The 108,340-nt window shown below is 74.0% G+C and carries 107 protein-coding genes, 1 pseudogene and 1 riboswitch; of the genes and pseudogenes, 56 read left to right on the top strand and 52 right to left on the bottom strand.

What is annotated here, in order from left to right; genetic code table 11:
• Window positions 1-607: 607 nt before the first annotated feature.
• Complete coding sequence (locus ACFSHS_RS15305; protein WP_376877810.1) at window positions 608-991, bottom strand: DUF2784 domain-containing protein; 384 nt, start codon at window positions 989-991, stop codon at window positions 608-610.
• A 151-nt stretch (window positions 992-1,142) separates the two neighbouring features.
• Here ACFSHS_RS15305 and ACFSHS_RS15300 point away from each other — a divergent pair, with 151 nt between their 5' ends.
• Entirely contained in the window at window positions 1,143-2,669 is a 1,527-nt protein-coding gene (locus tag ACFSHS_RS15300) for a hypothetical protein (protein ID WP_376877808.1), read from the top strand.
• Window positions 2,670-2,852: 183 nt separating this feature from the next.
• Here ACFSHS_RS15300 and ACFSHS_RS15295 read toward each other — a convergent pair whose 3' ends face one another.
• Window positions 2,853-4,367: a hypothetical protein gene (locus ACFSHS_RS15295; protein ID WP_376877806.1), complete on the bottom strand. Its 1,515-nt coding sequence runs from the start codon at window positions 4,365-4,367 to the stop codon at window positions 2,853-2,855.
• Window positions 4,368-4,466: 99 nt separating this feature from the next.
• Between ACFSHS_RS15295 and ACFSHS_RS15290 the strand changes: the two genes are divergently transcribed.
• A complete protein-coding gene (locus ACFSHS_RS15290; protein WP_376877804.1) occupies window positions 4,467-5,528 on the top strand; it encodes a phosphatase PAP2 family protein in 1,062 nt (353 codons plus the stop codon).
• A 67-nt stretch (window positions 5,529-5,595) separates the two neighbouring features.
• On the opposite strand, the gene ACFSHS_RS15285 is transcribed toward ACFSHS_RS15290, so the two are convergent.
• On the bottom strand, window positions 5,596-6,150 hold the full coding sequence (locus ACFSHS_RS15285) for a GtrA family protein (protein WP_376877802.1): 555 nt from the start codon (window positions 6,148-6,150) through the stop codon (window positions 5,596-5,598).
• 408 nt (window positions 6,151-6,558) lie between these two features.
• Here ACFSHS_RS15285 and ACFSHS_RS15280 point away from each other — a divergent pair, with 408 nt between their 5' ends.
• Window positions 6,559-7,656 carry a hypothetical protein gene (locus tag ACFSHS_RS15280; protein ID WP_376877799.1) on the top strand — a complete coding sequence of 366 codons (1,098 nt, stop codon included), beginning with the start codon at window positions 6,559-6,561 and terminating at the stop codon, window positions 7,654-7,656.
• 239 nt (window positions 7,657-7,895) lie between these two features.
• Here the strand turns inward: ACFSHS_RS15280 and ACFSHS_RS15275 are convergent.
• Both ACFSHS_RS15275 and ACFSHS_RS15270 read right to left on the bottom strand, forming a co-directional pair.
• A pseudogene (locus ACFSHS_RS15275) lies at window positions 7,896-8,132 on the bottom strand (EAL domain-containing protein); the annotation flags it as partial.
• A gap of 35 nt (window positions 8,133-8,167) precedes the next feature.
• Complete coding sequence (locus ACFSHS_RS15270) at window positions 8,168-8,791, bottom strand: EAL domain-containing protein (protein ID WP_376877796.1); 624 nt, start codon at window positions 8,789-8,791, stop codon at window positions 8,168-8,170.
• 245 nt (window positions 8,792-9,036) lie between these two features.
• On the opposite strand from ACFSHS_RS15270, the gene ACFSHS_RS15265 reads away from it, so the two are divergent.
• The gene (locus ACFSHS_RS15265; RefSeq protein ID WP_376877793.1) at window positions 9,037-9,444 is read left to right on the top strand and encodes a universal stress protein; all 408 of its coding nucleotides are present in this window, start codon (window positions 9,037-9,039) and stop codon (window positions 9,442-9,444) included.
• 67 nt (window positions 9,445-9,511) lie between these two features.
• The gene (locus ACFSHS_RS15260; protein WP_376877790.1) at window positions 9,512-11,191 is read left to right on the top strand and encodes a GAF domain-containing sensor histidine kinase; all 1,680 of its coding nucleotides are present in this window, start codon (window positions 9,512-9,514) and stop codon (window positions 11,189-11,191) included.
• Between the two features lie 3 nt (window positions 11,192-11,194).
• Here ACFSHS_RS15260 and ACFSHS_RS15255 read toward each other — a convergent pair whose 3' ends face one another.
• From ACFSHS_RS15255 to ACFSHS_RS15240, 4 genes are all read right to left on the bottom strand, one after another.
• Complete coding sequence (locus ACFSHS_RS15255) at window positions 11,195-11,848, bottom strand: response regulator (protein WP_376877787.1); 654 nt, start codon at window positions 11,846-11,848, stop codon at window positions 11,195-11,197.
• 75 nt (window positions 11,849-11,923) lie between these two features.
• Window positions 11,924-12,952: a type III polyketide synthase gene (locus ACFSHS_RS15250; protein WP_376877784.1), complete on the bottom strand. Its 1,029-nt coding sequence runs from the start codon at window positions 12,950-12,952 to the stop codon at window positions 11,924-11,926.
• Window positions 12,949-13,809: a methyltransferase domain-containing protein gene (locus tag ACFSHS_RS15245; protein WP_376877781.1), complete on the bottom strand. Its 861-nt coding sequence runs from the start codon at window positions 13,807-13,809 to the stop codon at window positions 12,949-12,951. Before ACFSHS_RS15245 ends, ACFSHS_RS15250 begins: the two co-directional genes overlap by 4 nt.
• Window positions 13,806-14,147, bottom strand: a complete 342-nt coding sequence (locus ACFSHS_RS15240) for a DUF3140 domain-containing protein (protein WP_376877778.1) — start codon at window positions 14,145-14,147, stop codon at window positions 13,806-13,808. The genes ACFSHS_RS15245 and ACFSHS_RS15240 overlap by 4 nt, the downstream gene beginning before the upstream one ends.
• 99 nt (window positions 14,148-14,246) lie before the next feature.
• On the opposite strand from ACFSHS_RS15240, the gene ACFSHS_RS15235 reads away from it, so the two are divergent.
• The 8 genes from ACFSHS_RS15235 to ACFSHS_RS15200 all read left to right on the top strand — a co-directional run bounded on the left by ACFSHS_RS15235 (window position 14,247) and on the right by ACFSHS_RS15200 (window position 18,904).
• Window positions 14,247-15,182 carry a ribokinase gene (locus ACFSHS_RS15235; protein WP_376877775.1) on the top strand — a complete coding sequence of 312 codons (936 nt, stop codon included), beginning with the start codon at window positions 14,247-14,249 and terminating at the stop codon, window positions 15,180-15,182.
• A 66-nt stretch (window positions 15,183-15,248) separates the two neighbouring features.
• A complete protein-coding gene (locus tag ACFSHS_RS15230; RefSeq protein ID WP_376877772.1) occupies window positions 15,249-15,401 on the top strand; it encodes a hypothetical protein in 153 nt (50 codons plus the stop codon).
• 56 nt (window positions 15,402-15,457) lie between these two features.
• Entirely contained in the window at window positions 15,458-16,474 is a 1,017-nt protein-coding gene (locus ACFSHS_RS15225) for a TIGR03617 family F420-dependent LLM class oxidoreductase (protein WP_376877769.1), read from the top strand.
• Between the two features lie 160 nt (window positions 16,475-16,634).
• Window positions 16,635-16,772, top strand: coding sequence for a hypothetical protein (locus ACFSHS_RS15220; protein ID WP_376877766.1), 138 nt, complete (start codon window positions 16,635-16,637; stop codon window positions 16,770-16,772).
• A 166-nt stretch (window positions 16,773-16,938) separates the two neighbouring features.
• Window positions 16,939-17,595: a TetR/AcrR family transcriptional regulator gene (locus ACFSHS_RS15215; protein ID WP_376877763.1), complete on the top strand. Its 657-nt coding sequence runs from the start codon at window positions 16,939-16,941 to the stop codon at window positions 17,593-17,595.
• A 105-nt stretch (window positions 17,596-17,700) separates the two neighbouring features.
• Window positions 17,701-18,126: a hypothetical protein gene (locus ACFSHS_RS15210; RefSeq protein ID WP_376877760.1), complete on the top strand. Its 426-nt coding sequence runs from the start codon at window positions 17,701-17,703 to the stop codon at window positions 18,124-18,126.
• A 165-nt stretch (window positions 18,127-18,291) separates the two neighbouring features.
• Entirely contained in the window at window positions 18,292-18,465 is a 174-nt protein-coding gene (locus ACFSHS_RS15205; protein WP_376878016.1) for a hypothetical protein, read from the top strand.
• Between the two features lie 37 nt (window positions 18,466-18,502).
• Window positions 18,503-18,904 (top strand): LapA family protein, encoded by a 402-nt coding sequence (locus ACFSHS_RS15200; RefSeq protein ID WP_376877757.1) that lies wholly within the window; start codon window positions 18,503-18,505, stop codon window positions 18,902-18,904.
• Between the two features lie 480 nt (window positions 18,905-19,384).
• On the opposite strand, the gene ACFSHS_RS15195 is transcribed toward ACFSHS_RS15200, so the two are convergent.
• Together ACFSHS_RS15195 and ACFSHS_RS15190 are read right to left on the bottom strand one after the other, a co-directional pair.
• Complete coding sequence (locus tag ACFSHS_RS15195) at window positions 19,385-19,516, bottom strand: nucleotidyl cyclase domain-containing protein (RefSeq protein ID WP_376878013.1); 132 nt, start codon at window positions 19,514-19,516, stop codon at window positions 19,385-19,387.
• Window positions 19,479-19,994 carry a diguanylate cyclase domain-containing protein gene (locus ACFSHS_RS15190; RefSeq protein WP_376877754.1) on the bottom strand — a complete coding sequence of 172 codons (516 nt, stop codon included), beginning with the start codon at window positions 19,992-19,994 and terminating at the stop codon, window positions 19,479-19,481. Before ACFSHS_RS15190 ends, ACFSHS_RS15195 begins: the two co-directional genes overlap by 38 nt.
• A 100-nt stretch (window positions 19,995-20,094) precedes the next feature.
• On the opposite strand from ACFSHS_RS15190, the gene ACFSHS_RS15185 reads away from it, so the two are divergent.
• The 3 genes from ACFSHS_RS15185 to ACFSHS_RS15175 all read left to right on the top strand — a co-directional run bounded on the left by ACFSHS_RS15185 (window position 20,095) and on the right by ACFSHS_RS15175 (window position 22,576).
• Complete coding sequence (locus ACFSHS_RS15185) at window positions 20,095-21,939, top strand: acyl-CoA dehydrogenase (RefSeq protein WP_376877751.1); 1,845 nt, start codon at window positions 20,095-20,097, stop codon at window positions 21,937-21,939.
• 194 nt (window positions 21,940-22,133) lie between these two features.
• Complete coding sequence (locus tag ACFSHS_RS15180; protein ID WP_376877748.1) at window positions 22,134-22,394, top strand: hypothetical protein; 261 nt, start codon at window positions 22,134-22,136, stop codon at window positions 22,392-22,394.
• Window positions 22,391-22,576 carry a hypothetical protein gene (locus ACFSHS_RS15175; protein WP_376877745.1) on the top strand — a complete coding sequence of 62 codons (186 nt, stop codon included), beginning with the start codon at window positions 22,391-22,393 and terminating at the stop codon, window positions 22,574-22,576. Before ACFSHS_RS15180 ends, ACFSHS_RS15175 begins: the two co-directional genes overlap by 4 nt.
• A 69-nt stretch (window positions 22,577-22,645) precedes the next feature.
• Here the strand turns inward: ACFSHS_RS15175 and ACFSHS_RS15170 are convergent, their stop codons facing one another.
• Window positions 22,646-24,013, bottom strand: coding sequence for an MFS transporter (locus ACFSHS_RS15170; RefSeq protein ID WP_376877742.1), 1,368 nt, complete (start codon window positions 24,011-24,013; stop codon window positions 22,646-22,648).
• Window positions 24,014-24,264: 251 nt separating this feature from the next.
• Here ACFSHS_RS15170 and ACFSHS_RS15165 point away from each other — a divergent pair, with 251 nt between their 5' ends.
• From ACFSHS_RS15165 to ACFSHS_RS15155, 3 genes are all read left to right on the top strand, one after another.
• The gene (locus ACFSHS_RS15165; RefSeq protein ID WP_376877739.1) at window positions 24,265-25,020 is read left to right on the top strand and encodes a 3-hydroxybutyrate dehydrogenase; all 756 of its coding nucleotides are present in this window, start codon (window positions 24,265-24,267) and stop codon (window positions 25,018-25,020) included.
• A gap of 65 nt (window positions 25,021-25,085) precedes the next feature.
• The gene (locus tag ACFSHS_RS15160) at window positions 25,086-26,975 is read left to right on the top strand and encodes a helix-turn-helix domain-containing protein (protein ID WP_376877998.1); all 1,890 of its coding nucleotides are present in this window, start codon (window positions 25,086-25,088) and stop codon (window positions 26,973-26,975) included.
• 241 nt (window positions 26,976-27,216) lie between these two features.
• The gene (locus tag ACFSHS_RS15155; RefSeq protein WP_376877736.1) at window positions 27,217-28,086 is read left to right on the top strand and encodes a 3-methyladenine DNA glycosylase; all 870 of its coding nucleotides are present in this window, start codon (window positions 27,217-27,219) and stop codon (window positions 28,084-28,086) included.
• Between the two features lie 63 nt (window positions 28,087-28,149).
• Here the strand turns inward: ACFSHS_RS15155 and ACFSHS_RS15150 are convergent, their stop codons facing one another.
• Both ACFSHS_RS15150 and ACFSHS_RS15145 read right to left on the bottom strand, forming a co-directional pair.
• Window positions 28,150-28,434, bottom strand: coding sequence for a hypothetical protein (locus ACFSHS_RS15150; protein ID WP_376877733.1), 285 nt, complete (start codon window positions 28,432-28,434; stop codon window positions 28,150-28,152).
• On the bottom strand, window positions 28,382-29,815 hold the full coding sequence (locus ACFSHS_RS15145) for a hypothetical protein (protein WP_376877730.1): 1,434 nt from the start codon (window positions 29,813-29,815) through the stop codon (window positions 28,382-28,384). The genes ACFSHS_RS15150 and ACFSHS_RS15145 overlap by 53 nt, the downstream gene beginning before the upstream one ends.
• A gap of 175 nt (window positions 29,816-29,990) precedes the next feature.
• Between ACFSHS_RS15145 and ACFSHS_RS15140 the strand changes: the two genes are divergently transcribed.
• Window positions 29,991-30,824 carry a tyrosine-protein phosphatase gene (locus ACFSHS_RS15140; RefSeq protein ID WP_376877727.1) on the top strand — a complete coding sequence of 278 codons (834 nt, stop codon included), beginning with the start codon at window positions 29,991-29,993 and terminating at the stop codon, window positions 30,822-30,824.
• A 42-nt stretch (window positions 30,825-30,866) separates the two neighbouring features.
• Here the strand turns inward: ACFSHS_RS15140 and ACFSHS_RS15135 are convergent, their stop codons facing one another.
• Both ACFSHS_RS15135 and ACFSHS_RS15130 read right to left on the bottom strand, forming a co-directional pair.
• Complete coding sequence (locus ACFSHS_RS15135; protein ID WP_376877724.1) at window positions 30,867-32,927, bottom strand: diguanylate cyclase domain-containing protein; 2,061 nt, start codon at window positions 32,925-32,927, stop codon at window positions 30,867-30,869.
• Between the two features lie 769 nt (window positions 32,928-33,696).
• Window positions 33,697-35,394, bottom strand: a complete 1,698-nt coding sequence (locus ACFSHS_RS15130) for a phosphoenolpyruvate--protein phosphotransferase (RefSeq protein WP_376877721.1) — start codon at window positions 35,392-35,394, stop codon at window positions 33,697-33,699.
• A 189-nt stretch (window positions 35,395-35,583) separates the two neighbouring features.
• Here ACFSHS_RS15130 and ACFSHS_RS15125 point away from each other — a divergent pair, with 189 nt between their 5' ends.
• Genes ACFSHS_RS15125 through ACFSHS_RS15110 form a run of 4 tightly spaced genes read left to right on the top strand, consistent with a single transcriptional unit; the run spans window position 35,584 to window position 39,834 of the window.
• Window positions 35,584-36,354 (top strand): DeoR/GlpR family DNA-binding transcription regulator, encoded by a 771-nt coding sequence (locus ACFSHS_RS15125; RefSeq protein WP_376877718.1) that lies wholly within the window; start codon window positions 35,584-35,586, stop codon window positions 36,352-36,354.
• Window positions 36,351-37,367: a 1-phosphofructokinase family hexose kinase gene (locus ACFSHS_RS15120; protein ID WP_376877715.1), complete on the top strand. Its 1,017-nt coding sequence runs from the start codon at window positions 36,351-36,353 to the stop codon at window positions 37,365-37,367. The genes ACFSHS_RS15125 and ACFSHS_RS15120 overlap by 4 nt, the downstream gene beginning before the upstream one ends.
• Before the next feature lie 18 nt (window positions 37,368-37,385).
• On the top strand, window positions 37,386-39,527 hold the full coding sequence (locus tag ACFSHS_RS15115; protein WP_376877712.1) for a PTS fructose transporter subunit IIABC: 2,142 nt from the start codon (window positions 37,386-37,388) through the stop codon (window positions 39,525-39,527).
• Between the two features lie 46 nt (window positions 39,528-39,573).
• Window positions 39,574-39,834 (top strand): HPr family phosphocarrier protein, encoded by a 261-nt coding sequence (locus ACFSHS_RS15110; RefSeq protein ID WP_376877709.1) that lies wholly within the window; start codon window positions 39,574-39,576, stop codon window positions 39,832-39,834.
• Between the two features lie 208 nt (window positions 39,835-40,042).
• Here ACFSHS_RS15110 and ACFSHS_RS15105 read toward each other — a convergent pair whose 3' ends face one another.
• The 5 genes from ACFSHS_RS15105 to pdhA form a co-directional block, all read right to left on the bottom strand.
• A complete protein-coding gene (locus ACFSHS_RS15105; RefSeq protein ID WP_376877706.1) occupies window positions 40,043-40,510 on the bottom strand; it encodes an SRPBCC family protein in 468 nt (155 codons plus the stop codon).
• A gap of 79 nt (window positions 40,511-40,589) precedes the next feature.
• Window positions 40,590-41,879: an AGE family epimerase/isomerase gene (locus tag ACFSHS_RS15100; protein ID WP_376877703.1), complete on the bottom strand. Its 1,290-nt coding sequence runs from the start codon at window positions 41,877-41,879 to the stop codon at window positions 40,590-40,592.
• A gap of 36 nt (window positions 41,880-41,915) precedes the next feature.
• Entirely contained in the window at window positions 41,916-43,433 is a 1,518-nt protein-coding gene (locus ACFSHS_RS15095; RefSeq protein ID WP_376877700.1) for a dihydrolipoamide acetyltransferase family protein, read from the bottom strand.
• A gap of 3 nt (window positions 43,434-43,436) precedes the next feature.
• Window positions 43,437-44,417 carry an alpha-ketoacid dehydrogenase subunit beta gene (locus ACFSHS_RS15090; protein WP_376877697.1) on the bottom strand — a complete coding sequence of 327 codons (981 nt, stop codon included), beginning with the start codon at window positions 44,415-44,417 and terminating at the stop codon, window positions 43,437-43,439.
• Window positions 44,417-45,568, bottom strand: a complete 1,152-nt coding sequence (gene pdhA, locus ACFSHS_RS15085) for a pyruvate dehydrogenase (acetyl-transferring) E1 component subunit alpha (protein ID WP_376877694.1) — start codon at window positions 45,566-45,568, stop codon at window positions 44,417-44,419. The genes ACFSHS_RS15090 and pdhA overlap by 1 nt, the downstream gene beginning before the upstream one ends.
• A gap of 216 nt (window positions 45,569-45,784) precedes the next feature.
• Here pdhA and ACFSHS_RS15080 point away from each other — a divergent pair, with 216 nt between their 5' ends.
• From ACFSHS_RS15080 to ACFSHS_RS15065, 4 genes are all read left to right on the top strand, one after another.
• Entirely contained in the window at window positions 45,785-46,264 is a 480-nt protein-coding gene (locus tag ACFSHS_RS15080; RefSeq protein WP_376877691.1) for an Lrp/AsnC family transcriptional regulator, read from the top strand.
• A 136-nt stretch (window positions 46,265-46,400) separates the two neighbouring features.
• Complete coding sequence (locus ACFSHS_RS15075) at window positions 46,401-46,919, top strand: hypothetical protein (RefSeq protein ID WP_376877689.1); 519 nt, start codon at window positions 46,401-46,403, stop codon at window positions 46,917-46,919.
• A gap of 343 nt (window positions 46,920-47,262) precedes the next feature.
• Window positions 47,263-48,408 carry a hypothetical protein gene (locus ACFSHS_RS15070; protein WP_376877686.1) on the top strand — a complete coding sequence of 382 codons (1,146 nt, stop codon included), beginning with the start codon at window positions 47,263-47,265 and terminating at the stop codon, window positions 48,406-48,408.
• 1 nt (window position 48,409) lies between these two features.
• On the top strand, window positions 48,410-49,738 hold the full coding sequence (locus tag ACFSHS_RS15065; RefSeq protein ID WP_376877683.1) for a hypothetical protein: 1,329 nt from the start codon (window positions 48,410-48,412) through the stop codon (window positions 49,736-49,738).
• A 359-nt stretch (window positions 49,739-50,097) separates the two neighbouring features.
• Here ACFSHS_RS15065 and ACFSHS_RS15060 read toward each other — a convergent pair whose 3' ends face one another.
• Complete coding sequence (locus ACFSHS_RS15060) at window positions 50,098-50,280, bottom strand: hypothetical protein (RefSeq protein WP_376877680.1); 183 nt, start codon at window positions 50,278-50,280, stop codon at window positions 50,098-50,100.
• 30 nt (window positions 50,281-50,310) lie between these two features.
• On the opposite strand from ACFSHS_RS15060, the gene ACFSHS_RS15055 reads away from it, so the two are divergent.
• Both ACFSHS_RS15055 and ACFSHS_RS15050 read left to right on the top strand, forming a co-directional pair.
• Window positions 50,311-52,530 (top strand): tetratricopeptide repeat protein, encoded by a 2,220-nt coding sequence (locus tag ACFSHS_RS15055; RefSeq protein WP_376877677.1) that lies wholly within the window; start codon window positions 50,311-50,313, stop codon window positions 52,528-52,530.
• Between the two features lie 149 nt (window positions 52,531-52,679).
• Window positions 52,680-53,459, top strand: coding sequence for a hypothetical protein (locus tag ACFSHS_RS15050; RefSeq protein ID WP_376877675.1), 780 nt, complete (start codon window positions 52,680-52,682; stop codon window positions 53,457-53,459).
• Between the two features lie 17 nt (window positions 53,460-53,476).
• Here the strand turns inward: ACFSHS_RS15050 and ACFSHS_RS15045 are convergent, their stop codons facing one another.
• Together ACFSHS_RS15045 and ACFSHS_RS15040 are read right to left on the bottom strand one after the other, a co-directional pair.
• Window positions 53,477-54,799: a serine hydrolase domain-containing protein gene (locus tag ACFSHS_RS15045; RefSeq protein ID WP_376877672.1), complete on the bottom strand. Its 1,323-nt coding sequence runs from the start codon at window positions 54,797-54,799 to the stop codon at window positions 53,477-53,479.
• Window positions 54,800-54,837: 38 nt separating this feature from the next.
• Complete coding sequence (locus tag ACFSHS_RS15040) at window positions 54,838-55,161, bottom strand: DUF3817 domain-containing protein (protein ID WP_376877669.1); 324 nt, start codon at window positions 55,159-55,161, stop codon at window positions 54,838-54,840.
• Between the two features lie 101 nt (window positions 55,162-55,262).
• Here ACFSHS_RS15040 and ACFSHS_RS15035 point away from each other — a divergent pair, with 101 nt between their 5' ends.
• Window positions 55,263-55,808, top strand: coding sequence for a hypothetical protein (locus ACFSHS_RS15035; protein WP_376877666.1), 546 nt, complete (start codon window positions 55,263-55,265; stop codon window positions 55,806-55,808).
• Between the two features lie 161 nt (window positions 55,809-55,969).
• Here the strand turns inward: ACFSHS_RS15035 and ACFSHS_RS15030 are convergent, their stop codons facing one another.
• The gene (locus tag ACFSHS_RS15030) at window positions 55,970-57,025 is read right to left on the bottom strand and encodes a C40 family peptidase (RefSeq protein WP_376877663.1); all 1,056 of its coding nucleotides are present in this window, start codon (window positions 57,023-57,025) and stop codon (window positions 55,970-55,972) included.
• 343 nt (window positions 57,026-57,368) lie between these two features.
• Here ACFSHS_RS15030 and ACFSHS_RS15025 point away from each other — a divergent pair, with 343 nt between their 5' ends.
• Genes ACFSHS_RS15025 through ACFSHS_RS15015 form a run of 3 tightly spaced genes read left to right on the top strand, consistent with a single transcriptional unit; the run spans window position 57,369 to window position 60,001 of the window.
• Entirely contained in the window at window positions 57,369-57,536 is a 168-nt protein-coding gene (locus ACFSHS_RS15025; RefSeq protein ID WP_376877660.1) for a hypothetical protein, read from the top strand.
• Window positions 57,537-57,581: 45 nt separating this feature from the next.
• Window positions 57,582-59,144: a phytoene desaturase family protein gene (locus ACFSHS_RS15020; RefSeq protein WP_376877657.1), complete on the top strand. Its 1,563-nt coding sequence runs from the start codon at window positions 57,582-57,584 to the stop codon at window positions 59,142-59,144.
• An 11-nt stretch (window positions 59,145-59,155) separates the two neighbouring features.
• On the top strand, window positions 59,156-60,001 hold the full coding sequence (locus ACFSHS_RS15015; protein WP_376877654.1) for a YhjD/YihY/BrkB family envelope integrity protein: 846 nt from the start codon (window positions 59,156-59,158) through the stop codon (window positions 59,999-60,001).
• On the opposite strand, the gene ACFSHS_RS15010 is transcribed toward ACFSHS_RS15015, so the two are convergent.
• The 12 genes from ACFSHS_RS15010 to ACFSHS_RS14955 form a co-directional block, all read right to left on the bottom strand.
• Entirely contained in the window at window positions 59,987-62,398 is a 2,412-nt protein-coding gene (locus tag ACFSHS_RS15010) for a transglycosylase domain-containing protein (protein WP_376877651.1), read from the bottom strand. The genes ACFSHS_RS15015 and ACFSHS_RS15010 overlap by 15 nt on opposite strands.
• A 121-nt stretch (window positions 62,399-62,519) precedes the next feature.
• Window positions 62,520-64,574 carry a HelD family protein gene (locus ACFSHS_RS15005; protein WP_376877648.1) on the bottom strand — a complete coding sequence of 685 codons (2,055 nt, stop codon included), beginning with the start codon at window positions 64,572-64,574 and terminating at the stop codon, window positions 62,520-62,522.
• Window positions 64,575-64,726: 152 nt separating this feature from the next.
• Window positions 64,727-65,491: a 2-dehydro-3-deoxy-D-gluconate 5-dehydrogenase KduD gene (kduD, locus tag ACFSHS_RS15000; protein ID WP_376877645.1), complete on the bottom strand. Its 765-nt coding sequence runs from the start codon at window positions 65,489-65,491 to the stop codon at window positions 64,727-64,729.
• A 3-nt stretch (window positions 65,492-65,494) separates the two neighbouring features.
• Window positions 65,495-65,965 carry a 2,4'-dihydroxyacetophenone dioxygenase family protein gene (locus ACFSHS_RS14995; protein WP_376877642.1) on the bottom strand — a complete coding sequence of 157 codons (471 nt, stop codon included), beginning with the start codon at window positions 65,963-65,965 and terminating at the stop codon, window positions 65,495-65,497.
• Window positions 65,966-66,114: 149 nt separating this feature from the next.
• Window positions 66,115-66,900, bottom strand: a complete 786-nt coding sequence (locus tag ACFSHS_RS14990) for an SDR family NAD(P)-dependent oxidoreductase (protein WP_376877639.1) — start codon at window positions 66,898-66,900, stop codon at window positions 66,115-66,117.
• Window positions 66,901-66,925: 25 nt separating this feature from the next.
• Window positions 66,926-67,978: a DMT family transporter gene (locus ACFSHS_RS14985; RefSeq protein WP_376877636.1), complete on the bottom strand. Its 1,053-nt coding sequence runs from the start codon at window positions 67,976-67,978 to the stop codon at window positions 66,926-66,928.
• A gap of 205 nt (window positions 67,979-68,183) precedes the next feature.
• Entirely contained in the window at window positions 68,184-68,858 is a 675-nt protein-coding gene (locus tag ACFSHS_RS14980) for an acVLRF1 family peptidyl-tRNA hydrolase (RefSeq protein WP_376877633.1), read from the bottom strand.
• A gap of 3 nt (window positions 68,859-68,861) precedes the next feature.
• A complete protein-coding gene (locus ACFSHS_RS14975; protein ID WP_376877630.1) occupies window positions 68,862-69,290 on the bottom strand; it encodes a rhodanese-like domain-containing protein in 429 nt (142 codons plus the stop codon).
• Window positions 69,290-70,504, bottom strand: a complete 1,215-nt coding sequence (locus ACFSHS_RS14970) for an MFS transporter (RefSeq protein ID WP_376877627.1) — start codon at window positions 70,502-70,504, stop codon at window positions 69,290-69,292. The genes ACFSHS_RS14975 and ACFSHS_RS14970 overlap by 1 nt, the downstream gene beginning before the upstream one ends.
• 185 nt (window positions 70,505-70,689) lie before the next feature.
• The gene (locus tag ACFSHS_RS14965; protein ID WP_376877624.1) at window positions 70,690-72,504 is read right to left on the bottom strand and encodes a phosphoenolpyruvate carboxykinase (GTP); all 1,815 of its coding nucleotides are present in this window, start codon (window positions 72,502-72,504) and stop codon (window positions 70,690-70,692) included.
• Between the two features lie 313 nt (window positions 72,505-72,817).
• Window positions 72,818-73,348 carry an SRPBCC domain-containing protein gene (locus ACFSHS_RS14960; RefSeq protein WP_376877622.1) on the bottom strand — a complete coding sequence of 177 codons (531 nt, stop codon included), beginning with the start codon at window positions 73,346-73,348 and terminating at the stop codon, window positions 72,818-72,820.
• Window positions 73,345-73,686: an ArsR/SmtB family transcription factor gene (locus tag ACFSHS_RS14955; protein ID WP_376877619.1), complete on the bottom strand. Its 342-nt coding sequence runs from the start codon at window positions 73,684-73,686 to the stop codon at window positions 73,345-73,347. The genes ACFSHS_RS14960 and ACFSHS_RS14955 overlap by 4 nt, the downstream gene beginning before the upstream one ends.
• A gap of 366 nt (window positions 73,687-74,052) precedes the next feature.
• On the opposite strand from ACFSHS_RS14955, the gene ACFSHS_RS14950 reads away from it, so the two are divergent.
• Both ACFSHS_RS14950 and ACFSHS_RS14945 read left to right on the top strand, forming a co-directional pair.
• Window positions 74,053-74,295, top strand: a complete 243-nt coding sequence (locus tag ACFSHS_RS14950) for an acyl carrier protein (protein ID WP_376877616.1) — start codon at window positions 74,053-74,055, stop codon at window positions 74,293-74,295.
• Window positions 74,296-74,378: 83 nt separating this feature from the next.
• Window positions 74,379-75,341 (top strand): NAD(P)H-dependent flavin oxidoreductase, encoded by a 963-nt coding sequence (locus ACFSHS_RS14945; RefSeq protein ID WP_376877613.1) that lies wholly within the window; start codon window positions 74,379-74,381, stop codon window positions 75,339-75,341.
• A 12-nt stretch (window positions 75,342-75,353) separates the two neighbouring features.
• On the opposite strand, the gene ACFSHS_RS14940 is transcribed toward ACFSHS_RS14945, so the two are convergent.
• The 5 genes from ACFSHS_RS14940 to ACFSHS_RS14920 form a co-directional block, all read right to left on the bottom strand.
• Window positions 75,354-77,024: a methyl-accepting chemotaxis protein gene (locus ACFSHS_RS14940; protein ID WP_376877610.1), complete on the bottom strand. Its 1,671-nt coding sequence runs from the start codon at window positions 77,022-77,024 to the stop codon at window positions 75,354-75,356.
• A 68-nt stretch (window positions 77,025-77,092) separates the two neighbouring features.
• On the bottom strand, window positions 77,093-77,785 hold the full coding sequence (locus ACFSHS_RS14935; RefSeq protein WP_376877607.1) for a DsbA family oxidoreductase: 693 nt from the start codon (window positions 77,783-77,785) through the stop codon (window positions 77,093-77,095).
• Between the two features lie 145 nt (window positions 77,786-77,930).
• Entirely contained in the window at window positions 77,931-78,308 is a 378-nt protein-coding gene (locus ACFSHS_RS14930; RefSeq protein ID WP_376877604.1) for an FKBP-type peptidyl-prolyl cis-trans isomerase, read from the bottom strand.
• 74 nt (window positions 78,309-78,382) lie between these two features.
• Window positions 78,383-78,775, bottom strand: a complete 393-nt coding sequence (locus ACFSHS_RS14925) for a VOC family protein (protein ID WP_376877995.1) — start codon at window positions 78,773-78,775, stop codon at window positions 78,383-78,385.
• A 113-nt stretch (window positions 78,776-78,888) separates the two neighbouring features.
• Window positions 78,889-79,026: a hypothetical protein gene (locus ACFSHS_RS14920; RefSeq protein WP_376877601.1), complete on the bottom strand. Its 138-nt coding sequence runs from the start codon at window positions 79,024-79,026 to the stop codon at window positions 78,889-78,891.
• A gap of 163 nt (window positions 79,027-79,189) precedes the next feature.
• On the opposite strand from ACFSHS_RS14920, the gene ACFSHS_RS14915 reads away from it, so the two are divergent.
• The 3 genes from ACFSHS_RS14915 (at window position 79,190) to ACFSHS_RS14905 (ending at window position 82,693) form a co-directional block, all read left to right on the top strand.
• Window positions 79,190-79,576 (top strand): VOC family protein, encoded by a 387-nt coding sequence (locus ACFSHS_RS14915; RefSeq protein ID WP_376877598.1) that lies wholly within the window; start codon window positions 79,190-79,192, stop codon window positions 79,574-79,576.
• Window positions 79,576-81,285: a glycoside hydrolase family 13 protein gene (locus tag ACFSHS_RS14910; protein WP_376877595.1), complete on the top strand. Its 1,710-nt coding sequence runs from the start codon at window positions 79,576-79,578 to the stop codon at window positions 81,283-81,285. The genes ACFSHS_RS14915 and ACFSHS_RS14910 overlap by 1 nt, the downstream gene beginning before the upstream one ends.
• Window positions 81,286-81,454: 169 nt before the next feature.
• Window positions 81,455-82,693 carry an MFS transporter gene (locus tag ACFSHS_RS14905; RefSeq protein ID WP_376877592.1) on the top strand — a complete coding sequence of 413 codons (1,239 nt, stop codon included), beginning with the start codon at window positions 81,455-81,457 and terminating at the stop codon, window positions 82,691-82,693.
• A 195-nt stretch (window positions 82,694-82,888) separates the two neighbouring features.
• On the opposite strand, the gene ACFSHS_RS14900 is transcribed toward ACFSHS_RS14905, so the two are convergent.
• Window positions 82,889-84,148: an acyl-CoA dehydrogenase family protein gene (locus ACFSHS_RS14900; protein ID WP_376877589.1), complete on the bottom strand. Its 1,260-nt coding sequence runs from the start codon at window positions 84,146-84,148 to the stop codon at window positions 82,889-82,891.
• A gap of 113 nt (window positions 84,149-84,261) precedes the next feature.
• Here ACFSHS_RS14900 and ACFSHS_RS14895 point away from each other — a divergent pair, with 113 nt between their 5' ends.
• Both ACFSHS_RS14895 and ACFSHS_RS14890 read left to right on the top strand, forming a co-directional pair.
• Window positions 84,262-84,654, top strand: a complete 393-nt coding sequence (locus ACFSHS_RS14895; protein WP_376877586.1) for a DUF4406 domain-containing protein — start codon at window positions 84,262-84,264, stop codon at window positions 84,652-84,654.
• Window positions 84,651-85,313 carry an NUDIX domain-containing protein gene (locus ACFSHS_RS14890; RefSeq protein WP_376877583.1) on the top strand — a complete coding sequence of 221 codons (663 nt, stop codon included), beginning with the start codon at window positions 84,651-84,653 and terminating at the stop codon, window positions 85,311-85,313. The genes ACFSHS_RS14895 and ACFSHS_RS14890 overlap by 4 nt, the downstream gene beginning before the upstream one ends.
• Window positions 85,314-85,377: 64 nt before the next feature.
• On the opposite strand, the gene ACFSHS_RS14885 is transcribed toward ACFSHS_RS14890, so the two are convergent.
• Complete coding sequence (locus ACFSHS_RS14885) at window positions 85,378-87,351, bottom strand: acetoacetate--CoA ligase (RefSeq protein ID WP_376877580.1); 1,974 nt, start codon at window positions 87,349-87,351, stop codon at window positions 85,378-85,380.
• A gap of 77 nt (window positions 87,352-87,428) precedes the next feature.
• Between ACFSHS_RS14885 and ACFSHS_RS14880 the strand changes: the two genes are divergently transcribed.
• The 6 genes from ACFSHS_RS14880 (at window position 87,429) to ACFSHS_RS14855 (ending at window position 92,157) form a co-directional block, all read left to right on the top strand.
• The gene (locus tag ACFSHS_RS14880; RefSeq protein WP_376877578.1) at window positions 87,429-87,833 is read left to right on the top strand and encodes a DUF2237 family protein; all 405 of its coding nucleotides are present in this window, start codon (window positions 87,429-87,431) and stop codon (window positions 87,831-87,833) included.
• 20 nt (window positions 87,834-87,853) lie between these two features.
• Window positions 87,854-88,570, top strand: a complete 717-nt coding sequence (locus ACFSHS_RS14875; protein ID WP_376877575.1) for a mycothiol-dependent nitroreductase Rv2466c family protein — start codon at window positions 87,854-87,856, stop codon at window positions 88,568-88,570.
• 39 nt (window positions 88,571-88,609) lie between these two features.
• Entirely contained in the window at window positions 88,610-89,104 is a 495-nt protein-coding gene (locus ACFSHS_RS14870; protein ID WP_376877572.1) for a glutathione peroxidase, read from the top strand.
• Window positions 89,105-89,198: 94 nt separating this feature from the next.
• On the top strand, window positions 89,199-90,254 hold the full coding sequence (locus ACFSHS_RS14865) for a FecCD family ABC transporter permease (protein ID WP_376877569.1): 1,056 nt from the start codon (window positions 89,199-89,201) through the stop codon (window positions 90,252-90,254).
• Window positions 90,251-91,336, top strand: a complete 1,086-nt coding sequence (locus ACFSHS_RS14860) for a FecCD family ABC transporter permease (protein WP_376877566.1) — start codon at window positions 90,251-90,253, stop codon at window positions 91,334-91,336. Before ACFSHS_RS14865 ends, ACFSHS_RS14860 begins: the two co-directional genes overlap by 4 nt.
• Window positions 91,333-92,157: an ABC transporter ATP-binding protein gene (locus ACFSHS_RS14855; protein WP_376877563.1), complete on the top strand. Its 825-nt coding sequence runs from the start codon at window positions 91,333-91,335 to the stop codon at window positions 92,155-92,157. The genes ACFSHS_RS14860 and ACFSHS_RS14855 overlap by 4 nt, the downstream gene beginning before the upstream one ends.
• A 63-nt stretch (window positions 92,158-92,220) precedes the next feature.
• Here the strand turns inward: ACFSHS_RS14855 and ACFSHS_RS14850 are convergent, their stop codons facing one another.
• A complete protein-coding gene (locus tag ACFSHS_RS14850; RefSeq protein WP_376877560.1) occupies window positions 92,221-93,186 on the bottom strand; it encodes an EamA family transporter in 966 nt (321 codons plus the stop codon).
• Between the two features lie 88 nt (window positions 93,187-93,274).
• Here ACFSHS_RS14850 and ACFSHS_RS14845 point away from each other — a divergent pair, with 88 nt between their 5' ends.
• From ACFSHS_RS14845 to ACFSHS_RS14825, 5 genes are all read left to right on the top strand, one after another.
• On the top strand, window positions 93,275-93,643 hold the full coding sequence (locus ACFSHS_RS14845) for a hypothetical protein (RefSeq protein WP_376877557.1): 369 nt from the start codon (window positions 93,275-93,277) through the stop codon (window positions 93,641-93,643).
• A gap of 22 nt (window positions 93,644-93,665) precedes the next feature.
• Window positions 93,666-94,457: a thioesterase family protein gene (locus ACFSHS_RS14840; protein WP_376877555.1), complete on the top strand. Its 792-nt coding sequence runs from the start codon at window positions 93,666-93,668 to the stop codon at window positions 94,455-94,457.
• Window positions 94,458-94,533: 76 nt separating this feature from the next.
• A complete protein-coding gene (locus tag ACFSHS_RS14835; RefSeq protein WP_376877553.1) occupies window positions 94,534-95,439 on the top strand; it encodes a mechanosensitive ion channel family protein in 906 nt (301 codons plus the stop codon).
• Window positions 95,436-95,918: a hypothetical protein gene (locus ACFSHS_RS14830; RefSeq protein WP_376877550.1), complete on the top strand. Its 483-nt coding sequence runs from the start codon at window positions 95,436-95,438 to the stop codon at window positions 95,916-95,918. The genes ACFSHS_RS14835 and ACFSHS_RS14830 overlap by 4 nt, the downstream gene beginning before the upstream one ends.
• A gap of 222 nt (window positions 95,919-96,140) precedes the next feature.
• Window positions 96,141-96,866, top strand: a complete 726-nt coding sequence (locus tag ACFSHS_RS14825; protein WP_376877548.1) for a hypothetical protein — start codon at window positions 96,141-96,143, stop codon at window positions 96,864-96,866.
• A gap of 114 nt (window positions 96,867-96,980) precedes the next feature.
• Here ACFSHS_RS14825 and ACFSHS_RS14820 read toward each other — a convergent pair whose 3' ends face one another.
• On the bottom strand, window positions 96,981-97,856 hold the full coding sequence (locus ACFSHS_RS14820; RefSeq protein ID WP_376877546.1) for a hypothetical protein: 876 nt from the start codon (window positions 97,854-97,856) through the stop codon (window positions 96,981-96,983).
• Window positions 97,857-98,084: 228 nt separating this feature from the next.
• Window positions 98,085-98,202: riboswitch (SAM riboswitch) on the top strand.
• Window positions 98,203-98,245: 43 nt separating this feature from the next.
• Here ACFSHS_RS14820 and ACFSHS_RS14815 point away from each other — a divergent pair.
• From ACFSHS_RS14815 to ACFSHS_RS14805, 3 genes are read left to right on the top strand one after another with little or no spacing between them, the layout of a single operon-like run.
• Complete coding sequence (locus tag ACFSHS_RS14815; RefSeq protein WP_376877543.1) at window positions 98,246-99,538, top strand: bifunctional o-acetylhomoserine/o-acetylserine sulfhydrylase; 1,293 nt, start codon at window positions 98,246-98,248, stop codon at window positions 99,536-99,538.
• Window positions 99,539-99,556: 18 nt separating this feature from the next.
• Complete coding sequence (gene metX / locus ACFSHS_RS14810) at window positions 99,557-100,630, top strand: homoserine O-acetyltransferase MetX (protein ID WP_376877540.1); 1,074 nt, start codon at window positions 99,557-99,559, stop codon at window positions 100,628-100,630.
• Window positions 100,631-100,653: 23 nt separating this feature from the next.
• Window positions 100,654-101,859: a cysteine desulfurase-like protein gene (locus ACFSHS_RS14805; protein WP_376877537.1), complete on the top strand. Its 1,206-nt coding sequence runs from the start codon at window positions 100,654-100,656 to the stop codon at window positions 101,857-101,859.
• A gap of 13 nt (window positions 101,860-101,872) precedes the next feature.
• On the opposite strand, the gene ACFSHS_RS14800 is transcribed toward ACFSHS_RS14805, so the two are convergent.
• From ACFSHS_RS14800 to ACFSHS_RS14785, 4 genes are all read right to left on the bottom strand, one after another.
• Entirely contained in the window at window positions 101,873-102,451 is a 579-nt protein-coding gene (locus ACFSHS_RS14800; protein ID WP_376877534.1) for a gamma carbonic anhydrase family protein, read from the bottom strand.
• A gap of 41 nt (window positions 102,452-102,492) precedes the next feature.
• Window positions 102,493-103,842, bottom strand: coding sequence for an NADP-specific glutamate dehydrogenase (gene gdhA / locus ACFSHS_RS14795; protein WP_376877532.1), 1,350 nt, complete (start codon window positions 103,840-103,842; stop codon window positions 102,493-102,495).
• 61 nt (window positions 103,843-103,903) lie between these two features.
• A complete protein-coding gene (locus ACFSHS_RS14790) occupies window positions 103,904-104,794 on the bottom strand; it encodes an NAD(P)H-hydrate dehydratase (RefSeq protein ID WP_376877529.1) in 891 nt (296 codons plus the stop codon).
• Complete coding sequence (locus ACFSHS_RS14785) at window positions 104,775-105,515, bottom strand: histidine phosphatase family protein (protein ID WP_376877526.1); 741 nt, start codon at window positions 105,513-105,515, stop codon at window positions 104,775-104,777. The genes ACFSHS_RS14790 and ACFSHS_RS14785 overlap by 20 nt, the downstream gene beginning before the upstream one ends.
• 101 nt (window positions 105,516-105,616) lie before the next feature.
• Between ACFSHS_RS14785 and ACFSHS_RS14780 the strand changes: the two genes are divergently transcribed.
• Window positions 105,617-106,195, top strand: coding sequence for a YdeI/OmpD-associated family protein (locus ACFSHS_RS14780; protein WP_376877523.1), 579 nt, complete (start codon window positions 105,617-105,619; stop codon window positions 106,193-106,195).
• Window positions 106,196-106,268: 73 nt separating this feature from the next.
• Here the strand turns inward: ACFSHS_RS14780 and ACFSHS_RS14775 are convergent, their stop codons facing one another.
• On the bottom strand, window positions 106,269-107,744 hold the full coding sequence (locus ACFSHS_RS14775; RefSeq protein ID WP_376877520.1) for an APC family permease: 1,476 nt from the start codon (window positions 107,742-107,744) through the stop codon (window positions 106,269-106,271).
• Window positions 107,745-107,803: 59 nt separating this feature from the next.
• On the bottom strand, window positions 107,804-108,340 hold a 537-nt coding region (locus ACFSHS_RS14770; RefSeq protein WP_376877518.1), incomplete at its 5' end, for a C40 family peptidase.

Genomic DNA, 108,340 nt, shown 5'->3' with positions numbered 1-108,340 from the left:
GGGTGACCGTAGGAGACCCGGTCGGGTGACGCCAGAGGTTGCCGCGGGAATCGGCGCACTTCACGAGGACGCCCGCCTGAACGGCGACTCCGTGTGAGCACAGATCGACCCGCTGTCCCACTCCCGTCCGTGATGACCGCACCCGAGTGCGGCGCGGGCCGGAGCCGGCGGTCGAGGCGAGACGGGGACACCACATCGGGGTCGCGGGCCTTGCGCTCCTCACGCGCTGTCGTCGGGTCCCGGCGTCGCCGGCAGCCCCTCTGAACGGCCCCTCTGAACGACGTGGTGCTCGGTGAACCGGCCGGTCAGCGCCTCGGTGAGTCCGGCGGTCTCGGAGCGCGCGCCGCCACGTCGCGGCTGTGGAACCGGAACATCGACATCCACCTCGCCGCGGCTCACCTGCTCCCGATCTGACGCACCTGCACACCGGGCCGACGACCCAGGTCTCCGGGTCTTCGGCTCCCCGTGTCTCGTGCTCTTCCTTCTCGCGCTTCTCGCGGTGGTTCTTGCCGACGACCCGTGTGAGCGGTGGCGTGACAGCTCCCCGAGCTGGCAGTGCGAGTTCGGTTCTCGTCACCCGCTCCCATCGCCCGGCCGGCGCGCCCGGTCAGGACGGCAGCAAGAGTTCCCGCGCGAGACCCCGCCGGCGGCGTCGAGTCAGCACGATGACGTACGAGAACACCGCGAGACCCATCCCGCTGAGCCAGACGGCCGTCTCGAACTGCGCCGGGTAGAGGACGCCGCGCACGTACTCGGCGATGAAGCTGCCCTCGTACGGTGTCCGTCCGCCGCGCTCCAGCAGCCACTTCTCCAGAGTGGTCACCGGGCAGGTGAACGAGGTGGTGGTCACGTAGATCGAGTAGACCGTCGAGAGCATGTGCGGCCAGATCCACCGGAACCAGCGCAGCGCCAGGAACCCACCGAACACCATGTAGGCCAGATAGGCCATGTGCACGGCGACGACCAGTTCCGCGGCCACGAGGGCTGCCACGAGCGGACCCTACCGCCGAGGACTGCTGACCGGGCCGGCTGACCTGCGAGGACGGCCCGGCCGGATCCCCGCCGCGACCACGGCCAGCCGGCTGCTCCGGCCAGGCGCGAGAGCGGACCTGGATCACACGGACCCCGGTTCAATGGCCCGTGTGACCCTGGTCGCGGCCCGGGCCCGGCCGCACGGCAGCGGGCGGACGCCGGCGCGCCGTTTCCTGCTGCTGCTGTGCCTGGGCGTGGTGCTCGTCCGGGCCACCTACGTGCCGCGGCCGTTGCGCAACGACGAGGGCGGCTACCTGCTCGTCGCGCGCCGGTGGCACACCGGCGGCGAGTTCCTGTACGGCGACTACTTCGTCGACCGCCCGCCGCTGCTCCTCCTCCTGTTCCGGATCGCGTCGCTGACGGAGTGGGACCAGGCGATCCGCGTCCTCGCGATCCCGTTCGTCGTCGTGTTCGTGCTGTCGGGCTGGCGGGCGGGCTGTCTCCTCGCCGGCCCGCCCGGCGGCCGGTGGGCCGCCCTGGTCGCCGCGGGGGTGATGTGCTCCCCCGGGCTGGCGGCCGACCAGGCGGACGGCGAGCTCTTCGGTGCCGCCCTGGTGATGGCGGCCGTCGCGCTGGCCCTCTCCGCCTGGAACGCCGGCTCCGCCGCCCGTGCGCGGTGGTGGGCCGGCGCGTCCGGGGCCCTCGCCGCTGCCGCCCCGCTGGTCAAGCAGAACGTGCTGGAGGGGCTGCTCCTCCTCGCCGGCCTCGTCGTCCTCGGGTACCTCGGGCGGGACGGCGCCGCCCGCGACCGCGCCGTCCTCGTGGCGCCGGCGGCGTTGCTCGGGGCGCTCGTCCCGTGCGCGGCGTTCGGCCTGTGGCTGGTGGCGGCCCGGGTGCCGCCGGACGCCGCCTGGCGGGACCTGGTCGGGTTCCGCGGTGCCGCGTTCGACGCCATCTGGTCCAGCACACCGGACACCGCGATCAGCCGCGGCGCCCTCCTGCTGGTGCTGGGCACGGTCACGGGCCTGGTGCCGGTGTGCATCACCTGGTTCGTCGCGGCACGACGCTGCCTGAGCGACCGCCCGGTGGAACGCCGGGCGATCACCACGCTGCTGGTCTTCGGTCTCGTGGCGATCATCGCCGGAGGCAGCTACTGGCCCCCGTACCTGCTGCAGCTGGCCCCGGCGGCCGTGCTCGCCGCCGGGGCGCTCGCCCCCTCGGCCTCGCGGGCCGGCGCCTGGACGAGGGGACTGGGCCGGACGGTCGTGGCCGTCGCGACCGTGTGGACCGTCGTGGCGATCGTGGTGCACGCGGCCGTTCCGTCGGCCTGGTACAGCCAGCGGATCGGCGAGTGGCTGGCCGCCTCGAAGGCCCCGGGGGACTCCGGGTTCGTCGCGTACGGCCTGCCCTCTGTCCTCGAGGCCGCGGACCTGCCGTCGCCCTACCCGCACCTGTGGAGCGTCCCGATGCGGACGTCCGACCCGGACCAGGCCCGGCTGCGAGCGACGCTGGCCGGGCCGCGCGCGCCGACGTGGATCGTGCAGGTGACCGGCCTGAACGCCTGGGACATCGACGACGGGTCGCGCTTGCGCGACCTGGTCCGGGGCCGCTACCGCGTCGTCGCCGAGATCTGCGGCCGGCCGGTGTGGCTGCGTCAGGACGTCAGCCGGGACCTGGCCGTTCCGCCCACCTGCTGAGCGCGGCCACCCGACGCCGCGGGCCACCACCCGGAGGTTCCCTGCCGGCCGCCGGCGCCGGGGGCGGGGAGCACGCCGGTCCACCGGGCACGGCCAGGGCCGGCACGAGCACCGTGCCCACCACGGGGACGGCGAGCAGGCCCCGGCCGGTGAGCACGTCCGGCGGCGTCCACATCCGCGCGCTCACCGCCGGAAGAGCATGAGGTGGTAGGTGCAGCCGGAGCCGCTCCCGCTGGCCACGTGCGCGAGCTCGTACCGCGACATCCCCGGGTGGTCGTGGATGGCCTGCTCGGTGGGGTAGTAGCCGACGAACCGACCGGCGTCCCGGCTCGACAGCACGAGGACGTCCGGGGCACGGCGGTGGACGAGGTCCGCGCGCTCCCGGAACGGGATCCGTCCCGTCTCCTGGATGAGCGGCTCGTTCAGGAAGAAGTTGTCCACGACGAAGCGGCCCTCGGCGCGCGCCGGGACCAGGCCGGCGTCGGAGATGGCGAAGGAGGTGTCCGGCGGGGTGGTCCGCAGCCAGTCGAGCGCCGCCTCCCGGGCACCGACCCGGCAGTCCATGTACCGCTGCTGCGTGCCGTGGACGCTCACGACGTCGCCCGGCGGGAGGGCGAGCACGACGAGCCCCGCCGTGCCGGCCACCGCGAGAGTGCCCAGCGTGCGGTGGCGCCGCGGCAGGCGCCCCACGAGGTACCCGACGGCGACCGCGGCGAGCAACGCGATCAGCGGCCAGACCGGCATGAAGAACCGGCTGTAGGCATTGGCGCTGTCCAGCGTGCCGATCGACCCGAGCGCGTACACGACGGGCGGGACGGCGAGCAGCCGCGCCCGGCCGGTCAGGAGGACCACGCCGACGACGGCCAGGATCGTCGGAACGAGCGCCTGGTCGAGGAACTTGGTGAGGACGGTGGTCCCGTCGCCGGCGCCGGACTTGTACAGCACCGAGTTGGGGAGCAGGTGCCCGTAGAGGCCGAGCCGGAGGCCCTCCAGCACCAGCTGCGAGGCGAGGGGGACGCCGCCGAGCAGTGAGGCCCGCACCAGCGCGCGCCGGCGGGTCGCCGCCCGGAGGACGCCGGGGACCTCGCCCAGTGCGACCACGGCCGCCACCACCGCCAGGCCCTCCGGGCGCAGCCAGGGCAGAAGGGCGAACGCAGCGGCCGCGCGGAGCGCCCCGCCGCCGTCCCGCCGGGCCACCTCCAGCGTCCCGACGGTGAGGGCGAGGGCGACCAGGAGCGTCTCGAGGCCACCGACCGCCCAGAGGGCGAAGGGGGCGCTGCAGCCGGTCAGCAGCGCGGCGATCCGGGCGGCGAGCTCGCCCACCACGGGTCGGCCCATGACGTAGACGAGCGCGACGCAGGCCAGACCGCTGACCACACCCAGCAGACGAGCCGCCCCCGTGGCCGACCAGCCCGCGGCATCGGCGAGCGCCTCGATCCCCACGAGCAGGGGGTTGCTGAACCCCTCGACGCGCGGGCCGCCGGGGTTCCAGACGAACCCCTCCCCGGCCGCGAGGTTCTCCGCGTAGCGGACGGAGATCCAGGCGTCGTCGGTCAGGAAGCCGCGCAGCAGCCAGCACAGCGTCAGGTACACCAGGCCGGCCAGGGCGACGACGGCCCATCCGGCGTCCCGCCACACCGGCCGGGAACGCTGCCGAGCCGGCGAGGGCGTCTCGACCGGTACGCTGATCGTCCTCACGGCGCTCCGTTTCTCCTAATTCGACGGCGAGTCGGGACGACGACGTGTACTGACCGACGATCGATTCAGAAAAACTAGCCGCATATGGAGAAAGCTGCCGTGCGTGGACTTCGCGACAGCGCCTACGGGATGGCCGTCGCCGTCGCCCTCGGCACGGGGGTGACGGCCGTCGCGTGCGCGCTGTACCTGGGCCTCCCGCTCCGGGACCCGGACGGGTTCCTGGGACCGACCTACGTCCGTCTGCCGGTGCTCGTGGGCCTCATGCTCGCCATCGACGTCGCGCCCCGCGCCATCGCCCGTGCCGGGACCGCCCGCGCGATCCCCGAACAGGTACTGGTGGTCGCCCGCGAACGCTGGCCGTGGCGACGCCTGCGGCCCGCGCTGATCGGGCTGCTCGCCTTCTACGGCACCTACGTGTCGTACCGCAATCTCAAGCACTTCCTCCCGCTCCTCCGGGACGACCTCGTCGACGAGGAGCTGCTGGAGCTCGACCGGGCGATGACCGGTGGCGTCGCGCCCGCCGAGCTGTTCCACGACCTGCTGGGCACCGGCGTCTCCGCGCACGTGCTGTCCTGGGTCTACCTCGCGTTCCTGATGTTCGTGCCGGCGTCGCTGGCGCTGGCGCTGGTCTCCCGGGCGCGGCCGCGCGACGCGAGCTGGTACGTCACGGCGCTGTGCCTGAACTGGAGCCTCGGCACCGCCAGCTACTACGTCCTGCCGTCGATGGGACCGGTGTACGCCGAGCCGGAGCTGTTCTGGGGGCTGCCCGAGACCGGCACGTCACAGCTGCAGGACAGCCTCCTGGCCTCGCGCTGGTTCGTGCTCGTCGATCCCCAGGGCACCGAGCGGATCCAGAGCATCGCCGCCTTCGCGTCCCTGCACGTGTCCATCGTGTTCACCGCTGCCCTGATCGGGCACATGGTCTTCGCGTCGAAGGCGGTGCGCGCGGTCCTCTGGTCCTTCTTCGCGTTGACGGTGGCGGCGACCATCTACTTCGGCTGGCACTACATCGTCGACGACATCGCCGGGCTGGCGATCGGTGGGGGATCGGTCCTCCTCGCCGCTTGGGGCACGGGCCGGTTCCGCGGATCGGCGGTCGCTCCGGAGGACTTCGAGGAGCTGGACGAGGCGCCGGAGCGGCTGGCCACGGCGCACTCCTGAGGGGCGCGCACCACCCATCACGTCCGTGCCCCGGTGGCCGGCGGCGGGGCAGCCGGCCGCGCCCGACTCAGGCCGGGGGCCGGTGCGGAAAGACGTAACGCCGGTAGGTGAGGAAGCGGAAGAGGCTGCCGAGCGCGAGCCCGATGCCGTTGGTGGCGACGTTGTCGGCCACCGCGCTCGTCAGACCGAGCACGTAGCGGGAGAACGCCAGGCAGGCCAGCGCGATGGCCAGCCCGACCGCGCTGAGGACGACGAACAGGACGTACTCCCGGCCGAGCCGGCCGCGGGGCCGGTCCCGGTAGGTCCAGAAGCGGTTGCCGAAGTAGGCGACCGTGGTGGAGGCGGCGACCGCGGTCGTCTTGGCGAGGAGCGGTTCCTCGCCCAGCCAGCCGTTGCCCCCGAGATGGACCAGCGCGTTGTAGCCGCCGATGTCGACGAGCAGGGCGAACGCCCCCACGGTCGCGAAGCCCGAGGCCTCCCGCCCGAGCGATCCACCGGCACGCGCCGGCGTCGCCGTCGCGGGGAGCCCGCTCGCGGCCGGGGTGGACCGGTCCGTTGCGGTCGCCCGCAGGCCCCCGTGCCGGGGCAGGGCGCGGGCGACGGCCCGGTGGACCCTGGGCATGCGGTCGGCACGGCCCTCGCGGCCACCGCGGCGCGGGAGGAGGCCGCGCGGGCCGTGTCCTCCCGGCTGAGCCCCGGAGCGTCCACCGGTCCGGGCCCCACCCGGGCCGGTGGCCCGGCGACGCGCCGCGATCCGCGCACGACCGGCAGCGCGCAGCGCCCCGAGTCCGGGTCTCATGCTCGCCGCCCCTCTGCCGGCCTCCCGATCGGTTCGCGCGAGCGCCCGTCGTGCCGATCGTCAGCCATTCGCTCCAGCATGGATGCCCCGCCGCGAGAGCGCTGGTCGAGTCATCCGCCGCGGACACCGTCTCCCGCTCGACCGGGGTCCCGGACGGTCACGGCAACAAACGGACAGTACCGATTCGACGGCCGCGAGGCCATCTCGTCCCGTTCCAGGAGAATGCCCGCCGTGGGTGTCTGGACCCCGTACGCGCTGGCCCCGACGCGGCCCCGGGACCACGCCGTCGTGCGGCTGGCGGCACGACTGCGACGGGTCGGCCTCGAGGGCGTCCTCGCCGACCTCGACCGGAGCGCCGAGGAGTGCCGGGTACCGGGCGAGGCGGCAGGCGACGGCTTCACCTGGGACGCGGCCGATCGGACCGATCCGGCGTGGTGGCCCCAGGGCGTGGCGAGCATCCGGTCGGGCGACGTCCTCCTCGTCAGCTGGTACGCCCGCCGCCGGCGGTTCGTCCGCACACCGGGCGCGCGCATCTCCGTCGTCGACCGGAGGCACCCGGACGGCCCCCGGTACCGGCACGTGCTGCTGGTCTCGCCGCGCCGCCCGCTGGCCCTCCTCGGCATGCGCACCGTCCCGGTGCACGCCGGGGGCATCGCCGTCCGCGACGACCTGCTCTACGTCGCCGACACCCTGTTCGGGGTGCGCCTCTTCCGCCTCCGGGACGTCCTGCGTGCCGAGCGGCCCTCCCCCGGCCGGTGGGGAGCGATCCGCCTGCTCCGGCGGGCCCGGCCGACCGGCGGCGTCCGCGGGCACGACTACGTGCTGCCCCAGTCCATGGCCCTGCGGGTGCCGCTGCGCTCGGGCCTGCGCCGGTTGCGCCACTCGTTCCTGTCCATCGGCGAGGTGGCGGGCCGCCCCAACCTCGTCGTCGGCGAGTACCGCCGCAAGGGCGGGAATCCCCGCCTGGCCCGCTATCCCCTCGACCCCGGCACGGGTCTGCCGGTGGCCAGGGGGAACGGCGTCGCTCCGCCGCTCGAGGTCCACGACGGCCAGCCCGACCGGATGCAGGGCGCGGCCGTGCACGGGTCCACGTGGTTCGTCACGGCGAGCGCGGGCGAGGGGGTGGCCGGGGACCTCTACGTCGGTGCACCCGGGTCCTGGCGGCGCCATCGGCGGGTGCTGCCGCCCGGGCCCGAGGACCTCGCCTGGTCCCGCCCCGGCGAGGAGCTGTGGTGCGCGTCCGAGTGGCCGGGCCGCCGATGGGTCTTCCCCATCGCGACCGGTCGCTGGCAGCCGCCACCCGGCGCGGGAACCGCCGCGGGGCCGTGACCGCGCATGCGGCGTCCCCCGGCCGAGCGGAGGTCGCCGCGGCGCGCAGCTTCCGCTGCTGCGTCAGGAGGCGCCGGTCGGCGATCCCTGGGCGTCGTTGATGGTCCCGACCTCGTCCAGCAGCGCGGACAGCCCGGCCGGGGGCATCGGCCGCGCGTCGTGGTAGCCCTGGGCGATGTCGCAGCCCAGTAGCCCTGGGCGATGTCGCAGCCCAGCGCCCGCAGCGCCGTGACGTGCTCGGTGCCCTCGACACCCTCCGCCACGACGGTGAGGCCCAGGTTGTGGCCCAGGTCGATCGCGGTGCGCACCAGGACCGCGTCCTGCTGCGTCGTGGTCATGCCCAGGACGAAGGACCGGTCGATCTTCAGCTCCTCCACCGGCAGGCGGCGCAGGTGCGCCATGGAGCTGTAGCCGGTGCCGAAGTCGTCGATCGAGAGCCGGACCCCGAGGGTGTGCAGGCGCTGCAGGAACTCCATGCAGCGGGTCGCGTCGCCCATCACCGCGCTCTCGGTCACCTCCAGGGCAGCAGGTCCGCCGGCACCCGGTGCTCGGCGAGCAGCTGCTCCACCATCTCGGGCAACCCGGTGTCGAGCAGGCAGCGCGTGGAGAGGTTGACCGCCACCGGGACGGCGTGGTCCGCGTCGATCCAGGCGCGCATCTGCAGCAGGGCCATGTCGAGCACGCGCTCGGTCAGCCGCAGGATGATCCCCGTCCCCTCGGCGGCCGGGATGAAGTCGCCGGGCGGGATCAGCCCCTCGGTCGGGTGCTGCCAGCGCAGCAGGGCCTCGGCGCCCTCGATCCGCTCGCCGTCCAGGGTGTACTTGGGCTGGTACTGCAGGAACAGCTCGTCCGCGCCCGCGAGGGCACGACGCAGGTCGCCGAGCACGGTCAGCCGCGACGGGGCCGTCACGTGCTCCTCGGGCCGGAAGACCACCGCACCCGGCTCGAGCTCCCTCGCCACGTACATCGCGATGTCGGCGTTGCGCAGGAGCGCCTCGGTGTCGGTGCCGTGCCACGGGGAGACGACGATGCCGATGCGAGTGTCCCCCCAGGAGCGGTTCGGTTGCGCACCCGGCCGGGCACCCCGCGTGACTCCCCATTTCGAACCGGTTACGTCCAGAACTGGTGATCTCACTGTGCGTGCAGACACGCACGGACGGGTCGGCGGAACGCCGCCGGCCCACTGTCTCGCCACCCCCATGGGCCCTTGGTCCCTAGGAGACCGCTGGACACCCCACCACGATCGGCCCCATGAGCGAGATCCGTTCCCCGAGGGAGCCAGACCCCGCCCCGGAGACGGAGCCGAGCTCCCCCGTCCCGCCACCGCGGGGCGGCGAGGGTCCCGGCGAGGGCGTGGCTCCACTTCGTCTACCTCCGTTGTTGCCCCGCAGGCAGAACCCCTGGTTGATCGTCGAGGTCGAGGCCTCCCCGTCCGGGCAGGGTTCACTCGTCTGGGCGCTCCGCGAGGCCGCACGCCGGGATGCCACGGTCGTCGCCGTGCTGGTGCTCGACGACCCCGCCGGAGATCCCCTCGAGGGCTCGGGACGGGTACGCGTCCGGGAGCAGCTCGCCGCGCACGACCGGCTCGAGGCGCAGGTACTCCGGGCGATCGCCGAGACCGGGGTGCACGGGCGCACCCGTACCGCGGTGCTGGACCGGCCGGTCTTCGAGGCACTGACCGCGGCCACCCGCGGGGCCGACCTGGTCGTCGTCGGGGCCCACGGGAAGACGTTGCTGCGCCAGGCCGTGCCCCGTCCGCCCGTACGTCGGCTGGCGCGTGGCGCCTGAGCAGGACCGTGCCGGTTCCGGATCGGGACCGGTTCCCGGATCCGGCCGGGGCTCCTACCGTCGGGCCGTGCCCCCGCCCGACGCGCCACCGCCTCGTGCCGAGGCGCCAGCAGCCCCCGGAGATGTCGGGGCCGTCCCTGTCCTGACCGCGGCGTTGCGGGCGGTGACCTCGGGCGGCCAGCTCGAGGCGACGCTGCGCGACATCGTCCGGTTCGCCGTCCGGCACGTGGATGCGCGGTACGGGGCCCTCGGGATCCTGACGCCCGACGGACGGCAGCTGGACCGCTTCGTCATCGAGGGCATGGGAGAGGAGGACCGGGAACGCATCGGCCGGCTGCCGGAGGGGCACGGGATCCTCGGACTGCTCGTGGCCGAGCCCTCGGTGCTGCGGCTCGACGACCTGTCACAGCACCCGGCCTCCATCGGCTTCCCGCGGGGCCATCCGCCGATGCGCTCGTTCCTCGGTGTGCCCGTCCGGGTGGGTCGGACGGTGTTCGGCAACCTCTACCTCACCGAGAAGCGCACCGGAGGCCCCTTCACCCCCGCCGACGCCGAGCTGGTGCAGGCACTGGCCGCCGTCGCCGGGGTGGCCATCGAGAACGCCCGGCTCGCGGAGCGGACGGAGGCCCGCCGGAGATGGGGGCAGGCGGCCACGGAGATGGCCACCGCCCTCCTCTCCGGCGCCGATCCCGACGAGGTCCTCCGGGCGGTCTCGACCCGGGTGCGCGCCCTGACCGACGCCGACGTGGCCGGAATCCTCACCCCCACCCCCGACGACCCCGGGACGCTGACGATCGTCGCCGCCGTCGGCCACGCCGCGGAGCACGTCGAGGGCGTACGGGTGCCGCTGAGCGGCACCTTCGTCGGGGCCACCCAGGAGGCCGGCGTGGCCCGGCTGATCGACGACATCAGCACCATGCCGGTGGTCGGCAGGGGTTCGGCGGTGGAGATCGAGCTGACCGCCAGCTACGGCCCGGCCCTGGTGGTACCGGTGGGCACCCCGCCCAACCGCGGCCTGCTCGTCACGCTGCGCAGGACCGGGCGGGAGTCGTTCCACCTCGACGAGCTGGACCTCCTGTCTGCGTTCGCCGCGCACGCCACGGTGGTGCTGGAGCTCGCCCGGTCCCAGCAGCGGGCCCGCCGGCTGCAGGTCCAGGCCGATCGGGACCGCATCGCCCGCGACCTGCACGACCACGTCGTCCAGCGGATCTTCGCGACGGCCCTCTCGCTCGACCGGCTCGGCCGCTCCCTGGAGGACGAGCGCCCCGAGGTCGCCGGCGCGCTCTCGCGCACCGTCGACGACCTGCACGGCACGATCGCCCGGATCCGCACCTCCATCTTCGAGCTGCACGAGGCCGAGGACGCCTCGGCGGTGGCGGTCCGGCGGCGGCTGGCCGAGGTGCTGCGGTCGGTCACCGAGGGCCACGGGGTGCGGCCCGACCTCCGGATCCGGACCGAGCGGGAGGACCTTCCCACCGACCTGCTCCTCGACCTGGTGGCCGTCGTCCGCGAGCTGGTGACCAACGTGGTCCGCCACGCCCACGCCCGGCGGGTGACGGTGGCGGTGGACGTCACCGACACCGCTCGCGTGGTGGTCACCGACGACGGCTGCGGTCTGCCACCGGTCACGGTGCGCAGCGGGCTGGCCAACCTGGCCGACCGGGCCGAGCGGCGGGGCGGGAACCTGACCACCACGTCGTCGGGCTCGGGCACCGAGATCCGCTGGACGGTCCCGCTGCCGGGCTGACCGTCAGCCTCCCGCGCGGTCGCGCAGTTCCGTCGCGAGGATCGCCGCCTGGGTGCGCCGCTCGAGGCCCAGCTTGGCGAGCAGGTGGCTCGTGTAGTTCTTCACGGTCTTCTCCGCCAGCCCCATCCGCGCACCGATCTGGCGGTTGGTGAGCCCCTCACCGATCAGCCGCAGGACCGTCCGCTCCTGGTCGGTGAGCAGGGCCAGCCGGTCGCTGCCCGGGGACGACGCCCGGGGACGGGGGCCCGCCGGGGCGACCTCGTCGAACAGCGTGCCGCCGCCGGCCACGGTGCGGACGGCGGAGACCAGGGCCGGCCCGCGGACCTGCTTGAGCAGGAAACCGGAGGCGCCCGACCGGACCGCCGCGTCGAGCGCCTCCTGCTCGGAGTAGCTGGTCAGGACCAGGCACCGCACTCCCGGCACCCGGTCACGGAGGCCCCGGCAGAGCTCCGCCCCGTCCCCGTCGGGCAGCCGCATGTCGATGACGACCACGTCCGGACGGACGGCGGGCACCCGCGCGAGCGCCTCGGCCACCGATCCCGCCTCCCCGGCCACCGTGATGTGGGGGTCGTCCTCGAGCACCTCGGCGACGCCACGGCGGACCACCTCGTGGTCGTCGACCAGGAAGACGCGGACCGGTGCGGTACCAGCCTGCACGGGACCGGCCTCCTCCCCGACGGAACCAGGAGCGGCGAGCCTAGGACCTGCGCCCCGCGCCCGGTACCGATGCGCTCACGCCGGGAGGAGCAACGCCGCGTACAGGGTGAGGCCGGGGCCGAACGCCATGACGACGACCGGCCCGGCCACCTCGGCCATCTCCTCCAGCACCAGCAGGACCGTCGCCGACGAGCAGTTCCCGTGCTCGGCGAGCACCCGCCGGGAGGCGGCCAGCTGGTCCTCGGTCAGGCCCAGCTCGTCGCGGACCACGTCGAGGATCCGCGGGCCGCCGGGGTGCACCGCCCAGCCGGCGACGTCCTCGGTCCGGAGACCTGCCTCGGTCAGGAGCTCCTCGACGACGCCACCGACGTGGCGGGAGAGCACGTCGGGCACCCGGGGGGACAGCCCCATGCGGAAGCCGAGGTCGGTGACGTCCCAGGTCATGTGGTCGGCGGTCGAGGTGTCGGTGCGCGCCACGATCCCCGCCAGCCGCCGTCCGCGCCGTGCACCCGGCTCCAGGACCACCGCGGCGGCCGCGTCGGAGAAGAGCGCGTGTGCCACCACCTGCTCGAGGTCGCGCTGCGCCGGCTGGACGTGCAGGCTGGTCAGCTCGCAGCAGAGCAGCACCGCCGGCCGGGACCGCGCCGTCACGAAGTCGCTCACCGCGGCCAGCCCCGGGATCGCGGCGTAGCAGCCCATGTGCCCCACGAGGAGCCGCTGGAGTCCGGGGGGCATGCCCAGGTCGCCGGCCAGCCGGATGTCCAGGCCGGGAGTGGCGTACCCGGTGCACGTGGCCACGGCGAACAACCCGACGTCCCCGGGCGCGAGCCCGGCCGCGTCCAGGGCGCCGGCGACGGCCTGCTTGCCCAGCGGCAGCGCCTCCTGGACGTAGCGCTCCATGCGCGCGCCGGTGCCCCACTGGCTGAGGTCCTCGTCCATCGGGCTGGCGACCGCGTGCCGGCGCCGGACGCCCGCGCCGGCGAAGATCCGCCGGGCCGCGCGCACGCCCTCGTAGTGGCGGGCGAAGAAGCCCTCCCAGACGGCCTCCTGGTCGAACGTCGCCGGGAGGGCCGAGGCCACGCCGGTCACGACCGCGGCCGTCACGGGCGCTCCTTCCCCGGGTGCACCGGCCGGGACGAGGGCCTGACCGGGGCTCCGCGGGGCCGCGCGGACTCCCTCACGACGCTTCCGGGGCGCGCGGGCTCGGCGTCATGCCCCGACGGTACGTCGGGCGTGCCCGCCCCGCCGTCGACCCGTTTGCGCCCGTATCCGGCGAACAGCACGGCCGTGGTCGGCACCCGCTTCATCCTGACCCCGTCCCGGCGGCCGCGCCGCCACTGCACGATATCCCGCACCGAGGGCCGCAACCCGACCAGTTCCAGATCCAGGCCCAGCGCCGGAGCCGCGGCGAGCAGCCGCCGGCGGTCGACGAACAGCGCCGGGTCGTGGATCCCCGGCGGTGGCCCCGCGGGCACCCGCTCCAGGATCCGGACGGCGATGACGTCGGCGAGCCAGGTGGCGGCGATCGCGTCGATGACCAGCGTCCCGCCGGGCCGGAGGAGGCGCGCCGCCTCGGCCAGCACCGCCACGTCGTCGTCGACGTGCTCGAGGATCTCCCCGGCGACCACGACGTCCGCGCACCCGTCGGCCAGGGGTACCGCGAGCACCGAGCCGCGCACCGGCAGCACCCCGTGAGCGGCGGCCAGCCGCAGTCCGGTCAGCCCGAGGTCGACCCCGACGTGCCGGTACCCGAGCCGTGCGGCGTGCGGCGCCATGAGACCGCCGCCGCACGCCAGGTCGACCAGCAGCGCACCGGGACGGACGGCCGGCGGGATGTGGTCGGCGCGGGAGGCCGCCAGCCAGTGCAGCATGGCGAACCCACCGGCGCCCTCCCACCACTGGTCGGCCAGCTCCTCGTACTGCGCGAGGTCGTTGCGCCGGACGACCGGTCCCCCTGTCAACTGGACTTCAACGGGTCGTGGCCCCAGTTCATCAGGGAATAGCGCCACCGGGACGTCTCGACGTCCTCCGTGGCCGGCCGCTGCGCCAGGTGCCGCTGCACGTAGCCGTGCACCTTCCGCATGTGCGCGAGGTCGTCGTCGGTGAGGTCGACCTGCTTCGTGCGGAGGAGCTCGACGATGCGGCGTCCGGACTCGTGGCCGGTGGACTCGCCGGAGCCGCCGCTCTTCTGCCCGACCGACTGCGACTCGTCGGTCTGCAGCCACTTCTCCAGCTCGGTGGCCGTCATGTTGACCGCCTCCCCGAACTCGCGGCGGACGTCGGCGTCGTTACCGGCCATGGCACCCCCATCTCGGTGTAGGGGCTCCGGTACCGCACCGGGGCGCACCGGAAACGGCGGGTCTGGTACTGCTGGGACTCCCGTCCCGGAGGTATCCCCGTGTCCGTCACCGTCGTCGGCAGTCTCAACGAGGACGTGCTGGTATCCGTGGCGCGGCTGCCGGGCCGGGGGGAGACCGTCATCGGCCGGTCCGCCGTCCTGGCGCCGGGCGGCAAGGGCGCGAACCAGGCCGCCGCCGCGGGGATGCTGGCCGAGCGGGGAGCCGGCGCCGTCCACATGGTCGGCCGCGTCGGCGAGGACCCGGCCGGCCACCGGCAGCTGGCCGCGCTCGCCGCGTCGCGGGTGGACGTGAGCCGTGTGCACCGCACCCCGGGTGCCCCCACCGGATCGGCGACCATCCCCGTGGAGGACGGCACCGGCGAGAACCTCATCGTGGTGGTCCCGGGAGCCAACGCCGCGCTCACGCCGGAGGACGCCGGAGTCGGGTCCGTCCGCCGAGCCGCGGTCGTGCTGCTCCAGCTCGAGACGCCCATGGCGACGGTGACCGCCGCCGCCCGGGCCGCGACCGGCACCGTCGTCCTCACCCCCGCGCCCCCGCAGCCGCTGCCCGCCGCGCTCCGGGACCGGGTCGACGTCCTCGTGCCCAACGAGCACGAACTGGCGCAGCTGGCCGGTGCCGGCCCGGGCGAGCGGACGCCGTCAGAACTGGTCCGGCTCGCCCGGGTCGTGGCCCCGTGCGCGGTGGTGGTGACGCTCGGCGCCCGCGGCGCCCTGGTCGTTCTCCCGGAGGAGCACCCGCTGCTCCAGGCCCCGCCTCCGGTCACCGCCGTGGACACCACCGGTGCCGGCGACTGCTTCTGCGGGGCCCTCGCGCACGCCCTGGCCGCCGGTACCGACCTGCCCGCCGCGGTGCGGTTCGCCGTGACGGCCGCGGCCATCTCGACGACCGGGCCCGGGGCCCGCGGGGCGCTGCCCGACGCCGCGGCCGTCCGGGCGCTGCTGCCACGGGTCCCGGCGGCCACACCGGTCGGCTGAGCAGGTGTTTCCGGTGGGGCCCGGCGGGCACAGGGCCGTGCAGCCGACGGATCGAGGAGGACCGCCATGACCGAGCCCGGCCGCACGCCGCACACGTCCGAACGAGCCGAGGGCGATCCGCCGGGCGACGACGAGACCGGCGGCCGCACGCCGCACCCGGAGGAGCCGGCCGAGGGCAAGGAACTCGGGGACGGGCCGGCCGATACGCCGGGGAACTGACGAGGCGGCGGCGCCGCCCTGGCCGGTGGCCGCCGCGGTCCGGCAGGCTCGGCACCGTGCTCCTCGACGCCGCGCTGCTCTCCTCCGGGATCGACGACGTGCCCGCCACCGCCCGGGACCTCGAGGCGCGGGGCTACGCCGGCGTGTGGGCGTCTGAGGTCGACCACGACCCCTTCCTCCCGCTGCTCTCGGCGGGTCAGGCCACGGAACGACTGCAGGTGGGCACGGCCATCGCGGTGGCGTTCGCGCGTTCCCCGATGACCCTTGCCATGACCGCCCACGACCTGCAGCGCTACACCCGCGGCCGGTTCGTCCTGGGCCTGGGCACCCAGGTGCGCGCGCACGTCGAGCGGCGGTTCTCGATGCCGTGGAGCCCGCCGGTGGCACGGATGCGGGAGTACGTCGCCGCGTTGCGCGCCATCTGGGCCGCCTGGCAGGACGGCACCCCGCTGCGGTTTCGCGGGGAGCACTACCGGCACACCCTGATGACGCCGATGTTCGCGCCCGACCCGCACCAGTGGGGTCCCCCGCCGGTGCACCTGGCCGCCGTCGGCCCGGCCATGACGCGGCTGGCCGGAGAGGTCGCCGACGGCCTGCTCGCGCACGGTTTCACGACCGACCGCTACCTCCGCGAACGCACGCTGCCCGCCCTGGAGGAGGGTCTGGCGGCCGCCGGCAGGTCCAGGGGCGAGGTCACCGTCAGCCTGCCGGGACTGGTCGTCTCCGGGCGGACCGAGGCGGCGCGCGTCGAGGCGGCCGCCGCGGTCCGGGCGACGATCGCCTTCTACGGCAGCACCCCCGCCTACCGCCCGGTCCTGGAGCTGCACGGGTGGGGGGAGCTGGCCGACGAGCTCCACGCGCTGTCGGTGAGCCGCCGCGAGGACCGGTGGACGGCGATGGGCGACCTGGTCGACGACGAGGTGCTGGCCGCCTTCGCCGTCGTCGCCGAGCCGGGCGACGTGGCCGCCGCGGTGCGGTCCCGTTACGACGGGCTGGTCGACCGGTTCAGCGTGTACGCCTCCTACCCCGCACCGCTCGAACTCTGGGACCCGCTCGTGGAGGGCTTCCGCTGACCGTGGGCCGCACGGTGGCGGGCCGCCCGGGCGACGGACGCCGTCGAGCCGCGACACGGCCCTGACCTGCACGGACGTGACCGACATCTCAGGCCCCCGTGCCGAGGATCACCGGTTCGGGGCTGTTTTCGCGGCGCCCGTCGGGGGCAGGCTGGGCGGCATGGAGGACACCCAGCGCGAGGCACGAGTATCCGACGACGCCACCGACGTCCAGACCGAGGATTCCCGCACGCCCGAGCCGGCGACCGTGACGGTCGCCCGCATGCTCGCCAACCCGCGACGCATCCGCCGCAACTGAGGAAGGACCGCCCTCTCCCCCGAGGGGCGATCGTCACCCTCCGTCGCCACAGCAGCCCCACGGCTCCCCGTCGTCACGGCAAACACGGGTACCTCTGATCACTCAGAGCGACCACCCTCGGCGTGCCTCGAACTGATCCGTCACGCCGGTGGTGCACCATCGCTGCGTGACCGCCGCCCTGCCCCTCGAGGCCTCCGCCGACGCTCCCGCTGACGCTCGCGCCGGGGCAGACGCCACGGCCCCGGTGCGCCGCAGCCGCGCCGAGCGGCAGGCGATCGTCCTGGACACCGCCGAGCGCCTGTTCGCGGGCCGCAGCTCCCGCAGCGTGGGCATGGACGAGCTGGTCCGCGAGACCGGCCTGGGCAAGATGACCGTCTACCGACTGTTCAGGAGCAAGGACGACCTCGTCGGGGCCTACCTCTCGCGCAAGGCCGCCACGGTCCTCGCCTTCATCGACGCCGAGCTGGTCCGGCTCGAGGGCGATCCCCGTGCCGCCCTGCTCTCGGTCGTCGACGCCGTCGAGCGCGACGTGACGCGCACCGGCTTCCGCGGCTGCCCCTTCACCAACGTCAGCAGCGAGTACGACGACCCGCAGCACCCCGCCCGGTCGGCGGCCGCGGACTACAAGTTCGAGCTGCACGCCCGCCTGGAGCGCCTGGCGGAGCAGGTGGCGCCGGGCAACGGCGAGGACCTCGCCGCCCAGATCCACCTGATCATCGACGGCATGTACCTCTCCGGCGGCCTGCTGGGGCCCGACGGTCCGGCGTCGCACGGCCGGCAGCTGGCCGAGCGTCTGATCGCCATCGCCGCCGGCGCTGTCTGAGGTCGGCCGCCGGCGCGGTCTGAGGTCGGCCGCCGGCGCCGTCTGAGGTCGGCCGCCGGCGGGGTCCGACGCGCGGCCGATGCCGCTCCCCCGCACGATGGGCGGGTGACGACCGACCGCAGCCGCCCTGACCTCGATGACACCACGGTCGAGGCGCTGGGCAAGCTCTCCGAGGCCCTCGAGACGGTCGATCAGGCGCGCGGGCTGCTCTACGGGTTCCACCAGCTCACCGGCAAGGCCGACCTGCTCCTGCAGGACGCGGTCGAGCTGTTCCGCAAGGCGGGCCACGGCCGGCTGGCCGACGACCTCGACCGGGACCTGGTCGGGCGCAACGTCATCGCCGACCGGTGGACCTTCCAGATCGTCGAGGACTACGACGACGGCTACTGGGCGACCTTCCGCGACTTCGACTCCCGGGCCCGCGCGGAGGTCGCCGGTGGTGACCGGCACGTCTTCGAGGCCCGGATGAAGCAGCGGGAGCGGACGGCGGGACACCCCCGGCACGAGGCCGGCCCCGCGTTGGACGACTGAACCGGCGCCGGCCAACCGAAGACCCCCCGGCGCAGCGGACCCTCGCCGGGGGTGCGGACCGACCGCGCCGCCGTGAGCGCGGGGAGGTGCACCGTCCTCCGGACCACTGGACGGTGCACGTCCCCGCGCTCGCGCGTGCGACGGGCACCCCGCACACTCGTGGGCGTGACCATGCCCGACGAGGACAACGCCGGCTCCGACCGCGAGGCCGCTCCCCTGGGCGCCGCCGTCGCCCCGCCGGCGGACCCGGACTCCCAGGGCGGCGAGGAGGGGCCGGCGAGCGGGATCGCCGGCCCGAGCTACCCTCCCGCGGGCAGCGAGCCAGAGGCGCACGGCTGATCCTGCGGCACGCTGCCGCGGGCAGCACACTCGAGGGGTGACCACTCCCGACCCGCGCCCCGCAGGTGTCCCCGGATCCGACCCGACCCTCGGCGCGCCCGGGAGCGCACCGTCGGGCACCTCGGCCGGCCCGGGATCCCAGGCGTCCCCGTCCGGGCCGGTGCCGACAACCCCGCCCTCGGAGAGCCGGCAGCCGGCCGCCCGCCGCACCGGTCGCACCATCGGTCGCACCCTCGCGCTGGCGCTGCTGGTGTTCGTGACGGTCGTCCTCGTGCTGTTCGTCGTCTTCAACACCCAGACCGTCGACATCAGCCTGGTCTTCACCGACGTGCAGGCGCCCCTCGTCGTGGCGCTGCTCATCGCGGCCGCCCTCGGTGGCGCCGTCGTGGGGCTGCTCGACGCCCTCATGACCGTTCGGGGACGCCGCCGGAACCGCTGATGGGTCAGCGGGTGACCGCTCCGAACGGAGCCTCGCGGACGCGGTCCAGGAACTCGCGGCATCGGCCGGGCGATGAGGTAGCCCAGGGACGCGTCGCATCCGATCGACGCGCGGACGTCCAGCTGCTCCCGCGTCTCGACGCCCTCGGCGACGACGGTGAGCTCCATCGTGGGTCGGGTGCTGCCACCGGACGAGCGCCTCGAGCCCGAGCAGTTCACCGGTCGTGGTGGACGCCCCCGGCTGGCAGTAGGGCACGAGCTCGTCGCGCTCCAGCGCCTCCCGGAGCTCCTGCTCGATCTCCAGCCGGGCGTCAGCCCGTCGGCGCAGCTCGTCGTCGGACATCTCGAAGCGGGCCCGGCCGCGGGACTTCGCCCAGTAGCCGGCGGTGTCGGCGTCCCGCAGCAGGCCGCGGGCGTCCCGCCCACCTCGGGTGACCGCGACCCCGGTGCTGGCCGAGACGTGCACCCGCTCAGCCCTCGATCACGACGCGCGGGTGAGCGCCTCGCCGCTCCGCTCCGCCGGCTGGGCGGCCCCCTCCTCGTCGCACTGGGCCTCCGCGACGACCACGAACCCGTCACCGCCGAACCGGGCCACCGGGTCCCCGGCGCGCACGACCGTGGCCGCCGGGCGGCGCCCTCACGGAGCAGCTCGTCCCCGGCGTCGTGACGAGGCTGTCGTTGACCACCTCGAAGCGGTCGACGTCGGGCAGGAGCGCGGCCATCGGCGTCCGCGTCCTGCGCGCCCGGGCGATCGCCTGGTCGAGGACGTCGAGCAGGTAGGCACGGTTGGGTGGGCCGGTGAGCGGGTGGTGGTACGCGAGGCGGACGAGTTCGGTCTGCGCCCGCTTGCCGGCGGAGACCGACCAGCTGCACGAGGACCGCCTGGCAGGCGCCGTCCCCGTCCCGGTGGAGGGCGACGCTGGCCCTCGTCCAGACGACGTCGCCGTCCCAGCGGAGGAGCGCAGCTCGATCGGGGCTCCGGGGGCGCCCCCGCCGACCAGCTCGGTGACCCGCGCGTCGCCCTCACCCCGTGGGAGGGGTGGCGGACGAGCCGCTGGCCACGGTCCCCTCCCCTCGGGTGACGGCGTCACGGCGGGGCCACTTGCTCGTTGCTACCGGCTGGTAATAGCGTTTGTTACTGGCGGGTAGGACATCGCCGTCCACCGCACGGAGCACGGGAGCCGAGCGCACATGAGCCACTACACCGCCAATCTGCGGGACCTGGAGTTCAACCTCTTCGAGTTCCTCGACACCAAGGACCGCTTCGGCACCGGGCCCTTCGAGCAGATGGACGCCGAGACCGCCCGCGGGGTCCTCGCCGAGATCCGCAAGCTCGCCGAGGGCCCCGTCGCGGCGTCGTTCGCGGACGCCGACCGCAACCCGCCCGTGTTCGACCCGGCCACGCACTCGGTGACGCTCCCCGACTCGTTCAAGAAGTCGGTGCGGGCGCTCGAGGCCGGCGAGTGGTTCCGCCTCGACCTACCCGAGGAGCTCGGCGGCTTCGGCGCCCCGCACGCGCTGACCTGGGCCGCCTTCGAGATGGTGCTGGGCGCCAACCCCGCCGTCTTCATGTACGGCTCCTGGGCCGCGTTCGCCGCCGTCCTGCACGAGCTTGGCACCGCCGACCAGAAGCGCATGGCCGAGCTCATGATCGAGCACAAGTGGGGCGCCACGATGGTGCTCACCGAGCCGGACGCCGGATCCGACGTCGGCGCCGGCACCACGAAGGCCGTGCAGCAGGCCGACGGCTCCTGGCACATCCAGGGCGTCAAGCGCTTCATCACCTCGGCCGAGCACGACCTCAGCGACAACATCGTCCACCTCGTCCTCGCCCGCCCCGAGGGCGCGAAGCCGGGCACCAAGGGGCTGTCGCTGTTCGTCGTCCCCAAGTTCCACGTGGACCTCGCGACCGGTGCGCTCGGCGAGCGCAACGGCGTCCACGTCACCAACGTCGAGAAGAAGATGGGCCTCAAGGTCTCCACGACCTGCGAGGTGACCTTCGGCGACGGGCCCGTCCCGGCGAAGGGCTGGCTGGTCGGCGACGTGCACGACGGCATCGCGCAGATGTTCAAGGTGATCGAGCACGCCCGCATGTTCGTGGGCGCCAAGGCGATCGCCACGCTCTCGGCCGGCTACCAGGTCGCGCTCGGCTACGCGAAGACCCGCGTGCAGGGCGCCGACCTCACCGCCACGAGCAAGGACGCCCCGCGGGTGACCATCAGCCACCACCCCGACGTCCGCCGCTCGCTGATGTTGCAGAAGTCGTACGCGGAGGGCATGCGCGCGCTCTACCTCTACGCCGCGAGCTTCCGGGACCAGGTGACCGAGGCCGAGGCCGCCGGTGCCGGCGACAGCGAGGAGGCGAAGCTCGCCGAGCGGGTCAACGACCTGCTGCTGCCGATCGTGAAGGGCTTCGGCTCGGAGCGGGCCACCCAGCTGCTCACCGCAGAGTCGCTGCAGACGCTCGGCGGCTCGGGCTACCTGCAGGATTATCCGATCGAGCAGTACATCCGCGACTCCAAGATCGACACCCTGTACGAGGGCACGACGGCGATCCAGGGCCAGGACTTCTTCTTCCGGAAGATCGTCAAGGACGGCGGTGTCGCGCTGACCTGGCTGGCCGGCCAGATCCAGGCCACGATCGACGCCGAGGCAGGCAACGGCCGGCTCAAGGAGGAGCGGGCGCTCCTGGCCTCCGCCCTCGCCGACGTCCAGGGCATGCTCACCGCGATGTTCGGCCACCTGACCGCCGCCCAGGAGGACATGACCTCGCTGTACAAGGTCGCGCAGAACACCAGCCGCCTGCTGCTGGCGGCGGGCGACCTGATCACCGGCTGGCTGCTCGTCCGGCAGTCGGAGGTCGCCCTCGCCGCCTTGGCCGGCGAGGTCAGCGAGAAGGACCGCTCCTTCTACGAGGGCAAGCTCGCCGCCACCCGATTCTTCGCCACCCAGGTGCTGCCGCGCCTGTCGTCGGACCGGGTGATCGTCGAGAACACCGACAACTCCCTCATGGAGGTCGACGAGGCCGCGTTCTGACCGGCCCCGTCCCGAGGCTCCGCCCGAGCGTGCGTGGGGTGAGCAGGACGGGGTCCTTCCGGCACCGCTCGCCGGCTCGCGGCGGGGCCCTGCAGAAGGGCCGCTCGAGCACGTCACCACGGCGGCCGCCGGCCGTTTCCGGGAGCGGACGGCGGGCATGCCTGTGGTCGACCACCGCAGACAGGAGCACCGTCATGACCGATCCACCGGGCAGCGACCGGATCCAGCAGGACATCCCCACCGCCTCGGGCAGCGGCGACAACAGCGACAGCGGCGCCACCGGCTCCAGCTTCGACGAGGTCCCCCTCACCCGCGACGAGGCCCTCGACCGGGATGCCGCGAACGGCGACGACCTGCCCGCCGGGGCCGACAGCGACGTGGCCCGTGCCCGGGGCGCGGCGGCGACGGGCGAGGTTTCCGGCGTGACCTCCCGCTCGGGCGGGAGGGACGCATGAACGAGCCCGACCGGACCGGCTACCGGGAGTCGCCGGACACCACCGACGGACCCGTGGCCGAGTCCCAGGAGCCGGCCCAGGACGCCGGGGCACCGGCCGACGAGGACGCCACGACGCTCACCACCGACGACGAGGCGCAGCGCGAGGACTCGGTGATGCGTCCGGGCAACGAGCCGGACTGAGGACGCGACGGGCCCCCGCGACGGTGGTCGCGGGGGCCCGTGCGACGGCCCTCGGCAGAGGGGTCTTCCTCAGACCCGCTCGGCGGGCCGGCCCTCCGTCTTCGGGACGACGGCGTGGTCGGCCGCGAGGTCGCGGGTGCGCGTCTCGCCGTAGGCGATCACCGCGATCACCGTCACGACGGCGCAGGCGAGCAGGTAGAGCGACACCCGCGTCGGGTTGGGGTCCTCGAAGCTGCCGAGCAGCGCCAGCGCGATCAGCGGAGCGGGAGCGCCGGCGACCAGGGAGGCCAGCTGCGACCCGATGCCGACCCCGGTGTAGCGGGACTTCGTGCCGAACAGCTCGGCGAAGAAGGCCGCCTGCGGCCCGTACATGGCGCCGTGGAACAGCAGGCCCACCGTGATGGCGAAGACGCTGATCCAGAAGTTGTCGGCGTCCAACAGGGCGAACAGCACGAACGCCCACACCCCGATGCCGACGGCGCCGAAGAGGTAGACCGGGCGGCGCCCGATGCGGTCCGACAGCGCGCCCCACAGCGGGATGGTCACCAGGTGCACGGCCGACGCGATGACCAGGGCGTTCAGCGTGAACGAGGACTCCGCCCCCTGCGCGTTGATCAGGTAGGAGAGGGCGAAGGCGGTGAGCAGGTAGAAGGAGACGTTCTCGGCGATGCGGGCGCCCATGGCCACCAGCACCTCGCGCTTGTAGTGGCTCAGGATCGTGAGGATCGGGGCCTTCTCGGCCACGCCGGTCTGGGCCGCCTTCTCGGCGGCGACCCGCTGCGCCTCGAGGAACACCGGCGACTCGCTGACCGCGAGCCGGACGAACAGGCCCACGAGGATCAGCACGGCCGACAGCAGGAACGGGATGCGCCACCCCCAGCTCTGGAACGCCTCGTCCGACTGGAAGGCGGCCAGCAGGGCGAGGACACCCGTCGCGAGCAGGTTCCCGGCGGGCGCACCGGCCTGGGGCCACGACGACCAGAAGCCGCGGTTCTCGGGCTTGCCGTGCTCGGAGACCAGCAGCACGGCGCCGCCCCACTCGCCACCGAGGGCGAAGCCCTGGATGAGCCGCAGGGTGACGAGCAGGACCGGGGCCAGGACCCCGACGGTCCCGAACGTCGGCAGGAGACCGATGGCGAAGGTCGCGCCACCCATGAGCAGCAGTGAGATGACCAGCAGCTTCTTGCGGCCGATCCGGTCGCCGAAGTGGCCGAAGACCAGGGCCCCGACGGGGCGGGCGAAGAAGCCGACGGCGTAGGTGCCGAAGGACAGCAGGGTGCCGGCGAACGCCGACTGCTCGGGGAAGAACAGCGCCGGGAAGACCAGCGCGGCGGCCGAGCCGTAGAGGAAGAAGTCGTACCACTCGACCGTGGTGCCGATGACGCTGGCGCCGACGACGCGGCCGAAGCCGGCTCGGGGCTGCGCGGGTGCGGACATGGATGTCTCCTCGTCGAGGGGTGGTGCCTGTCGGGACGACGCTAGGGCGCCGGTCACACCTCGGCCATGTGTGGCGACGCTCCCAACGTGACCCCAGACATGTGTGCTGCGCCCATGCCCAGCGCGGTGCCACGGCGCGGCGTCCCCCGCACGACCGTTCCGACCGGTGTGGCCGCACCCCATCGTCACGCCGCGCGCTGTGTGCTCACCACCTGTGGGGCGCGTCGCAGCGAGGGCCTACCGTCGCCACCATGGCGGTCAACGGTTCCCTCGTCGGACGGCGCGCGCTCATCACCGGCGGGGCGTCGGGCATCGGCCGCGCCTGCGCGGTCCGTCTCGCCGAGGCCGGCGCCGACGTCGTCGTCGTGGACCGCGACGCAGAGGCGGCGAAGGCCGCGGCCACCGAGGTGGGCGGGACGGCGCTCGCCGTCGACCTCTCCGACCTCGAGGCCGTGGACGGCCTGGACCTCGCCGTCGACATCCTGGTCAACAACGCCGGGCTGCAGCACGTGGCCCCGCTGCACGAGTTCCCCGTCGACCGGTTCTCCTACATCCTCCGCCTGATGCTGGAGGCGCCGTTCCGGCTGGCCCGGGGAGCGCTGCCGCACATGTACGAGCGCGGCTGGGGCCGGGTGGTCAACATCAGCTCCATCCACGGCCTGCGGGCATCGGCCTACAAATCCGCCTACGTCACGGCCAAGCACGGCCTGGAGGGGCTGTCGAAGGTGATCGCGCTCGAGGGCGCCCCGCACGGGGTCACCTCGAACTGCGTGAACCCCGCCTACGTGCGCACGCCCCTCGTGGAGGGGCAGATCGCCGACCAGGCGAGGGCCCACGGGCTCTCCGAGGACCAGGTGGTCGAGCAGGTGATGCTCGCGCCGGCAGCGGTCAAGCGGCTGATCGAGCCCGCCGAGGTGGCCGACGCCGTGGCGTGGCTGTGCTCCCCGTCCGCGGCCTCGGTCACCGGCACCTCGCTGGTGATGGACGGCGGGTGGAGCGCGCACTGATGAGGGATCCCCTGCCCCCCACCGCTCGCGTGCTCGCGGCGGAACCCGGCAGGGGACCGGCGACAATGCTGGCCGTGTCGGCCATCGAGTACTTCGAGCTGCTCCTCGGCGACGCAGCCGCGATCGAGTACGAGCGGCCGGTGGTCCGCGCCAGGGCGGCCGGTGCGGAGGGCGACGAGCTCGCCGAGCTGGAGCGCGTGAAGCTGCTGGCCCTGGAGGTGCGCGAGGCGTTCGCCGCCCGCCGCCGGCGTGAGTCCGAGCTGTCGGCCCTGTTCGACACGGCCAACGACCTCGCGGCCCTGCGGGGCGTGGACTCCGTGCTCACCGCGATCGTGCGGCGGGCCCGGCAGCTGCTGGGCACCGACGTCTCCTACCTGACGCTCAACGACCCCGCCGCGGGCGACACCTGCATGCGGGTCACCGACGGGTCCGTCTCCGCCCGCTTCCAGGCCCTGCGGCTGCCGATGGGCGCCGGGCTCGGCGGGCTGGTGGCCCAGACGGCCGCGCCGTACGCGACGTCCAGCTACTTCGACGACGCCCGGTTCCGGCACACGAGCGAGATCAACGACGGCGTGCACGACGAGGGGCTCGTCGCCATCCTCGGCGTCCCGCTGATCCGCGGGTCCCAGGTGATCGGCGTGCTCTTCGCCGCCGACCGCACCGAGCGGACCTTCGACCGCTCCGAGGTGTCGCTGCTCGGCTCGCTGGCGGCGCACGCGGCGATCGCCCTCGACAACGCCCGGCTCCTGGAGGAGACGCGGGCCGCACTGGACGAGCTCTCGGCCGCCAGCCGCGAGCTGCGCGCCCACACGGCGTCGGTCGAGCGAGCGGCCGGGGCCCACGACCGGTTCATCGACCTGGTCCTGCGGGGCGGTGGGGTGGAGGACGTCGCCGCCGCGGTCACCGAGGCCCTGGGCGGCAGCATCACGGTCCTCGACGAGGAGGGCAGGGTCACGCCCGCCGACGCCCCGTCGACCGGTGGCCTGCCCCCGGACCCGGCCGGCGCCCTCACCCTCGCCCGGTCCACCGGCCGGACCGTGCGGGACGGCAGCTGGTGGACCGCTGCGGTCACCGTCGACAGCGAGCTGCTGGGCGGGCTGGTGCTGCACCGCGCGGACGAGCTGTCCGACTCCGACCAGCGCATCCTCGAGCGCGCCGCGCTGGTCACCGCGCTGCTGCTGTTGATCCGCCGCACGGCGGGCGAGGCGGAGAACCGGGTGCGCGGCGAGCTGCTCGAGGAACTGCTCGGCTCCCCCGTCCGCGATCCCGACGGGTTGCGGGAGCGGGCGAAGCGGCTGGGCGCCGACCTGGACCGGCCGCACGCGGTCGTGGTGGCCCGGACCGAGGAGCGCGGCCGCCCGCGGGCGCTGGCGGCGGCGACCCACCTGGCGGCGACGCGCGGCGGCCTGGCCGGGGTGCACGACGGCTGCGTCGTCCTCTGCCTGCCCGACGTCGCGCCGGGCGCGGCGGCGAGCACGGTGCGCCGCGAGCTGGCCGGGGCGGGCGCCGGGCCGGTCACCGTCGGCGGTGCCGGCCCGGCGCGCGGACCCGGGGCGATGGCCGCGGCGCACGCCGAGGCGGCCCGCTGCGCGGCCACCCTGGTGGCACTGGGCCGGGCAGGCGGATCGGCGAGCGCCGACGAGCTGGGCTTCTTCGGCCTGCTGGTGGGCGACGGGCGCGACGTGCGCGGCTTCGTGGACGCCACGCTCGCGCCGGTGCTCGCCTACGACGCCAGGCGGAGCACCGACCTGGTGGGCACGCTGCAGGCGTTCTTCGAGGCCGGCAGCTCACCGGCGCGGGCCGCGGAGGCGCTGCGGGTGCACGTCAACACCGTCACCCAGCGGCTGGACCGGGTCGGCCGGCTGCTCGGCAGGGGATGGTCGTCCCCGGAGCGGGCGCTGGAGGTCCAGCTCGCCCTGCGCCTGCACCGCCTCACCGGCGCCGTCCCCGACTGACGGGGCGTTCAGCCGCCCAGGAGACCGAGCGGGATGCCGGGCGCGTCGCGGCGCTGGCCGCACAGCCGGCACACCTCACCCCCCGGGCCCTGCAGACGCTCGTCCGGGGGGGTTGCTCACGGATGCAGGAGTGCATGCCGATCAGGCATCGCACGGGTTCGCCTGCCATGGTCGAACGCTACGCAGCGCCGACCGCGCGGGCATGGCCGAAGGTCATCGCGGCGGCTCCTACGCTGGGCGGGTGAACCCGGTCCTCACCCCGCCGTCGGTCCTGCCGGCCCAGGAGTGGAGGGCACGGACGGCCGCGCACGAGGCGAGGATCGACCGCTGGACGGCCCCACACCGGGAGCGACGTCGTCGAGGGGAGCAGCACCCCGTCCTGGACTTCCTCTTCACGTACTACTCGGAGACACCGGGCCGGCTGCGCCGCTGGCATCCCGGGCCGGGCGTGGCGCTCGCCGGTCCCGCCCCGCACGCCGCCTGGCGCTGGTATACGGCCGGCGGCGGCACCGTGCGCCTCGACACCACGGCCTTCGTGGCCGACCGGGGCGACACCGTCCGCTTCGTCCGCGGGCTGCTGGCCGCCACCGCGTCCCGGCCGGCGTCCACCGGCTGCTTCGGCCTGCACGAGTGGGCCATGGTCTACCGGGACACCGGGACCCGGCACCCGGTGCCGCTCCGGCTCGGCCGGGCGGGCACCGACGCCGTCGTCGAGGCGCACACGATCCGCTGCACCCACTTCGACGCCTTCCGGTTCTTCACGCCGTCCGCCGTGGGCCGCAACCGCCTCCAGCCGACCCGCGAGACCCAGCCCGACCTCGAGCAGCCCGGCTGCCTGCACGCGGGGATGGACCTGTACAAGTGGGCCTACAAGCTCGGTCCGGCAACCCCCGGTGAGCTCGTCGCCGACTGCTTCGAGCTGGCCGTCGAGATCCGCGAGCTCGACATGCGGGCCTCGCCCTACGACCTGCGCCAGCACGGCTACGAGCCGGTGGTGATCGAGACGCCCGAGGGGAAGGCGGAGTACGTGGCGGCGCAGCGCGGGTTCGCCGAGCGCGGCGCCGTCCTCCGGCAGCGCCTCCTGGACGTCTGCGACGCGTTGGTGGCCTGACGACGCGACCGTCGGCCGAGGGCGCGGTGGCAGGGACGGAGCCCGCTCCCCGCGGTCCGGGCGTCAGCGGGGGGACGAGGGGGCGGCGCCGGTGACCGGTGGATCCTGCGGGCCCGGCTCCCCGGTGGCCCCGGCCTCCACGAGCAGGCGCTCGGCGGCGCTGAGCACGTAGAAGGGGTCGTACTTGCTCTCGAGCTCGTCGTTCGCCGCCCGGGCCCACCTGTTGTCGGCCGCGTACGCGAAGAGCACGTAGGGCTCCGGCTCGGGGAGACCTCCGAAGCACACCCCGCCCTGCTCACCCCGATCGGCGATCGTCCAGCCGATGCGGAGTTCCCGCGGGGCGGACACGAGGGTGGACCGGAGGGTCGAGCGCTGGATCCGCCAGGCGGCATAGACGTCGCCCTCCTGCATCCCCCACATCCCGGGGGGACGGACGGTCCAGCGTCCCGACGTCTCCAGCGGGGTCCAGAATCGGGGGTCCTCGTCGACGAGGCGGAAGTCGCCCTCGAGCGCGGCCGCGGCGTGCACCTGGACCCGGATCCCGTCGTGGACCGCAGGGGCCGCCGTGCCCCCGGACAAGCGACACCAGCACGCGGCTGGACTTCTCCTCGCCGGGCCCGAGGTTCGTCCTGGTCTCGGTGACCCGCCCGTACTGGAGCACCGTCGGGCAGACCTGGTCCGCGGTCCGTGACTGGGACTCGACGAACTCGTGGCCGTCCATGCCCACCAGCGGCTCCCAGGGCCGGAAGGGCCGATCGGTGGATCCGCCCGCGCGGAGGTCGAACCCGACGACGGTGTACTGCGTCATGAGGAGGTCCAGCGGCATCTGCCCGCCGTTGCGGATCCCGATCCGCACCGGCACGACGGTGAGGTCGGGCAGCTCCGTGGCCTCCCCGAAGTCGACCGTGATCGTCAGGTTGGGGTGCGTCTGCGCGGGGTTGTGCGTGGTCGTGTACCAGCCGCCGCCGATCTGGAGCACTGCGGCGAGCAGGGTGCCGACCAGCGCGAGGACCGCCAGCCCGACCTCGATCTGCCGCGCGAGCCACTTCTGCCGGGGCAGTGGGTTCACCCACGGGTCGCACGCCCAGGACACCACCAGCGCGACGACCACGGCGAGCAGCACCACGCTGGTCACGACGAACGCCACCGACGGGCGCCAGTCGATCCACCGGTCGGGGAAGGCCAGTCGCCAGTAGTCCCCCACGATGAACAGCGACGCCACACCGCCACCGGTGCCGGCCCATCGCGAGGTGGGCGGCCTGAGCAGCAGCCAGCCTGCCCAGCAGGCGGCCGCGGCGGCCAGGAGCCGCAGGGCTGCCGCCACGCGATCGGCGAGATCGTCCGCCGCGAGCATGTCCCCCGCTGCGATGGCACCGGTCACGAGGCCGATGACGAGGAAGAGCAGACCCCTCCAGCGAGCCGACGGCTCCAGCGCCTTCTCCGCCGCCTGCTGGTCCGCGGCCGTCCCACGTGCCGGCGAAGCGGCCGGGGAGCCGGCTCCCGTATCGGCGGGAGGTCCGGGCCGGGACGCGCCCAGGCCGACGAGGGCCGCGCCGGCGATGCTGAGCCCGACGGCCACGACGGCGGGAGCATCGCTCCAGGCCGTCGTCCCGGCGAACCCCGCAAGGGCGAGGACCGTCCCCAGCATGGTCGACGGCACCTGGACGGCGTCGGTGCGGAGCGCGCGGCGCAGCCGGCTGCCCGGTGCGGTGTCCGGGGTCGTGGTCATGGCGCCCCCTGAGTGCGCACAGCCCTCGCCCTGTCAGAGGGCCCTCCGGCCGTGGGGATACAGGGACCGGGTGGACGTCGGTCCGGCCCCCGCGACGCCTCAGACGCCGTCGCGGGGAGGTGCCGGGGAACGCGGCCGGCGGCGGCCGGTTCGCGGCACGCCGTACCGTCGTCGGGTGACCTCCATCCGCACCGGCCGCTGGGTACGGCTCGACGGCACGACCAACACCCGGGACCTGGGTGGCCTGCCCACGGCCGACGGCGGCCGCACCCTGCCCGGCCGGGTCCTGCGCAGCGACAACCTGCAGACGCTCAGCGCGGACGACGTCCGCCGGCTGGTCGAGGAGATCGGTCTGCGCCAGGTCGTCGACCTGCGCACCACGGCCGAGATCCTGCTCGAGGGGCGCGGGCCGCTGCGCCACGTCCCGCAGGTCGCGCACCGGCACTTCAGCCTGCTGCCGGAGCGCGGGCACCACACCGACGTCTTCGCCGTCGAGGAGGACGACCCGGAGCTGGACCTGCCCGCCGACTGGGCCGAGTCGCTGCTCCCCCGCCAGGTCGCGGCGCACGACGAGTCCGAGCCGCCGGCGGTCCGTTCCTACCTGGGCTACCTCGGCCAGCGGGGCGACAACGTCGTGGCCGCACTGCGGGCGATCTCGCACGCCGGGCCCGGGGCCTCGGTGGTGCACTGTGCCGCGGGGAAGGACCGCACCGGCGTGGTCTGCGCCCTGGCCCTGGCGGTCGCCGAGGTGCCGCACGAGGAGATCGTGGCCGACTACGCGATGACCGCCGACGTCATCGAGGCGCTGGTCGCCAAGCTGGCGGCCTCCCCGACCTACGCCGAGGACATGGTCTCCCGGGACGTCGCCAGCCACACCCCCCGGGCGGAGACCATGGAGCGGGTGCTGGCCCTGCTCGACGAGCGGCACGGGGGCCCCGCGGGCTGGCTGACCGCGCACGGCTTCGGTCCCGACGAGCAGGCCGCCCTGCGCGCACGCCTGCGGGACTGAAGCCGCCCGCGAGCTCGGGGGAAGCGTTCGAACCGGGCCGGCTCAGCGGGCGGTGCCGGCTCCGCGGCGCACGCGCTCCTTGTGCCGGTACATCGCCGCGTCGGCGGCCCGCAGCAACTCCTCCGCGGTCCGCACCTCGGAGGCCCCGCCGTGCACCGCGACCCCGACGCTCGTGCCGACGGGCACGTCGGTGCCCTCCAGCCGGAAGGGCTCGGTGAAGCAGGCCGAGACCCGCTCCGCCAGCCGGTGCGCGTCGTCCGCGTCGACCAGGCCGGGCAGGATGATGGCGAACTCGTCGCCGCTGAGTCGCCCCACCGTGTCCCCGGGGCGCACGGCGGCGCGCAGCCGTGCGGCCACCTGGCGCAGCAGCTCGTCGCCGGCGGCGTGCCCGAGGGTGTCGTTGACCTCCTTGAACCGGTCGAGGTCGCTGAAGAGGACGCCGAGCAGCGCCCCGGGCGCGGCGTCCGGCAGGGCGGCCTCCAGCCGGTCGAGGAAGAGCATCCGGTTGGGCAGCCCGGTCAGCGCGTCGTGCGTGGCCTGGTGGCGCACCCGCTCCAGCAGCCGGGCCTTCTGCAGGGCCGTCGAGGCCTGGTCACCCACGCCGCGCAGGCGGACGAGGACGTCACCGCTGAGCGACGAGGGCGCCCGACCGGCCTCCCAGCCCACCGTCGCCACGCCGAGGAAGCTGGCGCCCGCGAGCAGGGGCACCGCCACCACGTCTGAACTGCCGATCGCCTGGAGCAGCCCCCGCAGGACCGGGCTGCTGGTGGAGACGTCGAGGATCCTCGGCGTCCGGTCGGTGAGCATGCCGACCAGCTCCGGAACGTCCTCCGGGTACAGCTGCGCCCCGGCGAAGAACTGGTGCTGCTCCTCCGACATGCCCGCGGCGGAGGCGGCGCGCAGGACGCCCACGCCCGGGTCCCAGAGCAGGAGGCTCGATCGCGTGCAGCCGACGATCCGCGGGAGCGCATCGGCCACCACGTCGCTCACCGACGCGGCGTCCGTCGCGGCGGCGAGCTGGTGGGCCAGCTCCAGGAGGGCACCGGCCCGGGCGGCCTCCCGCCGCGCCCCGTCGAGGGCGAACAGCAGGTCCAGCGCCGCGGCCGCGTGCCCCGCGTAGGCGGTGAGCATGGACTCCTCGTCGCCCATGGCGCCGTAGTCGGAGCCGTAGAGGGCGGCCAGGCGGCCGTGGAACCGGCGCGCGGACGCGACGTCCACCACGACGGCGTTCTGCGCCAGATCACCGCCGGCCAGCAGGGTCGCGGCCAGCTCCGGCACCTCATCCTGCGGCACGCCCGAGCTGTGCACGAGGGGATCGCCGTCCTGGGGAGCGGCGACGGCGAGGAGGTACGCGGGGGCCAGGACCGCCTCGGCGGCGCGCGTGATGATCCGGTGCAGGGCGGTGTCCAGGTCGTCACTGGCGACCAGGTCGGTGCCCGCCGACTGGAGGCTGCGCAGCTGCCCGCGCAGTGCACGCAGCTCCACGTCGGCCGACCGCTCGCTCCCCCGACGCCGGGGCAGGCGGGTGCGGCGGTCCCAGGTGAGGTGGTAGATGCACGCCAGGTGGCCGTCGGACTCGCACTCCTCGTGCTCCACCCGGGCGGCGGGCAGGCCGAAGATCGTCGGGACGGTGCTGATCAGCCCCTGGGCGTAGATGCAGTCGAGCCGGGAGTGCTGGTAGCCGGGGTGCAACGTGTACCGGATGGACGCCGACGTGGCGGTGGCGTCCAGGATCTCCATCGTCGAGGTGGTGCTGAACTTGACCACGGCGCGCGGCAGCTGCCGGAAGACCTGTCGCGGCGTGCCCATCGCGCGCAGCAGGATCACCATCGAGTTGGCCAGCCCGCTGTGCAGCGCCGCGACGCCCACCTTGAACATCAGGTCGGGGTCCCCGAGCACGTCGGTGGCGGCGGCGAACAGCCGGATGCGGGTGTCGTAGCTCCACCACCGGGACTGGTCGTCGAGCTGCTCCGCGGTGTACGGGACGCCGGAGCGCTCGAGCACCCGCTCGACCGCTTCGTCACCGGCGATCGAGCGCACATACCGCAGCAGCACGCCGGTCGTCGCCCCCGAGGTCTCGCGCGCCTCTCCCGCGGCGCTCATCGCGTCACCCCGGGCCGGGGGGACGCCGGGGGCGACGGGCAGGGCCGCGGACCGGCGGCCGAGCCGCCGGCGGTCGACGAACCCACGAGGTGCACGACCAGGAAAACGGCAGGCCCGGGGCCGGACCTGAGCCCGTTGACCCCTTGGGGGGACGGACCCTTGCGCCGACGTGACGGCGCGCGCACCCCGGTCCGGGTGGAGCGTCTGGCCCCTCCCCCGGACCGACGGCCCGGCGCCGGGGGGTAGCTCAGGCCGCGGCACGTCGCCGGCGCCGGGCAGGGGCCCGGCGCGAGATCCAGACGTGCACTCACAGCGACAGCATGACAGCAGTCTGCAGCCACTCTCAGCGGCGGAGGAGGGACGCCGGACAGCGGACGACCGCCCAGAGCAGACGACCCCGGCCTCCTGCCGGAGGTCGGGGTCGCTGGGTGGGTGCCGCGAGTGCGGCACCGCGCGTCAGGGGCTCACGGCCGAGCCGCCTCAGTGGCTCCGGGCCGGAGCCGCCTCAGCGGCTGTTCGCGAGGGTGAGGAGCTCGTCGCGCATCGCCGGGCTGCTCGTGCGAGCGAGGGCCTGGTTCAGTGCCCGCCGGGTACGCGCTGCCTGTCGACGCTGCCGCCACCGGGAGGTCACGCTGCTCATCTCTGTGCCTTTCATCGGAGTAGATCGCCTGCACCCTTAGCAAAGCAGGCGAACGTCAGTCTATTCCGACGAATCGCAGGTGGAATTGAAGCTTGGCCGACGTTCCCTCACTCCACAGAGTGAGAACCGTCACCCCTCCAGCACGGCGCGGGCCGCCGCACGGGCCGCGTGCGGGTCGTCCGTGGCGAGGGCCGCCTCGGCGGCCCGCTCGCAGGTGGCCAGGTCGACGGTGGCCAGCCGGGCACCCACCCGGGCGACCGCGGACGTGGCGCAGGAGAGCGAGCTGATGCCCAGGCCCACCAGCACGCACCCGAGCATCGGATCTGCGGCCGCCTCACCGCACACCCCCACCGGCTTGCCCGTGCGCCGGCCCGCTGCGGCGGTGAGCGCGACGAGCTCCAGCAGCGCGGGCTGCCACGGGTCGGTCAGCTCGGCGAGGTCGGCCGACAGCCGGTCGGCGGCCAGGGCGTACTGGGACAGGTCGTTGGTGCCGATCGACAGGAAGTCGACGTGCGCCAGCAACCGCTCCGCGTGGAGCGCGGCCGACGGCACCTCGATCATGACCCCGGGCACGAGTCCGCGGGACCGGACGGCGGCGGCGAAGCCGGCCGCCTCAGGGACCGTCGCCACCATGGGAGCCATCACCCAGGGCGTCGAGCCGGTGCGGGCGGCTGCCTCCGCGATGGCATCGAGCTGGCGCTCGAGCAGTCCCGGGTCGCGGCGGGCCACGCGCAGGCCCCGGACGCCGAGCGCGGGGTTCGCCTCGTCGGGGGGCGTGGCGAAGGCGAGGGGCTTGTCCGACCCCGCGTCCAGCGTGCGGACGACGACCTTGCGGCCCGGGAAGGCTGCCAGGACCTCGGCGTAGCCGGCCGCCTGCTCCTCGACGCTGGGCTCCTGGGCCCGGCCGAGGAAGGCCAGCTCGGTGCGGAAGAGGCCCACCCCTTCCGCGTGGGCGGCGACGGCCGCCCGGGCGCCAGCGCCGTCCTGGACGTTCGCCAGCACCTGGACGACGTGGCCGTCGCGGGTGCGACCTGGACCCTCGTAGCCGGCCAGCGCCTCGGCGGCCAGCCGGGCGTCCTCCACCCGCGAGCGGGCCTGCTCGGGCGCCGGGTTCACCGTCACGGTCCCCTGCTCGCCGTCGATCAGCACTGTCGCCCCCACGGGCACGTCGTCGAGCCCGCCCACGCCGACGACGCACGGCAGACCGAGCTGGCGGGCGATGATCGCCGTGTGGCTGGTCGTGCCGCCCAGCCTGGTGGCCAGACCGAGGATCCGCGCCGGGTCGAGGCCGGCGGTGTCGGCCGGCGCCAGGTCGTCGGCCAGCAAGACCGAGGGCACCTCGGGCGCGGGAACCCCGGGCTCTCCCTGACCGGTCAGCTCCGCGACGATGCGGTCGCGCACGTCCCGGACGTCGGGGACGCGCTCGGCCATCAGGCCCCCGAGGGCACTGAACATGTCCATGAACTGCTGGGCGGCCTGCACGGCCGCGACCTCCGCGGGCCGCCCCTCGTCGATGCGCTGCTCCGCCGTGGTCTGCAGGGCGCGGTCGCGTGCGATGCCGGCGGTGGTGCTGAGCACCTCGGCGCTCACGCCCGTTGCCGCGGCCGCCCGCGCGGTCAGCCGTTCCGCGACGAGGTGGGCCGCCGCCCGGAACCGCGCCTTCTCCGCCTCGCGCTCCCCCTCGGGCACCGCGGCGCCGGTGTCGGACGGGACCCGGACGGCGCCCATCGGGCGGACGACGGGACCGACTGCGGCCCCGGGCACCACCGGCGTGCCCGTGAGGACGACGGTCGTGGCGGTCGCGGGCGGGGAGACGGTGCTCGACATGGGGACCTCGCTGCGGGCGGAAGGAGAGATCGGCGGGGACGCCTTCGTCCGGTGACCAGCGTCACGAATAGCTGTTGACTTGTCAACGGAACAGACGTAAAACAACACAGACGCAAGCACAAAGCCACACAGTCGGACATGGCGCCCTCACCCAGCGGACATGGCGGCCCACTCAGCCCGGAGGACAGCGTGCTCTATCCCGAGGAGCGCCAGCAGGCGATCGCCGCGATGGTGGCCGACCGCGGCCGGCTGGCCGTCACCGCGCTGGCCGAGGAGTACGGCGTCACGACCGAGACCGTCCGGCGCGACCTCGCCGTGCTCGAGCGGGCGGGCATGCTCCGCCGGGTGCACGGCGGCGCGGTCCCCGCCGGGGCGCTCACTCTCGTCGAGCCCGGCCTCGGCGAACGTCACCGGCTGCGCAAGGAACAGAAGAGAGCGATCGCCGCGGCGGCCCTGGCGCTCCTCCCCGGCGCCGACGGCAGCATCGTCCTGGACGGCGGGACGACGACGGCCGCCCTCGCCGAACTGCTCCCCGCCGACCGGCGGCTGCTCGCGGTCACCTCCTCGGTCCCGATCGCGTCGCGACTGTCGATGACCCCCGGCGTCACCCTGCACGTCCTGGGCGGGCGCGTCCGCGGCACCACGCAGTGCGCGGTCGGCGAGACGACGGTGCGGGCCCTGGCCGATCTGCGGGTCGACGTCGCGTTCGTGGGTGCCAACGGCATCACGCCCGGGCACGGCCTCACCACGCCGGACGACGCCGAGGCCGCGGTCAAGCGCGCCATGGTGCGAGCCGGCCAGCGGGTCGTCGTCCTGGCCGACAGCAGCAAGCTGGGGCGGGAGCACCTGGTCCGCTACGCCGAGATCGAGGACGTCGACGTCCTGGTGACCGACGACGGCGCCGAGCCCGGGGTCGTGGCCGAGCTGGAGAAGGCCGGCGTCGAGGTCGTCCTGGCGTGAGCGGCCGACGGGTGGTCACGCTCACCGCCAACCCCAGCCTGGATCGCACCCTCTCCCTCCCCGGCCCGCTCCTGGAGGGCGCCGTCGTGCGCCTGCTGGGCGCGGCGACCGAGCCCGGCGGCAAGGGGGTCAACGTGGCCCGGGCCATCGCCGCCGCCGGAGGCGACGCGGTCCCGGTGCTGCCCGCCGCGGAGCACGACCCGATCGTGACCGCGCTGACCGAGCGCGGGCTGCCGCTGGTGACGGTCCCGGTCTCCGCTCCGGTGCGGACCAACTACACCCTCGCCGCCCCCGACGGGACGACGACCAAGCTCAACGAGCCCGGCGTCCCGCTGGACGCCGACACCCGCGCGGCGCTGGCGCAGGCGCTGCGGCTGCACGCCTCCGGCTCGCGCTGGGTCGTGCTGTCCGGGTCGCTGCCGCCCGGTACGCCGGCCGGCTGGTACGCCGAGCTCGTCGCCGTCCTCCGGGACACGGGCGCGAAGATCGCCGTCGACACCTCCGAGGAGCCGCTGCGGGCGCTGCTGGCCGCCGGTGCCTCGGGAGCCCCCGACCTGCTCAAGCCCAACGCCGAGGAGCTCGCCTCGCTCGCCGGGGTCTCCGAGGCCGACGTGCTGGGCGACCCCGACGTCGCGCTGTCGGCCGTCGGCACGCTGCACGAGCGCGGGGTGGCCGAGGTGCTGCTCACCCTGGGGGGCGACGGCGCGGTGCTCTCCACCGCCGACGGGGGTCTGTGGTCGGCCCGTCCGCCGCGGATCACGGTGCGCAGCACCGTGGGCGCGGGCGACTGCAGCCTGGCGGGGTACCTGCTCGCCGACCTGGCCGGTGCGCAGCCGGCCGAGCGCCTGCGCACCGCGGTCGCCTACGGAGCGGCCAGTGCGTCGCTCCCCGGATCCGCCGTTCCCACCCCGGCCCAGGTGGACGGTCCAGCAGTACGGGTCACCGCCGGCATGCCCGGCAGCGCACCACTCAGCTCACCTCCGGACCCGGCCGCCGGCCGGGTCGTCCGCTGACCCCCGGGGAGACATCCCATGCCCGCACTGATCACCACCGACCTGGTCGCGCTCGACGCCGATCTCGGTGCCGACAAGGCGTCGGTCGTGCGCCGGCTGGCCGAACTGGTCGCCGCCGCCGGCCGGGCCACCGACGCCGACGCGCTGCACGCCGACGTCCTCGCCCGTGAGGCGCAGGCGGCGACGGGGCTGCCGGGCGGGATCGCCATCCCGCACTGCCGCTCCGCGGCGGTGACCGAGGCGTCCCTGGCCTTCGCCCGGCTGTCCCCCAGGGTGGACTTCGGCGCGCCCGACGGCCCGGCGGATCTGGCCTTCCTGATCGCCGCGCCGGCGCACGGCGACGCCGACCACCTGACGCTGCTCACCGCCCTGGCCCGGGCACTCGTCCGGCCGGAGTTCGTCGCCGCCCTGCGGTCGGCGTCCTCCGCCGAGGAGATCGTCCGTCTCGTGGACGAGGTGGTCTCCCCCGCACCCGAACCCGCGGCCGCGCCGGCCGCCGCTCCCGCCGGCGCCTCGGCCGCTGTGCCGGCCGCCTCGTCGGCGGCCCCGGCGGCGGAGTCCCCCGGAGCGCGCAAGAGCATCGTCGTCGTCAGCGCCTGCCCGACCGGCATCGCGCACACGTACATGGCCGCCGACAAACTCGTCGCCGCCGGCAAGGGCGCCGGCGTGGACGTCCACGTCGAGACCCAGGGCTCCTCGGGGTCCACCCCGCTCGACCCGGCCGTCATCCGCGCCGCCGACGCGGTGATCTTCGCCGTCGACGTGGGTGTCCGGGACCAGGGCCGGTTCGCCGGCAAGCCGCTGGTCCAGTCCGGCACGAAGCGGGCCATCAACGAGCCCGACGTCATGGTGCGCGAGGCGCTGGCCGCCGCGGACGACCCGAACGCCCGGCGCGTGCCAGGGACGGCCGGTGCCGCCGGTGATGCCCCCGCTCCCTCGACCGGCGAGCGGCCGCGCACCGCCACGGAGATCCGCCGTTGGCTGCTCACCGGCGTCAGCTACATGATCCCGTTCGTCGCGGCGGGTGGTCTGCTCATCGCACTGGGCTTCCTCTTCGGCGGCTACCAGATCAAGTCCGGCGACCCGGCGTCGGACGCCGGCCTGAGCTACGCCACCAACTGGGTGCTGAACAACTCGTTCTTCAACCTGCCGGCGGCCTCCGGCGTCGAGGGTCTCAACGACGGCTTCCTCGGCTACCTCGGGGCTATCTGCTTCACCATCGGTGCCGCCGCCTTCGGCTTCCTCGTCCCGGCGCTGGCCGGCTACATCGCCTTCGCGATCGCCGACCGGCCGGGCATCGTCCCCGGCTTCGTCGTCGGCGCGGTCTCCGGCGTCGTCGGCGCCGGCTTCATCGGCGGCCTGATCGGCGGCATCATCGCCGGCTTGGCGGCGCTGTGGATCAGCCGCTGGAAGCTGCCCGCCGGCGTCCGCGGCCTGCAGCCCGTCGTGATCATCCCACTCCTGGCGACGCTCATCTCCAGCGGGATCATGGCCGTCCTTCTCGGCCGCCCGCTGGCCGCGGCCCTCACCGGCCTCGGGAACTGGCTCAACGGACTGACCGGCACCTCGGCGCTCCTGCTCGGCATCATCCTCGGCCTGATGATGTGCTTCGACCTGGGTGGCCCGGTCAACAAGGCGGCCTACGTCTTCGCCACCACCGGCCTCACCGCCGACGCCAGTCGGGGGTCGCTCGTCATCATGGCCACGGTCATGGCCGCGGGCATGGTGCCGCCGCTGGCGATGGCGCTGAGCACGGCGCTGCGTCCCAAGCTGTACACGCCGGCCGAGCGGGACAACGGAAAGGCTGCCTGGCTGCTCGGGGCCTCGTTCATCTCCGAGGGCGCCATCCCGTTCGCCGCCGCCGATCCGCTGCGGGTCATCCCGTCGATGATGCTCGGCGGGGCGACCACCGGCGCCATCGTGGCGGCGTCCGGGGTGCAGCTGCGAGCTCCGCACGGGGGCATCTTCGTGCTCTTCGCGATGACGGGGATCCTGATGTTCGTCGTCGCGCTCATCGCAGGCACGATCGTCGGCGCCCTCGCGGTCACCGTCGCGAAGAGCATCGGCCGCAACGACGCCGAGGACGCCCCCGAGGACGCCGTCGACCTGGAGCACGCGCACTCCCCGGCGACCGTTCCGGCGCGCGCCACAGCCGTCTGACCGGCAAGCTCACCCCCACCGCCCGCAGCAGCGAGGAAGAGGATCCATGCCCAGTCAGACCGTCACCGTCGGCTCCCGGGTCGGGCTGCACGCCCGGCCGGCCGCGCTCATCGCCGAGGCCGTCGGCAAGGCCGGGATCCCGGTCACGCTGGCGACGCCGGGAGGCGCCCCGGTCGACGCCGGATCGCCGTTGATGATCATGACCCTCGGCGCGAAGCAGGGCACGGAGGTCGTGGTCAGCAGCGACGACCAGGCCGTGCTCGACCAGATCGCCGGCCTGGTCGCCCAGGACCTCGACGCCGAATAGGAGCCGCCCAGTAGGAGGAGAACCACCCTTCGCGCGGGCCCCCAGCTCGTCGCGGTCCGTGCATGGTGGTCGCGCGACGGCGCCCGCTCCCTCGTCCGAGGGGGCGGGCGCCGTGGTGCCGGGCCGTGGTGCCGAATGGAGCGGCCTCCTCGCACGGCCCCGCCCCGGGCCCCGCCCTGAGCTCGCGAAGGGTGAGGACGGGATCCTCTTACTGCTGGTCGGGCCGCGGGACGTCGCCGCGCCAGGCGCCGGTCTCGGTGCCCCGGCTCTCGATGAACTCCTTGAAGCGCTTCGCGTCCGCCTTGACCTGGCGGTCGTCGAAGCCCAGCGCGGCGCCGGCCTTCTCGACCAGCCCCTCCGGCTCCCAGTCGATCTGGATCATGACGCGGGTCTTGGTGTCGTCGAGGCGGTGGAAGGTGACCACCCCGGCGTGCTTGGCCTCGCCGCTGGTGCTCGTCCAGGCGATGCGCTCCTCGGGGTGCTGCTCGGTGATCTCCGCGTCGAACTCGCGCTTCACGCCGTCGATGTTGGTGACCCAGTGGGTGTGCCTGTCGTCGAGCTGCGTGATCCGCTCGACGCCGCCCATGAACTGGGGGAACGACTCGAACTGCGTCCACTGGTCGTAGGCGACGCGGATCGGGACGTCGACGTCGATCGCTTCCTGCACGCTGGCCACTGTTGCGCTCCTCTGCTCGGGTGGTCGGTCGTGGACCGCCTACCCGTGTCCTGCCGGCGCGACACGTGGCCGGAGCCGGTCAGCGCAGCGCGGCGGCGACGCTGCCCCGCACCGGCCGGCCGGCCAGCAGCAGCATCTGCGCCAGGTGGTAGGCGTCGGGCTGGCCCGCCCAGGTGCCGGTGCTGACGTCGCCGGTGGAGGTGAGCTCGTGGTGCCAGCTGCCGGTGTCCGGATCGGCGAACCGCTGCTCGCCGTGCTCCCGCCACCGGCGGGCCAGCTCGCGGTACCGCGGTTCGCCGGTGACCTCGGCGAGCACGGATGCGGCGGCGACCGCCTCGCACAGCACCCAGTGCATGCGGGCCCCCACGACCGGGCGGTCGTTCCAGTCGAGGGTGTACGGGAAGCCGTCGTGCCCGTCGGGCGCCCACCCCCGGGAGGCGGCGGCGTCGAACAGACCCCGCGCGTCGTCGAGCAGCCATGCGGGGGCACGGTGGCCGCTCTCGCCGGAGAGGGCGGCACGCAGGTGCACCGCCAGCCGGGCCCACTCGAACTGGTGCCCGATGGTGACGCCGTACGGGCGGAACGGGTCGGCGGGGCGGTCCCGGTTGTACTCGGGCAGAGGCACCCAGTCGGGCGTGAAGTGCTCCGGCAGCCGCCATTCCCGCTCGCGTGCCCAGCCGTGCAGCACCCGCTCGGTGCTGCGCAGCGCCTGGGCCCGGAGCCGGTCGGCCGTCCCCGGGTCGGTCGCGGCCAGTGCGTCCGCGGCTGCCAGGGAGGCCTCGACGCCGTGCATGTTCGCGTTGACCCCCCGGTAGGGGTTCAGCCGCGTCCACTCCGGGTCCCACTCCTCCACCGCGAGGCCGGCGTCGTCGTCCCAGAACCTGGTCTGCCAGACCTGCAGCGCGTCGTCGAGCAGCGCCGGGCCGCCGTCGATCCCGGCCGCGGTGGCCGTCGACCCGGCCAGGAGGACGAAGGCGTGCACGTACGCGGCCTTGGTGGGGTCGTCGGTGCCGGCGAACCAGCCCCCGTGCGCGGCGTCGTGCAGGGCTCCCCCGGTCAGCGCCTCGACGCCGTGACGGGACAGTTCGTCCGCTCCCGGCCGGCCGATCAGGTGCGCCAGCCCGAACACGTGCGTCATCCGGGCGACGATCCAGGTCTGCATCGGCCGGTCCGCCAGCAGCCGGCCATCGGCGCCGAGATAGCCGAAGCCGCCGGCGGGCAGCCACGAGCGCGCCGCGAAGTCCAGCAGCCCGTCGAGGTCGGTCACGGCGCCCACCGGGCCACCCCGCCGCACGGCGCGGCCCCCGGTGCCCGGTCCGGTCGACGCGACGATCCCCGTGGCCACCGTGAGCACGACCGAGCCCGACACCGCTCCATGAGCGCATCCTGCACCCGAACGGCACGGTCAGAACGCCAGTGCCGCGCCCGGATCCTCCAGCAGCGCACCGATGTCGGCCAGGAAACGCGAGCCCAGCTCGCCGTCGATGATCCGGTGGTCGAACGAGAGCGCCAACTGGGTCACCTGCCGGGGCACGACCCTGCGCTTGTGCACCCACGGCATCTGGCGGACGGCACCGAAGGCGAGGATCGCCGACTCCCCCGGGTTGAGGATCGGGGTCCCGGTGTCCACGCCGAAGACGCCGACGTTGGTGATGGTGATCGTTCCGCCGGTCATGTCCGCCGGTGCCGTCCTCCCCTCGCGGGCGGTGGCCGTCAGCTCGGTTAGCGCCGCCGCGAGCTCCGGCAGCGAGAGCCGGCCGGCGTCCTTGATGTTCGGGACGACGAGCCCGCGCGGCGTCGCGGCCGCGATGCCGAGGTTCACGTAGTCCTTGACGACGATCTCCTGCGCCGCCTCGTCCCACGAGCTGTTCACCATCGGATGCCGGCGCACGGCCAGGAGCAGCGCCTTCGCGACCAGGAGCAGCGGGCTGACCCGGACACCGGCCAGTTCCGGTCGCCCGGCCAGCCGGCGGCGCAGCTTCATGGTGCGCGTGACGTCGACGGTGAGGAACTCCGTCACGTGCGGCGCGGTGAACGCGCTGGCGACCATGGCCGCCGCCGTGTGCTTGCGGACGCCCTTGATCGGGATCCGCTGCTCCCGTCCGGCCGCACCGGGACCCTCGGTGCCGACGGTGCCCTCGACGACCGTGGCGGTGTCCGCCCGGCCGGCGGCGGCGTCGACGTCGGCCCGGGTGATGACACCGCCCGGGCCGCTGCCGGAGACCGTGGCCAGGTCGATGCCGAGGTCCTTGGCGTACTTGCGCACCGGCGGCTTCGCCAGCGGGCGCAGCCGACCACGGCCGGGTTCGGCGCCGGACGCGGTCACCGCGTCCTCGCGGAGGGCGTGCGCCTCGGCCTGCCGCCCCACCTCCAGCCCGCCGTGCCGGACCGGCTTGGACCCCGCGTCCGGCGCGGTGGCCAGCAGCGGCGGGCGACCGCTGCCGCCGGAGCCGTGGTCGTCCTCCGGTGGCACCTGCGCCGGGGCCGTCGCGCGCGCGGCGACGGCGTGCCCGCTCCGTCGCGGGCGGCGACGGGCCTCGGTGCTGCGCGGACCGTAGCCGACCAGCACCGAGGTGCGCCCGCCGGGAGCGGGCCCGCCGATCAGCCCGGCCGCCGGCTCGGCGTCGGCCGCGGGCTCCGGGGCGGCGGCGGTGCCCCCGCTGCCCCCGCCGGTGTCGATGGTGATGATCGGCGTCCCGACGTCGACCATCGAGCCGGCCTCGAACAGCAGCTCGGTCACCGTGCCGGCCCAGGGCGAGGGCAGCTCGACGGCGGCCTTCGCCGTCTCGACCTCGCAGAGGGGCTGGTTGACGGTGACCGTGTCGCCCACGGCGACCAGCCACTGCAGGATCTCGCCCTCGGTCAGCCCCTCACCGACGTCGGGGAGGCGGAACTGGCGGAGGGTCGACGTCGTCTGCGTCATCGCTCAGAACTCCATCGCGCGGTCGACGGCGTCGAGCACCCGGTCCAGGTCGGGCAGGTACTCCTCCTCCAGCTTCGACGGCGGGTACGGGGTGTCGTAGCCGCCGACGCGCAGTACCGGCGCCTCGAGGGAGTGGAAGCAGGTCTCGGTCACGCGCGCGGCGATCTCGGCGCCGAGGCCCAGCGTGACCGGGGCCTCGTGGACGACGACGCAGCGCCCGGTCCGGCGGACGGAGTCGTACACCGGCTCGAGATCCAGCGGGGACACCGTGCGCAGGTCGATCACCTCCAGCGAGCGACCCTCCTCCGCCGCGGCCTCGGCCGCCTGCAGGGCGGTCTTCACCATCGGCCCGTAGGCGAGGACGGTGACGTCGTCCCCGCCGCGGACGACCCGGGAGCGGAACAGCGGCCCGGGCGTCGCGTCGGTGTCGACCTCCGCCTTCTCCCAGTACCGCCGCTTCGGCTCCAGGAAGACGATCGGGTCGGGGTGGGCGATGGCCTGCTGGATGCCCCAGTAGGCGTCGACCGGATTGCTGACGGCGACGACCTTGAGGCCGGCCGTGTGCGCGAAGTAGGCCTCCGGGCTCTCGCTGTGGTGCTCCACCGCCCCGATGCCGCCGCCCATGGGGATCCGGATGACGACGGGCATCGCCACCTTGCCCTTCGAGCGGGCGTGGATCTTGGCGACCTGGGTGACGATCTGGTTGAACGCGGGGAAGACGAACCCGTCGAACTGGATCTCGCAGACCGGGCGGTAGCCGCGCATGGCCAGCCCGACGGCGGTGCCCAGGATGCCGGCCTCGGCGAGCGGGGTGTCGACGACGCGGTCCTCGCCGAAGTCCTTCTGCAGGCCGTCGGTGATCCGGAAGACCCCGCCGAGCCGGCCGATGTCCTCCCCCATGAGCACGACCTTCGCGTCGTCCTCCATCGCCCTCCGGAGGCCGAGGTTGAGCGCCTTGCCGATGGTGAGGGTCTGCGTGCTCATCAGTGCTCGCCCCCCTCGAACGACGCGTGGTAGGCCTCGAACTCGGCGCGCTGCGCGGCCAGTTGGGGGGTCTGCTCGGCGTACACGGCGTCGAACATGGCGGTGGGCTCCGGGTCGGGCATCTCCACGGTGCCCTGGCGGATGCGGGCGGCGAGCTCGTCGGCCTCGCGCTCGACCCCGTCGAAGAACGCGGGATCGGCGATGCCGCTCCGGGAGAGGTAGGCCTTGAGGCGGGCGATCGGGTCGCGCAGCTTCCACTCCTCCAGCTCGCTGGCCAGCCGGTACCGGGTGGGGTCGTCGGAGGTGGTGTGGGCGCCCATCCGGTAGGTGAACGCCTCGATGAACGTGGGCCCCTGGCCCTCCCGCGCGGCGGCGAGCGCGGCCCGGGTGACGGCGAGGACGGCGAGGACGTCGTTGCCGTCGACGCGGACGCCGGGGAAGCCGAAGCCGGCGGCGCGCTGGTAGAGCGGGATCCGCGTCTGGCGCTCGAGCGGCACGCTGATCGCGTACTGGTTGTTCTGGCAGAAGAAGACGACGGGAGCGGAGAAGCTCGCGGCGAAGATCATCGACTCGTTGACCTCGCCCTGGCTGGTGGCGCCGTCGCCGAGGAAGGCCAGGACCGCCGTCTCGACACCGTCCCGCTGCACGCCCATGGCGTAGCCGGTCGCGTGCAGGCACTGGGCGCCGATGACGATCGTGTACAGGTTGAAGCCGTGCGCGGCCGGGTCCCAGCCGCCGTTGTCCACGCCGCGGAACAGGCTGATGACGTGCAGCGGGTCGACGCCACGAGCCCAGGCGACCCCGTGCTCCCGGTAGGTGGGGAAGGCCATGTCGCCGTCCTGCAGCGCCCGCCCGGCGCCCACCTGCGCGGCCTCCTGACCGAGGAGGGACGCCCAGATGCCCAGCTCGCCCTGGCGCTGCAGGGCGGTGGCCTCGACGTCCCAGCGGCGGACCAGCACGAGATCGCGGTAGAGGGCACGCAGCTCGTCGTCGGAGATGTCGAGCTCGTACTCGTCGTGCTGGACCCGCTCGCCCTCCGGCGTGAGCAGCTGGACGAGATCGGGCTGCTGCGGCAGGTGCGGGGAGGACGCCCCGGGTACGGGATCGACCACCTCGGTGGCCTGTCCGATGTCGTCTCGCACAGCGGTCACGGGGTACTCCTCGCCGTCTGCCGCTGCTGCCGGGGTCGCCGGGGCTGCGGTCGTGGACGTGTCACGGGCGCCGGGGTGTGGCGCCACTCACACATGGTGGCACGAGGACCCCGGGGGAGGACAACACCACCTCGGGGTCGATCTGCGCAAGATCCACCCGAACGGTTGCGCAGACAGATCAGTACGGGACCGCGCTCACCTGTCAGACTGAGCACCGTGCCCGAGGTCGACGCCACCGACGCGCGGCTCCTGCTCGCTCTCGGTGAGGATCCCCGCGCGAGCGTGATGGCGCTGTCGCAGCGTCTGGGACTCGCCCGCAACACGGTGCAGGCCCGGCTGGCCCGGCTGGAGACCAACGGCGTCCTCGCCCCGCTGGACCGGCGCGTGCGGCCGGAGGCCCTCGGCTACCGGCTGACCGCGTACGTGACGGTGCAGGTCGTGCAGCGCAGCCTCGCCGACGTCAGCGGGGCGCTCGCGCAGATCCCCGAGGTCGTCGAGGTCACCGGGCTGTCGGGCGTGGCCGACCTGCTCGTGGAGGTGGTCGCCAAGGACGCCGACGACCTGTGGCGGATCACCGAGCACGTCCTGGCCATCCCCGGCGTCCAGCGCACCGACACCGCCCTGGCGCTGCGCCGCTTCGTCGACCACCGCGTCGGCCCGCTGCTCGAACGCGCCGCCGGTGAGGCGCACACCTGACCATCACCGTACGGCTGCGCGACTGGCGACCCGCTAGCTGACGGTGGACGGAGCGATCCGGAGCCCCATGAGACCCAGTGGGAGCCCCTCATCGGCGGCGGGGTGTGCCGGGGTGGTCCCCGGGTAGGTCGCGGCCATGGCGATGAAGACCCCTATCGGCACGTTCGGCAAGGGCAGGCGCGGGATCAGCAGGACCGGCTGGCTGCTGCGAGGGGCAGCGGCGGGGGCGGCCGGCAGCACGGCGCTGAACGCCGTCACCTATCTCGACATGGCCGTCCGCGGCCGCGGCACGAGCTCCACACCGGAGGACACGGTCGAGAAGCTCGCCGAAACCGTCCACCTGTCCATCCCGGGCGAGGGCGAGACGCGACAGAACCGGGTGCAGGGTCTCGGACCCCTCATGGGCCTCGTGGCCGGGATGGGCGTCGGCGTGCTGGGCGGGCTCGCCCGGGCTTCCGGCTTCCGCTCGACCACGCCCGTCGGCATCACCCTGACGACGCTCGGCGTGCTGGTCGCGGCCAACGGGCCGATGACAGCGCTGGGGATCACCGATCCGCGCACCTGGTCGGTCACCGATTGGGTCAGCGACCTGGTTCCGCACCTGGCGTACGGCGTCGTCGTCAAGACCACGATGGACGCCTTCGACCGCCCCTGAGCACGCCGCAGGGCGGTTCCGCGCGTGCAGCACTCCGTCACGGAGCCCTCGCTGGAGTGCCACTGGCACGACACCGCGACGGGCCGGTCTGCCGGCCCACCAGCCCGGGTGTCCGGCCGCGAGGAATCACCCTCTGCGACGACGCCGATCAGCCGAGTCACTGCGCCCGAGTCACCCGAGGGCATGTCTCACCTCGCCCGACCGCGGCTGTACGCACCGTCATCGACACGCGGAATCAGGAACGAGCCCGAACGGAATCGGGCGACCTGTCGTAGGGGCATCGACCACCCCCCGCTGCTCTGTGATACTCGCCACTCTCGGTGATGGCCTAGGGGGTGCCGTCGTGCCGGACGGGCAGGCTGTTGGCGAGGCACGCATCGCCCTGATCGGCGCTGCGCGCAACGTCGGCCGCGATCTGAGTACCGCCGGGAGGCTTCTCGAACGTATCCAGAGGCCCCTGTACGAGCGCATCCGCATCCGGATTGGCACCCACCTGGCCCGCGCCGGTCGGCGAGCCGACGAGACGCTCGCCGAAGCCGAGCGGGCGGACACCACGGCCGCCGACGTGTGGGCAGCGGTCCATGCGCTCCGGTGGGAGGTCGACGAGCTGCTGGAGGAGTGTCTGCTCCTGCTGAGCGGCTCCTCGGACCGGGCGGCGAAGTTCGACGACGGCTTCTGCACCCTCGCGGACGCGCTCGTCGACGAACTGGTCGCCCGGACACCGATGGGCCACTGGAGCTCGTTCACCGTCCTGGGCCGGGACGAGCGGTACTCGCGGGCCAGCCGCATCATCCAGCTGCGGTTTCCCCGGCCGTCGGTCTGGCAGCTCGCGACCGTCGCTCATGAACTGGGGCACTTCGCCGGCCCCGCCCTCGTGAACGATCAGGATCTCCGAACCAGCAACCCGCTCGCCGATATCGGGGAGGAGCTCGGCGACGGATCCCCGCAATCCTGGGCCTGGCTCGAGGAGTTGTTCGCGGACGCGTTCGCCACGCGTCTCCTGGGGCCCGCCTACGGGTTCATGTGCACCCTCGACGCCTTCGATCCGCTGCTGGCCAGGGTGCCGACCGAGAGCCACCCGGCGCCGGATCAGCGTGTAGCCGTCATCGCGTCGATGCTCAAGCGAGCCGGGGACGACCAGATGGAGTGGGCGTCGGATCGGATCACCAGGCTGTGGGCCGAGCTGGTCGACGCCGCGGACGGAGCCGCCGGACGCGAGCCGGTCGGCGACTCCCCGTTCTGCGACGCCCTCGCTGACCTGCTGGTCGAGGTGCTTCCGGTCAGCGCGTACGAGGGGTGGACGAAGGCGGACAAGATCGCCACCGACTTGTTGGCCAACAAGAACCCGCGGGCCGACGGCATCGCGATGTCTGATGCTCTCAACGGGGCCTGGCTGGCCCGGCAGCGCAGCATTTCCGCGAGGGCCGTCGACGAGGTGGCGATCAAGGCGGAGGAGCTCTGCCGACAGCTCACGAACCTGGAGTCCTGACATGCCCCGAACCATGCTGCAACTGCGCATCGAGGCCCTGGGACAGCACCTGGACCAGGCTCAGGACCCTTCGGTCTGGAAGCAGCAACTGGAGCTGGAGAAGTTCAACGTCGACAACCAACTCTGGGACATCGCGGTCGAGTACATCCATAGTGAAGCGACGGACCTGAAGGACCGACTCGACAACCTGGACGCGGCCCTCCGCGAGAACAAGACCTCGGAGCGCTCCGGTTGGGCCGAGTACGCGCGCCTGCAGACGGCCAGCGAAGAAGTCTTCCGCGAATGCCTGGACCTGCTCGGTGGCTTGGCTCTGCGTGACCGATTTCAGGACGAGCGCATCTGCCGGATCGCCGACGAGTACATCAAGGAGCTCGCCAGCGACACTCGGCGCCGCCCCTCCTTCTCGATCCTCGGCCTGGAGGCCCAGCTCAGCTCCACGCTGCGCCGCGTGGTGACGATGCATTTCCCCGAATGGACGTTGTGGACGCTTCCGCTGGTCGCCCACGAGTACGGGCAGGTGGTCATAGAGGAATCCGGCCTGCGGAAATTCGCCGACGAGATCACCGCGGAGCGCCTGGCGGCCGCCGGAGGGAAGGGCGGCGACCAGGCGGCGGACGGCCCACCCGAGGACACGGACGAGGAGGTGCGCCGCGCGGCGAAGGAGCAGGAGAGGCGCAGGGTGCGCATCGCCCTCGCCGACGCGCTGGCCACCCTGCTCGCCGGGCCGGCCTACGCGTACGCGGCCCTCCTGCTCAGACTGAATCCACTCAATGACGGCGCCCACACGGTGTCCGACAGGGAGCGCGCGGCGACGATTCTGGCCGTCCTCCGCGAGATGAACCGGACGGTGCCAGGAAAGCCGCCACCGCACGGCGAAATCGTGGACCGCTTGGAGGCGTACTGGCGGCAATCGGTGGATGCCGCCTACGGGCCCTCCGCAGAGCCCGCACCGCTCGTCAATCCGGCGCGGGTGCGCAAGGCGTTCAGCAAGCACATCGTCGGCTCGCAGCTGGCGCTCTACGAAGCGGAGCACTCGGCGCGAGCCCGGACGTGGGCCGCCGCATGGCTGGTCCAGCTGAAGCAGGGCGCGCCGCTGACCCCTCCGGAGCACAGCCACCGGGAGCACATCCGGGAGGCGCTCAACGCAGCGTGGCGGGCCCGCGTGGACGCCACCCGGGACCTGGAACCGCCCCAGGGTGACGAGGCGCAGCGGCGCGTCATGGCGCTCGGAGAAGTGGGGCTCGACCTCTGCGAGTCGATCATCGAGTCGCGTGGCCCGGAGGGTGGCGGCAGCGCCCTGGGACGCGCGCCACGACCGGGCGGGAGCTGACCATGTCGAGCACCGTGCTGACAGCCGGCGCAACCTCGTTCCGCTGGGACTTCGTCACCGACCCACCGACCAAGCTCCTCGCCGAACTGCAGACCGCACGGGTCCGTCTCAGGAGACACCACTTCCGGGAGGCGGAGGGGGCGGCCAGGCGACTCCTGCGGCATCTCCAGGACCGGATGCCCCCTGGGACGGGCGGGGTTGCGGGTGCCGGCCGTCTGGAGGTCATCCGCGCCGACGGTCGCGCCGTCCTCGCACTGGCCGCGCACCGGTACGGCCGCGCCGACGGCCCGCGGTACATCGAGGAGAGCGTCATGGAATATCGGGCACTCCTCGGTGAAGGTAGGGAGCTTCGCCCGCCGTCACTGGCTGACTACGCCATGGTCCTGGCCACATCGGGCCGGGTGGCGGACGCGGTGGACCCGTTCATCCGTGCCGTCGAGGCCGGGGAGGACGTTGACGCGGATCTCGTCCGGACGGCATCCGGGCAGCTCCTCGCCGACGACGCCGTCGGTGCGGCCGTCCGTCTGCTGCGCGCCGTTCACGAGCGGTATCCCGCAGACGCGGAGCTGGCCATGGACCTGGCCGCCGCGTGCGAGGCCTCGGGTGACCGGGAGGCAGCCGCCGAAGCTCACGTATCCGCCGGCGCGCTGCGCGCGGAGACAGGCTCCTACACCATGGCGTTGGAGCACTTCGAACGTGCGGCCGGACTGGCGCCCGCCCATCCGCTCGCCGCCCTGGGGCGCTGCCAGGCGCTCCTGGCGACGGGGAACGTGCAGGCGGCGCTAGCGGCCCTCGAGCGCGTCAGGCGGGACAGCCCGGAACTCGCGGGCGCCCATGCGGTGACCGCCCTTGTGCTGGCCGACACCGGCCACGACGACGAGGCCCTGAACACGATCGAGCAGGCCCTCACCCGTTTTCGCGACGACCCCTGGTTGCACGACACGCGGATCCGGCTACTGCGCCGGATCGGCGACCCGGCCGGCGCCCTGGCCGCCGTGGACCGGGCCCTCGACAAGGTGGATCCCACCGATCGCGTGTGGCGGGGACTGCGGGCAGAACTCCTCCTTGAGCGCGGAGAGGACGTGGAGACCGCCGTTCAGACTCTCCGTGACCTCGCTGCGTCCGCGCCCGACGCGATTGTGCCTGCGGTACAGCTCGCGGAGGCTCTGGCCGGTCACGGACAGCCGGCCGAGGCGCTGGACGTAGTCATCCGCGCGCTCACCGACCGTCCGGACGAACCACTGCTCCTGGCCACCGAGGTGCGTCTGCTCTCGCGGCTCGGCCGGTTCATGGAGGCGGCCGCGCACGCACGGGCTGCGATCGAGCGGGGCGTGCCGTCCGACCACCTGGTCCTGCCGCTCGGCGAGTCTTTGCTCGAGGCAGGGCAACTGCAAGAGGCGCTTCAGGCAGCCGACGTCGCCGTCAGGACCCGGTCCGACGACGGAGCCGCTCACCGGCTACGCGGACTGGCCCGCCACCGCACGGGCGACGAGGGCGGCGCCGCGAAGGACCTGCGGACCGCCTGGGACCACGGCGTGCGCGACCAGCAGGTTCGGGAGGCACTGGGCGCCAGCCTGGTCGCCCTCGCCCGAGCGTCCGGGGTCGACCGGACGGAGGCCATCTCGCTGTTGAAGCAGGCGCTCGAGCTCACCCCCCATGACGCATCCGCCCTACAGCTCCTCACGGACCTACTGCGCAAGGCGGGGGACCTGCCCGGGGCCCTCGAGCAGGCAGACCGCGGCCTGGCGACAGCCGGTGACCACGCCGGCCTGGTCGCCAGCCGGGCGATGGTCCTCGACGCCATGGGCGAGCGGGCGACGGCCGCGACAGAGTTCGAACGGGCCCTCGCCCTCGATCCTGATCTCGACTGGGCGCGGGCGGAGCTCGGCGAGATGCTCCGGACGCAAGGCCGTTATCGGGAGGCCGTCGACCACCTGGAACGTGCCGCCACCGGTGACCCGGGCAACGCATGGATCCTGGCGAGCAAGGCCGCATCCGAGTATGCCCTCGACCTGTACGACGAGGCTCTCCGGTCGGTGACGGAGGCACTGCACCACGACCCTGACTACGCCTGGGCGCGTGGCGTGCGCGCCGCCGTCCTCGCCGACATCGACGAGCTGGCCGAGGCCCGACAAGAAGTGCACCGGGCCCTCGAGTCGCAACCGGACATGGAGTGGTGCTGGGTCATCGCCGGCTGGCTGGCCCTCCACGAGGACGACGCCCTCCATCCGGCGTCCAAGGCGGCGCACGACGCAGCAACGTACTTCGACGAGGCGCTCCGCCGCGGGGATCGGGAACCCGCCGCGCTGGCCGGACTGGGGGAGGCGTTCACGATCCTCGGTCAAACGGAGGAGGCGCAGCGGACATTCGAGTCGGCGGTGAAGATGATCGCGGACGAGCAGGCGCCGGACCCCGGCGACCTGGCGTGCCGAGGCTGGTGCTTGATGCGTCTGAGGCGGTACGAGGACGCCGTCGATTCGATGCTCTCGGCGCTGTCCCTGGACACGACCCTATTCGCGACGTCGTTCGACCTCGCCATGACTCTGCTGTGCGCTGGGCAGCGGGAAGTCGGCATGGAGGAGTTCGAGCAGGCCGCGGCCAAGCTCACGCTCATCCGCCACAAGGGCAGGCGGCGTGGTGTGCTCCGCGAGGTGACACGAGACCTCGAGGCGCTGGCCCTGCAACCGTTGCGCGATGCACCGGAGGTCGCCACCGCGCGCGAGATCCTGTCGAGCCTTCGGAGGGGTCATGGCCGAGTACGTTCCGGCGGTCTACACGTGTCGCCGGCATGACCGGGTCCTCACACAGGAGGTAATCGCCACCGTGGAGGCCGCTCCCGTCAAGGTGCCCAACGCGGGCTTCCGCAGAGGTGGCCGGTCGGCCCCGCGGTCCTTTCGGGTGATCGTGCACTGCCCCGGAGAAGCCGGGAAGGACGACGGCCATGACGTCGTATTCCCCGGCACGCTGCACCCCTGACGCCTCGATGACCGCCACGGGCCCGGTGGGAGAGGGCCAGGAGCCCACGCCCGAGGACCGGCGACTGATGGCAGTCGCCGCGGACCTGGGCGCGTCCCGAGCCCTGGAGCGGATCACGAGCAACGCCCGGGCCACTGTCGGCACGGTGGCTCTCGTCGGGGTCGTGCTGACCGGCCTCGGCCTCGTCTCCGTCCCGACCCTTCTGACCGACGACATCTCCCGGACACTGGCGCTGCTCGCGCTCCTGACAGCGTTCCTCTCCGTCGTCTCCGGCGCCCTGTACCTCGCTCTACGCCTCGAGCGGGTCAACGTCACGGATCTCGTGGAGGTCGCCGCCTGGTACGAGAGGCAACTGGCGCGGGCCAGGTACGCCGTCGCCGCCAGCTGGCTACTCCTCGGGGCCCTGCTCCTTGCCGGGGTCGCCACCGGCGCCGCACTGGTGCAGGCGCCGGACGGCCCGGTTCCCGCGCTGAGCCTCCGGCTGTCCGGATCCGGAGATGCCCGGGTCCTCAGTACCGACGTCACGGTGGGCGGCCTGAAACCCGGTGACCTGGTCAGCACGCGCGTCGTCGGGGAGGCCAGCGCGTCCTGCCCCGAGGTGGTCGTCTTCCAGGCAGGCAGTCGCGCCGACCGGTCGGGAACGGCAACGGCCGCCGGATCTCTCGACGAGCTTCCGTGCAACGAGACGTTCCGATTGGCGGTGTCCCGGTCGGGGGAGGAGCTCGCGTCCCTGACCTTCCCCTGACGTCCCGCAGGCTGCGCTCAGCGCCAGCCCTGCTCGTCGACCCCGCCGGGCACCGGCGCCTCGGGGTCGTACGGGGTGCGGGTGAAGACGAACGTGCCCAGGTCCAGGTGGTCCTCGGCGATCCGCAGCGTCTCCCCGGCGTAGTAGCCGTCCAGCCCGATCCACGTGCCGTCCGCGCAGGCGGAGAACCGGCTGGCCCGTCCGGTCCGGCCCGGCAGCGGGCCCAGATGCAGCAGCGCGCCCTCCACCGCCCGCAGGACGTACGGGGACGGGCCCCAGAACCAGAGCCCGAGCACGTCCAGCGGCACTGGTGACGGCGAGGGCCGCCACGGCTCGACGACGCGCGGCTCGGCCGTCCTCAGGTCGGTCAGCAACCCGAACACCACGGCGTCGAGTCCGGACGTCGTGTTGGCCAGCGAGACGGCGCCGATCTGCTCCTCCCGGTCGACGAAGACCCCGGCGAGGAACCCGGGCATGGATCCGCCGTGCCCGACCAGCGTCCGGCCGTCCACCCGCACCACCTGCAGCCCGAGGCCGTACGCCGACCAGCCCGGCGCCGAGGAGTCCACGCCGGCCGGGACGGTCATCTCCTCGAGGGTGCCCGGGTCCAGGACGTCGCCGGTGTCGCCGAGGAGGAACGCCGCGAACCGGGCGAGGTCCTCCAGCGACGCCCACAGCTGCCCCGCGGCGGCCATCACGCCGGCGTGGTGCTCGGGCTCGGGCAGGACGACGTCGGCCCACGGGTGCACCGCCGTGCCGGCGGCGGCCGGGCCGGCCGGACGCGGCGTCGTCCGGGCCATGCCGAGGGGCCTCAGCACCTCGCTCGTGACGACGTCCTCCCACGAGGCGCCGCGCAGCCGGGCCACCAGTTCGCCGAGCAGGCCGAAGCCCAGGTTGGAGTAGTGGAAGCGGCGGGCCGCACCGAGGACCACGTCGTCGGCCCGCAGGCCCAGATCGGCCAGCGAGCCGCCCGGCGTCCGCTCCCACCACCCGCCGGGGCTCTCCGCCGAGGCGCCGGCGAGGTGCGAGAGCGCCTGCCCCACGGTCCGGTCGCCGAGGGGCGTGCCGGGCAGGTGCCGGTCCAGCGGGTCGTCGAGACCCAGCCGGCCCTCGTCCCGCAGCCGCATCACCGCGACGGCGGTGACCGTCTTGCTGATCGACCCGAGCCGGTACTGGACGTCGGTGTGCGGCTCGGGCACGTCGCCGCGACCGACCGACCAGGCCAGTCCGCCGGCACGGACGACCCCGGCGACGAGGCTGGGGGCCCGCCCGTCCCGCTGCGCGCGGGCGGTGCGCGCCAGGAGGAGGCGGGCGGTCGGCGGCAGCACGGGTTCGGGCATGACGGCGACCGTAGCGAGCCGCGGCCGCCGGCCCCAGATCAGGCGGCGACGGCCTCGCCCTGCGGCAGCCGGCCGCGCCGGGTCGCCCACCGCTCGAACCAGATGGTGGCCAGGGGTGGGACCGAGGCCACGAGCGCGAGCAGGGTCGTCCCGCTCGACCAGCGGAGCACGCGGGCGGCCACCACGGCGACGAGGACGTAGGCCAGGAAGATGCCGCCGTGGATCGGGCCGAAGACCTGCACGCCCAGCTCCGTCGTCTCCGGGACGTACTTGACGTACATGCCGATCAGCAGGCCGATCCAGGACAGCGCCTCGGCGACGGCGACGATGCGGAACGTGGTGGCGACGGTACGGGGGCTCAACGGGCGTCCTCGGGTCGGTGGCGGCTTCCGCCGACGACAACGGCCGGCGGTGGCCCGCCGTCCCCGGGGAGCACTGTGACGTTCGTGGCAGGGTCGGGGGTGTGCGAGGGCTGGCCCGGCGGGAGTTCTGCCTCGTGCTGCTGCGCCGGATGGCCGACGTCCGCCCCGATCTCGTGACCGACGCCCTGCCCCGGCTGGAGGCGACGCGGGCCGAGGCCCACGCCGCGCACACCCGCTGGCAGGCCCTGCAGCACGCGCCCCGGGCCCCGCGCGGGCTGAACCTCCGGACGGCGGTGCTCGGGCCACCCGAGGAGCTCGAGGACCGCCGTTTCGGCGATCTGGACGTGCAGGTCCGCCGCTGGCCGCTGCCGCTGTGGCCGCACCTGTACTGGGAGGTGCTCAGCGGGCCAGGCGGCTCGGTGCTGAACGAGCACCTCGTCCGGAGGCCGGGTTCCCCGGTCCCGCCGGCGGCCACGGACGACCTCCTCGTCTGGGAACACGTGCTGGACGACGTGGTCGGCCTGCCGGGAGCGGTGAGCGTGGACCCCGGGGTGGTCACCCGCTGGGAGGTCCGGCTCCCCGGAGGCGTGCGGGCGGCCTTCGTGTGGGGCCTGCTGCAGCAGGTCAGCCGGACGACGACGCGCTGACGGCACCGGCGTCCGGACCCGGCGCGCCGCTCAGGACGGAGCCCAGCACCGCGACGGTGGCCAGGGCGGCGGCGAGGCTCGGATGCCCGGTGGCCACCCCGGGACGCGATACGGCCCCGGACGCGGACGTCCGGGGCCGTGTGCGCTGTGTGCGGGCCGGCTCAGGCGGCGATGCGCCGGGCGCCGCTGAAGCCGCTCATGAGGGGGGCCACCTTGACCACGTCCCCCGACGTGGGGGCGTGCACCATCTGCCCGTTGCCGATGTAGATGCCGACGTGGCTCACCGGGTTGTAGAAGAACACCAGGTCACCGGGCTGCAGCTGGTCGCGGGAGACCGGCTGGCCCATGCGTGACTGCATGGCGCTGGAGTGCGGCAGGTCGATGCCGGCGGCGCGGAAGGCGTACGCCGTCAGGCCGGAGCAGTCGTAGGAGTTGGGGCCGCCCGCCGCCCAGACGTAGGGCTTCCCTCGCTGGGCCATGGCGGTGTCGATGGCGATCTGCGCCGCCTGGCTGTCGGCGACGACCGGACCGGCGGCCGGCCCGGCCTCGCGGTCCTCGGAGCGGCTGGCGCGCTCGTCCCCGCCGTGCGAGGCCACCACCGCCTGTTGGTCCTGAGCGCTCAGCCGGGCGAACGTGGCCCGGTAGCCGTCGACCTCCGCCTGGAGGGCGGCCTGCTGGGCGGCGACCGCGTCGTACTGCGCCTGCGCCTCGGCAGCGGCCCGCTGGGCGGCGGCCTCCGCCTGAGCGGCGGCGACGCCGGCCGAGGCGGCCCGCTCCATGATGTCGCTCTGGTGGCCGGCGACGAGCTGCAGGGTGGCCATGCGGTCGACGAACGCGTCGGCGGAGTCACTGGTCAGCAGGGCCTGGAAGGAGCTGAGCCCCTCACCGGTGTAGGCGGTGCGCGCCAGGCCCTTGACCTGCTGCTGCGCGGCGGCGAGCTCTGCCGTGGCCTGCTCCGTCGCCGCGGCCGCCGCGCGGGCGGCCTCCTGCTGCGCGGCGAGGGCCACCCGGGCCTCGTTGAACTGCTCGGTGATGACCTCGAGCTGGTGGCCACGGGCGGCGACGAGGTCGGCGGCCTCCGCCGACGTCGTCGGGTTCGCCTGCGCCGGAGCCGCCACGAACAGGCTCGCGCCGACGGCCAGGAGGGCGAGGGCGCCGCGGCGGAGGAGCGCCCGGCGGCGGATCGAGCGCGGGCCACTGCTGAGGGGGGTCGCCATGACGCGGCGGCTCTCCGTTCCATCGGTTCGTGCACGGTATGTCCGCCGGGTCGTCCGACCGTTCGGGCCCACGCTGGGCCGGCGCGACGGCGTCCGGAGAGCTGGTGCCGGGCGGTGACTCAGTGCCCACGCGGACACACAGACCGTAAGGGGAGTTACCGGCTCGTGACAATGACAGAGATGTTTTTTTGTTTGTCCTTCCAGTTCACCGGGCAGTGCTGTCGGTCGTCCGAGTCCCGGTCGTCCCATCCGTCACACGGGCCCCGTCGCCCGGTGCCTGCGGCAGCCGCGCCGACCGGCCGCGGACCGTTTCGAGCGACGCCGCGCGGTCAGTACCGGGGGCATGGATCTGAAGCGGCCCCTGCTCGTGCTCGCCCTCGCCGGCTCCCTGGTGGCCTGCGGCGACAACACCGACCTCGACCGGGGGGAGACCAACTGCGACTCCGCGGGCGAGGAGGCCACCAACCCGCAGGACGCCAGCTGCGAGGAGACCGGGACGCCGGGTGGCTGACCGGTCGGCACGCCCGGGCGGCACGGCGGGCGCTATCGTCCGCCGGTGACGCGCAGCAGCTACGACGTCGTGGTGGTGGGCGGGGGGCACAACGGCCTCGTGGCCGCCGCGTACCTCGCCCGGGCCGGACGGTCGGTGCTCGTGCTCGAGCGCCTCCCGCAGGTGGGCGGGGCCGCGGTCAGCCAGCAGGTCTTCGACGGTGTGGACGTCCGGCTGTCGGCGTACTCCTACCTGGTCAGCCTGCTCCCCGACCGCATCGTCGACGACCTCGGCCTCGACGTCCGGCTGACCGACCGCGCGGTGGCCTCGTACACCGCGACCGTCCGCGACGGCCGGTCCACCGGGCTGCTGGTGGAGCGGGACGAGGGCCCGGCGACGGCGAGCTCCTTCCGGCAGCTGACCGGATCCGACCGCGAGTTCGCCGGCTGGCAGCGGTTCTACGGCCGCCTCGGCACGCTGGCGGAGGACCTCGCCCCCACGCTGACCGAACCGCTCCTCTCCCCCGGCGAGCTGGCCGGGCGGTTGCGCGACCCCGGGCTCTGGCACGACCTCCGGGAACGGCCGCTGGCCGACGTGGTGGCCGACCACCTCGACGACGACGTCGTCCGGGGCATCGCCCTGACCGACGGGCTGATCGGCACCTTCGCCGACGTGCACGCCGACGACGGGCTGGCCGGGCGCTGCTTCCTCTACCACCTCATCGGCAACGGCACGGGCCGGTGGCGGGTCCCCGTGGGGGGCATGGGCGCGGTGACCGGAGCCATGGCCGCCGCCGCCCGCCGCGGCGGCGCCGAGCTGGTGACCCGGGCCACCGTCACGGCCCTGGACCCGTCGGTCGACGGGGTCACCGTGCACTGGACCGACGAGGACGGCGTGGACAGGCAGGTGGCGGCCGGGCACGTCGTGTCGGGCGCCGCTCCCACGGTCCTGGCCGAGCTGACCGGACGCGACCCCGGCCCCCGGCCGTCGGGCTCGCAGCTGAAGGTCAACATGGTGCTGGCCCGCCTTCCCCGGCTGCGGTCGGGCGCGGACCCGGTCACGGCCTTCGCCGGCACCGTCCACGTCGACGAGGCGGCCGGCCAGATCGACGCCGCGTACGCCCAGGCGGCGGCCGGCCGGCTGCCCGACGTCATCCCGTTCGAGGTGTACTGCCACTCGCTCAGCGACCCGTCGATCCTGGGCCCGGTCGAGCGGGCGACCGGTCACCACACGCTCACCCTGTTCGGTCTGCACACGCCGGCCGAGCTGTTCCGCGACGATCCGGTGGGCACCCGGCGGGAGGCGGTGCGGCGGGTGGTCGCCCAGCTCGACGCGCACCTGGAGGAGCCGCTGCTGGACTGCCTGGCCCGTGATGCGGCGGGCGATCCCTGCCTGCAGGCCGCCTCACCCCTGGACGTCGAGGCCTCCCTCGCCATGCCGGGCGGGCACATCTTCCACGGCGACCTGGCCTGGCCCGTGGCCGGGACGGCGGACGAGGTGGGCACCTGGGGCGTGGCGACCGACCATCCGCGGATCGTGGCGGCGTCCTCCGGGGGCACGGTCCGCGGGGGTGCGGTCAGCGGCCTGGGCGGGTACGCGGCCGCCCGCCACCTGCTGGATCCCCGCTGACGGCGCGACCCGTGGAACACCGGGCCGCGGGCCTGCGGGGGTCGGGCGCGGAGCTGGCGCACGGTGTCCGCCGCCGGCTCCAGGGACGCGATCTCGCCCTGATCGCCGCCGGGCTCACCTTCTACGCCGGCATCGCCGTCGTCCCGGTCCTGGTGCTGGCGTTCGCGCTGACGGCCCGGCTGTCCTCGGCGGAGCGGGTCACCGCACTGGGTGCGCGGCTGGCCGAGCTCCTGCCGGGGGCGGTCGGCGCCCCGGCGGCCGTCGAACGGCTGGTCTCGGCGGGCGTCGGTCTGTCGCTCGTGGGCGGGCTGCTCGCCCTCGTCCCGATGTCGTTCTACGGCGAGGGCCTGCGGCGGGCACTGCTGCGGTTCAGCAGCCGACGGGAGGGCCTGACCGGCTGGAAGGGCCGGCTGGCGGCGCTGCCGGTGGTCCTCCTGACGCCGCTGCTCCTCTATCCCCTGCTGCTGACGGTGCCGGTCATGGCCGACCTCGCCGCGGACGGCGGCGCCTGGCCGGTCGTCGGCCGGGTGGCGATCGGCTTCTACTCCGTCCTGGCCGCACTGACCGTGCCGCTGGCGTGGGGCTTCCGGGTCGTGGGGGCGGGACGGGTGCGGTGGTCCGCCCTCGTGGCCGGGGCGCTGTTCACCGCGGCCTGCCTGTCGGGCTTCCTGCAGGGGTTCGTGCTGTTCCTCGCCCTGCCGCTCGACCTCGGCGCACCCTTCGGTGGCCTGGACGTGGTCGGCGGCGTCGTCGCGCTCGGCCTCTGGCTGTTCGTGCTGCACCTGGTGGTGGTCTGCGGCTGGCTGGCCACGCAGTCGCTGGACGAACTGCTCGAGCGCCGCTCAGCCGGCCGGTAGCGGCAGCCCGTCGGGCCGCTCCTCGGGCCACGGGAGTCCCGGGAGGGACTGCGGCAGGCTCGGGGTCGCCGGCTCGACCGGCGTCGCCGGGTCCGACGGGTCCGACGGGTCCGACGGTTCCGGCGGCGCCGGCGGGTCGGACGGCGCGGGGAGCGGCACCTCCGTCTCGGGGGCCGGCTCGACGTAGTCGGCGCCGTTGCTCACCAGGATGGACACGACCTGCCCCGGGACGGCCCGGCCGCCCCGCCCCGGGCTGGTGCCGACCAGCGCACCGTCCGGCCTGTCGCTGCCGACGCGCACCGTCGTGCTCTGGAACCCGGCGGCCGCCAGCACGCGCACGCAGTCGCTCACCGAGGTGCAGCCGGGCACCGGACGGGTGTTGCCGTTGGCGACCGTCGGATCGGCCGGCGGGAAGTCACTGCTGCCCCGGGCCTGCAGGATCGGCGCCATCGCGTCGCGCCAGATGGTGGCGCCCTTGCCGCCGCCGAAGCCGCCGACGTCCTCGGCCTCCTTCGGGTTGAAGACCATGACGCTCGCGGTGATCTCCGGCGTGTACCCGACGAAGGCGACGGAGAGGCTGTTCTGGGTGGTGCCCGTCTTGCCCGCGATCTGGTGCCCGGGCACGTAGGCCCGCGGCGCGGTCTGGCCGCTGTACCCGGGCTCCACGTCCTTGCGCAGCATCTGGTTGAGCGTGGTGGCCACCCCCGGCGGGATGGCCTCGGGAGTGCAGTTGTCGCCCGTCAGCACGGGCCGGCCCCGCTCGTCCCGCAGCGGCCGGCCGTGGCGGTCGAGGATCCCGGTGACCGGCAGGACGTCGCACTGCGTGCCGCTGGCCGCCAGCGTGGAGTAGGCGCTGGCCAGGGCGAGCGGGCTGGTCGCATCGGGACCGAAGGTGAATGAGCCGTTGTTCTCGTCGATCGTCCTCTGGGCGAGGCCGGTCGTGTCGAACTGGAACAGCCCCATCCGCTCGGCCATCCGCACCGGCTCCTCGACGCTGCCCAGGGCGTCCTCGAGCGCCAGGAAGTAGGTGTTGGACGACTGGTAGAGCGCGGTCGTCATGTCCAGCGTCGCGCGGTAGGTGCCGGCGTTGCGCACCGGATAGGGCCCGCCGTCCTTCTTGTAGACCCGGGAGTAGTAGGGGCTCGGCGCCGTCAGCGTGTACTGGTCCGAGTAGCCGCGGGCCAGGGCGGCCGCGGCCACGAAGACCTTGAACGTCGACCCGGCCCCCCGGCTGGCCGCCACGTTGAGGTTGTAGGACTCCTGCGTCCTGTCCCCCCGGTCGAAGCCGAACGTGCGGTTGATGCTGAGCGCGAGCAGGTGCCCGGTGCCGGGCTCCACGGCGCTGAAGGTGGCGACCCGCCCGTCCTCGAGCGACAGGGTGTTCAGCACGGCCGCGTCGCCGGAGCGCTGCAGCTCGGTGTCCAGGGTGGTCTGGATGACGTAGCCGCCGGTCTCCAGCTCCCGCTGGCTGATCCCCAGGGTCTGCGTGAGGTAGGTCTGCACGAAGTCGCAGACGTAGGGGCCGACGCTCGCCTCGACGCAGCCGCGGCGGGGCGGCGGGGCAGGGGAGAGGTCCAGGGGCGCCAGCGCCGCCTCGGCCTCCTGCGCCGGGGTGATGTAGCCCTGCTCCGCCATCCGGTCCAGCACCTGGTTGCGGCGGATGGTGGCGCCCTCGGGGTTCACGAACGGGTCGTCGTCGGACGGGCTCTGCACCAGTCCGGCCAGGAGCGCGGCCTGGGGAACCGTCAGCGCCGAGGCGTCGACCCCGAAGTACGCCCGGGCCGCCGGCTGCACGCCGTAGGCGTTCTGCCCGAAGTAGACGATGTTGAGGTAGCGGGTGAGCAGTTCGTCCTTGCTGTACCGGTCCTCCAGGGCGAGGGCCAGGCGGGCCTCACGGAGCTTGCGGGCCATGCTCTCCTCGACGGCCGCCTCCCGCTCGGCCGGGTCGTCGGTCGACTGCAGCAGCGTCTGCTTGACCAGCTGCTGGGTCAACGTGGAGCCGCCCTCCATGACCTCACCGGCCGCGAGGTTCTTGACCAGCGCCCGCAGGGTGCCCTGGATGTCCACCCCGCCGTGCTGGCGGAAGCGGGCGTCCTCGACGGCGACCATCGCGTGCTTCATGACCTCGGCGATCTGCTCGCCCGCCACTGGCGCGCGGTTCTCCCGGTAGAAGGACGTGATCAGTTCACCGTTGGCGGCCAGCATGGTCGTGTTCCCGGCCGGGGGCTCGTCCGTGAGCTCCCCGGGGGGCTCGCCCAGGAAGCCGGTGGACTGCTGGGCGGCCAGCGCCGGCCCGCCGATCCAGGGCGCCAGCAGCCCGGCGAGGAGCCCACCGGCGAGGACGGTGCTGAGGAGGAGCGCGCAGAGCGTGCCGAACGTGCCCCTGCGCCGCTTCATCACCCTCCTCCCACCACCGATGCGGGCATCACCCCAACAGAGAAGGACGCGTCCCACAATCCCCCGCGCCGTAGGTAGCCGGCCCGTGACGCAACGCGACGGACGTCGGGGAACCCTGAGGTCAGCGAGCCGGGTGCTGCGCGAGCGGCTCCGGGAGGTCGTGCCGGTGGAGGACGACGAGCGTGCTCACCGCGCGCGTGAGCACGACGTAGAGCCGGTGCAGACCGCGCGGCTCGGCCGCCACGATCGCCGCCGGGTCCACCACGACGACCGCGTCGAACTCGAGCCCCTTCGCCAGGCCGGCGGGGACGACGGCCACCCGGGGAGCCTCCTCGCCGTCGTCGCTGAGCACGGCGGCCGGCAGCCCGGCGCCCGTGAGCACGGCGGCCACCTCGGCCACCGCCGCGTCGGCGCAGACGATGCCGACGGACCCCTGAGCGTCGCCGATCTCGGTGACGACGTCGACGAGCGGGCCGGCGAACGTCGAGACCGGGCGGATGCGCAGGGCACCCGGTTCGGCGCGCACGGCCGTCGCGGCGGGAAGCCCGGGGGCGATCAGTGGGAGCAGCCGGTTGGCGAGCTCGAGCACCTCGCCGGGCACCCGGTACCCCCGCGTCAGCGGGCGGACGACGGCCTCCGGGCGGCCCAGCTCGACCAGCGTGCGCTGCCAGTCCGACGGCGACCACGGGCTGGTGGCCTGGGCCAGGTCGCCCAGCACCGTGAGCGACCCCGCGGCCAGCCGGCGGGCGATGGCGCGGCACTGCATGGGCGAGAGGTCCTGCGCCTCGTCGACGACGACGTGCCCGTACCCCGGCGTGCGCTCCAGCAGGCCGGCCAGCTCGTCGGCGAGGACGGCGTCGGCCGCCGTCCACGGCGCGGACCGGACCGACCGCGGCGGCACCGCCCAGCGCAGCAGCGCCTGCTCGTCGTCGGCCAGGAGGCCGCGGGCGGCGCGCGCCAGGCGATCGGGGTCGCTCCACAGCCGGCACAGCAGCCCGGCCGCGTCGCGGGCGGGCCAGACCTCGTCGCAGAAGGCGCGGACCTCGGCGCTGCGGGCGGCCCGCCGGGTCTCGCCGTCGCCGGGGCTGCCGCCGGCCTCCTCCTTCTGCCGCCGGGCGTCCTCCGCGAGCAGCATCATCAGCCGCTCACGGCCGGCCGCGTAGTGCAGCAGCTGCTGGTCGTCGTCGGCCCGGGCCCGCCGGCGCAGGTCGTCGACGTAGCGCTTGAGCCGCTCGACCGGCACGCGGTACCGCCGCCCGGCCAGGGGCACCTGGACCGAGTCGGCGGGCTTGCGGATCTCGCCCCACAGCGCCCGCCGGAGCAGCTCCGCCATCCGCACGTCGCCCTTGAGGACGGCGACCTCGGGACGCTCCACCGCGCGCACGGGCACCCGGGCGGTGAGGTCGGCGACGGTGGTCTGCTCGACGTCGACCTCGCCCAGCGTGGGCAGCACCTGCTCGATGTACCGCAGGAAGGCGCGGTTGGGCCCGACGACGAGGACGCCGGTGCGGGCCAGCTGCCCGCCGTGCGTGTAGAGCAGGTAGGCCGCCCGGTGCAGGCCGACCGCCGTCTTCCCGGTGCCCGGGGCGCCCTGGACGCAGATGGACTCGGCCAGCGGCGCCCGGACGATGTCGTCCTGGTCGGGCTGGATGGTGGCGACGATGTCGCGCATGGGCCCGCTGCGCGGGCGCTCGATCTCGCGGCGGAGGAAGGGAAGGACCCCCTTGCCCGCCACCGGCTGGTCGCCGTCGGCGAGGATCTCGTCCTCGTAGCCGGTGAGCTCACCGCCGGAGAAGCCGAAGCGGCGGCGCCGGTGCAGGCCCTGCGGATCGGCGGGGCCCGCCTGGTAGAACGGCCGGCTCATCGGCGCCCGCCAGTCGATGACGACGGGGTCGCCGGCGGCGTCGCGGACGTGGCGGCGGCCGATGTGGAACGTCTCCGTCGCACTGTCGGTGCGGCCGAAGAAGGGCGGGACGCCCGGGTCGGCGGCCAGCGCCCGGAGGCGGTCGGCGCGGGCGGCGCCCAGGCGCTCGGAGGCCCAGGCGTCGACGCCCGCGTCCACGACGGCGGAGGCGGCGGCCCGCATCTCGGTGAGGCACTCGGCAGCGCGCGCCAGGTGGGCGCGCTCGGCGGTCAGGACGGGATCGGCGGTCTCGGGCGTGGTGGAGTGAGACACGGTCGAAGGAGCGTACTCGTCCGTCGGGGTGCTACCGGGTCCGCCGACTACGTCGTGGGGACCGGCGTCGACACCCGTCCGGCCTCGAACCCTGCCACCGCGTTGTCGACGGTCAGCTGACCCATGGCCCGGCGGGTCGGGGCGGGTCGGGGTCAGCGGGCGAGCCAGCCTCCGTCGACTGCGATCACGTGCCCGGACACGTAGTCGGAAGCCGCGGACGCCAGGAACACGGCGGCACCCACGAGGTCCCGGGGCGTGCCCCACCGTCCGGCCGGGATGCGTCCCAGGATCTCGGCGGCTCGGCCGGGATCGGCACGCAGCGGGTCGGTGACGCGGGTGGCGATGTAACCAGGGGCGATCGCGTTGACCTGGACGCCGGAGGCTGCCCACTCGTTCCCCAGCGCCTTGGTCAGGCCGACCAGGCCGTGCTTGCTCGCGGCGTAGGAGGTGACCAGCGAGCCGCCCTGGAAGCTGAGCATCGATGCCACATTGATGATCTTGCCGCTTCCCCGGGCGAGCATGCGCCCGCCCACCTCCCGGCTGAGCAGGAACGCCGCGGTGAGGTTGACGTCGAGGACGTCGGCCCAGTTCTCGTCGCTGAACTCCGCCGCCGGTTGGCGACGGATGATGCCGGCGGCGTTGACCAGGATGTCGACCTGGCGCCGGCCGAGCAGTTCCCCGATGGTGCCGGGGATGCTCCGGGTCCGGGACAGGTCCAGGACGACGCACTCCGCGCTGCGTCCGGCCGCCTCGACCAGGTCGACCGACTCCTGCATCTCGCTCTCCTCGGCGAGCAGCACGATGTCGGCGCCGGCCTCGGCCAGCCCGGCGGCGATCGCCTGTCCGATCCCCCTGCTCCCACCGGTGACCAGAGCGGTCCGGCCCTGCAGGTCGAACAGGGACGTCGCGGCAGCCACCGTTCAGTACGCCAGGTCGAGGGGAGCGATCCCGGCCGACTCGCAGTGCTCGAGGTACCGGCGCAGCTTCGTCTCCGCCGTCTCGATGTGGACCAGCTCGTCGTTCTCGTCGACGTACTCGATCGCGCCGTGGATGGAGAACAGCGTCATCATCGGTTCCGCCTCGTCGGCCACGTCGGCGACGAGGGTGTGGACGTCACCCGGTGGCTCGTACACGAAGTCGCCGGGGCCGGCCGCCCAGTCGTGCTCGATGTAGTGCCAGCGGCCCTGGATGACCCAGCCCTCGACCTCGGCGAGGTGGCGATGGCGGTTGACCACTCCGCCCTTGGTGACCTTCAGCAGGTTCACCCATCGGTTCTGCGCGACGGAGATCCGCAACGGCTTGAACCAGACGTTGCCCGATCCCTGCGGCACCCACGGGATGTCGGCCGATCGGGCGACCACGTCGGAGATCGGAGGCTGGATGGAATTCACTGCTGCTCCAGAGGTCTGAGGTCTGCGCCGGGATCGGCCGCGGAGAGACGTTAGGACGCGGCCCAGCGATCCGTACACCGCGAACTACGCATGATCGGGATCCGTCGACCGGATCGTTCCGGCCCTCTCAGGCTTCCCGATCCGCAGCGTCAGGGGGTGAGCTGGCCGCCGTTGACCTCGAGGACCTGACCGGTCACGTAGCCGCTCATGGCCGGGCAGGCGAGGAACAGCACGGCTCCCACGCACTCCTCGGGCCGACCCGCCCGGCCCATCGGGATGCCCGAGACCATCGTGTGCATCTGCTCGTCCGCGGTGTGCCGGTCGTGGAAGGGCGTGGTGATGATGCCGGGCGCGACCGCGTTCACCCGGATGCCGTCGGTGGCCAGTTCCTTGGCGAGCCCGCGGGTGAAGGTGCTCACCGCACCCTTCGACGTCGCGTACACGACCGAGCCGCCTGCTCCCCCGGTCCGCGCGGCGACCGAGGTGACGTTCACGATGGATCCGGAACCCTGCCGCTGCATCACCGGGACGGTCCGCCGACTCATGGCGAAGACCGAGGTCATGTTGAGGTCCATGATCCGGTGGAACTCCTCGTCGGACACGTCGGCCACCGCTCGCCGGCGCACGAGATCACCGGCGTTGTTGACCAGGACGTCGATGCGCCCGTACCGGGAGACCACGCCGTCCACCAGGTCGGCAGCGGCGGCCGGATTCGACAGATCGGCGGTCGCGCTGGTCGCCCTTCCGCCGCCCTCGGCGATGGCTCCGACGACTCCTTCCGCGCCGTCCCGGTTGCGGTTGTAGTGCACGACCACCTGCGCACCGCGGGAGCCGAACGCCTGCGCCACAGCAGCACCGATTCCGCTGCTGGCGCCGGTCACCAGGACCACCTGGTCGGCGAAGTCGAGCATCTGATCACCGTTCGTAGCCACCACGGCACGACCTCCTTCTGGGAGCACATCACTCATCGTCTTGCGTCCGGCCGCTCGACCGCGACCGGTCCCCGCCGTGAGCCGGTTCTTCGTCCAACGACTTCGGAGCCTCGGGGAGAACCACGGGAACCGTTCGAGACCAGCGGTGCTCAGCGGGCACGGTCGTGCTCCGGGCGGTGACGACCAGCCCCACCCCGGCCAGCAGGAGGACCAGGGCAGGCAGCGTGGTCACCGGGGGGAGCTGGCCGAGGGCCACCGCGGCGATGATGGCCGCGAGTGGAACCGTGAACAGCGTCACCAGCGACACGACGGTCGCGCTCGTCGACCGCAGCGCCAGGTTGAACAGCGAGTGCCCCAGCAGCTGTGCGAAGACCGCCAGGGCGATGATCCGGACCCAGTCCGCGGGCGCGTAGCCGGTCAGCGGCTGACCCATGAGCACGCAGACGAGGAGCAGGATGCCCGCGGCGCTGCCGTAGCACAGCAGTGTGTAGGCCGTCGTGCTCAGATGCTGGCGGCAGCGGCCCCCGGCGACGACGTAGGCACCACCGAACATCCCTCCCAGGAGCGCCAGCAGGTCGCCGAGCAGCGCACGGGGGGTCACCGACAGGTCGAGTCCGGTGAGCAGCAGCACGCCGCACAGGGCCACTGCCACCCCGATCCAGGCACGGAGCGAGAGGCGCTCACCCAGGAAGCGCGAGAAGATCGCCGCCCACACCGCCGACGAGCAGACCAGGGCGGCGGCCGAGGCGACCGAGGTGAACCGGAGGCTCGGCGTGAACGTCGCGAAGTGCGCCGCGAGGAACGTGCCGGCCAGCAGCGAGCCGCCCAGCACCCCCACGGACATCCCGCGCAGCTCACGGCGGCACCGGAACAGAGCGGGCACCAGCAGGACCGCAGCAGCCAGCCCGTTGCGCCAGAAGGCGATGGCCAGGGCCGGCGCGGCCGTGGCCGCGATCAGCGGACCGGCGGTCGAGGTGCAGAGCACAGCGATGGTCAGGGCCAGCGCGTCCCCACGTCGCGGGGCTGGATGACCGGTGCCGGACGCAACGGGGTGCCCCGTTGCTGCTCGTCGAGTGAGCACTCCTACCGCCTCGCAGCGCGCAGGCGGGAACCCGTCAGGCCACCGTCCACCGCCGGCCGCTTCTCGGTGGAGGGCGCCGACTCGTGCATGATCCCCCTCGGACCAGGGTCGCGGTCCCGGAGCCGGACCGCCTTTCCCTACTTGTATGACATCAGACTAGCGCGGCTTGTGCATCGCGGGAGGCGCCCCCTCGGGGAGAGGAGGCTCACGTCCGTTCCTCTCGCTCGTCGGGCTCGATGATGTGGACCTGGACCGCCCGGAACTGCTTCGGCGTCTCGAGCAGGACCGCCTTGGTGGGGTCGCCCACGTCGAGCGCGGGCTCCCTCCGCAGCGCCGCCAGTGCGGCGAGGCGGGGGTCGGCGAGGACGTCGTCGACGAGACCACGGTCGCCGCCGGTGAACAGCGCCGTCACCGTCCCGGCGTGCGGCAGGAGCACCCGCACCGCCGTCTCCGCCGCCGAGGCGACGACCGCGTCCGTCTGGTGACCGCGGCGGCGGGCGAACCGCTGCTGGGACCAGCCGCCGGCCACCGTCCGGCCCTGTACCTGCCGGGTGTCGACCTTGGAGACGACGAGGTCCGGCCCGTCGAACACCCCGACCGCCCAGCGGCCCCGGCGCACCAGCAGCACGGCCGCGCGGTGCGGCTGCCGTGCGGCGGCGGTGAAGGTGCCGAGCAGCGGCGGCTCCGGCGACCAGCCGAACGGCGCGCGCAGGACGACGGTGGTGCTGTCGGCGCAGGTGACGTGGACGGCGTCGTCGGAGGCGGTCACGTCGGCGAAGCGGCCGTGCCGTTCGGCGACGCCGTCGAGCCAGCGGCCGAGCCGCTCCGGCGCGACACCGAGGATGCGACCACCGCCGGCGGCGGGTCGGGCGCGGGTCATCGCTCAGGCCACGGCGTCCGTGCGGGCGACGCCCACGACGGGCAGCCCGAGCGCCACCCACGCCTCGAAGCCGCCGATCACGTCGACGGCACGGCGCAGTCCCATCGAGCGCAGCGTGTCGGCGACGAGGCTCGAGCTGTACCCCTGGTTGCACAGGACGATCACCTCGAGGTCGGAACCGGTGACCTCGGGGATGCGGTACGGGCTGGCCTGGTCCGGCCGCCACTCCAGCACGTTGCGGTCGACGACCACGGAGCCGGGCACCTCGCCGTCCCGGTCCCGCAGCTCGACGGGCCGGATGTCGACCAGGAGCGCCCCGTCGGCGAGCCGGCGGGCGGCCTCCGCCGGCTGGAGGCGGTCGATCCGGGCACGTACCCGCTCGAGCAGCTCGTCGACCGTGCGGGCCCCCAGCGGCCGGCCCTCGCGTCCCATCAGCGGGCGAGGGCCGGCGCCGAGGCGTGCTCCGCCGGGACGTGCAGGAACCGCTGGGACAGGGCCACCACCACCGCCGCGATGGCGGCCGCGACCGTCGCCACCACGAACGCCGTGTTGGCGCCCGACGCGTCGACGATCTTGCCGGCGACCGACGATCCGACGGCCACGCCCAGACCCAGCGCGGTGCCGATCCAGGTGAACGCCTCCGTCACCGCCGCCCGCGGGACGAGCACCTCGGCGAGGGTGAACGAGCTGATCAACGACGGCGACACGGCCAGCCCCGCGACCACCACGAACGGGACCATCAGCCACACGTCGCGGACCAGCAGCAGCGGGATGCTGAGCACGGTGAGCAGGACCAGCACGGTCGCCAGCCGCAGCCGCAGGGGCAACCGCCAGTGCACCGCTCCCCAGCCGATCCCGCTGGCCATCGAGCCGACCGCCAGACCCGCGATGAGCACGCCGGCCATCGCCTTGGCGCTCTCCTCGTCGGCGAACGCGACCAGGGCGATCTCCAGGCAGCCGAGGATCGCGCCGACCGCCGCGCCGACGACGAAGAGCACCCGCAGGCCGTGCGTGCGCATCGCGGAGGGGCCGTTGCGGTGCTCGTGCGGGGCCGGCGGCGGCTCCGTGCGGACCTGGGCGGCGAACAACAGGCTGCCGACGGCGGCCAGCGTGAACGCGGTGACGACCCCGCTGGTGGCGTGCCCGGTCGTGGAGAGGAACGTGACCAGGACCGGACCGACGATGAAGACGAACTCGTCGACCACCGACTCCATGGCCAGGGCCGTCGGCAGCCGGTGGCTGCCCCGCAGCAGGTGCGTCCACCGCACCCGGATCATCGAGGAGACCGGAGGGATGCAGGCCCCGGCGACGCCCGCCGAGGAGAAGACCGTCCACAGGGGCCAGTCGTCCTTGACGGCGAAGAGGAAGCTCACGCCGGAGACCACGAAGACGGCCAGCACCGGCAGCAGCACCCGCCGCTGCCCGTGGGCGTCGGCCCAGCGGCCGAGCAGCGGGCCCGCGATCGCCGTGGTCACCGCGCCCACCGCCGCCACCGCTCCGCCGAGACCGTACGACCCGGTCTCGGAGGCGATCAGGAGCACGCACCCCAGGCCCACCATGGACAGCGGCAGCCGCCCGACGAAGGCGGCCAGCACCATCGGCAGGGCGTGCGGCGTGCGCAGCACCTGCAGGTAGGGATTGGCCACGAGCGGGGATGCCTCCGGACAGCGGTGTGGGGCACCGTCACGCTAACCGACGTGGCCGCGCCCTGCCCCGGAGACGCCGAGGCCCGGGACCCACGCGGGCCCCGGGCCTGGTGACGTGCTGGAGCGGCCGCCCTTCAGGGGCCCGCGCCGAGCGCGCGAGGCGTGGGGGGAAGGGCGGTCCTCTTTCAGGCGAGCCGGTTCTTCAGGATCTCCAGCTCGTCCCACATCGTGCTCGGCAGCTTGTCGCCGAACTTCTGGAACCACTCGGTGATCTGCGGGATCTCCTCGCGCCACTCCTCGGGCTTGACCGCGAGGGCCTGCTCCACCTGCTCCGGCGTCATGTCCAGGCCCGAGACGTCGAGGGAGTCCGGCGTCGGCACGTGGCCGATCGGGGTCTCGACGGCGGCGGCGGTGCCCTCCAGGCGCTCGATGACCCACTTGAGGACCCGGCTGTTCTCGCCGAAGCCCGGCCACAGGAAGCCGCCGTCCTCGTCGCGGCGGAACCAGTTCACGTAGAAGATGCGCGGCAGCTTCGTGGCGTCGTGCATCTTGCCGGTCTCGACCCAGTGGCCGAAGTAGTCGCCGGCGTTGTAGCCGATGAACGGCAGCATCGCGAAGGGGTCGCGGCGCACGACGCCGACCGCACCGGTGGCCGCGGCGGTCGTCTCGGACGAGAGCGTCGCGCCCATGAACACGCCGTGGTTCCAGTCCCGGGCCTCGGTGACCAGCGGGATGGTGGTCTTGCGGCGGCCGCCGAAGAGGATCGCCGAGATGGGCACGCCCTTGGGGTCGTCGTACTCGGGCGCCAGGATCGGGCACTGGGTGATCGGCGTGCAGAAGCGGCTGTTCGGGTGGCTGGAGAGCTCGCCGCTGTCCGGCGTCCAGTCCCGGCCCTTCCAGTCGGTGAGGTGGGCCGGGGGCTCCTCGGTCATGCCCTCCCACCAGATGTCGCCGTCGTCGGTGAGGGCGACGTTGGTGAAGACGGAGTTGCCCTTGTCGATGGTGCGCATCGCGTTGGGGTTGGTGTCCCAGCCGGTGCCCGGCGCGACGCCGAAGAGGCCGAACTCGGGGTTGAGCGCGTAGAGCCGGCCGTCCTCACCGAAGCGCATCCAGGCGATGTCGTCGCCGAGGGTCTCGACCTTCCAGCCCGGGATGGTGGGCTCGAGCATGGCCAGGTTCGTCTTGCCGCAGGCGCTCGGGAACGCGGCGGCGATGTAGTAGGTCTTCTGCTGCGGGCTGGTCAGCTTGAGGATCAGCATGTGCTCGGCGAGCCAGCCCTCGTCGCGGGCCATCACCGAGGCGATGCGCAGGGAGTAGCACTTCTTCCCGAGCAGGGCGTTGCCGCCGTAGCCGGAGCCGTAGGACCAGATGGCCCGCTCCTCCGGGAAGTGCACGATGTACTTGGTGTCGCTGCACGGCCAGGGCACGTCCTGCTGGCCGGGCTCCAGCGGTGCGCCGAGGGAGTGCATGGCCGGCACGAAAGGCCGGTCCTCGCCCATCGCGTCGAGGACGTACCGGCCGATGCGCGCCATGACCCGCATCGAGACGACGACGTACTCGGAGTCAGTGAGCTCGACGCCGAACATGGGGTTCTCGGCCTCGACCGGGCCCATGCAGAAGGGGATGACGTACATCGTCCGGCCGCGCATGCACCCCCGGTACAGCTCGGTCATGATCGCCTTCATCTCGCCGGGGTCCATCCAGTTGTTGGTGGGACCGGCGTCGGCCTCGTCGACCGAGCAGATGTAGGTGCGGTCCTCGACCCGCGCGACGTCGCTGGGGTCGGAGGCGCACCAGAACGAGTTGGGCTTCTTCTCCAGCCGCGTGAAGGTGCCGGCGTCGACGAGCTTGGTGGTGAGCCGCTCCCACTCCTCGTCGCTGCCGTCCACCCAGACCACCTGGTCCGGGGTCGTCAGCTCGGCCATCTCCCGCACCCACGCCAGCAGGCGCGCGTGGGTGGTGGGGGCGTTGTCGAGACCGGGGGTGGCCACTGAAGTCACGGCGTCTCCATCCTCTGGGTAGCCGGGCGGCTGTGGCACCGGCGGTGGTGCGGTCGACCCGTCGTCGCTGGTGCGACGAAGCGGGATCGGGACAGGTTACAAGCGGTTGGCCCCGCTGTAACCGTGAGAGATGTTACGTCTAGGACGTCTGGTCATCAGGTACCAAGACCCTCGTGGGGCCGGGTCGCCGTGATGTCGCGACGTGCCCCGGCCGTGCGGCCGCGTGGCCCTGCGGCGGCCCCGTGCACGAACGCTCCGGGCCTGGGCGATCGCCCGCCGGCTCCGGCGCGAGTGCGCTGCTCGGCTGCCGCATTCAGCGGCCGTAGGCGGGTCCCGTCTCGGCCAGGAAGCGGTCCCAGTCGGCCGGCGCCGGCACGTGCCCCACCGCGGCATCGAGCTTGTCGAGGTACCAGTGCCACCCCAGCGCGAAGTCGGTGACGTCGGCGTCGGGGGCGTAGGACTGGACGAACCGCAGCACTGTGCGCCCGTCCTCGACCCACAGGTCCAGGTCGACGCGCCAGGCGTCCGTGTCCTGCTGCACCCACTCGATCACGAGACGACGGGGCGGGTCGCACTCGACGATCGTCATCGGCACGCCGACCGGCTCCCCCTCCTCGTGCGTCATCGCGAAGGTGCCCCGGGCGCCGACAGCCCGCTCGCCCTCGTAGGCCCCGATCCAGCGAGCCAGGCGGTCGGGCTCGGTCAGCGCGGACCAGACGTCCTCGATCGGGTCGGGCCAGGAGCGGTGGAACTCCAGTCGCTGCCGGCCGTCGGTCCCGGTGGTGACGACGCCGCGCCGGGCCATGTAGCTCATGTCCTCGCCGCTCATGTCCTCGTCGCTCATGCCCTCTCCCCACTCGTCATCCCACTCACCACCGCCCGCCTGCCGCGGGCGATCTCGGTGTCCAGGGCGTCCAGGCGCTGGGCCCACAGGTCGCGGTAGGGCTCCAGCCAGGCGTCGAGCTCCCGCAACGGTCCGGGATCGAGCCGGTAGAGGCGCCGCTTGCCGTCGGTCCGCGCCCGGACCAGACCCGACTCGCGCAGCACCCGGAGGTGCCGGCTGATCGCCGGCCGGCTCACCGGGAACCGGCGGGCCAGCTCGCCCGCCGCCCGCTCGCCGCCGGCCAGCAGCGCGACCAGCTCCCGGCGCGTCGGGTCGGCCAGGGCTGCCAGTGCCTCCACGGAACATGCGTAACACATCGGTTACGCGTTCGGCCAGAGGTTCATGCCCGATGCCACGGGGCATGCCGGCGACATGACCGTCACCGATCCCGATGTCCCGGACCCGCTCAACGACCCCCGCACGCTGCAGGCCGATCCCGGCGCCTACGGCTAGGGCGAGGACCTCGCCTCCGGCGCGGACGACCCGGCCACCTCGGGCGAGGACGAGCTCGCCACCAGCCAGGACGTCGCTGATGAGGCCGGTGGCGGCGACGTCACCGGCGGCGCGTTCTCGGAGGCGCCGCGCTCCTGATCCGCATGTGACGGAGCGGTCCGGTGCGGGTAGGGGCCGACGCGTCCGCATCACTCCGAGATCGAGGAGGATCCATGGCCACGGGTGAGACCGGCTTCGAAGATGTCTTCTACGACCTGATCTCCGTGCAGTACCACTCGCTGAAGGCCGGGCACGACTACGGCCAGTACGTCCGGGATGCAGAGAACGCGGGCCTGGAGGACATCGCGGCCTTCTTCCGCGAGGTCATGGAGCAGGACTCCGCCCGCGCCAAGCGCTGCCACGAGTTCCTCGGCAGGCTGCAGGGCACCGAGCAGGGCGGCCCGGCCACGCAGTAGTAGAAGGACCCTCTGCCCCCACCGCTCGCACGCTCGCGGCGGGACCCTGCAGAGGGCCTTGAGCGCGGGAGCACCATGGGCCGGTGATCAGGACATCGCTGACCCGCTGGTTCGACCTGACGACGCCGGTCATCGGTGCGCCGATGGCCGGCGTCTCAGGTGGCGCGCTGGTGCGTGCCGTCTCCCGGGCCGGCGGGCTGGGGATGATCGGCGTCAGCGGGACGCACCCCGCGGATTTCGTGACCGAGCAGTGCGCGATCCCCGCCGCCGAACAGTTGCCGTTCGGGATCGGGCTCATGGCCTGGACCCTGCCCGAGCGGCCGGACCTGCTGGACGCGACGATCGCCGCCGGGCCGGCCCTGGTGTCGGTGTCCTTCGGCGACCCGGCTCCCTACGTCGGCCGCCTGCACGACGCGGGGATCGCCGTGGCCGCGCAGGTGAACACCGTGGCCGACGTGCACCGGGCGGTGGACGCAGGTGTCGACGTGCTCGTCGCGCAGGGCACCGAGGCCGGCGGGCACACCGGGCACCGGGCGACCCTGCCCCTGCTCCAGGAGGTGCTGTCCCTCACCGATCGGCCCGTCGTCGCGGCCGGCGGGATCGCCACCGGTCGGGGCATGGCGGCGGTGCTCGTCGCCGGTGCCGCCGGCGTCTGGATCGGGACGGCGCTGCTGTCCTGCCCGGAGGGGCTGAACACCCCGGCCGCGCGGGCGCGGGTACGGGCGGCGAGCGGCGACGCCACCGTGCTGACCCGGGCGTTCGACGTGGCCCAGGGCCTGGCCTGGCCGGAGCGCTGGCCCGGACGGGCCCTGGTCAACGAGTTCAGCCGCACCTGGCACGGCCGCGAGGACCAGTTGCGGCAGGACGCCGCGGCGGCGCAGCGCGTCGTCGACGCCCGGCGCACCGACGACCTCGAGAACGCCCCGGTCTACGCGGGCGAGTCCGTCGGCCTGGTGACGGCGGAACGGTCGGCCACCGACGTCGTCCGGGACCTGGACGCCGAGGCCGAGAAGGCGCTGCGCGCCGTGCCACGGCTGCTCGGCTGACCGCCCGAGGCCTCAGCGCACCCGGAAGCGCTCCACCAGCTCCCTCAGCTCCACCGACATGCGCGCGAGGTCGCCCACGTGCCGCCGCGACCGGTCGGCTCCGGTGGAGGCCACCTGCGCGGCCTCCGCGACGGCGCTGATGGAGGCGGCGATCGCGGCAGCGCCGTCCGCCGCGGAGCCCACGTTGCGGGTCATCTCCGCCGTCGTCGCCGTCTGCTCCTCCACGGCCGCGGAGATCGTCTCCTGGTAGGCGTTCACCTGGTCCATGACGGCGCTCAGGCCGGCGATGCCGTCGACCGCCGCCCCGGCCTCGGTCTGGATCTCCTCCACGCGCCGGGAGATCTCCTCCGTCGCCCGGGCGGTCTCCTGCGCCAGGTCCTTCACCTCGCCCGCGACGACCGCGAACCCCTTGCCCGCCTCGCCCGCCCGCGCCGCCTCGATGGTGGCGTTGAGGGCGAGCAGGTTCGTCTGCTCGGCGATGGAGCTGATCAGTGCCACGACCGTGCCGATCTCGGCCGACGAGGACCCCAGCCGGGCCACCTGGTCGTTGCTCCGACGGACGACGTCGACACCGGAGGCGGCGGCACGGGCGGCCTCCGACGCGCTGGCCGCGATCTCGCGGATCGAGCTGCCCATCTCGCCGGCGCCCGCGGCGACGGTGTTCACGTCCTGCGAGACCTGCGCCGCGGTGCCGGCGGTCCGGTCGATAACGCGGGAGGAACGGGTGGCGGCGTCCGAGATCTCGGTCGAGGTCCCGGCCAGCTCCTCGGCGGACGCCGCCAGACCCGCGGCGGCGTCCGTGACCCGCGAGACGGTGTCGGCCAGCGCCTCGGCGGTCGCGTCCACCGAGGTGGCCAGCCGTCCGAGCTCGCTGCGGTCGGCGAGCCCCACGCGGGCGGTCAGGTCCCCGCCGGCGATCCGCCCGAGCGCGTCGACGCAGCGGTGCAGCGGCCTGGTCACCGAACGGGTGACCGCCACGATGACGCCGGCCGCGGCCACGACCGCGAGCGCGAGGCCGATGTAGACGGCCAGCCGGCCACGGGCGAGGGTGGCCGCCCGCTCCTCCTGCAGCGCCTCGACCCGCTGCTGCAGGGATGCCTTCAAGTCGTCGGTCCTCGCGACGACGGTCTCGTAGGCGTCGCCGCCCACGCCGGTGTTGATCTCGGTCATGATCTCGGGCATCGCGCCGATCCCGCCGGCCTGCAGCATGGCGAGGACGCGGTCGTCGGAGGCGAAGTACACGTCGAAGGCGTCGGCCGCGTCGTCGAGCAGTGCGCGCTCGGACGGGGTCAGCAGGCTGCTGCGGTCCTCGTCGGCGAAGAGGTCGACGACCGCGGCCTTGCTCTCCAGGTAGCCCTGCCGGTTGTAGCCGTCGGGGCTGATGGCCTCCGGGATGCCGAACGCCACGGCGTCGGTCAGCACGAAGGCCTGCCACCCGGTCACGTCGGCGGTCAGGTACTGCAGGTCGTCACCGATCTGCTGCGCCGCGACGAGGTCGTCGGTCCGCGACTGCAGCCGGTCGGACTCGAACTGCGCGGAGACGCTCAGGTAGGTGGCACCGCCGACCAGCAGGAAGCTGACCGCGAAGGCCGCCGCCATGCGGGGACCCACGCGGAGGTCACGCAGGCGGGAGGCGAGAGCGGCCGGAGGTGCGGGCAGCCGCGAGGACGGCGAGAGGGACACGCAGCACCATCGGCAGCCACCGGGCCGCCCGTGACGGTCGGGGACCCGGCGTGCCCCGCGTCACGGCGTCAGACCGCGCAGCTGCCGTCGGTGCAGCCGTCGGCGGCCGGCAGCCTGACGAGCGGATGGGCATCGGCCCACGCCCGCTCGAGGATCTGCAGGAGCAGCTCGGCCGGCTGGGCGCCGGCGGCGCCGTACTTGCGGTCGACCACGAAGAACGGGACGCCGGTGGCGCCCAGCGCCTGCGCCGTCGCGCCGTCCTCCCGCACGGCGGGCAGGTAGCGGCGGTCGGTCAGCGCAGCGCGCACCTCGGCCTCGTCCAGCCCCACCTCGACGGCGAACGGGACCAGCGAGTCGATCTCGAAGACCGAGCGCCCCTCCTCGAAGTAGGCGTGCAGGAGACGCTCCTTGAGCTCGTTGCGCAGGCCGTGCTCGGCGGCCAGGTGCAGCAGCTCGTGCGCGAGCAGGGTGTTGCCGCTGATGCCGTCGGCCAGGTGGTACTCCAGGCCCTCGTCGGCGGCGAGCTGCTCGACGCGGGCCATGTTGGCGCGCATCGCCTCCACGCTGGTGCCGTACTTGGCGGCCAGCGCGGGCAGGGTCGGGTGCGTCTCCCCCTCGGGGACCGACGGGTCGAGCTGGAACGACCGCCAGACCACCTCGACCTGGTCGCGGTGCGGGAACAGGTCCAGCGCCCTCTCCAGGCGGCGCTTGCCGATGTAGCACCAGGGACACACGACGTCGGACCAGACCTCTACCTGCATGCCCGGCCCAACGTCGTTGCCCTTTCAACCATTCCCGTGCCTGTTCCGCCGCGTGGGTTGCGAGGAGCCCGTGCAGGCCTGCCGCAGCGGCTCGGCTCGGGAGGGGGACGGTCCCCGGCCCGGGTGCGGTCCGGAGACCGCGGTCTCAGCGGACGCCGACGAGATCGACGACGAACACGAGCGTGGCGCCGGGCGCGATGATCCCGCCGGCCCCACGCTCGCCGTAGGCCTTGTGCGCGGGGATGGTCAGCCGGCGGCGGCCACCGACCTTCATGCCGGCGATGCCCTCGTCCCAGCCCTGGATGACCATGCCGACGCCCAGCCGGAACTCCAGCGGGTCGCCGCGGTCCCAGGAGGCGTCGAACTGCTCGCCCCCGTCGTGCGTGACGCCCACGTAGTGGGCGCTCACCAGGCTGCCCGGGGTGGCCTCGGGTCCGTCGCCGACGACGATGTCCTCGATCACGAGGTCCTCCGGGGCCGGCCCGGTGGGGGGCTCGACGTCCGGTCGGCTCAGCTCGGCCACGGTTCTCCCTCCTGGGCCGGGGCTCTCCCGGCGCCGCACCCATCCAATCAGCGGCCCGGGCGGCCCGCCCGGGGTCACCGCACCACTGCGGGGTCCATCCAGACCGTCTCCCACACGTGGCCGTCGGGGTCGGCGAAGCTCGTCCCGTACATGGAGCCGTGGTCCTGGGCGGGCTGCCACGGCTTTCCGCCGGAGGCGAGGGCACGAGCGAGCATCTCGTCGGCCTCCTCCCGCGAGTCGACCGACAGGGCGTTGAGCACCGTGGTGGCCTGCGCCGGGTCGCCCACCACTCCGGGCACGAAGTCGGCGAAGCGCTCCCGCGTGAGCAGCATGACCACGATCTGCTCGCTGATGACGACGGAGGCGGTGTTGTCGTCGCTGAACTGCTCGTCGAAGCCGAAGCCGAGGCCGGCGTAGAAGGCCTTCGACCGGTCCAGGTCCGCGACGGGAAGGTTGACGAAGATCATGCGCACGGGGACTTCTCCTCGGTGTTCGGCCGGTCGGCCGGGGATCGTGGCACGCGGACGCGGGCCGTCAGTCGTTCCGACCGGCCGCCGGAGCCGAACTCATCGGTCAGCGGTCAGACCCGCTCCAGCGCACCGTCCCGCGGTCGGTCCGCCGCCACGTCGGGCGCCTCGGGGCGGTCGAGCGGATGGGCGGTCTCGTCGGACGGGAGGCGCGCCGCCACGATCGCCACGACGGCCGGCAGCGGCGGCACGAGGCGGCGACGAGGAAGGTCGCCTGGGCAGGCCGGCCACGGTTCCCCTCCGGTGGTCGTGGCCCCGCATGGTCGGCGACGGGTACGACGGTCCGCACGCGATTTCCCGGTCGGCACAGCGGCCCGGGTGCTGCCGTCGCCGCCCCGCACTAGCGTCCCGGCCATGCTCGATCACCTGGCCCTGCAGTGTGCGGACGTCGGCGCCGCGGCGGACTTCTACACGCGGGTGTTCGCCCCCTGCGGGGTCCGGGAGCTCATGCGCTACGAGGGCCCGGGCGGCGCCGTCGTCGGGCTCTGCGGCCCCGACAGCTTCCCGCGCCTGTGGCTGGGCTCCCTGGTCGACCCCGGGCACCGCCCGGTCCACCTGGCGATCTCGGCGCCGTCCCGGGAGGCGGTCGACGCGGTGTTCGCGGCCGCCCGGGAGTCGGGGGCCGAGATCCTGCACGAGCCGCGGATCTGGCCCGAGTACCACCCCGGCTACTACGGCGTCTTCTTCCGCGACCCCGACGGCAACAACGTCGAGGCCGTCCACCACACCTTCCCCTCCTGATGGAGCCGGCGAACGCGCCCTGGTGGACGCGCGCGGTGGCCTACCAGGTCTATCCGCGCTCCTTCATGGACTCCGACGGCGACGGCATCGGTGACCTCGGCGGGATCCTGCAGCGGCTGGACCACCTGGCCGACCTGGGCGTCGACGTCCTCTGGCTCTCGCCGGTCTACCCGTCGCCGCAGGCCGACAACGGCTACGACATCAGCGACTACCAGGACATCGACCCGCTGTTCGGCACGCTCGAGCAGCTCGACCAGCTCATCGCGGCGCTGCACGCCCGGGGCATGCGGCTGCTCATGGACCTGGTGGTCAACCACACCAGCGACGAGCACCCGTGGTTCGTGGAGTCGCGGTCGTCGCCGAGGTCGCCCAAGCGTGACTGGTACTGGTGGCGGCCGCCCCGGCCGGGCTTCGCCGGTGGCGACCCGGGCGCGGAGCCGACCAACTGGCAGTCCTACTTCTCCGGACCGACCTGGGAGTACGACGAGGCCAGCGGCGAGTACTACCTCCACCTGTTCGACCGGAAGCAGCCCGACCTCAACTGGGAGAACCCCGAGGTCCGGCAGGCGGTGTACGCGATGATGCGGTGGTGGCTCGACCGCGGGGTCGACGGCTTCCGCATGGACGTCATCAACATGATCTCCAAGGACGTCGCGGACGACGGGCACCTGCACGACGGCCCGCCGCTGCCCGGCTCCTCGCTCGGCGACGGCACGGGCTCGTTCCTGTGCGGGCCGCGGATCCACGAGTTCCTGCAGGAGATGCACCGCGAGGTGTTCGCCGGGCGGAAGGAGGGGCTCCTGACGGTCGGCGAGATGCCGGGTGTCACCGTGGAGGAGGCCCGGCTGTTCACCGACCCGGCCCGCGACGAGGTGGACATGGTCTTCCAGTTCGAGCACGTCGGCCTGGACCACGGGGCGTCGAAGTGGGACCTCCGCCCGCTGCGCATGCGCGACCTGAAGGCCTCGTTCGGCCGCTGGCAGGCGGGACTGGCCGACGTGGGCTGGAACTCCCTCTACTGGGACAACCACGACCAGCCGCGGGCGGTCTCCCGGTACGGCGACGACTCCCCCGAGTTCCGCCGCGACTCCGCGACCTGCCTGGCCACGCTGCTGCACCTGCACCGGGGGACGCCCTACGTCTACCAGGGCCAGGAGCTCGGCATGGCGAACTTCCCGTTCGCCTCCGTCGACGACTTCCGGGACGTCGAGTCGGTCAACCACTTCGCGGCGGCCATGGTGGCCGGCGTCGACCCGGCCACCGTCCTGACCGCGCTGCGCCGGATGAGCCGGGACAACGCCCGCACCCCGGTGCAGTGGGACGCCACCCCGAACGCCGGGTTCACGACCGGGACGCCGTGGCTGCCGGTGAACCCCGACCACGTCCAGTGGAACGCCGAAGCCCAGCGCACGGACCCGGACTCGGTGCTGGCCCACTACCGGCGGCTGATCACGCTGCGCCACGAGAGCCCGGTGGTGGCCCTCGGCGACTTCGCGATGCTGCTGCCCGAGCACGACGACGTCTACGCGTTCACCCGCAGCCTGGACGGTGACGTCCTGCTCGTGGTCTGCAACCTGAGCCGGACGCCGTACCTGCTGGCCGAGCTCCTGCCCCAGGCGCTGGACGCCCGGCTGGTGCTGGGGAACCTGGCCGACGAGGACCCCGAGCTGCTGCGTCCGTGGGAGGCCCGGGTGCTCAGCCTCTCCTGAGCGGGCAGGCACGGCGCTGGACCGTTCAGGGATCCCGGTGGGCGCGAGAACGCCGCGAGTGTGCGCTGATCGGGGCTTCATCCCAGCCATGACCCCGATGAGCGCACAGTCACGGGGGGCCGAATATGCGCGTGAGGGCCCGCACTCCGGCCCGTAGGGTGCGGTAACCGTGAGCCGGCTCGTGGAAGCAGTACTGCCGGCCCGCATGGGGACGTCGTTCCGCTGGCTGGTCGGCTCCGCGTGGATCGGCAACCTGGGCGACGGCATCGCGCTGGCCGCGGGGCCGCTCCTGGTCGCCTCGCAGACCTCGGACCCCCTCCTCGTCGCCCTCGCCGGGCTCCTGCAGCGCCTGCCGTGGCTGCTCTTCGGGTTGCACGCCGGCGTGCTCGCCGACCGCGTCGACCGGCGGCTGCTCGTCGTCGTCGTGGACCTGCTGCGGGCCGGCGTCCTCGCCGCCCTGACGGTCGTGCTCGTGACCGGGCGCGTCGACATCACCGCCGTCCTGGTCACCATGTTCCTGCTGGGCACCGCGGAGGTATTCGCCGACACCACCGGCGGCACGCTGCTGCCGATGGTGGTGCAGAAGGGCGACCTCGGTGTGGGCAACGCCCGGCTGATGACCGGTCAGCTGACGATGAACGAGCTCGCCGGGCCCGCCCTCGGCGCGGCGCTCTTCGCCGCGGGGACGGCGTGGCCGTTCCTGACCCAGGCCGTGTGCGTCGCGCTCGGCGCCGTGCTCGTGTCGCGCATGGCGCCGACGCCGGCTCCCCGACCCGAGGGGCGCAGCCACGTCGGCCGGGACGTCGTCGAGGGCTTCCGCTGGGCCTGGGGGAACCCGGCCGTGCGCACGCTGACACTCACCATCGTCACGTTCAACGTCACCTATGGCGCCGCCTGGTCCGTCCTCGTGCTCTACTCGACGCAGACGCTGGACATGGGCGCGGTCGGGTTCGGTCTGCTCACCACGGTCGGGGCCGTGGGCGGGCTGGTGGCGACGGCGGGCTACGACTGGCTGGAACGGCACGCGAGCCTGGCCTCGATCATGAAGGTCGGGCTGCTCGTCGAGACCGGCACCCACCTGGGCCTCGCGCTGACCACGACCGCGTGGGTCGCGATGGTGATCATGTTCGTGTTCGGCGCGCACGTGTTCGTCTGGGGGACGACGTCGCGCACCGTCCGGATGCGGGCGGTGCCCACGGAGCTGCAGGGCCGGGTCGGCAGCCTCTACTCGGTCGGCCTGTTCGGCGGCATCGTCGTCGGCCAGGCGCTGGGCGGGGTCATCGCGAAGGTCTGGGGCATCACCGGCCCCTTCTGGTTCGCCTTCCTGGGCTCCGCGGTCATCCTCGCCCTGATCTGGCGGGAGCTGGCGCACATCTCCCACGCCGACGAGGTCGCGCTCTCCGAGTGACGCGCCGTCGGCACGGTGCCGACCCTCGGGATTCCTGCTGGAGCTCGACGGGCCGCTCACGCCACTGCCCCCCGGGACCCCGCGCGTCCCGGCGACGTGAGCTCCCGTCCGCCTGCCCTGACCGCCGCGAGTGTGCGCTGATCGGGGCTTCATCCCAGCCATGACCCCGATGAGCGCACAGTCGCGGGGAGCAGCTCAGCTCAGCGGGCTCCGGGGCAGCAGCCGGTCGCTGATGATCCGCTTCTGGATCTCGCTGGTGCCCTCGAAGATCGTCGTCAGCCGGGCGTCGCGCCAGTGCCGCTCGACCTGCCGTTCGGTGGTGTAGCCGTTGCCGCCGTGCAGCTGCATGGCCTGGTTGGTCACCCGCACCGACATCTCGGTCGCCTCGAGCTTGACCATCGAGGCCTCCTTCTCGCAGCGCACGCCCAGGTCGATGAGGTGCGCGACCTGCCGGTAGAAGGCGCGGGACTGCTCGATCTGCGCGGCCATCCCGGCGACGGCGAACCGGAGCGCCTGGAAGTCGCCGATCGGGTGGCCGAACTGCTCGCGCTCCTGCAGGTAGAGGATCGAGTCCTCCAGCGCGGCCCGCGCCAGGCCGACCGCGCGGGCGGCGGTGTGCACCCGCGCGGTGTTGAGGAACTTCTGCGCCTCGGCGAACCCGGCCCGCTCGGCGGCGGCGCCCTCCTCCTTCGCGGCATCGGCCTCGTCGATGACGTTCTCGCGAGGGATGCGGACGCCGTCGAAGGTCAGGTCCCAGGTGAGGAAGCCGTGGTAGCCGACCTTGTCGATCGGGTAGCCGGTGAGCCCCTCGGGGAACTCGCCGCGCTTCTTCTCCAGCAGCAGGTTGACCAGTCCGTTCGACCGCGACTCCCCCGGTTCGGGGTCCCGCTCGCGCACGAGCACCTGGATGAAGTCGGCGGCCTTGGCGTTGCCGCACCAGCGCTTGCGGCCGGTGACCACCCACTCGTCGCCGTCCAGGACCGCGCGGGTGGAGACGCTCGCCAGGTCGGAACCGGCGTCGGGCTCGGACAGGGCGATCGCGCCGATCCACTCGCCGCGGGCGCTGCGGGACAGCAGCTCGTGCCGGCGGTCGGCGTCGGCCACCGCCGTCCCCAGGCCCTGCGACCGCGCCAGGATGCTCGCCGTCGACATCCAGGCGCGGGCCAGCTCCTCGCTGACCATGCAGTACTCGAAGACGCCGAGCCCCAGACCGCCGTTCTCGGCGGGCACCGTGATGCCGAACCAGCCGAGCTCGGCCAGCCGGGTCAGCAGGGACGCCGGGATCTCGCCTTTCTGCGGGTCGAGCTCGTCGGCGACCGGCAGCACCTCCTCCATAGCGAACCGGCGGGCCTGCTCCTGCAGCTGCTCCCGCTCCGGTGTGTGCCACGGCGGGAGCAGTGCCGGCGGCGGCGGCGCCAGCACGTCGACGGGGTCCTCGGCACGGGTCGACGTCACTGTCGGCCTCCTGGGTCAGGGAGTGATCGGGTACACCTCGGCGGCAGGCCATTCCCCCCGCACGCCGCCGTCATCCGCGAACGTGACCGGGACCACCGCCTAGGGTTCCCGGCGTGACAGAGCCGTTGATGATCCTGGTCGCCGGGCCGTACCGCAGCGGTACCGGTGACGATCCCGACCGCATCGCCGCCAACCACCGTGTGATCCAGGAGGCGTGCCTGCGGCTGTTCCGGGCCGGGCACCTCGCGGTCAACGGCGAGGACCTCGCCCTGCCGCTCGCCCGGCTGGCCGGGTCGACGCGGGTCGGCGACGCCGCTTTCGACGAGGTGTTCCACCCGCTGGGACGGCGGCTGGTGGCGCGCTGCGACGGGGTCCTGCGGCTGCCCGGGGAGTCGGCCGGCTCCGACGAGATGGTGGCGATCGCCCGCGCCCGGGGCGCCGCAGTCTGGACCAGCATCGACGACGTCCCGGCCGCGCCACGACCCTGCCCACCTCCCGCCCGATGAGCGGCACCCCCGGGATCGACGTCCCCGACTCCCGCGGCCGCACCGGGCTGGACCGGGTGGGCCGCGACCTGACCGGCAACCCCGATGTCGTCGTCCGCGACGTGGAGCTGCTGGCCAGCGGCTGGCACGTGCTCCGCCGGACGACCCTCGACCGTCGTCGTCGCGACGGACGGTGGGTGACCGAGCAGCGGGAGACCTACGACCGGGGCAACGGTGCGACCCTGCTGCTCTACGACCTCGAGCGCCGCAGCGTGCTGCTCACCCGCCAGTTCCGGTATCCGGTCTACGTCAACGGCCATCCCGACGGGCTGCTGCTGGAGACGGCGGCCGGGCTGCTGGACGACGACGCCCCGGAGGTCGCCGTGCGTCGCGAGGCCGAGGAGGAGCTCGGTGTCTCCGTCGGGGAGCTGGAGCACGTCTTCGACGTCTTCATGAGCCCCGGGTCGGTGACCGAGCGGCTGCACTTCTACGCCGCGCCCTACCGCCCGGCCGACCGCACCGGGACCGGTGGCGGCCTCGAGGAGGAGGGGGAGGACATCGAGGTCGTCGAGCTGCCCTTCGACCAGGCGCTGGCCATGGTGGACGACGGCCGGATCGCGGACGCGAAGACGGTGATGCTGCTCCAGTGGGCCGCCCTCCGCGGCCCCTTCCGCGCCTGATCCCCGCTTCCGGTACGGAAAGCGGCGTCGTCACACTCCTCTTTCTGTACCGGAAGCGGGGAGATCAGGTGCGGGTGCGGGCCTTCGCGAGCTGGACGTAGTGGTCCACCAGGGAGGCGTCGTCCACGGCGCCGGTGTTGAGCGCCTTGCCCGGGTCCACGCCCTGGAAGAGCTTCTTCAGCGGGACCTCCAGCCGCTTGCCCGTCCGCGTGTGCGGCACCCCGGGGACGGCGATGATCTCGTCGGGCACGTGCCGGGGGCTGGCCTGCTCCCGGATCGCGGACCTGATCCGCGCCCGCAGCTCGTCGGTCAGCTCCTCCCCCGGCGCGAGCTGCACGAACAGCGGCATCCAGTAGCCGCCGTCGGGCTGCTCCACCCCGAGGACGACGCAGTCGACGACGGCCGGGATCGACTCGACCGCCGCGTAGATGTCCGCGGTCCCCATCCGCACCCCGCCGCGGTTGAGGGTCGAGTCCGAGCGGCCGGTGATGACGCACGTCCCGCGCGGCGTGATCTCCAGCCAGTCGCCGTGCCGCCACACCCCGGGCCAGGGCTCGAAGTACGCCTCCCGGTACCGCGCGCCGTCGGGGTCGTTCCAGAAGTACAGCGGCATCGAGGGCATCGGCTCGGTGACGACCAGCTCGCCGACCTCCCCGACGACCGGCTGACCGTCCTCGTTCCACGCGGCCACGGCGACGCCGAGCATCGGCCGCTGCAGCTCCCCCGCCGTCACCGGCAGCAGAGGCGAGCTGCCGATGAAGCCGGTCGCGACGTCGGTGCCGCCGGAGGCGGAGACCAGCTGCACGTGGTCGGCGACCGCGTCGTACACCCACTCGTACGCCGCGGCGGGCAGCGGTGACCCGGTCGAGCCGAGCAGCCGCAGCGCCGACAGGTCGTGCCGGTCCCGCGGTCGGACGCCGGCCTTCATGCACGCGGTGAGGTATCCGGCGCTGGTCCCCAGCTGGGTGATCCCGACCCGCGCGGCCAGGGCGAACTGCGCGTCGACCTCGGGGTAGGCCGGCGCGCCGTCGTGCAACACCGCCGTCGCCCCGCACAGCAGGGAGGAGACGACGACGTTCCACATCATCCAGGCCGTCGACGTGTACCAGTAGAAGCGGTCGCCCGGACCCAGGTCGTTGTGCAGGTCGCCCCACTTCCGGTGCTCGAGCACCACGCCGCCGTGCCCGTGCACGATGCCCTTCGGCAGCCCGGTGGTGCCCGACGAGTAGAGGATCCACAGCGGGGAGTCGAAGGGCAGCGGCTCGAACACCGGCTCCTGCTCCTCGGCCACCGCCTCCGCCCACGGCAGCGCCCCGTCGGGCACCTCGTCGGGGAACAGCCGGGGGACGGCGACCGTCGTCCGCACGGTCGGCAGCGCGGCCCGCAGCTGCGCGACGACGTCGCGGCGGTCGTGCGCCTTGCCGTTGAACCGGTACCCGTCGACCGCGACCAGCACGGTGGGCTCGATCTGGGCGAACCGGTCGAGGACGGCCCGGGTGCCGAAGTCGGGCGCGCACGACGACCACACCGCCCCGACCGACGCCACGCCGAGGAACGCGACGACCGCCTCGGGCACGTTGGGCAGATAGCCGGCCACCCGGTCACCCCGCTGCACGCCGAGCCGCCGCAGCGTGGCCGCGAAGGCCCCGACCTGGGCACGCAGCCGGGCCCAGGACACCTCGGTGGGCTCGGTGTCCTCGGCGACGACGACCAGCGCGGGATACCGGTCGGTGCCGTGCCGCAGCGCCTGCTCGGCGTAGTTCACCGTCGTCCCCGGGAACCAGACGGCGCCGGGCATGCTGCGGTCGGTCAGCACCCGGTCGTCGGGGACGCCGGGGAGCACCCCGGTCCAGGTGGCGACGTCGCCCCAGAACTGGTCGAGGTGCTCGACCGACCAGCGCCACAGGGCGTCGTAGTCGGGCGGGTCCCCGAAGGACAGCCCGCGCCGCTCCTCCACCCAGCGGGCGAAGGCGGCGACGCGGGTGCGTCGCATGCCTTCGGGGGTCGGACTCCACAGCACCTCGGCACGCTCCTCCACGCCCGCACCATGCCATCCTGTGCGCCATCCTGTGCGCGCGCCCACCACGCCTTCCCGCCGACCACCGAGGAGCGCCGGTGCAACCCGATCCCGCCGACCAGCGGAACGTGCTGGGCGGCCCCCTCGAGCCGTGCGGCACCGAGCCGCTGACCGGCTTCTACCGGGACGGCTGCTGCACCAGCGGGCCGGAGGACCTCGGCTCGCACACCGTCTGCGCCGTCGTCTCCGCGGACTTCCTCGAGATGCAGCGCGAGCTCGGGAACGACCTGTCCACCCCGCGCCCGGAGTACGGCTTCCCCGGCCTCCGACCGGGTGACCGGTGGTGCGTCGTGGCCGTGCGCTGGCTGCAGGCCTACCAGGCGGGTGCCGCGGCCGGCGTCGTCCTGGCCGCCACCAACGCCCGGGCGCTGGAGATCGTACCGATCGAGGCCCTGCGGCAGCACGCGGTGGACGTCCCGGACGACCTCAGCGGCCTGGACTGAACGCGGTTAGCGTCGACGACATGGCCGACGCCGATCTCCACTTCTACTTCGATCCGGTCTGCCCGTTCGCGTGGATGACCAGCAAGTGGGTCCGGAAGGTGGCGGCACAGCGCGAGTACGCCGTCGACTGGCGGTTCATCTCACTGCGGCTGCTCAACGCGCACATCGACTACGCGACCCATTTCCCACCCGACTACGAGGCCGGGCACACCGCCGGGCTGCGCCTGCTGCGCGTTGCCTCCCGGGTGCGCGCGGAGCACGGCCGCGCGACGGTGGGGCCGCTGTACGAGGCGTTCGGCCGGCACATCTTCGAGGTGGAGCGGCCGCCGGACCCGGCGCTGCGCGGGACGCAGGACTACGTGGCCCCCATCCTCGCCGAGGTGGGGCTGCCCACCGCCCTCGCCGACGCGGTGGACGACGAGTCGGCGGACGCCGAGATCCGGGCGGAGACCGACGAGGCACTGGCGCTGACCGGCAAGGACGTCGGCACGCCCATCCTGCACTTCCGGCCGCCGGGCGGGACCTCCTTCTTCGGCCCGGTGATCAGCCGCCTGCCCGACGACGACCAGGCCGTGGAGCTGTGGGACCACGTCGTCGCCCTGGCCGGCTTCCCCGGCTTCGCCGAGCTGAAGCGGAGCCTGCGGGAGCGGCCCCAGGTTCCCGCCTTCGGCGTCCGGCCGGGCGAGACCGGCGTCGAGGAGGACTGGCACGGCGGGAGCCGGCGGCTGAAGCGCTGAGCGCGGAATGAACCGCGGGGGGACGGCGCTCCGGCGAGGATGAGCGACCTCCTCGACGTGCCGGTGACCACCCTCCAGGGCGAGACGACGACGCTGCGGGCGCTGACCGGCGGTTCCGCGGCCCTGGTCGTCAACGTGGCCAGCCGGTGCGGGTTGACCCCGCAGTACGCCCAGCTGGAGGCGCTGCAGCGGGAGTACGGCGGTCGCGGCCTCACCGTCGTCGGCGTGCCGTGCAACCAGTTCGGAGGACAGGAGCCGGGCACCACGGAGGAGATCGCCGAGTTCTGCTCCGCGACCTACGGCGTCACCTTCCCGATGACCGAGAAGGTGGAGGTCAACGGCCCAGGCGCCCATCCGCTGTACCAGCGGCTGACGGCGGTGCCCGACGTCGACGGCGAGGCCGGCGACGTCCAGTGGAACTTCGAGAAGTTCCTCCTCTCCGGCCAGGGCGACGTCGTGGCCCGTTTCCGGCCGCGGACCCGGCCCGACGCCCCGGAGGTCCGGGCGGCGATCGAGTCGGTCCTGCCCGGCTGAGCACTCCGGGGCCCTGTCGCCCGGACGACGGGACCGTCCACGAGCGGCAGGTAAGGTAAGCCTTCCTTATCCCGCCCGTCCCCCGGAGCCGCTCGTGACCGCCACGACCGCCGCTCCGGCGCGGGAGCGCGCCCCGTCCGGTGGACGGCGGAGCAGGAGCCGGCGGCTGGCGGGCCTGCTCGTCCTCCTCGCCCTGGTCGCGGGCGCCTGCCTCGCGAGCATCGCCGTCGGGACGCGGTCGATCGGCCTGGGCGAGGTCTGGCGCGCCCTGTTCGACAGCGGCCTGACCAGCGAGGAAGCGGTCGTCGTCCGCCAGCTGCGGGTCCCGCGCACGGCGCTCGGCCTGATGGTGGGCCTGGCGCTCGGGGTCGCCGGCGCGCTCATGCAGGGGCACACCCGCAATCCGCTCGGCGATCCCGGCCTCCTCGGCGTGACGGCCGGCGCGAGCCTGGCCGTCGTCCTGGCCATCGCCGTCCTCGGCATCGGCAGCCCGTCGGGCTACGTGTGGTTCGCCTTCGCCGGCGCCCTGGCGGGCACGGTGGCCGTCTACGCGATCGGCTCGGCCGGCCGCGGCGGCGCCACCCCGGTCACCCTCGCCCTGGCCGGCGCCGCCCTCTCCGCGCTGCTCTACGGGCTGGTCCGCGCCGTCCTGGTCAGCGACCAGCAGACCCTCGACTCCTACCGGTTCTGGGTCGTCGGCGCGCTGGCCGGCCGCGGGGCCGACATCGCGTGGCAGGTGGCACCGTTCGTCGTCGCCGGCCTGCTGCTGGCCGTCCTCAACGCGCCGGCGCTGAACCTGCTCGGCCTCGGCGACGACGTCGCCCGGGGTCTGGGGCAGCGGATCTGGCTGGCCCGCCTGGTCGGGCTGGCCGCCATCACGCTCCTGGCCGGCGCCGCGACCGCCGCCTGCGGGCCGATCGCCTTCGTCGGCCTGGTCGTGCCGCACGCCGTCCGGGCCGTCACCGGGCCCGACCACCGCTGGCTGGTCCCCTGCTCGGGGCTCGCCGGTGCGGTGCTGCTGCTCGTGGCCGACGTCATCGGCCGGGTGGTGGCGCGCCCGGGCGAACTGCAGGTGGGCATCGTGCTGGCACTGGTGGGCGCGCCGTTCTTCATCGCGCTCGTGCGCCGCCGCCGGACGGCGACCCTGTGAGCGTCGGGACCCTGCCCCCGACCAGCGCGCCGCGGCGGGGGACCGTCGTCCGCGTCGGCCCGGCATCGGGTGTCCTCCGCTGGCGGGCCGTCGCCGTGCCGGCGGCCGCGGTCGTCGTCCTCGTGCTGCTGTCGGCGGTGAGCCTCGGCCGGGGCGACTTCCCCATCGGCGTGCCCGACGTCCTCCGCACCCTGGTCGGCCTGGGCGAGGGCGCGCAGCCGTTCATCGTCCTCGAGCTGCGCGCGCCGCGGGTGGTCGTCGGCCTGCTGGTGGGCCTGGCGCTCGGTGTGGCCGGCGCGCTGTTCCAGACCTTCGCCCGCAACCCGCTCGCCTCCCCCGACACCCTCGGCATCACGATGGGCGCCTCGGTCGGCGCGGTCGGGGCCATCGTCCTCGGCTCCGGCGGCGCGGTCGGCGGAGCGCTCACCGGGCTCGGCATCCCCCTGGCCGCACTGCTGGGGGCGCTCCTGACCGGCGTCCTGCTGTTCCTGCTCGCCTGGCGGGCGGGGCTCGACGGCTACCGGCTGGTCCTCGTGGGCATCGCGCTGTGGTCCGTCGGCACCGCGCTGACCGACTGGCTGCTCACCCACGCCGAGATCCACGACGCGGCGTCGGCCTACGTCTGGATCACCGGGTCGCTCAACGCCCGCACCTGGGACCACGCCGTCCCGCTCGCCGGAGCGCTGGCGGTGCTGCTCCCGCTCGCCCTGGCGGCCGGCCGGGTCCTCGGCGCCCTCCAGTTCGGCGACGACACCGCCCGGGGGCTGGGTGTCCGGCTGCAGACCGCCCAGGGCGCCGTCGTCCTGGTGGCCGTCGGCTGCGTGGCGTTCGCCGTCTCCGCCGCCGGGCCGATCACCTTCGTCTCCCTGGTGGTGCCGCACATCGCCGTCCGCCTGGCCGGCGGCTCGCGGCCGCCGCTGCTGGCCTCCGGCCTGCTCGGCGCGGTGCTGGTCGTGGGTGCCGACCTCGTCACCCGCACCGTCCTGCCCGAGGCGCTGCCGGTGGGCATCCTCACCGCCGTCCTCGGTGCGCCGTACCTGCTCTGGCTCCTCGTCCGCGGAAGGCGGCTGTCGACCGTATGACCGAACTCCTGCACCGGCCGGAGACGGCGAGCGGACGGGTCCGTCTCGCCGCCGAGCGCGTCACCCTGGTCTACGACGACCACGTCGCCGTCCGGAACCTGGACCTGCAGCTCCCCGAGGGCTCGTTCACCGCGATCGTCGGACCCAACGGCTGCGGCAAGTCCACCCTGCTGCGCGCGCTGGGCCGGCTGATGCGCCCGGCCGGCGGGCAGGTGCTGCTGGACGGGCGGGCCATCGCGCGGACCCCGACCCGCGAGGTCGCCAAGGTGCTGGGACTCCTGCCGCAGGCGCCCGTCGCGCCGGAGGGGCTCACCGTGGCCGAGCTGGTGGCCCGGGGCCGGCACCCGCACCAGAGCTGGCTGCAGCAGTGGTCCCGGGACGACGAGGCGGCGGTCGCCGAGGCGCTGGCCTGGACCGACCTCGCCGACCTGGCCGACCGCCCGGTCGACGAGCTGTCCGGCGGGCAGCGGCAGCGGGCGTGGATCTCGATGGCGCTCGCCCAGGGCACCGACCTGCTGCTGCTGGACGAGCCCACGACGTACCTCGACCTCTCGCACCAGGTCGACGTCCTGGACCTGGTCGGCCGGCTGCACGCCGAGCGCGGCCGCACCGTCGTCGTGGTGCTGCACGACCTGAACCTGGCCGCCCGGTACGCCGAGCGCCTGGTCGCCCTGAAGGACGGCGAGCTCGCGGCCGTCGGCGCGCCGGTCGAGGTGCTCACCGAGAGGCTGCTGGCCGACGTCTTCGACCTCGAGGCGAGGATCCTCCCGGACCCGGTGACGGGGACGCCGATGGTCGTGCCCGTCCGCCGCCTCCGCTGAGCGGCAGCCCCTCCCGTCCACGAACCCCGGGGGCGCAGCGGCGACTCCGGCCCCCAGGGGGAGTCAGCTGGAGAGGGCGGCCGGGGTCTCCGGGAGCGGGGACGGCGCCGGTACCGCGCGGGCCGTCTGCGCCAGCACGATGCCCGTCAGGACGACGGCCCCGCCGAGGACCTGCCAGCCGCTGAGCACCTGCTCCAGCCAGAGCCACGCGACGATCGAGGCGAACACCGGCTCGACCGTGGCGACCAGGCCGGCGGCCGTGGGCGCCAGGTGGCGCAGGGCCGCGATCGACAGCCAGAACGGCACGACCGCACCGAGGACGACGATCCAGACCACGAGCGCCCCGAGAGGCAGCTCCAGCGAGCCGAGGGACACCGGCACCCGCTCGCCGAGGACGTCGGCGTCGAACCGCCACCAGGGCGCCGCCACGGCCCAGAAGACCGCCGCGGCCACGAAACTCCAGCAGGTCAGCGCCACCGGGTCGCGCGTCCCGGCTCCGCGCTCCCCCATCAGGTAGTACGTGGCCAGGCACAGGGCGGCGAGCAGCGCCGCGCCGACGCCCAGCGGGTCGAGCGATCCGCCGTCCCGCCACACCTCGGCGACGAACACCAGGCCCGACAGCGACAGCAGCAGCGCCACCCAGAGCCGGCTGCGCACCTTCTCCTTGCGGACCAGCCAGACGTAGAGCGCGATGAACACCGGCGCGGTCATCTCGAAGACCAGCGCGATCCCGACCGGCATCCGGCCGATCGCCACGTAGTAGAGGAACTGGGTCAGCGCCACGCCCACCACGCCGAACACGGCGAGGAAGGGGATCTCGCGCACGCCGACCCGCAGCCGCCCCGGTGCGGCCACCGCCAGGACCGCCAGCAGAGCCACGGCTGCGCCGGTGCACCGCAGGGCGGTGAGCCGGGTGGGTTCGATGCCCGCCTCCAGCGCGAGGGTGGACACCGTTCCGTTGACCGCGAAGATGCCGGCCGCGGCGAGGGTGAACGCATAGCCGAGAGCGGGGCGGGCGGTCCGGGGCACGTCGGCGAAGGTAGTCCCCAACGATCCCGTAGCCCCCTACCGGGCACCGCCGCGGCGCGTTCACAGGTTGGTCGGGTTCCCTCGGGGCATGAGCCGTCGTGCGCCGTGGTCGCGACGCCGCCGCCGGACGCTGCTCGCGCTCGCCCTCGGCATCGTGCTCTGCGGCCTGGGCGCGATCGCCCTGCCCGCGCAGTACGGCGGGACGTCGGGCCTGCTGGCCCTGCTGTGCGCGTTCCTCCTGGTGTCGGCCACCGCGGTCTTCGTCGTCGTCCCCGGGCCGGGCACGCCCGGCATCCTGCTGCGGTCGGTGCCGCTGGCCGCGTCGGCACTGGTCGTCGCCGTCCTGCTGCTGCTCTCGGCCCCGGAGGACCTCCGGACCCTCTGGTGGCTCACCGCCGCCGCGGCCGCCGCGTGGACCGCCGGTGCGGCGTGGCGGACCCGGCGTCGGGACGTCTGAGCGGGACGACACACTGCAGGCCATGGAGCTGCCCGCCGCCCTGTACGAGCCGACGGACGACGGATGGCTCGCCACCGCCCTGACGATCGGGCCCTGGCACCCCGGCTTCCAGCACGCCGGCCCCCCGGCGGCCCTGCTCCTGCGGCAGGCGGAGCGGGCGAGCGCGATCGCGGGCGGCCAGACGGTCCGGCTGGCCTACGACATCTTCGCCCCGGTCCCGGTCGGCCCGGTGCGAGTGCGCACCTCCGTCGTCCGCCCCGGGCGGCGGATCGAGCTGGTCGAGGCGGTCCTGTCGGCCGGCGACGACCGGCCGCTGATGCGCCTGTCGGCCTGGCGGATGCGCAGCCGCGAGGACGGCGCCGCGCCGCAGATGGCCGCACCCCACCCGGCCGCGGCGGGACCGCAGGAGAGCCGCCCCGAGGAGGCCGCCTTCTTCACCACCGACGTGGCCTACCACCGGGCGCTGGACTGGCGGTTCGCCACGGGGAGCTTCAACTCGGCCGGGCCGGCCTCGGCCTGGACCACCCCGCGGTGCGCGCTGGTGACGGGGGAACCGATGACCGCCCTGGAGCACCTGCTGGTCATGACCGACGCCGCGAGCGGGATCTCCGCCGAGCTGGACTGGACGGCGGCCACCTTCGCCAACGTCGACCTGCTCGTCTCCCTCCACCGGCCGCCGCGCGGCGAGTGGCTCGGCATGGACGCCCGCACCACGCTGGGCGGAACGGGCGCGGCGCAGTGCACCGCGGTGCTGTTCGACGCCGAGGGGGCCATCGGCCGGTCGGCGCAGTCGCTCTTCGTCGAACCACGCTGAGCCACCAGCGGGTTTGGCACGGCTGCACCCGAGCCGCCAAGGTGGACCTGATGACCGACCGATCGACAGGAGGGGCATGGACGCACTGATCGAGCTCCGCGACTGGCTCTCCAGCCGGGGCCTCGAGGTCGTGCTGATCATCCTGGGCTCGGTGCTGCTGGCGCGCTTCGTCTCGTGGGTGGGCGGCAAGATCACCACCCGCATCGACGCGCGGGCCACGGGCGGCGACGCCCTCGTCCGGTCCGAGGCCGCGAAGCACCGCCACTCCCTCACCCAGGTGCTCACCTGGGCCGCCGTCGTGCTCATCTACTCGATCGCGGTGTTCTTCGTCCTCGACCGGCTCGGCGTGCCGGTGACCGGCCTGGTCGCGCCCGCGACGGTGCTCGGCGTCGGCCTCGGCTTCGGCGCGCAGCGGATCGTCGGCGACGTCCTGGCCGGCTTCTTCATCATCACCGAGCGGCAGTACGGGTTCGGCGACGTCGTCGCGATCAGCGTCACCGGCGCGGCCGAGGCGGCCACCGGGACCGTCGAGGACGTGACGCTGCGGGTCACCCGCGTGCGCTCCCCCAACGGCGAGGTCGTCACCGTGCCCAACGGGCAGATCGTGAAGGTGGTCAACCTGTCGCGCGACTGGGCGCGTGCGGTGGTCGACGTCCCGATCCCCACCAGTGTGGACGTCAACCGGGCGAACGAGATCCTGCGCGAGGTGGGCCGCGAGGCGTTCCGCGACCCGGCGCTGCGGCCGCTGCTGCTGGACCCGCCCAGCCTCATGGGCGTGGAGAGCCTCGACCTCGACCAGGTCAACGTGCGGATGGTCGCGCGCACGCTGCCGGGCAAGCAGTTCGAGGTGGGCCGTGACCTGCGCGCCCGCGTCGTCCTGGCGTTCCGCCACCAGGGGATGAGCGTGCCGCCGCCGACGACCGAGGCCATGGCCCTGGACGGCACGGCGGGCGACGGCCACGGGCGCGAGGAGGGGCGATGACCGAGCCGGAGCGGTCCACGGGCGAGCAGCCGGTCGTCACCCCCTCGGTGACCACGGCACCGGCCCGCGACGGCTGGCGCTCGCGGATCCCGGCGCACCTGGGCCGGGCCCGCACGTCGACGGTGGTGCTGGGCGTCCTCTTCCTGGCGATCGGGGCGCTGTACCTGAACATCCGCCCCGAGGTGCCGAACACGTCCTCGAGCACCACCGCCGGCACCGGCACCGGCACGGGCACCGTGCAGACGGTGCCCACCACGACGCCCCCGGCTCCCGAGACGACCGCGGAACCGTCACCCACGACGACGACGGCGCCCCGGACGACGAGCACGCCCACCACCAGCACCCGCACCACCACCACCACCGGCGAGCCCACGGGAACGACCACCCCGCCGGAGGAGACCGCCGACACCTCGGTCCCGACCTCCTCCTCCCTCCCGAGCCGGCCTCCCTCCCCGACCGTGGTGAGCCCCTCCGGCTGAGCCGTCGGCAGCGTGGCGTCAGAGCGACGTGGTGACGGCGATGCCGGGGCGCAGGCCCACCTCCGCCAGGGCGGTGGGCGCCCCGTGGAGCGGCAGGTCTCGCGTGACCAGCCGGCGCGGGTCGAGCCGCCCCGCGGCGATGAGCCCCGGATGAGCCCCAGCAGCTCGGGATGGCTCGCACGGGTGCCGGCCTGCCGGGCCACCCTCCCTACGATCGACCGGGTGCCGACCCTCACCGTCGCCGAGCGCTTCTGCGGCCCGCCGGGGACCGCCAACGGCGGATACCTGGGCGGCCGGCTGGCCGCACTGGTCGGCGGGCCCACGGTCAGCGTGCGACTGCGCCGTCCCGTCCCGCTGGAGCGGCCGCTCGAGGTCCGGCCCGGAGACGGCGGCCGGGATCTCCGGAACGGCGCCGAGCTGGTGGACGGCGAGGAGCTGCTGGCCACCGCGGTTCCGGCCGACCTGGACCTCGACGTGCCCGCGCCGCCGTCGCCCGCCGAGGCGGCCGCGGCCCAGGCCGCCCTGCCGCCGCGCGTCGGGCACCCCTATCCGCGCTGCTTCGGCTGCGGGCCCGACCGGGTTCCCGGCGACGCGGTCGCGGTGTTCGTGGGTCCGCTGCCCGACCGGCCGGAGCTCTGGGCGGGGACCTTCCGGCCGACGGCGCAGCTCCCGTCGTCCACCGGCGAGGCCGCACCGGAGACGGTGTGGGCGGCGCTGGACTGCCCGTCGCTGCAGCCGGCCGCACCCGCCCTCACCAGCCCGTGGCTGCTCGGCACGCTGACCGTCCGGCAGGAGCGGCCGGTGGCGGTCGGCGCCGAGCACGTGCTCCTGGCCTGGTCGGTCGGCCGCGGGGGCCGCCGCGCGTTCACGGCGTCGGCGATCGTGGGTCCTGGCGGGGAGGTCTGCGCCCGCGCCCGGGCGGTCTGGTTCGAGATCCTGCCGTCCTGACGCCGCGGGGCCGGTGCGCCGCCTGCGGTTGATCATCGTCTGCGGGACCGCCCACGCGGCGTGTCCTCGCGTGCCGCGTGCCCGGTGACGATGATCAACGCGGCTGGGGTCGGATCAACGCGGTTGGGGTCGCCATCCTCGGCTCGAGAGCGCGCGGCGGGTGCGTTCGACGACGGCGGTCGGCCCGCCGAGGTGCCGCCCGGCGAAGCGGAGCGTGAGCCACCCGTCGGCCGCCATCAACGAGTACCGGTCGATGTCCCGGCCGAACTGCTCCCGCTCGGCGTGCTGGCGCCCTTCGTACTCCAGGGCGATCTTCCACCGCGAGTAGCCGAGATCGGCGTGCGCCACCACCTGCCCCCAGCCATCGGGGATCGGCACCTGCACCTCGGGATCGGGGAGGTCACTGGTGAGGAGCCAGTACCTGAGCCTGCTCTCGGGCGGCGAGCCGGCGCTGCCCGTGAGGTGGGTCGCCCACCGGCGGGCCGGCACCACGCCACGCACCCGCTGCGCACGCGACAGTCGGCGCTGCAGGCGTGCGGCGTCCAGGTGGCCGGACCGCACGAGGGCGTCCCCGAGCGCCAGGAGGTCGGCCGGAGGCACGTGCTGCGCCATGTCGAGGTAGGTCTGCGCTCCGGATGTGACGCGCAGCCCGTCCACGTCGATCACGTCGTCCTCGGCCAGTGCGCGGGCATGGACCCGGATCCCGCCCCGCTGCGGCAGGACCTGCCGGGGCGTGAGGACCACGTGCACGTCCTGCGACGCCGGACCGGCCCCGAGCAGGGCGGTCGCCGTGTGCAGGCCGAAGGCGGCGTCGTCGGGCAGGACTCCCGCCCACGCCCGACAACGCATCCGCAGGTCCAGGTCCCGGGATCGGGACACGTACAACCCGCGGGCCACCGGGACACCGTCCGCACGGATCTGACCGCGCGTGACGCCGAGCGCGCGTGCCGCCGTCCAGGTGTACGAATCGCCGAGAGGTATGCCGTCCACGCGGGCAGGCTGGGCGCTCCGACGACCGGCACCCGTGGCGAACGAACATCTGTGGAGGACCCCCGCCCCTGTGGACCCACACCTCCGCTGCGTTGATCATCGCCCGCGCGACCGCCGCTCCGGCGTGTCCGGCTGCGTCGCGTGCACGGTGACGATGATCGACTCGGCGACGGCCCCCGGGGGCCCGTGTTCCACGTGGGACGACGGGTCTGCCTAAGATCGGCCCTGGCTCACGAGAGGCAGCGACAAGCACCTGGCTGGCTGCCCGGCAACCTCTTCTCCGTCTGAGGTGCTCCAGGGGAAGAGCCGGTTCTCGTGGCATCCGCCGCGAGGGCAAGGACGGAGCTCCCGTGCGCCGCGGGCTCTCCGCGAGCGAGAGGAGACGGCGCATGAGCGACCCCCAGAGCTGGAGCTTCGAGACCCGGCAGATCCACGCCGGCACCAGCCCCGACCCGACCACCGGCGCCCGGGCCCTGCCCATCTACGCCACCACCGCGTACCAGTTCCGCGACAGCCAGCACGCCGCCGACCTGTTCGCGCTGGCCGAGATGGGCAACATCTACACGCGGATCATGAACCCGACGCAGGACGCGCTGGAGCAGCGCGTGGCCTCGCTGGAGGGCGGGGTCGCCGCGCTCGCCGTCGCGAGCGGGCAGTCGGCGACGACGCTGGCGATCCTGAACGTCGCCGAGACGGGTGACCACGTGGTCGCCTCCGCCTCGCTCTACGGCGGCACCTACAACCTGCTGCACCACTCGCTGCCCAAGCTGGGGGTGAGCGTCTCCTTCGTCGAGGACCCGGACGACCCGGAGGCGTGGCAGGCGCTGGTGCAGGACAACACCAAGGCCTTCTTCGGGGAGACCATCGGCAACCCCAAGGGCGACATCCTCGACATCGAGGCCGTTGCCGCGGTCGCCCACCGCAACGGCGTCCCGCTGATCGTCGACAACACGATCGCCACGCCGTTCCTCATCCGGCCGTTCGAGTTCGGCGCCGACGTCGTCGTCCACTCCGCCACCAAGTACCTGGGCGGGCACGGCACGGCGATCGCCGGGATCATCGTCGACGGCGGCCGGTTCGACTGGACCGGCGGGAAGTTCCCCGGCTTCACCACCCCCGACCCGACCTACCACGGCGTCGTCTACGCCGACCTCGGCGCACCGGCCTACGCGCTGAAGGCCCGCGTCCAGCTGCTGCGCGACCTGGGCCCGGCGATCTCGCCGTTCAACGCGTTCCTCGTCGTCCAGGGCATCGAGACCCTGTCGCTGCGCATGGAGCGTCACGTGGCCAACGCCCTCCGGGTGGCCGAGTTCCTCGAGGCGCACGACGAGGTGGACCGGGTCAACTACCCCGTCCTGGAGTCCTCGCCCTGGCACGCGGCGCAGCAGAAGTACGCCCCCAAGGGTGCGGGCGCGGTGCTGACCTTCGAGTTGCACGGCGGTCGGGAGGCCGGGCAGAGGTTCGTCGAGGCCCTGGAGCTGCACAGCCACGTGGCCAACATCGGCGACGTCCGCAGCCTGGTCATCCACCCCGCCTCGACGACGCACTCGCAGCTCACCGCCGAGGAGCAGCTGACCACCGGCGTCACGCCCGGCCTGGTGCGCCTGGCCGTCGGCCTGGAGGGCATCGAGGACATCCTCGCCGACCTCGAGGCCGGCTTCCGGGCCGCCAAGTCCGCCTAGTCGCAGGGAACGCCTGACGTGGGCGGGTGGGTCGAGGGGGATCCGGTCGGTGACCGGCTCTTCCTCGACCTGCCCGGGCCCTTCCACCCCGAGCGGGGCGGCGTCCTGCCGTCGGTGCGCGTGGCCTACGAGACGTGGGGGACGCTCGCGGCCGACGGCGGCAACGCCGTGCTCGTCGAGCACGCCCTGACCGGCGACAGCCACGTCGTCGGGCCTGCCGGGCCGGGCCATCCCACGCCCGGGTGGTGGAACGGCCTGGTCGGCTCCGGCGCGCCGCTGGACACCGACCGGTTCTTCGTCGTGTGCGCCAACGTCCTCGGCGGCTGCCAGGGGACGACGGGGCCCTCCTCGCCCGGTCCGGACGGCGGGCACTGGGGCTCCCGGTTCCCCGAGGTGACCGTCGGTGACCAGGTGCGGGTCGAGGCGGCGCTCGCCGACGCGCTCGGCATCGACCGCTGGGCTTGCGTCGTGGGCGGCTCGATGGGGGGCATGCGCGCGGTGGAGTGGGCCGTCGCCCTGCCCGACCGGGTGGCGACGCTCTTCTTCCTCGCGTCGGGGGCGGTCGCCACCGCCGACCAGATCGGCACCCAGACCACCCAGCAGGCCGCGGTCCGCGCCGATCCGCGCTGGGCGGGCGGCGACTACGACCGGGCCGATCCGCCGGTGGACGGGCTCGGCATCGCCCGCCGGATCGCGCACCTGACCTACCGGAGCGCCGTCGAGCTGGGCGAGCGGTTCGGCACCCGCGTGCAGGAGGACGGGGGGTTCGCCGTCGCCTCGTACCTCGACCACCACGCCGCCAAGCTGGCGGCCCGGTTCGACGCCGGCAGCTACGTGGTGCTGACCCAGGTGATGAACACCTGGGACGTCGGCCGGGACCGCGGCGGGGTGGCGGCGGCGCTGGGCCGGGTGACGGCTCGGTCGGTGGTCGCCGGGGTCGACAGCGACCGGCTCTACCCGATCGGGCTGCAGCAGGAGGTGGCCGACGGTCTCGGCGTCCCGCTGCACGTGATCGCCTCCCCCTACGGCCACGACGGCTTCCTGATCGAGACCGCCGCCGTCGGCGCGCTGCTCCGCGACCTGCTCCCCTGATCCCGATCGGTAGCGTCGGGCGCATGACCTACGACGTGGCCGCGGTGCGAGCACACTTCCCGGCGCTGAAGGCCGGCACCGCTCACTTCGACGGCCCCGGCGGCACCCAGGTGCCCGAGTCCGTCGCGCGGGCGGTCGCGGACACCCTGACCTCGCCCATCGCCAACCGGGGCCGCACCACCGCTGCGGAGCGGCTGGCCGACGACGTCGTCCGGGACGCCCGGCAGGCGCTGGCCGACCTCCTCGGCGCGCATCCGGGCGGGATCGTCTTCGGCCGCAGTGCCACGCAGCTCACCTTCGACGTCTCCCGCGCGCTGGCCGCCGGCTGGGGGCCCGGCGACGAGGTCGTCGTCACCCGCCTCGACCACGACGCCAACATCCGGCCCTGGGTGATCGCTGCCGAGGCAGTGGGCGCGACGGTCCGCTGGGTGGCTTTCGACCCCGCGACCGGCGAGCTCACCGCCGACGACGTCGCCGAGGTGCTGACCGAGCGGACGCGGCTGGTCGCGGTCACCGGGGCGTCGAACCTGATCGGCACCCGGCCGCCGGTGGCCGAGATCGCCGCGCGGGTCCACGAGGCCGGTGCGTCGCTGGCCGTCGACGGCGTCCACCTGACCGCCCACGCGCCGGTCGACGTGCGCGCACTGGGCGCCGATCTCTACACCTGCTCGCCGTACAAGTTCCTCGGCCCGCACTGCGGCGTGCTGGCCGCCGACCCGGCACTGCTGGAGTCGCTGGCGCCGGCGAAGCTGCTGCCGTCGACGGACGAGGTGCCGGAGCGCTTCGAGCTGGGCACCCTGCCCTACGAGCTGATGGCCGGGACGACGGCCGCCGTCGACTTCCTGGCCGGCCTCGCACCGGCCGGCGGCAGCCGAAGGAAACGGGTGCTCGCCGCGATGGCCATCCTCGAGGCGTACGAGGACGGGCTGCGCGAGCAGCTCGAGGCCGGGCTGACCGCGCTGCCGGGGGTGCGGCTCCGGTCGCGGGCCGCGCACCGCACCCCCACCCTGCTGCTCACCTTCGACGGCCGCGACGCCGCCGACGCGTACCGCTTCCTGGCCGAGCGCGGCGTCAACGCGCCCGCCGGCTCGTTCTACGCGATCGAGGCCAGCCGCTGGCTCGGGCTCGGCGACACCGGCGGCCTGCGCGTCGGGCTCGCGCCCTACAGCGACCGGGACGACGTCGACCGGCTGCTCGCCGGGCTGCGGGAGTGGCTGGCCGTCCGCTGAGCCGGGGTCCGGATCAGGCCAGGGCGTCGCCCGGGACCATGCCCGCCGGGGGCAGGGGACGGCGCACGACGGGGCGGACCTTGCGCGCCTCGGGCAGCCGGTCGTAGTAGGCGGCGGCGTTGCCGCGGATGTGCGCCAGGTCGTCGTCGGTGGCCTCGCGGACCACCTTCGCCGGGACCCCGGCGATCACCGACCGCGGCGGGAACTGCTTGCCCTGGGTGACGACGGCGCCCGCGGCGACGATCGAGCCCGAGCCGATGTGTGCGCCGTTCATGACCACGCTGCCCATGCCGACCAGGACCTCGTCGTCGATCCGGGCGCCGTGCAGGACGACGCGGTGGCCCACCGTGACGTTCCGGCCCAGCACGAGCGGGAAGCCGGGGTCGGAGTGCAGCGTGCAGCCGTCCTGGACGTTGGAGCCCTCGCCGATCTCGATCGTCTCGGCGTCGGCCCGCGCCACGGCGCCGTACCAGATGCTGGCGCGGGGGCCCATCGTCACGGCGCCCACCACCACCGCGGTGGGAGCCACGAAGGCGTCGTCGTCGATCTTCGGCGCCCCGAAGGGCAGCTCGGCGATGTAGTTGTCAGCCACGCGTGCACTCTGTCATGGCGGTGCCCCTTTGAGCAGGGCCCTCAGATCAGCCCGTGCGCGTGCACGGCTTCGGCCACCTCGAGGAAGCCGGCCACGTTGGCCCCGAGCACCAGGTCGCCGGGCGAGCCGTACTCCTCCGCGGTCTCGTGGCACCGGGCGTGGATGCTCCGCATGATCTCGTTCAGCCGGGCCTCGCTGTGCTCGAAGGTCCAGCGGTCGCGCGAGGCGTTCTGCTGCATCTCCAGGGCCGAGGTGGCCACCCCGCCGGCGTTCGCCGCCTTTCCCGGCGCGAACGCGATGCCGGCGTCCCGGAACACGGCCACGGCGTCGGGGGTGGCGGGCATGTTCGCGCCCTCCACGACGTAGCGGCAGCCGTTGCGGGCGAGCACGCCGGCGGCGTCGCCGTCCAGCTCGTTCTGCGTGGCGCTGGGCATCGCCACCTCGCACGGGACGTCCCAGACGCTGCCGCCCTCGACGTAGGAGGCGCCGGACACCCGTTCGGCGTACTCGGCGATCCGGGCGCGCTCGACCTCCTTGACCTGCTTGAGGACGTCGAGGTCGATGCCCTTCTCGTCGACGACGTAGCCGGTGGAGTCCGAGCACGCCACCACCGTCCCGCCGAGCTGGTGCACCTTCTCGATGCCGTAGACGGCGACGTTGCCCGATCCGCTGACGACCACCCGCTTGCCGTCGAAGGAGTCGCCGTCGGCCTCCATCATCGCCTCGGCGAAGAAGGCGGCGCCGTAGCCGGTGGCCTCGGTGCGGACCAGGGCCCCGCCCCAGCCCAGGCCCTTGCCGGTGAGGACGCCGGACTCGTAGCGGTTGGTGATCCGCTTGTACTGGCCGAACAGGTAGCCGATCTCGCGGGCGCCCACGCCGATGTCGCCGGCCGGGACGTCGGTGTACTCCCCGATGTGCCGGTAGAGCTCGGTCATGAACGACTGGCAGAAGCGCATGACCTCGGCGTCCGAGCGGCCCTTGGGGTCGAAGTCCGAGCCGCCCTTCCCGCCGCCGATCGGCATCCCGGTGAGCGCGTTCTTGAAGATCTGCTCGAAGCCGAGGAACTTGACGATGCCCAGGTTGACCGACGGGTGGAAGCGCAGCCCGCCCTTGTAGGGCCCGAGCGCGGAGTTGAACTCCACCCGGAACCCGCGGTTGATCTGCACCTCGCCGGAGTCGTCCTGCCAGGGGACGCGGAAGATGATCTGCCGCTCCGGCTCGCAGATCCGCTCGATGGTCTTCATCTCGGCGTACTCGCTGTGCCGGCCGAGGACGACGGCGAGGGACTCCAGGACCTCCCGGACGGCCTGGTGGAACTCCTGCTCACCAGGGTTGCGCCGGAGCACCTCCGCGTAGATCTCCTGCACCTTCGCAGGCACGTCGACGTGCACGCGCTCCTCCTGTACTGCCGTTCGTGGTCGGGACGTCAACGTACGCGCGGTGGACCGCAGCTCAGGGCACGACCTCCGCCAGCGCCCGCGGGATCTCGGCCGGCAGCTCCCGGGCGAGGAACCCCAGGCGGCCGACCGACGACGCCAGCCGCTCCCCCGCGCGGCCGTGCAGCCAGGCCGCCCAGACCGCCGCCTGCGCGGGATCGGCACCGCGGGCGAGGAGGCCTCCGGTGATCCCGGCGCGCACGTCGCCGGAGCCGGAGACGCCGAGGCCCGCGTTGCCGCTCTCGTCGCGCCAGACCCGGTCGTCCGGCGCGGCGATCCACGAGGTGGCACCGCCGAGGCCGACCACGGCCTGCGCCCGCCGCGCGAGGTCGTGCGCGGCGCCGGCGGGGTCCTCCTCGATGGCGTCGTCGCTGACGTGCAGGGCGTAGGCCAGCTCGGTCGGGTTCGGCGTCAGGACCACGCGGCCCACCAGGTGGTGCAGGCAGCCGGGGTCGGCCGTGACGCAGGCCAGCCCCAGCGCGTCGAGCGCGAGGGGGCCCCGCAGGTGCGGCAGCAGGCGTTCCCCGAAGGCCTGGGTCTCCTCCTCGTCGGCCATGCCCGGTCCGATCAGCACGGCGTCGGCGGCCTCCGCCAGGTCGCGGACGGCGTCCGCGGCCCCGGCGCTGACGGCGCCGCTGCCGCTCTCCGGCAGCGCGCGCACCAGCGCCTCGGGGAGCGCGGCGGCGGCCACGGGCGCCAGGGAGGCCACCGTCGCCACCTGGAGCTTGCCCGCGCCGGCCCGCATGGCCGCCTCGGCGGCGAGCAGCACCGCGCCGAGCGTCTCGGTGCTGCCACCGATGACCAGCACGGACCCGCGGGCGTTCTTGCCCCCGCCCGGTTCGGGGAGCCGCCAGTTGCGCAGCACCTCCGGCGTGACGAGCGTCGGCTCAGGGGTGCGGTACGGCATCGGGCTCCTCGGTGACGTCCTCGTCCTGCGCGACCAGGTGGTCGACCACGTTGAAGGCCACCAGCCGCAGGTCGCCGGCGCCGTCGCGCTCGTAGCGGGTCACCGACGCGTTGGCGACCTGCTCCTCCTTGTCGACGGCGAGCAGCTCCTGCTCGGTGAGCTCCTCCAGCACGTAGCGGAAGACCATGACCACCGCCTGGTGGGCGACGACCATCAGCCGGTCGCAGTCGTGCCGGAGGGCCTCGGTGGCCAGCAGGCTGCGGATGCGCAGGGCCACGTCGGCCCAGCTCTCCCCGCCCGGCGGCCGGTAGTAGAACTTGCCCAGCAGGTCGCGGCGCCGCGCCTCGTCGGGGAACTCCTCCCGGATCCCGGCGCCGGTCATGCCGTCGAAGGCGCCGAAGTCCCGCTCCCGGAGGCGCTCGTCGGTGCGCACGCGGACGCCGATGCCCCGGGCGGCCAGCTGCGCGGTCGTCAGCGCCCGGGTGAAGGGGGAGCTCAGCACGGCGGTGGGCCGCTCCCCGGTGGGAAGGGACGCCAGCCAGCGGCCCAGCGCCTCGGCCTGCGCGCGGCCGGTGTCCGACAGGGGCACGTCGGGGTCACGGACGTCGAGGTCCAGCCGCCCCGCTCCGGACCGGTGGGCCTGCGCGTCGGCGAGGTTGCCCGTGCTCTCGCCGTGCCGCACGAGCCACACCGCCGAGGGGCCCGGTGCGCGCTGGCCCACCCCGGTCCTCCCGTCGCCGGGCCGCCCGTCGCGGCCACCCGGACGCCGGTAGCCGCCCCGGACGCGCCCGAAACCGCCGACCGCCAGGCAGGATGCGCACCGTGACCCCGCCCGACGACCTGCCCGTGCTGGCGTTCGCCGACCAGGCCGCGCTCGAGGAGTGGCTGGAGGCCGAGCACGCGACCGCCCCCGGCCTCTACGTGAAGCTGGCGAAGAAGGGCGCCGGGGTGCCGTCGATCGACTGGGAGCAGATGGTCGAGGTCCTGCTCTGCTTCGGCTGGATCGACGGCCGCGCCAACCGGCTCGACGACCGGTTCTACCTGCAGCGGGTCACACCACGGCGTCCCCGCAGCGTCTGGTCGCAGAAGAACGTCGCGACGGCGGAGCGGCTGATCGCCGAGGGGCGGATGCGCCCGGCCGGGCTCGCCGCGGTGGAGGCGGCGAAGGCCGACGGCCGGTGGGACCGGGCCTACGCCGGCCCGGCGACGATCACGGTGCCCGACGACCTCGCCGAGGCGCTGGCCGCCGAGCCGGCCGTCCAGCGGGCGTTCGAGGCGCTGGACGGGCAGAACCGGTACGCCGTCCTGTGGCGGGTGCACACCGCCGGCACCCCGGCGACCAGGGCGAAGCGGATCGCGACGCTGGTGCAGATGCTCGCCGAGGGACGCCGGATCCACTGATCGGCCGCGGACCGCGTCGATCATCGGTGGATGGCTGCCGGCTCCGGAGTGCCGACCAGCCACCCGCCGATGATCACCGTCCGTGGGTGCCCGCCCGCTCGCGCCAGAAGGCGGTGTCCCGTCGTCGCCACCACAGCATCAGGACGATCCCGGCGGCCATGACGCCCAGCCCGATGACCAGCGGCGGACCGGCGCCCAGCCACGCCTGGCCGGTGTAGGAGTTCTCCGGGTCGGCCAGGTCGCGCACCGACAGCACGAGCAGCCATCCCAGCAGCCCGGCGCCCACCAGCGGCCCCACGCCGAGCACCAGCAGGTTCCGCACGCCGGTGCGCAGCTGCCGGCGGAAGTAGACCGCGCAGGCCACGCCGGTCAGCGCGTAGTAGAAGGCGATGAGCAGCGAGAGCCCGGTGATCGAGTCGTAGAGGGCGTTCTCGCTGAGCCGGCCGACCACGACGTACCAGGCGATGCCGATGCCGGCCACCCACCACGTGGAGACGTCGGGCGTGCGGTAGGTGGGCGAGACGGCCGCGAACCGCCGGGGCAGGGCGCCGCGCCGGGCCATGGACAGGCCGGTCCGCGACGCCGGGATGATCGTCGTCTGCGTCGAGGCGATGGCCGAGGTCGCGACGGCGGCCAGCACGACCCAGTCCCAGCCACCGAGGGTCTCCGACGACAGCAGCGCGAAGACGGCCTCCTCCTCGTCGGCGTTCTCCGCCAGCCACTCGGTGCCGGCGAAGGAGACGACGGCGGTGGCCACCGCGAGGTAGGTGAGCAGCAGGACGACGGTGGACAGCACCGCGGCCCGCCCGGGCGCCGTCCGGGGGTTCGTCGTCTCCTCGGTGAGGTTGACCGCCGACTCCCAGCCCCAGTAGGCGAAGACGCCCAGCAGCAGGCCGCTGCTCAGCGCCGCTCCGCCGGCGCCGAAGGGGTCCAGCCAGGACCACGCCGGGGTGAGGCCGCCGAAGGGGCTGTCGCCGCGGACGCCCCGGACGACGGCCACGACGGCGAAGACCCCCAGCGCCGCGGTCTGCGCCAGGATCAGGCCGTTCTGCAGCCGCGCCGAGACCTCCGTGCCGCGGACGCAGATCCAGGCCATCAGCAGGATCAGTGCGGCGGTCAGGACCACGACGACCGGGGTCGAGTCCGCCCATGCGTCCAGCCCGGCGGCCAGCAGCGTGAATCGGACGCCGACCTCCGCGAGGGAGCCCAGCACCAGGACCCCGGTCATCGTGATCGCCCAGCCGCCGATCCAGCCGGCCCCCGGGCCCATGGCGCGGGTGACCCAGGAGAACGTCGTCCCGCAGTCGGGATCGACCCGGTTGAGCGCGGCGAAGGCGCCGGCGATCAGCAGCATCGGCACGAAGGAGGCCAGCAGCACCCCGGGCGCGTGGACGCCGACCAGGGCGACGACCGGGCCGAGGACGGCGGCGAGGGAGTAGGCCGGCGAGGTCGAGGCAAGGCCGATCACCAGACCGTCGAGGAAACCGACCGCGTCGGGGCGCAGCGTGGTGTCTGCGGGGGGCTGCACCGAGGTGCCGGACGCGCTCACCCGCACCGTTCTGCCAGGCACACCCCCATCGGGCAAGTCCGCCGCCCAGGGAGCAGGGGTCAGCCCGACAGGCGGACGCCGAAGCGGTAGCCGCGCTGGTCGACGCTGGTGACGGCGACCGGCGACCCGTACGTGCGCGCGTGGACCATCATCCCGTTGCCGACGTAGAGGCCCACGTGGCTGATCGGGTCGTAGAAGAACACCAGGTCCCCGGGCTGCAGCTCCGCCCGCGACACCCGGGTGCCGAGCGAGGACTGCGCGCGGCTGGAGTGCGGGAGGGCGATGCCCGCGGCGGCGTAGGCGTAGGACGTCAGGCCCGAGCAGTCGAAGGCGTCGGGGCCGGATGCGGCGTGCTCGTAGCGGTCCCCGACCTGGGCCAGGGCGGCCGCGATCGCCGCACCGGCAGCGCCCGGCGGCATCGGCAGGTTCCGCGGTGCCTGGAGCGTGGGGCCGGCGACGGCTTCCGTCACCGCGGCCTGCTCGGCGGCCGACAGCCGGGCGAAGTCGGCCTGGTAGGCGGCGACCTTCTTCTCGGCCTCGGCCTTCTGGGCCTGGAGCTGCTCGAGCCCCGCCTGCGCCTGGGCCGCAGCCGCGTC

Source organism: Blastococcus deserti, assembly GCF_042682525.1.
GTDB classification, from domain to species: domain Bacteria; phylum Actinomycetota; class Actinomycetes; order Mycobacteriales; family Geodermatophilaceae; genus Blastococcus_B; species Blastococcus_B deserti.
This window is presented reverse-complemented; position numbering and strand designations above follow the sequence as displayed.

What these genes read in the sequence shown, in the direction of transcription:
- ACFSHS_RS15285 (WP_376877802.1), bottom strand. Translation starts at nt 6,150, where the DNA reads ATGCCCAGGGTCCACCGGGCCGTCGCCCGCGCCCTGCCCCGGCACGGG.
- ACFSHS_RS15240 (WP_376877778.1), bottom strand. Translation starts at nt 14,147, where the DNA reads ATGGCCGGTAACGACGCCGACGTCCGCCGCGAGTTCGGGGAGGCGGTC.
- ACFSHS_RS15230 (WP_376877772.1), top strand. Translation starts at nt 15,249, where the DNA reads ATGACCGAGCCCGGCCGCACGCCGCACACGTCCGAACGAGCCGAGGGC.
- ACFSHS_RS15220 (WP_376877766.1), top strand. Translation starts at nt 16,635, where the DNA reads ATGGAGGACACCCAGCGCGAGGCACGAGTATCCGACGACGCCACCGAC.
- ACFSHS_RS15185 (WP_376877751.1), top strand. Translation starts at nt 20,095, where the DNA reads ATGAGCCACTACACCGCCAATCTGCGGGACCTGGAGTTCAACCTCTTC.
- ACFSHS_RS15180 (WP_376877748.1), top strand. Translation starts at nt 22,134, where the DNA reads ATGACCGATCCACCGGGCAGCGACCGGATCCAGCAGGACATCCCCACC.
- ACFSHS_RS15175 (WP_376877745.1), top strand. Translation starts at nt 22,391, where the DNA reads ATGAACGAGCCCGACCGGACCGGCTACCGGGAGTCGCCGGACACCACC.
- ACFSHS_RS15170 (WP_376877742.1), bottom strand. Translation starts at nt 24,013, where the DNA reads ATGTCCGCACCCGCGCAGCCCCGAGCCGGCTTCGGCCGCGTCGTCGGC.
- ACFSHS_RS15165 (WP_376877739.1), top strand. Translation starts at nt 24,265, where the DNA reads ATGGCGGTCAACGGTTCCCTCGTCGGACGGCGCGCGCTCATCACCGGC.
- ACFSHS_RS15160 (WP_376877998.1), top strand. Translation starts at nt 25,086, where the DNA reads ATGCTGGCCGTGTCGGCCATCGAGTACTTCGAGCTGCTCCTCGGCGAC.
- ACFSHS_RS15145 (WP_376877730.1), bottom strand. Translation starts at nt 29,815, where the DNA reads ATGACCACGACCCCGGACACCGCACCGGGCAGCCGGCTGCGCCGCGCG.
- ACFSHS_RS15135 (WP_376877724.1), bottom strand. Translation starts at nt 32,927, where the DNA reads ATGAGCGCCGCGGGAGAGGCGCGCGAGACCTCGGGGGCGACGACCGGC.
- ACFSHS_RS15130 (WP_376877721.1), bottom strand. Translation starts at nt 35,394, where the DNA reads ATGTCGAGCACCGTCTCCCCGCCCGCGACCGCCACGACCGTCGTCCTC.
- ACFSHS_RS15115 (WP_376877712.1), top strand. Translation starts at nt 37,386, where the DNA reads ATGCCCGCACTGATCACCACCGACCTGGTCGCGCTCGACGCCGATCTC.
- ACFSHS_RS15110 (WP_376877709.1), top strand. Translation starts at nt 39,574, where the DNA reads ATGCCCAGTCAGACCGTCACCGTCGGCTCCCGGGTCGGGCTGCACGCC.
- ACFSHS_RS15095 (WP_376877700.1), bottom strand. Translation starts at nt 43,433, where the DNA reads ATGACGCAGACGACGTCGACCCTCCGCCAGTTCCGCCTCCCCGACGTC.
- ACFSHS_RS15090 (WP_376877697.1), bottom strand. Translation starts at nt 44,417, where the DNA reads ATGAGCACGCAGACCCTCACCATCGGCAAGGCGCTCAACCTCGGCCTC.
- ACFSHS_RS15075 (WP_376877689.1), top strand. Translation starts at nt 46,401, where the DNA reads ATGGCGATGAAGACCCCTATCGGCACGTTCGGCAAGGGCAGGCGCGGG.
- ACFSHS_RS15065 (WP_376877683.1), top strand. Translation starts at nt 48,410, where the DNA reads ATGCCCCGAACCATGCTGCAACTGCGCATCGAGGCCCTGGGACAGCAC.
- ACFSHS_RS15055 (WP_376877677.1), top strand. Translation starts at nt 50,311, where the DNA reads ATGGACCTGGCCGCCGCGTGCGAGGCCTCGGGTGACCGGGAGGCAGCC.
- ACFSHS_RS15050 (WP_376877675.1), top strand. Translation starts at nt 52,680, where the DNA reads ATGACGTCGTATTCCCCGGCACGCTGCACCCCTGACGCCTCGATGACC.
- ACFSHS_RS15045 (WP_376877672.1), bottom strand. Translation starts at nt 54,799, where the DNA reads ATGCCCGAACCCGTGCTGCCGCCGACCGCCCGCCTCCTCCTGGCGCGC.
- ACFSHS_RS15030 (WP_376877663.1), bottom strand. Translation starts at nt 57,025, where the DNA reads ATGGCGACCCCCCTCAGCAGTGGCCCGCGCTCGATCCGCCGCCGGGCG.
- ACFSHS_RS15025 (WP_376877660.1), top strand. Translation starts at nt 57,369, where the DNA reads ATGGATCTGAAGCGGCCCCTGCTCGTGCTCGCCCTCGCCGGCTCCCTG.
- ACFSHS_RS15010 (WP_376877651.1), bottom strand. Translation starts at nt 62,398, where the DNA reads ATGAAGCGGCGCAGGGGCACGTTCGGCACGCTCTGCGCGCTCCTCCTC.
- ACFSHS_RS14980 (WP_376877633.1), bottom strand. Translation starts at nt 68,858, where the DNA reads ATGACCCGCGCCCGACCCGCCGCCGGCGGTGGTCGCATCCTCGGTGTC.
- ACFSHS_RS14975 (WP_376877630.1), bottom strand. Translation starts at nt 69,290, where the DNA reads ATGGGACGCGAGGGCCGGCCGCTGGGGGCCCGCACGGTCGACGAGCTG.
- ACFSHS_RS14960 (WP_376877622.1), bottom strand. Translation starts at nt 73,348, where the DNA reads ATGAGCGACGAGGACATGAGCGGCGAGGACATGAGCTACATGGCCCGG.
- ACFSHS_RS14950 (WP_376877616.1), top strand. Translation starts at nt 74,053, where the DNA reads ATGGCCACGGGTGAGACCGGCTTCGAAGATGTCTTCTACGACCTGATC.
- ACFSHS_RS14935 (WP_376877607.1), bottom strand. Translation starts at nt 77,785, where the DNA reads ATGCAGGTAGAGGTCTGGTCCGACGTCGTGTGTCCCTGGTGCTACATC.
- ACFSHS_RS14925 (WP_376877995.1), bottom strand. Translation starts at nt 78,775, where the DNA reads ATGATCTTCGTCAACCTTCCCGTCGCGGACCTGGACCGGTCGAAGGCC.
- ACFSHS_RS14915 (WP_376877598.1), top strand. Translation starts at nt 79,190, where the DNA reads ATGCTCGATCACCTGGCCCTGCAGTGTGCGGACGTCGGCGCCGCGGCG.
- ACFSHS_RS14910 (WP_376877595.1), top strand. Translation starts at nt 79,576, where the DNA reads ATGGAGCCGGCGAACGCGCCCTGGTGGACGCGCGCGGTGGCCTACCAG.
- ACFSHS_RS14890 (WP_376877583.1), top strand. Translation starts at nt 84,651, where the DNA reads ATGAGCGGCACCCCCGGGATCGACGTCCCCGACTCCCGCGGCCGCACC.
- ACFSHS_RS14875 (WP_376877575.1), top strand. Translation starts at nt 87,854, where the DNA reads ATGGCCGACGCCGATCTCCACTTCTACTTCGATCCGGTCTGCCCGTTC.
- ACFSHS_RS14870 (WP_376877572.1), top strand. Translation starts at nt 88,610, where the DNA reads ATGAGCGACCTCCTCGACGTGCCGGTGACCACCCTCCAGGGCGAGACG.
- ACFSHS_RS14855 (WP_376877563.1), top strand. Translation starts at nt 91,333, where the DNA reads ATGACCGAACTCCTGCACCGGCCGGAGACGGCGAGCGGACGGGTCCGT.
- ACFSHS_RS14845 (WP_376877557.1), top strand. Translation starts at nt 93,275, where the DNA reads ATGAGCCGTCGTGCGCCGTGGTCGCGACGCCGCCGCCGGACGCTGCTC.
- ACFSHS_RS14840 (WP_376877555.1), top strand. Translation starts at nt 93,666, where the DNA reads ATGGAGCTGCCCGCCGCCCTGTACGAGCCGACGGACGACGGATGGCTC.
- ACFSHS_RS14835 (WP_376877553.1), top strand. Translation starts at nt 94,534, where the DNA reads ATGGACGCACTGATCGAGCTCCGCGACTGGCTCTCCAGCCGGGGCCTC.
- ACFSHS_RS14830 (WP_376877550.1), top strand. Translation starts at nt 95,436, where the DNA reads ATGACCGAGCCGGAGCGGTCCACGGGCGAGCAGCCGGTCGTCACCCCC.
- ACFSHS_RS14815 (WP_376877543.1), top strand. Translation starts at nt 98,246, where the DNA reads ATGAGCGACCCCCAGAGCTGGAGCTTCGAGACCCGGCAGATCCACGCC.
- ACFSHS_RS14805 (WP_376877537.1), top strand. Translation starts at nt 100,654, where the DNA reads ATGACCTACGACGTGGCCGCGGTGCGAGCACACTTCCCGGCGCTGAAG.
- ACFSHS_RS14790 (WP_376877529.1), bottom strand. Translation starts at nt 104,794, where the DNA reads ATGCCGTACCGCACCCCTGAGCCGACGCTCGTCACGCCGGAGGTGCTG.